The organism is Streptomyces sp. MS06 (assembly GCF_047200655.1).
Classification (GTDB): domain Bacteria; phylum Actinomycetota; class Actinomycetes; order Streptomycetales; family Streptomycetaceae; genus Streptomyces.
Window position 1 is genome coordinate 1 of sequence record NZ_JBJZOJ010000032.1, and the last position, 88,015, is coordinate 88,015.

The window sequence follows — 88,015 nt, forward strand, 5'->3', positions numbered from 1 at the left end:
CCCCAGCCGCAAGGCGAAGGCGCTCCCCCGCAACGCGAAGTTCCGCCCGTCGGTGCACCTTCCGGTACTGGGTGGCGGCGTGCTGGCGACGCTCCTGTGCCTGCCGGTGCTGCTGGTGGCCAAGTCGTCGATGCCGGGACCGCTGGCGTGGCTGCTGTGCGCGCTGGCGGTGGCGGCGTTGCTCACGGGGGTGACGCGCGGCACGAGCGCGATGCTGGACGCGCTGCTGCGGGACACGGAGTGGACGGTGGAGGACGAGGCCGATCCGTCGATCGCCTGACGCGGCAGCCGGACCGGCGCCGCAGGACGCACAGCGGATCTCACTCGGAGTACGCGGTATTCGTGGTCGCGGATCGAGGGGTTGGGGTCCACTGCGCAGTGCGCCCATGTTGTACGGCTATCCCATCGGGTCCGACACGAGGTGGTTGGCCAGCCCTGAATGATCGCAGCTTCCCAAGCTGACGGCTCCGGGGCCGTCTCCGATTCCCCTCGGTCTATTGAGCCGCACACGGTTGTCTGTCGGTCTCCGGTCGAAGTGTCGACCTCCCTGCGGCTGAAAGGTCGTCACCACCCTTGACCGAGAGCGGGCCGACAGCAAATCTGACGCCATGTCCTCTTCGTGGGTGGCCATCGACTTCGAGACCGCGAACGAGCACAGGGGTAGCCCCTGCGCCGTCGGTATGACGAAGGTCGTCGACGGCCGGGTGGACAGTGACTGGGGCACGCTGATCCAGCCGCCCGCCGGTCTGCGCGGGTTCAACCCGTTCAACGTGGCCATTCACGGCATCACGCCCGCCGATGTGGCGGACGCCCCGGGCTGGAGGGCTGTCCTCGCCGACATCGTGGCGTTCGGCGACGGACTCCCACTGGTCGCCCACAACGCCGGGTTCGACATGAGCGTCATACGGGCCGCTTGCGACGCCGAGTCCATGGCATGGCCCGAACTGCGGTACACGTGCTCGCAGGTTGTGGCCCGTCGCACGTGGAAGTTGCTCTCTTACAGCCTCCCCTACTGCGCGGATGCCGCCGGAGTCACCTTCACCAACCACCATGACGCACGTGCGGACGCCACAGCTGCCGCCGAGATCATGCTTGCAGCGATGCGTTCCGCCGAGGCCACCTCGCTCGACCGCCTGCTCGATGGTCACCGGATCCGTTGGGGCTGGATGACACCGGCGGGCGGGTGGCTGGGCAGCCACTACAGAGGCCACAACGCAGGTTCACGCAAACCTCTCCCCGGTGCCGACCTCGACGCCGATCCGGACGGCGCTCTGTACGGGGCTTTGGTGTGCTTGACCGGGAAGCTGAACTCCATGACCCGGGACGAGGCGTTCCACAGGCTCGCCGGGGTCGGCGCACAACCGGCCGAGAACGTCACCAAGAGGACCGACGTCCTCGTGTCCGCCTCCCCGGCAGGGCTCAGGCCCGGCAACTCGCTGAGCGGCAAGGCCAAGAGGGCCCAGGCACTGCTGGAATCCGGGCAGGACATCGAGGTCATCGATGAGGACGAGTTTCTTCGGCGCCTGAACAGCTGACGTATCCGTCCTGGGACGGAGTGCGGCACACCGCGCATCCAGGCCGTCGAGGCGAACGACGGGCGGGTTCGGGGGCGTCCGCCGGTCGTGGCTGCCGATGTGGTCGCCCGATTCGGGTTCCGGGCCGCTGTCGGGTCTGGTCGGGATTCGGATACGACTGTGGCCCTGGAACGGCTCCGGGCGGTGCTGTCCGAACTGGGAGTCGCGGACTGCGCGGCGTTGAACGTCAGTGAATGATCGAGCCGCCGTCCTTGCTCGTCCGCCCCCATCGGATGCCGATGCGGGCGCGCTCTCGACGCTGGGCGGCAAGGACGTCGGGGTGGCGGGCGTTGGCGTTGCGCCAGCGGAGACAGGCGTGGGGGCCCGGGTCCGTGTGGTGTGGTTGCGGTGGTTGGAGTTGGCGATCGTGAACTGTCACAACGGCCCGGAGTGGGCCTCGATCGGGTTGGCCCCAGGCCGCATAGCCCGTGTCCAAGAGTCCGGGTCAGGGCCCAGGGTTAGTCAGACACGCCCAGGTCCTCACGCATGATCCGGCGCATGGCGGTCAGTGCGGGTTCTGCGGCCTTCAGGTCGATGAGTGCCTGATCCGCGTTCTCTCCTTCCCGAGCCAGACCCCGATCAATGCGCTTGGCAGTGGCGTCGATCGCCGCCAGGACGATGTTCAACTCGCGAGATGCCCTGAGTACCGCTTCAGGGACGATCATCTGAGCTTCGGCGTAGCGATCCCGGTAGTCCCGCCGCGCCTCCTCGACCTGGGCGCGGTCGTCGTCGGTGTAGACACCGTCCCGCATGCGATGGAGGGCGTCTTTCAGCATGGTGTGGAAGTGACGGGACGCGCGGTTCATGGCGCTGTACGCAGCGCGCCGTTCCTCAAAGACCCGTCTTCCCTCCTCAGCCTGTCTCTCTTCCGCCCGCTGGCGCTTCGTCGTCCAAGTCGCGATCACAGGCGCCAGGAGCGTGCCGAGCACTCCGACGACGGCAGTGACCATGGCGGCGGTCGTGGCACCCATGCGCGCGACCCTAGCGGCTGGCCGCTTTCGCTGCCCCGGGAACGGCCCGCTGACGTCCATGCCTGACGTCAACGACACCAGACGAGGACGCACGCAAGCGTCTCCGTGCGGCTGGGAAGACGGTCAGCATCACCGAGCCCACGGACTCCGGATCGAACTCCTGAAGCGGGTGTCGCAGGTTCGAATCCTGCCGAGCCGCCGTCTCTGACCAGCGCGTTCACCCTCAAGGGGGAGGCGCGCTGTTCATCGTGGCCATGGCATTGACGAGGAATGGCTTCCGTGTCCCGGACCGAGCGCGCCACACCGTGACCGGCACCGCACACGCCCGCACAGCAGTGCACATGCACAAACGGACGGGCGGATCCGGGGTCGCCGCTCCATCGACCCCGCGATGAGCCCACGCCCACACTGCCGGGACACAGCGTCGACGTCGACCAAGGAGAACGGCTCATGACGGCGTACACCAAGCACTTCATAGGCGGCGAATGGGTCCCGGCCGGGAGCACCGAGGTGATCGAGGTCGTCAATCCGGCCGACGAGAAGGTGATCGGGTCGATACCGGCGGGCGTCCCGCAGGACGTGGACCGGGCGGTGCGCGCCGCGACCCGCGCCTTCGAGGAGTGGTCGCAGGCTTCCCCGGAGTACCGCGCCGACTACCTGCGTCGGATCCACCGGGCGCTGGAGGCCAGGGCCGAGGAGATCGCGCGTCTGGTGGCGCGTGAGGTCGGCACCCCGGTGCAGGAGAGCCGTGTGCTGCAGTCGGGGCTGCCGGTCTTCACCTTCGAGCAGGCGGCCGGGCTGGCGGCCGGCTACGACTTCGGTCCCGAGGAGATCGGCAACTCCCATGTCGTACGGGAGCCCGTCGGCGTGGTCGGCTGCATCACGCCGTGGAACTTCCCGCTGCACCAGGTGTCGCTGAAGGTGGCGCTCGCGCTGGCCGCCGGATGCACTGTCGTGCTCAAGCCCTCGGAGGTCGCCCCGCTGTCCGCGTTGCTGCTGGCGGAGGTCGCCGAGTCCGTGGGCCTGCCCGCCGGTGTGTTCAACGTCGTCACGGGATACGGACCGGTCGTCGGTGAGGCGCTGGTCTCCCACCCCGACGTGGCGATGGTGTCGTTCACGGGTTCGACGCGCGCCGGGCGCCGGGTGGCCGCGCTCGCGGCGGAGACGGTGAAGAAGGTGGCGCTCGAGCTGGGCGGCAAGTCTCCCAACATCATCCTGGAGGACGCCGACCTGGAGACCGCGGTCACCGACGGTGTCGCCAAGTGCTTCCTGAACTCGGGGCAGACCTGCATCGCGCTCACCCGCCTGATCGTGCCGCGTGAGAAGCTCGCCGAGGCCGGCCGGATCGCCGCCGAGGTGGCGAGCGGCTACCGCGTGGGCGACCCGCTCGACGAGGAGACGCAGATCGGTCCGATGGTCTCCGACGTCCAGGTCAAGCGGGTGCGCGACTACATCACGGCCGGTGTCGCCGAGGGTGCCACGCTGCTGACGGGCGGTTGCGACACGCCGCAGGAGGGACCCGGGTACTTCGTCGCGCCGACCGTCTTCACCGATGTCAGCAACGACATGACCATCGCCCGCGAGGAGATCTTCGGGCCGGTACTGTCGATCATCCCCTTCGACACCGAGGAGGAGGCCGTCGCCATCGCCAATGACACCCCGTACGGCCTGGCCGGCGGTGTCTGGTCCGGCGACCCCGAGCGCGCGCGGGCCGTCGCACGCCGGATCCGGGCCGGGATGGTCGACGTGAACGGCGGGGCCTTCAACCCGCTGGCCCCCTTCGGCGGCTACAAGCAGTCAGGGGTGGGGCGCGAGGCCGGGCGCCTGGGCTTCGAGGAGTTCCTGGAGACCAAGGCCATCCAGCTCTGACACGGGCGCCGGCCGGACACGGCCGGGCACGACGGGCCACCGGCCGCGCACCGGCCGGGACCTGCCCCGGCGCCTGTCGCCTCCGGCATCCGCAGAGAACCCGCCCAGCCCCTGTCGGGCACCGGCCCCTGCACCATCGGTGGTCGTGGGCGGCCACCGAGAGAGGACGCACAATGTACGACTACATCATCGTGGGTGCGGGATCCGCCGGCTGTGTACTCGCCGCCCGGCTCAGTGAGGATCCGGACACCCGCGTACTGCTCGTCGAGGCCGGCCCGGCCGACGATGCGCAGGAAATCCACATCCCGGCGGCGTTCGGCAAACTCTTCCGCAGCAAGTACGACTGGGACTACCTCACCGAACCCGAGCCCGGCCTGGAGGACCGCCGCCGCTATCTGCCCCGCGGCCGGATGCTCGGCGGGTCCTCCTCGATGAACGCCATGATCTACATCCGCGGCAGTCGCCTCGACTACGACGCCTGGGCCGCCGCCGGGGCCAAGGGCTGGGGCTGGGGCGACGTCCTTCCGTACTTCCTGCGCTCCGAGGACCACCATGCCGGCGCCTCCGCCTGGCACTCCGCCGGCGGTCCGCTCCCGGTGAACCCCGGACGCTCCCGCAATCCCCTGATCGACGCCTTCGTGGCGGCGGCCCAGGAGGCCGGGCACCCGTTCAACCCCGACTTCAACGGCCCGAGCCAGGAGGGCGTGGGCTACTACGAGCTGACCCAGCGGGACGGCCGGCGGTGCAGTACGGCCGCCGCCTATCTGCGTCCCGCCATGGAACGGCCGAACCTGGAGGTGCTGACAGGGGCGCAGTGCAGCCGGATCCTCTTCGACGGCCGCGAGGCCACGGGCATCGAGGTCGACCACGGCGGCACCACCGAGGAGTTGCGCTGCGACCGCGAGGTCGTCCTCTCCGCGGGTGCCTACAACTCCCCCCAGCTCCTCATGCTCTCCGGGATCGGTCCCACCGACGAGCTCGCGGCCCATGGCATCGCGCCCCTCGCCGACCTGCCGGTGGGCGAGAACCTCCAGGACCACCCGCACCTGTCGATCGTCCACCTCACGGACACCGAGGGCCTGTTCACCGCGGAGACCGCCGAGAACGCGGCACTCCTGGTCTCGGAGGGCCGCGGTCCGCTCACCTCGAACGTCGGCGAAGGCGGCGGCTTCTTCCGCACCGCGGAAGGGCTCGACGCACCGGACGTACAGATCCACGCCGTGCCCGCCATGTTCCACCAGGAGGGCCTCGGTGCCATCACGGATCACGGTTTCCACATGGGCGCGGTCCTGCTCACGCCCACCAGCCGCGGAAAGGTGACACTGCGCTCGGCCCTGCCCAGCGCCAAGCCCCGGATCCTGCACAACTACCTGGCCACCGAGGAGGACCAGGCGACAGCGGTACGCGCACTGCGGCTGCTGCTCGACATCGCCGGACGGCCCGCCCTGCGCGCCCACCACCGGGCGGACTTCGTCGTGCCGGACTCGGACAGCGATGCCGGTCTCCTCGCCTACGCACGGCAGGTGCTGCAGACCCTGTACCACCCCACCAGCACCTGCGCCATCGGCCCGGTGGTCGACCACGAGCTGCGGGTGCACGGCGTGGCGGGGCTCCGGGTGGCCGATGCCTCGGTGATGCCGTCCGTCGTGCGGGGCAACACCAACGCCGCGACGATCATGATCGCGGAGCGAGCGGCCGATCTGATCCGCGGGACGGCGGACGTGGCGACCGGGGTCTAGACAGGTCGGGCCGAGTCCACTGCGGTTCGGCAGCGACCTGAGGGAGCGCGGGGCCGTGTCGCTGTGCGGCCGTGTCGCTGTGCGGCCGTGTCGCTGTGCGGCCGTGTCGCTGTGCGGCCGTGTCGCTGTGCGGCCGTGTCGCGATGGGGGTCTCCCGCTCGAGCGAAGCCGAGAGTGGGGGAGCGACCGGCCACGACGGTGCCGCAGACGATCGACGGCCGCATCGCGGCTCCTCGCATCGCGGCCCCTCGCATCGCGGCCCCTCGGAGGAGCCGCACGTCGACACGGCCGGCGGAGCGCCTGGGCAGGTCCGGGCGCTGCCGTACGGGTCGGTGCGGGGGCCCACGGATCAGGTCGGCCCCCGGTACGCGCGGTGGCGTGTACCGGGGGCCGGCGCCCTCTCGCCACAGTCGCCACGCGGGACTAGTCTGCCCACACGGCCCGGTCGTGACCGGGCGACGGCCCCTCGGGGCGGGAGCCCGCACGGGCGGTCCCGCTCACCTCGCTGCGGGAGCCCGCATGACTCTCACCTCACACGAGAAGGGCGTAAGCCAGGACAACGGCGTACGCCACCTCACCAATGTGCTGTTGCCGGGGATCGACCGGTACGCGGACCGCCTCGCCGACCGGATTCCGGTCGAGGAGGACGCCTACCGCGACCACTGGCACGTCGGCCACGACCAGCTGCGCAGGGCCTGCGCGGACAATCTGCACGCCATGATCACCCAGCTGGGCCGGGACACCCTCGACCTGCGCGTGCCGCGCGACACCGGCCGCTTCAAGGCGGAACACGGTGTTCCGCTGTCGGCGGTCACCCACGCGTACCGGGTCGCCGGGCGGTTCCTGTGGGAGTGCGTCCTCGCCGAGGCGGGCGACACGGTGCCCCGGGAGATCCCGCACGCCGCCACCGCGGTCTGGACGGTCAGCGACGCCTTCACGGACGCCGTGGCGGAGGCGTACCGCGAGGCCATGGCGGAAAGGGCGCACGGGGACCGGCAGGTCAGGAGCCTGCTACTGGCCGCGCTGCTCGACGGCAGGCTGGAAGAGGGCACACACCTGTGGGAGTGCGCGGACGCGCTGCGGCTGCCGCAGCGCGGGGTCTTCGCGGTGGTCAGCATGGAGGCCGCCGACGCGGCCGGGGCACCGACGCGCGACGAGGCACGCCACGACGTGGAGTGCGCGCTGCGCGCGATGGACATCTCGTCGGTCTGGAGGGTGGAGGACGGGGCCGAGGTGGGGCTGCTCTCCCTGCGGTCCTCGCGACGGCTCTCCCGGACCGTCGAACTGCTCCGTCTGCGCGGGGCGGGGCGGGTGGGGGTGAGCGCCCTCTTCCATGGCCTGGAGCACGCGCCGACCGCCTTCCGTCAGGCGCGGCTCGCCTGTGCCTGTGCCGAGCCGGGCACGCGCGAGGTCGCCTCCTACGGCGACTCGCCGGTCCGGCTGATGGTCGTGAGCGCCCCCGACTCGGCCGAGCACGCCGTTCGGCAGGTGCTGAGCCCGGTGCTGGAGCTCCCGGCGCACGAGAGGGACATACTGCTTCAGACGCTGGCCCAGTGGTTCGCCTCCGGCGGGTCCGCGGCCGAGACGGCCAATCGGATGTACTGCCACCGCAACACGGTGGCCTACCGATTGCGGCGGGTGCAGGAGCTCACCGGGCGTTCGCCGGCCGACCCGGTCGGCGCGAGCGAGATCCACCTGGCCCTGGAGGCACACCGCCTGCTCGCGGGCCTCCCTCGCTCCGGCACGACGTGACCGTGGCACCGGCAGCACCCGCTCCGCGGTGCCTCATCCCCGCTCCGGTCCCGCCGCCGGACGGACCAGTCGTCCGCCCGGGGCTTCCTCTCCCCCCTGAGGCACCACGCACAAGGCGGGTGACGCATGAGACGCCGGTGGCCCGGCGAGGGGGACCGCGCCGGTGCGCCTCCGCCGCCCGCGGGGGTCGCGTCGCAGGCAACGGGTGACCGTTGCCCGGCCTGTCACGTGCCGTGCGCGGGGCACCACACCGGAGCCGTTCGACCGTCCGAAACCGAACACACAGGCGGCACGGGCCCGGACGGCGGACGCCGGACGCCGGACGCCTGACGCACACGCGGCGTTGCAGTGGCAGAGCGTGCCGGGCGGCGATGGCGGGACAGGCCCGTCCGAGCCGCGCGGCCGACCTGCCCCGTCCCTCGTCTGTCGCGCACAGGTGGGCAACTTGACGGTCGTCGCTCGTGCTGCGCCCGGGGGCACCTGTCGTGGCGGCCGCCCGGCGGTTCCTGGGCGCCCGGCCGGCCGCGGAACCCGGTGACTACCCCGGGTTCGTCTCCGTTGCGGCGGCCCCCACGTCGGCGAGAACCCGGACTTCCGTCTCCGCGTACGGCGCCCCGCCCGGTTCCCGGGAGTCGAGAAGTGATCCCAGCCAGCCCAGCAGGAAGCCGAGCGGGATGGAGACCACGGCGGGATTGCCGAGCGGGAAGACGGCGAAGTCCCGGTCGGGGAGCAGGGCTGTCGGACTTCCCGACAGGGCCGGGGAGAGCAGCACCAGTACCACCGAGGAAAGCAGCCCCCCGCAGACGCTCCACAGCGCACCCTTGCTGGTGAAGCCCTTCCAGTACAGGTTGTACAGCAGTGCCGGCAGGATCGCGGACCCGGCGATGGCGAAGGCCAGGCCCACCAGGAACGAGATGTTCTGACCCTGGGCGTACAGCGACAGGCCGGTCGCGGTGACGCCCACCAGCAGCACTCCGCCCTTGGCGACGAGGAGTTCGCTCCTCTCCGACGCCCTGCCGCGCATCAGCCCCATTTGGTAGAGGTCGTGCGCCAGTGCGGTCGACGCGGTCAGGACCAGCCCGGCGACCACGGCCAGGATCGTGATGAAGGCGACGCACGAAATGAGCGTGATGAGGAACGCCCCGCCGAGGAACTCGGCCAGCAGCAGCACCGCGGAGTTGCCTGTCGCGCTGTCGGCGGCGATGGCGTCCCGGCCGACCAGCGCCACCGCGCCGAAGCCCAGGACCGCGGCCAGCAGACAGAAGACCAGCGTCAGCCAGGCCGCGATGGTCACCGACACGCGTGCCTCGCGCGCCGTGCGCACCGCGCCCAGCCGCATCAGCAGGTGCGGCAGGCCGGCCGCACCGAGGACCACCGCCAGTTGCAGGCTCAGCGAGTCGAGTCTTCCGACGCGGTCATCCCCGTAGCGCACGCCCGGCTGGAGGAAGGCGTCGGAGAGTCCGCTGTGGGCCGCGGCCCGGTCCAGCAGCCCCGCGGGGTTCCAGCCGACCTCCGTCATGACCCGAATCGCGAGGTAGCCCCCGCCCCCCAGCAGCAGGACCGCCTTGATCACCTGGACCATGGTCGTGGCCCGCATACCACCGATCACCACGTAGATGATCATCAGGATGCCGAGCGAGCCGACCATGATCTGCCGGCTCCCCGTTCCGTCCAGGCCGAGGATCGGCGCCGCCAGCGATCCGGCGCCCACCAGTTGCGCGATCACGTACACCAGGCAGATGACGAGGGTGGCGAGTCCCGCGGCCAGGTGCACGGCCCGCGGGCGCAGCCGCCGCGCGAGGCTGTCGCCGATGGTGTAGCGCCCGGTGCTGCGGTACGGCTCCGCGATCAGCAACAGGATCACGATCCAGGCGACGATCGGGCCCAGGAAGTAGGCGATTCCGTCGTAGCCCGTCAGCGCGAGCACACCGGGCGAACCGAGCAGGGTCGCGGCCGACATGTAGTCGCCGAACAGGGCGAAGCCGTTCCGCGTCGAGGTGAGAAGGCCGTCGCCGACGTAGAAGTCACCCGGCGTGGCCCGGTCCATGGTGACCCAGATGGCGAGGAAGAGCGCGCAGCACACGAAGGCCGCGAAGACGACGAGCACGGGGAAGCCGGAGTCGGCCGGTTGGACGGCAGCGGTCATCGGGTGTTCCCCCACTCTTCCAGTTCGTCCAGCCGGGCCCTCACACGCGCGCTGTCCGGGTCGATGGATGTCCTGGCGTGGCGCCCGTACCACCACACCGCCCAGCCGGTGGTGGCGCACTGGAGCAGGCTCAGCGCCAGGCCGATGTTCAGCGGCCCCGCGAGGTGTACGGCCATGAAGTCGCGCGCCTCGCCCGCCAGCACGCCGCTCAGCAGGAACAGTGCGACGAGGGCGCCGGCGACGGTGAGGACCGGGCGCCCGCGGGCCTCCCGGAGCCGCGACAGGGCCGGGTCGTCCTGGAGCTGCTCGAGGGGGGACGGGAACGGCGTGCGGCGGACGGCCCGTTCCCACGGCGGGAACGACGGAGACGGCGCCGGCTCGGCCCAGGAGCCGGGGTCAGGGGACGGGTGGGGCCCGGCGCCGGCTCCGGGGCCCGGGGGGTGGACACCATGGGCGGGTCCCGGGCCGGCGGGGCCCGGCGCCTGCGGCGGATGGGGTCCGCTCCACCGGTCGGCCGGCCACGACGGGCCGCCGCGGGCGGGCCGCGGCGGCCCACCCGCCCGCGGCACACCGGACCCGCCCGGCGCGCCCCAGGGGCCGAACCCGTGCCGGGGATCGGGTTCCCGTGCCGGAGGTGTCGGGGCCGGGCTCATGACGCCCCTCTGATCGGCGCGGGGCGGCCACCGGCCGGGACTGCGGCGCCGATGCGGCGAGCGCCACCGGCCCACTCGCGGGCCGGCTCCCGTGCCGTGCGAAGGGCCCGGCTCCGCCGCGCCTCGCACCGGTCCCGGTCTCGCGTCAGCTCCGTGTGCAGGGCGTCGGAGTACTGGCGGTCCACGGCGTACGTACCGCCGAGGGCCGCGACGGTGTCGGTGACGGCCTGGCGAAGCTCAGCGTCGGAGTACAGGTACTCGTGGTCGAGCCGGCTCAGGTACAGGGCCGAGGTCGGATGGGGATCCCGGTGCGGGGGCGGGGTGATGCGGCTCATGGACCGTCCTATCGGGTGATGGTTCGTCGGGAAGCCGTCGAGGAGCGGGGTGCACCGGGGTGTTCCCCGGCTCAGTCGATGACGTCGACGGCCAGCTCCCCTGCCGCGTAGCTCTTGCGCAGCGCCTTCTTGTCGAACTTGCCGACCGAGGTCTTGGGCACCTCCGCGACCGAGGCCCAGCGCTCGGGCAACTGCCATGGGGCGACCTTCCCGGCGAGGAAGCCGCGTAGTTCCCCGTGTGCGGCGGTGCTGCCGTCCCTGAGCACCACCGCGGCCAGCGGCCGCTCGCCCCACTTGTCGTCGGGGACACCGACCACGCAGGCCTCGGCCACCGCGGGGTGCGCCATGAGGTGGTTCTCCAGCTCAACGGAGGAGATCCACTCGCCGCCGGACTTGATGACGTCCTTGACCCGGTCGGTGAGGGTGAGGAAGCCGTCCGCCGTGATGGTGCCGACGTCACCGGTGCGCAGCCAGCCGTCGTGGAACTTCTCCGGGTCGTCGTCGAGGTGGTAGGAGCCGGTGATCCACGGGCCGCGCACCTCCAGTTCCCCGACGCTGCGCCCGTCCCAGGGCAGGACGGCGCCGTCCTGGCCGATCAGCCGGGCCTCGACGGGGGCCGGGAACCTGCCCTGGCTGAGGCGGTAGCGCCAGGCGTCCTCACCCTGGGTGCCCTCGGGTTCGCGGGCCAGGGCACCGAGCGGGGAGATCTCGGTCATGCCCCACGCGTGCAGCAGCCTGATGCCGAACTCCTCCTCATAGGTGCGCATCAGGGAGGGCGGGCAGGAGGAGCCGCCGACGACGGCCTCGCGGAGGCTGGAGATGTCCGCGTCCCGGTGCTGCTGGACATGGCCGGCGAGCCCCTGCCACACCGTGGGCACGCCCGCTCCCTTGTTGGGGCGGGAGGCGGCGATGAACGCGGCGAGAGGCGCGGGGGCGAGGTAGCGGTCCGGCATGGCGAGCGAGGCGCCGGTGAGGAACGCGGCATAGGGCAGGCCCCAGGCCTGGGCGTGGAACTGCGGGACGATGACGAGCAGCCGGTCCGCGGCCGAGATGTTCATCAGGTCGGGCAGGCTGATGCCCAGTGAGTGCAGGTAGAGCGAACGGTGGCTGTAGACGACGCCCTTGGGGTTGCCCGTGGTGCCGGATGTGTAGCACATGCCGGCCGCCTGGTTCTCGTCCACGTCCGGCCAGTCGTAGGTCCCGGGCCGGTCCTCCAGCAGTCGCGCGTAGTCGTGGACGCTCACCCCGGGGGCCTCGGGCGGGGCCTCGGCGCCCGCCGGCTGCCTGTTGACGATGACGTGCCGCACGGTGCGCATCTCGGGCAGCAGCGCCGCGAAGACCGGCAGCAGGGAGCTGTCGACGATGACGACGGTGTCCTCGGCGTGGTCGGCGATGTAGGTGATCTGCTCGGGGAAGAGGCGGATGTTCAGGGGGTGGATCACGGCGCCCATGGCGGGCACGGCCAGGTAGGCCTCCAGGTGCTCCTGGTTGTTCCACATGAAGGTGGCGACCCGGTCGCCCGGCCCCACGCCGAGGCCGGCCAGCGCGTGGGCGAGCCGGGCGGCGTTGCGGCCCACCTCGGCGTACGTGGCCGTCCTGGTGCCCGCGTCGGTGGCGGTGATCACCTCACTGCCGCTGTGCAGGGTCGTGCCGTGCTCCAGCAGCCGGCGGACCAGCAGCGGCCTGGGCTGCATGGTGCTGGGCAAGTGGGTGGCACTGGGCGCGGGTTTGGCGCCGGGCAAGGAAGTGGTGCTGGACATTCGGTGTGATTCCTTCGGTAGTGACGGGCCCTCAGCCGTGCTGGTAGGTGGCACCGGGCTCGGAGGTGAAAGGCTCCTCGACGACCTTCGCGCCGCCCTCGGTCTCGGCGTCCGGCTTGAGGAGGTACGTCTCGCGCGCGGGGATCCGCCCCGAGTCGCCGAAGTCCGGCGGTGCGACGAGGCCGCCGGTGTCCACCCGGGACATGTTCTTCAGGGCCGCGAGAAGGCCCTTCCTGGTGAGGTCCTCGTTCTCGCAGGCGGTCTCGAGGATCTTGGCCGTGATCCCGCCCTGGGCGTAGCCGTACGGGGCCGGCCCCGGCGAGGGCTCGTCGACGAGCAGCAGCCGCGGGCGGGCCGTCAGAGCCCGACCGACGGCGAGCGTCTGCTGCTGTCCTCCCGCGAGGAGGCCGGCCCGCTGGTCACGCCGCTCGCGGCGCAGCGGGAAGAGGTCGCGCACGCGGTCGGCCGCCGCAGCGCGGCATGCCCGGTCCTTCACGGCGAAACCGCCCGCCCGCAGGTTCTCGGCCACGGTGAGCCCGGTGAACACGCGGCGTCCCTCGGGCACGAGCACCACCCCGTCGCCGGCGAGCACGGCACCGCCGTAGCGCACTTTCAGATTGCATACCGGGAGCATCCGGCCTCCGTCGTTCCAGCGCCTGGGTGGCCCTGGGCGTGATCCTGGGTTTCGGGGACGGCTCCGGGTAGCTCCAGGAGGAGGTATTCCTTCGGAGGTCTCCATTCGGAGATGGCAAGGGCCGCGGGGGCGGGCCAGGATGTGCGCACTCGTGCGGAGCAGTCCGCTTCTGGTCCGCCGGGCGGGAGGCACCTACGATGGCTGACGTGCCAGACAGCAGGCGGACTCGGCCGATGCCGAACACGCTGTTCGAGCTGACCGAGGGATACAGCCAGATCCTCGCACTGCTCGACCGCTCCGTCGCCATGCGCCGGATCGTGGACGAGGTTCCGGACCTCACGGGCGTGGACGTGGCCTGGGTGGGTGAGCCGGACGGCGAGGACCGGCTGGTGCTCGGGCACACGGTGAACGCGCGCACGCCCGCCGTCGACGGTCTCGTCGTTCCGACCGGGTGCGGGCTCGGCGGGCAGGTGATGCTGCGGCGGTCTCCGCTGTGGGTCAGTGACTACCGCCGCTCCGACACCATCACCCACCACTTCAACGCCCAGGCGGAGACCGAGGGCCTGGGCGCGATGATCGCGGTTCCCGTGATCCACGAGGGCCGGCTGCTCGGTGTGTTGTACGGCTCCAACAGGGAGACCTGCCCGTTCGGCGACCGGACGGCAGAGTCCCTTCAGAAGGCGGCCAGCCGGGCCGCGGCGGCCGCAGTCGTCGCCGAGCGGGCCCGCCACGCGGCGGAGACCGCCGTGCACGAGGAGCGGCGCAGGCTGGCGCTGGAGTTGCACGACACGGTGGGGGCCATGCTCTTCTCCCTCGGGGCCGGTATCCGCGCGCTGGCCGGCCAGTTGCCCACCGGGGACGCGGTGCAGGCACGCCTCACCGAACTGGAGGAGCAGGCGGTACACGCCGCCGCGGCGCTGCGGGTGTCGCTGCACGCGCTGCACGCACCGCCGGAGGAGGTCGCCCTCGGCGTCGCGCTGCGCGGCCACTGCCGGGCGTTCCAGGAGCGCACCGGGGTCATTGCCCGGCTCCTCGTCGTCACTGAGGTGCCCGGCCTCCCGTCGGCCAGGCTCAGGGCGCTGACCGACGCGGTGCGTGAGGCACTGCTGAACGTGGAGAAGCACGCGCGGGCCCGCTCTGTGGTGGTGAGCGTCTTCACGCACTCCGCGGGGGTCTGCGTGACCATCGCCGACGACGGTGTGGGCCTGCCCCCGGGCGACCCGCCGCCGGGCGGGCTCGGCCTGGCCGCCATGGCCGAGCGCCTGGGGCGGGTGGGCGGCGAGGCGCGGGTGGGCCGCAACGAGGACGGCGGCGTGAGTGTCCAGGCATGGGTACCGACGTGACCGGACCGGATGTACGCGTACTGGTCGTGGACGACCATCCGATCGTCCGCGACGGCGTAGCCATGGCGCTGGGCAACGCATCCTGGATCACGGTGTCGGGATACGCGTGTTCCGGGCGGGAGGCGATCAGTGAGGTCGAACGGCTGAGGCCGGACGTCGTACTCCTCGATCTGCGGCTGCCCGACATGCTTGCTCCTGAGGTGATCAGGGAGCTGCGCACCCATGTCCCCGGCGTCAAGATCGTGATCTTCACCGCGTACCCGGAGCACGCGGCCCTGGAGGAGGCGCTCGGGGCGGGGGCGCATGCCGTCGTCATCAAGGACGCCCAGCGGTCCGATCTTGTGGACGTCGTGCGACGGGTCAACGCCGGGGAACTGGTGTTCCGCACCAGTCCCGCCCATCTCCTCGGCGTGCTGCTGAACCGGCGGCTCAAGGAGAGCGGGCTGACGCGCCGCGAGTACGAGATCCTGCGCAGGGTGGCGATGGGCGAGACGAACCCGGAGATCGCCGACGTGCTGGGGCTCACCCGGAACACGGTCAAGACGTATCTGCAGCGGACGCTGGAGAAGCTGGGCGCTCGCAACCGCGTGGAGGCACTGGCCCGTGCCAGCGAACGCGGCATTCTCTGAGCGGGACGGCCGGGCTCCGGGGCCCGTGCGCCGGAGGAGCGCGCCGCGCGCTCGGGTGGACGGGTAGACCCGTGCCCACGACCACGACGCGACCGGACGTGTGACGACCGGCTGCACGCCGAGCACTGCACCGGGCCCGGGCTGCGGCTCCGGTACGCAGACGCAGGCGACCCAGGCGCCCGACAGCGGGATCACGTCGAACCGGTCGCCGCCCAGTCCTGCCCGGGCCCGGGCAAGCGGGTGTCGCAGGGCCGAATCCTGCCGTGCCGTGCGAGTGGCGCGCCGCCCATATCCGTTGCCGTGCCGGCGCTGACCCCGGTCGCGCGGTCGGGCACCGTCAGAAGGCCCCGTTCTGGATGCCGATCTCCGCCCAGATCGCCTTGCCGCCGGCCATGTGGCGGGTGCCCCAGCGTTCGGCGAACTGGGCGACGAGGAGCAGGCCGCGCCCGCCTTCGTCGAGCATGCGCGCTCGCCTCAGGTGCGGGGCGGTGCTGCTGCCGTCGAAGACCTCGCAGATGAGCACGGTGTCGTGGATCAGGCGGAGCCGGATGGGAGGGGCGCCGTACCGGATCGCGTTGGTGACGAGTTCGCTCACCACCAGCTCGGCGGTGAAGTCCACCTCGCTCAGCCCCCAGTCCGCGAGCCGGCGGGAGACCTTGTCCCTGGCGTCGGCGACGGCGGCCGGGTCGGAGGGCAGGTCCCAGGTGGCGACCTGTTCCGCGTCGAAGGCCCGGGTGCGGGCGATGAGCAGGGCGACGTCGTCCGACGGCTGCGCGGGGAGCAGGCTCCGGATCAGGTCGTCGCAGGTGGCCTCCGGCGAGCGGGTGGACCGCTCCAGGTGGCGGCGCAGCAGCGCCATGCCCCGGCCGAGGTCGTGTTCGGGGACCTCGACGAGACCGTCCGTGTAGAGCACGAGGCCGGTGCCTCGGGGCACCTCCCATTCGATCGCCTCGAAAGGCAGCCCGCCCACTCCGAGCGGCGGCCCGGCGGGGAGGTCGACGAACTCGGCCTTCCCGTCCGGCGTGACCACGGCGGGCGGGGGGTGGCCCGCGCCGGCGGCGGAGCACCGGCGTGTGACCGGGTCGTAGACCAGGTACAGGCAGGTGGCGATGAGATCGGTGACGATCTCCATCTCGGGGTCCGCAGCCGCGTCCTCCTCCGTCCTGAGGTGGGTGACCAGGTCGTCGAGGTGGACGAGGAGTTCCTCGGGGGGCAGGTCGACGTCCGCGAGGGTGCGCACGGCGGTCCGCAGCCGCCCCATCGTGGCGGAGGCGCGCAGGCCGTGGCCGACCACGTCTCCGACGACCAGGGCCACTCGGGCGCCGGACAGCGGGATCACGTCGAACCAGTCGCCGCCCAGTCCTGCCCGGGACCGGGCCGGAAGGTAGCGGAAGGCGACCTCCACGGCCGCCTGGGCGGCGAGCCGCTGCGGCAGCAGGCTTCGCTGCAGGGCGAGGGCGGTGGTCCGCTCGCGGGTGAAGCGGCGGGCGTTGTCCACGGCCACTGCGGCACGGGCGGCGATCTCCTCGGCGAGGAGCAGGTCGTCCTCGTCGAAGGACTCCCGGCGTCGGTGGCGGACGAGCACGGCCACGCCGAGCGTGATGCCGCGGGCGCGCAGCGGGACGACCATGATCGAGTGCATCCCGAAGTCGCGGACCTTCCGCGCCCGCTCGGGGTCGGCGACCTGCCAGCTCTCGATGGCCTCGTCCAGGGTGCGGTGCAGCGACGACCGCCCCGTGGTCAGGCAGCGGGCGGGGGGTGAGGACTCCGGGTAGCGGTCCACCTCGCCGGGGTGGATCACCCCCTCGGGGGTGCCGGGGAGGACGGACCGCTGTGCGGCGCGGCGCAGCGCGACGGAGCCCGTGGCGGAGGGGCCGGGCTCGACGCCGCGGAACAGTTCGTCCGACAGGTCGATGCTGATGAAGTCGGCGAGCCGCCCGACAGCCATGTCGGCCATCTCCTGTGCCGTGTGCATCACGTCGAGGGTGCTGCCCACCTGGGCGCTGACGTCGTTCAGCAGTGCGAGCCGCTCCCGGGCCCGGTGCTGTTCGGTGACGTCGAGCGCGATGAGTTCCACGTGTCGCACCCGCCCCGCCGGGTTCCTCAGCGGGGACACGGACACCGCCCAGTGCCTCTCGTGCGATCCGTGCCGCGGCCGGCCGCGGATCTGGAACCGTTCCGGTTCTCCCGTCTCGAACACCCGGCGCATGCCCTCCTCGACGGTGGTGCAGACGTGGGGAGGCAGGATGTCGATGACGCGCCGGCCCCGCAGCTGGTCCTCCGTGAGGCCCAGCTCGCGGGTCGCGCCGACGCTGCCGCGCTGGGCCCGCAACTCGGCGTCGAAGATCATCAGGGGCAGGTGGCACTGTGCGAAGGCTTCCTCCGTCGTCGCCTCGTCCTCGCGCGGGCGCGGCTCCCGGTGCAGACGCGGCCGCCGAGGCGATTCGGCCACGACGAGCCACTGCGCGTTGCCCTCCTGGTCGAGCGACGCGTAGGCCCGCAGAGCGGCTTCCAGGCGGCGGCCGTCCCGGCGCCTCAGCAGGACTGGCCCGCCGAGGCGTCCCTCGAGGACAGCGGCGGGATCCGCCGTGTCGTCGGACATGGCCTCGGCGTTCCCGTCGAGCAGGCGGACCGCCGGGAGCCCTATGGCGTCCCGGTGGCGGTATCCGAGCAGCCGCTCGGCGTCGGGGCTCCACCCCGTCACGACTCCCCGGGCGTCGATGACCGCCGTGGCCGAGGTGACGTCGTCGGGGAAGGGGTCGGGGCCGGGGTCGGGGTCGGGGCCCGGTACGGAGTCTGGGCCCGGCAAGGGGTCGGGGGTGTGTCCGGGGGAGCCAGTGTTGTCCATGTTCATTCATCGCCCCTCCTGCCGCGTACCCTCGGGTCCTGGGGGACTCAGCAGAGACCGCAGGGTGGCGATACGTCGTGTGCGCCGTGTGGGCTTCCTTCTCACTTGTATCTCTCCTCGCGCTCACCCGCAGGTCGACGGGCGCCGCGGCCGGGTTCCACCGGGTCTGTCCGGCAGACCCCGGGGAACGCCGGGGCGGACGGCTCCGGGGAACGCCGGGGCGGACGGCTCCCTGCGCTATCCGGCCGAGGGCGGGGCCGACGTCCCGCCCTCGGGGCCCAGGCGGAACACGTGGCCGGGGGTGGCGACCGTGGTGACGGCGGTGCCGAACAGCGTGCTGGGGTCCGTTCCCTGGTACGGCGTGTCGCTGTTGAGCAGCACGACCATGGTGGCCTTCTGCGACGGCAGGTACAGCGTCAGGCTCTGGTAGCCGGGGATCGAACCGTTGTGACCCACCCAGCCGTCGGCGGTGAACAGGCCGAGCCCGTAGCCGGCCCCGGGGAAGTCAGGGCTGGTGGCCGTCTGCAGGCGCTGCTTCTGGGTCGCGGGCGCGATCAGGGGCGTTCCGGTGGCCACGACGGGTGCCCAGGTGTGCAGGTCGCCGAGCGTGGAGATCATCGCGCCGGCGGCGTTCGCGTCGGAGGGGCTCCAGTGCGTGGCGTCCGTCTCCTTCCCGTCCTGGGTCTGGGTGGTGTAGCCGTGCGCGTACGGGGCCGGGATCCGCGCGTCCGCCGGGTACAGGGTCTGGTCCATGCCGAGGGGGTCGAGCACGTGGTCGCGGAGGTAGTCGGCGAGACTCTGGCCGCTGACCTTCTCCAGCACCTGTCCCAGCAGCACCGTGTTGGTGTCGCAGTACACGAGCTGTGTTCCGGGAGCGAAGTCCAGGGGGTGTCCGAAGGAGTAGCCGAGGAGTTCCCGCGCGGTGAAGACCCGTTCGGGGTTCTTCGCCACGGCGGCGTCGAAGTCCGGGTCCTTGGTGTAGTCGAAGAGCCCGCTCTGCATGCGGGCCAGGTCCCGCAGCGTGATCCTGTCGCCCTCCGGCACGCCCGAGACGTAGCGAGAGACGGGGTCGTCGAGGCCCAGTTTTCCCTGGTCGACGAGTTGGAGGATGCCGGTGACGGTGAAGGTCTTCGTCTCGCTCCCGATACGCATGTGCATGTCCGTCGTCATGGGCGTGCCGGTCCGCTTGTCGGCGACGCCGAACGCGCGGGCGTAGCCGGGCTGTCCCGGAATCCACAGTCCCACGATCACCCCGGGCACACCGGTCGTGCGCATCACCTGCCGGACCGCGGCGTCGAGCTGCTCGGCGGTACCCGCACCACCGGTGGGGGAGGTCGCCCCCCGGGAGGACAGCCGGGTCCCCGCGCTCTCGGTCACCGCGCCGCGCGAGCAGGACGTCCCCGCCAGCAGGACGACCGCGGCCGCCAGCAGGGCTGCGACCCTGCCCCTTGGCCTCAGCCTCGGTCTCGGTCTCGTTCTCCGTCTCGGTCTCGGGGGGACGGCGTGGCGTGCGGTGGTGATCGGCATGCGGGGCTCCAGGCGGCTCGGGCGGCAACGGACGACGGGACACCGCGGCCGACCGGCCCCGCGCCAACGGCTGACTCCCCGGCGGACGGCGCCCGGCAGGCGGGCCGGTGCCGGACGTCACCGCATCGGGCCATCGAGGTCCGTCGCACGGCGTACCCGCCCCGGCGGTCCCGCGGGCTGCGGGCGGGGCGGGCGGGGCGGGCGCCCCGGCCGGTCCCGCACGCCCCGGGCGCTCCGCCGGCTCCGCCCGCTCCGACCGGCCCCGCGCGCCCCGGCCCGCGCACGGCGCCACGCCCACTGCCGGTGCAAGCGGCCGCGGCCCCGGTGCGGCAGTGCTAGACAGACATGCCCCGCCGGCCCGGCGGGGAAGGCGGCCTACCGGCCGGGCATGACGGCACGAGCGCGGGGATCTCTCGGTGAAGCTCTTCGACGACGCCCTGTTCCAGATGTTCCTCGAGCGCGCGCTGACGACGATGACCGGCGGTGGCGCGGAGTACGGCGAGTGCGCGGCAACGGCCGCGCGGATCACCGACGGCGACAGCGACGGCTGGTACCGGGAGTGGACCGGAACCGCGGCCATGGTGCGGGGGTGGGCGGAGGAGAGCGACCGGGCCGGCCACCGGGTGAGCGCCCGGGAGGCCTGGCTGCGGGCCGCCACCTATCTGCGCGTCTCGTACTATCCCCTGTTCGGCCTTCCGGTGGATCCCCGGCTCACCGAGGCGGCACGGAACGAGCGGGACTGCTTCGCCCGCTTCGCCGAGCTGTGCGATCCGCCGCTGCGGCCGGTCCGGGTGCCGTTCGAGGGGGGCTTCCTCGACGGCTACTTCTGTCCGGCGCGGGACCACGCCCCGGGGCGTGGTCCCCGGCCCACCGTCATCGCGGTCAACGGCTACGACTCCGACGTGCACGAGATGTACTGGGCCCACGCCCAGCCGGCCGTGCGGCGCGGCTATCACTGCCTGCTGGTCGACGGGCCCGGCCAGGGTCTGGCCCTGGTCCACCAGGGTCTGACCATGCGTCCCGACTGGGAGACGGTGCTCCGGGCCGTCGTGGACCACGCCGTGACGCTCCCGGGCGTGGACGGCACCCGGCTGGCGGTGATCGGCTGGAGTTTCGGCGGCTACCTCGCCCCACGGGGTGTCAGCGGCGAACCGCGGGTGGCCGCGCTGGTGGCGGACCCCGGACTGTGGGACCTGCTGGACAGCGTCACGGACGCGCTGCCGCTTCCACGGGATCTGCGGGACGCACTGCCGGACGTGGACCCCGCGGAGCTGGACGCGCACCTCGCTCCCGTGGTCGAGCACCCGGTCGCGCGCTGGAAGCTGGTCCGGCGTGCGCTGTGGGTGCACGGCCTGGGAAGCCTGGGCGAGTACGTGGTCGAGTCCGGCCGCTACCGGCTGTCCGACGTCGTCGACCGCATCGCCTGTCCCACGCTGGTCGCGTTGGCCGAGGGCGATCAACTCGCCGGCCAGGCGGAACGTCTGTACGGGGCGCTGCGGTGCCCGAAGACGCTGATGCGCTTCTCCGCCGCCGAGGGGGCGGCGGGCCACTGCGAGAGCTGGAACCGCTCGCGTTTCAACCAACGCGTCTTCGACTGGCTCGACGAGGTGCTCGCCCCCTCCCACGCGCCCTGATCGGCCGGCTGCAACGCCAGCGGAGCAGGGGTGTGCGGGTGGTGTGCTGGGGGGAGCAGGCGATTCCGGGGTGACGGACAGGTTCAGCCGCCGGACGACTCCGACTCCGCCAGGCCGACCCCGTCCGGCTCCGGAGCCGGACGGGGTCGGCCTGGCGGGGTCGGCCTGGCGGAGTCGGCCGGACGGGGTCGGCCGGACGGGGTCGGCCGGACGGGGTCGGCCGGACGGGGTCAGCCGCCCGAGCAGACGGTGCCGTTGAGGCGGATGACGGTCGGTTGCGGGTTGGGGCCGTCGTTGGCGCCGACGAAGCCGAACGAGGCCGCCGACCCGCCGTCGGGGGCCAGTGGCCCGGCGCCCTCGGGGGCGGTCACCCGTACGTGCCGGCCGGACTGGTGGAAGCCGGCGTTCCAGCCGGAGGACACCGACTGCCCGTCGGACGGCCAGTCCCAGTCGACGGTCCAGCCGGTGATCGGGGTGTCCGCGAGGTTCCGGACGGTGACCGTCGCCACGAAGCCGTTCCCCCAGCTCGTGTCGGGGTGGTAGGTCACCGCGCAGGCGGCGTCCGCCGGGGTTCCGGTGGTGAAGGTCAGCGGTGCGGACGGGGCGGAGAGGCGTCCCGCGGCGTCGGCCGCCAGCACGTTGACCGTGTGGGTGCTGCCCGGGGGGAGGTTCCGCAGGGTCACGGACGTGCCGGTGGCCTCGCCGACCAGCCAGGTGTGGGTGCCCTCGCGGGCCTGGACGAGGTAGCGGGCGGCGCCCTGGGACCCCTGCCAGGACAGCCGGGCGGTGGTGTCGGTCACCGCCTCCAGCAGCGGCGTGCCCGGCGCCTGTGCCGCGGAGGCTGCGGGTCCGGTGCCGGCACGCGGCGTGAGGGTGAGGGCGAGCATCCCCTGCGCCGGCACGGTGACCCGGGAGGCGGACGCGCCGTCGCCGGTGACGGCGGTGACGTCGCCGTCACCGGGCGCGTACCGGCTGACCTCGGGTGCGGTGCCGGAGGGGGTGAAGCCGTCGTAGGAGAGGTCCACGGTCCGGGCGGCGTCGGGGTTCCGGTTGACGAGCAGGACGCTCAGGCGCCCGTCGCGGCGCTGCACGGCGTGGGCGGCGATGTCCCGGGCGGAGGAGTCGGCGGCGACCAGCGTGTCCCCCGCGGTGCCGAGCTCGCTGGTCATCTTCATGCCGTAGTAGGGGTGGAAGGGGGTGTTCGGGGCCGGTTCGCAGACGTCGTCGGAGCAGCCGCCGCTGGAGAGCATGCCCATGTCGCCGTAGTCGGTCTCGCCGTCGACGGTGGTGATCCGGTCCACCCCGTTGTGGGTGTTCCACCAGTCGACGGTGAAGACGCCGTTCTCCAGTGCGGTCATGAACGCGTCGGCGGCGAAGAGGCCGTTGGGGCGGGCGGTGAGCCGGGCGCCGCCGGTGTTGGTGTTGACCTCGGTCAGGGCGATGCCGATCCGCGGTGAGTCGGCGCCCGCGTACCTGTCGATCTGGCGGCGCACCTCCCGGAGTTCGCCGGGGAGTCCGGCCAGGGCGGCCGTGGCGTCCTCGGCGGTGGTGTCGGAGCCGCCCGCGTACCAGTGGACGCTCACGAAGTCGATGACGTCGGCCACCTGGGAGAGCACGGTGTTGTTCCAGTCGCCCGGGTCGCCCTCGGCGACGACGCCGTCCGGCCAGTACCCGGGGGTGGTGAGGACCGCGCCGATCCGGACGGTCGGGTCGACGGCCTTCATGGCCTCGGCGTAGGCGCGGACCTGGCGGGCGTACTCGCCCGGGCTCTTGTCGGCGTGGTCGTCGTGCTCCCAGCCGCTGCCGTAGTGGCCGTTCCCGTAGATCTCGTTGCCGATCTCCCAGTACCGCGCGCCGTACTTCTTGGTGATGTTCGCGTAGCGGACCCAGTCGGCGGCCTCCTCGGGGGTGCCGGAGCCGTAGTCGGCGATCAGGATCGGCTGGGCGCCGGTGGCGCTTACGGTGCCCATGAAGGCGTCGAAGCCGGTGCCGGGGGCCACGTATCCGCCGGGTGCCGTGTGCGTCTGCCAGTGGTAGATGTCCGCGTAGGAACCGCCGGGGTAGCGCATCGCTCCGACGTCGGCGGCCTTCATCAGGTCGGCGACCTCGGGATCGTTCATGTGGGAGTCCCAGACGGCGGCGTTGACGCCGCGGGCGGTGTCGGGCAGGTGCCCCAGCGCGGCCTGGGTGTTGACCTGGACGGCGGCGTCCGCCGCGGGGGCCTCCGGTCCGGCGGCGGACGCCGGGCCGGCCGCGCCGAGCGGGGACAGCAGGGCGAGCGCGGCGGCTGAGGCGGCCGCGGTGCGGGGGACGCGGCCGGTACCGCTACCGGCGGCACGAGCCCGGCGTATTTGCGTGAGCATGACAATCCTTTCACGGTGCGCGGCGGTACGGGAGGAGAACGGGCGCCGATCCGCTCGGCCGCATGGACCGACGGCAGCGCCGCGGCCGAGTTCCGCACTGCCGGAACGGACGGCGACCGGCAGACGGCGACCGGCGATCAGCGACCGGAGAGGCGATCGGCGTGTGACGCACGGGGCGGACGGGGCGGACGGGTGTCGACCTCACCTATGGGAGCGCTCCCATCATCATGGAAGCGAGTGCACCCGGTGTCAACGGACGGGGCAACGGAGAACGCGCGGGAGCCTGCGGACGCCGGCGCGCGGCGCTCCCCGTCGCCTTCTCCCGTGCTTCCCCGGGAGGTATCCCCTCAGGGGCGGATCGGCGGCAGCTTCCGGCGCCTCCGGCGGCCGCGACCGTACCGGGACCCGCGACCGCCCCGGGGACCGTACCCGTACCGGGGACCGTAACCGCCGTACCGGGATCCGCCCTTGCTGCGGGCCACCAGGACGAAACCGGTCACGCTGAGGACCGCGAAACAGACGGTGAGGACGAAGTCGAGGGGCTGACGGTCTCCGGCCGGAGCGGCGGCGGCGCGGAAGAACTGCCCGGCGCCGAAGGCCAGGGTGCCCCATCCCGCGAGGGTGTCGGCACGTCGGCGGCGTTGCCGCCGGACCAACCACGTGCCGAAGACCGTGCAGAGCACAGCGACCGAGCCGAACACCACCGCGTCGAACATCCCCCGCCTCCGGAGGGAAGCGTACCCGTCCGGTGGCGGTGTGGGCCCTGCGAGGAGAGCGCCCACACGCCGTCCAGGATCGTCCACCCGCGGGCCGGACTGCGCTACGGAGCGCGGCGGTTCACCCCTCCCCGGCCGACTCGGGGCGCTCGAAGTACTGGAGGGCTCCGCCGGCCGTGAAGCACAGCGCCCCGGCCAGGGTCCCCCAGTTGGCGATGTCGGCGTCGAGCTGGTTGCCGGTCTCCGGGCTGGTGAACGCGGCCAGCGCGGAGACCAGGAAGAGCCAGGAGCCGAACTGGTTGACCGCGACGATCCACCAGCCGAGGCTCCGCGCCCGCAGGCACGGCCGCGGGCGGGGCCAGCCGTGGCAGATCTCGCCGAAGGCGAGGTGGCCGGAGATCAGGAACAGGACGCATCCCATCAGGTCCGGGGTCCAGATCAGCCGGTTGATCTGCTCGACGGTGAGCCCCTGGATGAACGAGTCGAGGAGGTTGACGCCGAACACGAGCGTTCCGGAGAACAGGACGAAGGTGCTCGTCCAGTCGATGCGGTCGGGTTCGTAGCTCCACCACTTCCAGTCGGAGGTGAGCAGCGCACCGTGGTCGGCCCGGCGCGGAGTGTTGGTCGCCTGCAGCAGGGAGGCGTAGGCGCCGGCGGTGAAGAACACGCCGCCCGTGCAGTAGACGGAGGCGACGGCGATGGGACCGGCCGTGCCGTACTGGGCGAGGCCGGCGCCGAGCGCGAACAGGAGCCCGCCGAGGCAGAACGAGGCGGCCGCGACACCGTTCAGCCTGGCCAGCCGAACGAGTGACACGGTGTCCGCGGTGCGCGGGCGCCCCTCGGCAGCGCCCTCGGCGCGCACGGTCAGCGTTCCGCGCTTGCGCGCCGGACGCGACTCCCAGACCGCCGTACCGCCCGCGGGCAGGGCCCAGGTGAGCCGCGACGTGAAGGGGACCGCGCCCTCCTCGTGCCGGTCGGGCCGACTTCCCGTCATGGCCTTCCCGTGGCGTCGTGCGTTCCCCGGGATGCCCGCGTCGCAGGCGGCGGAGCCGGAGGCCGGGGGCCCGCGCTGTCCCGGTAGCGGGCACGGGCCGCCCGGACCGCGTCGAGGGCGGCGCCCGGTGCGGCGCCGAGGATGTTCAGCGGCGGTTCCCACCGCGCCACCAACTCGCCTTCCCATGGCAGCGGGTCGGGGTGCTCGACCCAGGTGAGGGCGAGGTGGGCGTGCATCCAGGCGGTGAGCCGCTCCTCGTCCTCGGGGACGAGGACCACCCGGTCGGTCCACATGGTCCGGTACTCCCGGGTGGGCATGAGGAGTCCGGCCAGGGTCCGGCGCAGCGTCGAACTTCCGGATCTCCTCAGGTGGTTCGAGGTGATCCGGCTCCTCAGCCGGGTGGCCTTGCCCAGGTAGAGCAGACGTCGTGCGCCGTCGGCGGGGTTCGCGGGCCCGGGCAGCGAGGGCAGCGTGTCCGGTGGTGCCCACCAGGCGTACAGTCCCGCGGCGCCGGGCAGAACGCCCACCGCTTCGGACACCGGGCGCGGCGCGGTGAACAGGGCGGCGCTGATGCGTTGCACTGCTGTCTGCTCGGGCATGACGGCATGTTAGGTGAGCGGGCGGGGGACGTCCGCGGTTCCGGCAACCGGGTGGAAGAGGGCGCGGTCCCGGGTTCGGTGCCGTGGGGGCAGGAACAGTACCGGCGTGACGACCGGCTCCGACCTCACCTCTACCGCGCGCCTCGACGACGACCGGGAGCGGCAGGCGAGCCGCGCCGTGATCGGGGCCGTGGTGCTGGCCTTCCCGGTGCTGAAGGTCGCCTGGACCCTCGGCAGCAGCGCGGCGGCCGGCGAGGTGTTCCTGACCGCGGGGGTCAAGAACTGGACCGACGCGCTGAGCGGCATGGTGCTGACCGACGCGCTGCTCGCCTCGGTGCTGGCGATCGTCGTCTGCCGGCTGGTCCCCCTCCGCTTCCGCGGGGCGCCGCCGGCCGGCGCACACGCCCTGGCCCGCGGGATCGCCCTGGCCCTGACCGCTCCGCTGGCCTTCGGTGTCCTCGTCGGGGCTCTGCACGGGTGGGGCTGGGGCGTCGCCACCGCGCTGATCGCGTACGGCCTGCGGGTGGGGCGGGTGGTCGCCGACCAGCGCAGCGGGGACGGCCCGCGCGGTCCGGTGGGCACCGCGTCGCTCGTGCTCAGCCTGCTCGTCGCCGCTGTTCTCCCGCTCGTGGCGCTGGGTTCCTGCCTCAACGGGCATGCGTGGGCGCCCGTCCTGGACTGCTCGGTGGACACGGGGACGGGGCCCCGGCGGGAGCGGGTCGTCGAGCTGAGCCGGACCGGCCCCGGTGTGGTCGGCTGGGACATCGCCGGGCACGAAGCAGTCAACGGCGTCCGCTGCGCCTTGTCCGAGGACCAGCAGGTCCGCCCGCCCCTGTGGCGGAGCTGAGCCCCGCGGCAGGCGCCGGCTCCGAACGGGCCGTCCCCGAGGCCGGTCGCGGGGCGGCGTCGCACGACGGGGCGGCGACGCACGACGGGGCGGCGACGCACGACGGGGCGGCGACGCACGACGGGGCGGCGACGCACGACGGGGCGGCGACGCACGACGGGGCGCCGGGTCGCTGCGCGACCCTCCCGCCACCCCGCGCTCAGAGGAGCGACGCCGCTCGCCCCCGCCGGTCGCCCCGGCGAGGGCGACCGGTCGTGACGCGCGCCGGGGGGCGGTGGCCGCCCGCGCCGTCGTGGGGCGGGCCCGCTTCCTGCCGCCCGGCCGGCCCCGCCGCCGGGCAGGAGGCGCCAGGCAGGAGACGCCAGGCGGGCGGCAGGAGCCGTCAGGCAGGGGGCAGGAGGCGGAGGCGCCCGTCGCGGACCTCCGCGACCCGGTCGGCGGCGCCGAGATGGGTGCGGTCGTGGGTGACCAGGACCGTGGCGGTGGCCCGCTCGTGGGTGAGACGGGTGATCAGGTCCACGACGGCGGCGCCGCGGGCGTGGTCCAGGGCGCTGGTGGGTTCGTCGACCAGCAGGACGGTGGGGTCGTTCATCAGGGCCCGGGCGAGGCCGACGCGCTGGCGCTGGCCGCCGGAGAGCTGGTGCGGACGGCGGTGCGCCTGCTCGCCGAGGCCGACGGCGTCCAGCAGTTCCAGGGACCGGCCGCGCACCCTGCGCGGGGAGCGGCCGTCGATCCGCGCCATCACCTGGAGCTGCTCCGCGGCGGTGAGGGAGGGCAGCAGGTGGGGCTGCTGGAAGACGATGCCGATACGGTGCCGGCGCAGCTCGGCCAGCTCTGCGCGGCTCAGGCCGGCGGTGTCGGCCCCGTCGACGGTGACGGTGCCCGCGTCCGGGGTGACGAGGGTGGCGGCGACGGCGAGGAGGCTCGACTTGCCGGAGCCGGAGGGGCCGACGACGGCGGTCACGTTGCCCCGGGGCACGTGCAGGCTGACCCGGTCCAGCGCGGTCAGCCGCGTGTCGCCGTCCGGATAGGTGAGGGTGACGTCGGTCAGGTGCAGGCTCATCGGACGCTCCCCAGCGCGGTCAGCGGGTCTACGGCGGTGATGCGGCGGACGGACAGCGCGGCCCCGAGCGCGCCGAGCAGGACCGTGACCGCCGCCGGCACCAGCACCGTGGCGGGCTCCAGGACGAAGGGCACGGCGGAACCGGAGACGGCGGCGCCGGCCGCGGCGGCGAGTGCGGTACCGAGCAGGGTGCCCGCGACGAGCAGTACGAGGGCCTGGCCGAGGGCGTCGCCGAGCAGCCCGGCGGTGGACGCGCCGAGCGCCTTCAGCACCGCTATGTCGCCGCTGCGCTGGATCGTCCACACGGTGAAGAACGCGCCGATGACCAGGGCCGATATCGCGAACAGGAAGCCGCGTATGAGTTGCAGGGAGCCGTTCTCCGAGGTGTAGGAGCCGATCGCGGACAGCGAGCCGCTCCGGGTGACGGTCCTGGTCCCGGCGGCGCGGTCGGCGGCGCCGACATCGGTGCCGGACCCGGTGGTCAGCGCGATCACGGTGGCGAACGGCCGCCCGCCGCCGACGGGCGGTGCGGTGCGCTGCCAGACGTCGAGGTCGGTCCAGACGACCGGGGTGTGGCTGAAGTGGGCGTCGCCGCGGACGGCGGCGACCGTCAGCCGCAGCCCGGCGAGGGTGACGGCGTCACCGGCGGTGAGGCCCAGGGCGTCGGCGGCCGCGGCGGACAGCACCGCGCTCCGGTCGCCGAGCCGGGCGCTGTCCGGCGCGAGCGGCGAACCGGGCCGCACCCCGAAGACGCTGACCCCGGCGCTGCGGTCGCCCGCCGCGGCGCGGGTCAGGGTGATGCCGAGGGGTTCCGCCCCGCCGACGCCGGGCGTCCGTGCCCAGCGCCGCCACTGCTCCTCGGTGACGGTGGAGTCGGCGTACGACAGGCCCTGCCCGGGGCCGGGGGCGCCGAAGGCGATCCGGTCGGCGGGCAGCGACGTGATCGCCGAGGTGTTCTGCCGTCCCAGCCCCGCGGTCAGCCCGGACAGCAGCCCGACCAGCAGGGTGATCAGTACGATGACGGTCCCCATCAGGGCGAACCGCCCCTTGGCGAACCTCAGGTCTCTCCAGGCGACGAACACGGCCTCGGTCCCGTCCTCTCCGGTGGTGGTGGCAGGGGGCCAGCCTCGCCGCGGACGTGCCTCGCGGGCATCCGGCGCAGGACGGCACTTCGCGGGCCGGAGGGGGGAGCACCGGTTGTACCTTTCGGCAGAGGCCCGATCCGCTGGGCCCCCGTAGCCTGGCAGGATCGTGAACAGCACCTCTTCCACCCCCGTCCCGGCCGCCCCGGCCCCGGTCGCCCGCGCGCTCACCTGGTGCCTGCACCTGCTGGTCGTCGGCCTGCTCGGGCTGGCCGCCGGCCGCGCCGCCGCGGACGGCCTGCCGCACGCCGGGGCGGTCGCAGCCGTGGCGCTGCTGTGCGGGGTGGTCTACGCGGCCGGGCCGCTGGTGCTCCGCGTCCGCCGCTCGCGGCGGACCGCCGCACTGTGGTCGGCCGCCGTGGGCGCGGTCTGGCTGGCGCTGCTGGCGCTGACGGCGGACGCCGTGTGGGTCGCCTTCCCGCTCTACTTCCTGCAGCTGCACCTGCTCGGACGGCGTGCGGGGCTCGCCGCGGTGGCGGCCACCGCGGCCGCGGCGGCCGCCGGTTTCGCCGCCCACCAGGACGCCTTCAGCCCCGCGATGGCGATCGGCCCCGCGCTGGGCGCCGCCGTGGCCGTCGCCGTGGTGTGGGGCTACCAGGCGCTCTACCGGGAGAGCGAGCACCGCCGCCGGCTGATCGAGGAGCTCACCGCCACCCGCGCCGACCTCGCCGCCGCCCAGCACACCGCCGGCGTCCTGGCCGAACGGGAGCGCCTGGCCCGCGAGATCCACGACACCCTGGCCCAGGGGCTGACCAGCATCCAGTTGCTGCTGCGGGCCGCCGAGCGCGCGCTGCCCGCCCGCCCGGAAGACGCCGAGCGCCATGTCGTGCAGGCCCGCCGGGCCGCCGTGGACAACCTCGCCGAGGCCCGCCGCTTCGTCGCCGCGCTCACCCCGCCCGCCCTGGAGGGCACCACCCTGGCCGGTGCCCTGGAGCGCCTGTGCGCCACCACCGGTGCCCGCCACCGCCTCACCGCGCACTTCCACCTCAGCGGTACCCCGGTGCCGCTGCCGACCGCGTACGACGTCGCCCTGCTGCGGATCGCCCAGTCGGCGCTCGCCAACACCGTGCGGCACGCCGGTGCCACCACCGCCCACCTGACGCTCGGCTACGCCGGCGACCACGTCACCCTCGCCGCCGACGACGACGGCGCCGGTTTCGACACCGACCGGCTGTCCGGTTCCGCCCCCGCGGACGGCGGCTTCGGGCTGGCCGCCATGCGCTCCCGTGCCGACTCCCTCGGCGGCAGCCTGACCGTCGAGTCCGCGCCGGGCCGGGGCACCGCCCTGACCGCCCGGCTGCCCCTGCCCCCGCCCGCCGAGACCCCTCCCGAGGCCCGCCCGTGACCGACGCCCCGATCCGCCTGCTGCTGGCCGACGACCATCCCGTCGTACGGGCCGGGTTGCGCGCCGTGCTGGAGACCGAACCCGGCCTCACCGTGGTCGCCGAGGCCGCCACCGCCGAGGAGGCCGTCGCCCGCGCCGCCGGCGGCGACGTCGACGTCGTCCTCATGGACCTGCAGTTCGGCGCGGGAATGGGCGGCGCCGAGGCCACCGCCCGGATCACCGCCCGGCCGGACGCCCCGCGGGTGCTGATCGTCACCACCTACGACTCGGACGCCGACACGCTGCCCGCCATCGAGGCCGGCGCCACCGGCTACCTCCTCAAGGACGCTCCGCCGGAGGAACTCGCCGCCGCGGTGCGGACCGCCGCCGCCGGCCGCACCACGCTGGCCCCCGCGGTCGCCGAGCGGCTCATGAACCGGCTGCGCACCCCGGGCACCGCCCTGACCCCCCGGGAGACCGAGGTGCTCGCCCTGGTCGCGCAGGGGCTTTCCAACCAGGCCGTCGGCGAGCGCCTGCACCTGACCGGGGGGACCGTCAAGTCACATCTGGCCCGCGTGTACGCGAAGCTCGGGGTCGACTCGCGCACCTCCGCCGTCGCCGCCGCCACCGCGCTCGGCATCCTCCGCCGCTGACAGCCCACCTCCTCCGGACCGGCACCCGGCGGCGGAGTTAGCATCCGCGCATGACGACTACGGACGATTCCTTCCCCCTGGACGTGGAGATCGGGGCCCTGACCGGCGGCCCCGCCGAGCTGAAGCAGTACGCGGGCCGGCCGGTGCTCGTCGTGAACGTGGCCTCGCGGTGCGGTCTGACTCCGCAGTACGCCGGTCTGGAGCGGTTGCAGGAGCGGTTCGCGGAGCGCGGTTTCACGGTGCTCGGAGTGCCCTGCAACCAGTTCCTCGGGCAGGAGCCGGGCAGTGCCGAGGAGATCGCCGCGTTCTGCTCGGCGACGTACGGCGTGTCCTTCCCGCTGACCGAGAAGGTGGAGGTCAACGGGGAGGGCCGGCACCCGCTCTACGAGCGGCTGACGGGTTCCGCCGACGCGGAGGGGCACAGCGGCGACATCCGCTGGAACTTCGAGAAGTTCCTGATCGGCCGGGACGGCCGGGTCGCGGCGCGGTTCTCCCCGCAGACCGAGCCGGAGGCGGCCGAGGTGGTCGCGGCGATCGAGCGGGCGATCGGCTGAGTCCGCGTGCCCGCCGGACCCGGCGGGCACGGCCGAGCCCCCTCGGCTAGGACGGCGGACTGGTCGAGAGGGCTCTTCCCGTGGTGTGTGTGCGGTTGTCGTTCCGGACGGAGAGTCGGACAGGTCTCAGAAAGCCCTCCCTACGCCCTGACGGAGGAGACGAAGGCCTGCCACGCTCCCGCCGGGAAGGACAGGACGGGCCCCTCGGGGACCTTCGAGTCGCGCACGGCCATGGCCGCGACGACCGGGGACTTGACCTCCACGCAGGCGCCGTTGCCTGTGGAGTACGAGGACTTGGTCCAGGTGTCCGTGATGCCCTGACGAATTGCCATTTCTGCTCCGTGTTGCCTGGTGTCGACTTGCTCGGTTTGCGCCAACCCTGTTGCTCGATGGCCTGATCGACGCTACTCGCCAACATCGGCTTACGAAGCGACTATTCACTCGTTAGATGGCATATTCCATTGGAGACTTCCGTTCCGGCTAGGCAAGGGTGTACCGTGCGCCCCTTCTTGCCCAAGGGGTGCCGGGGAACCGAGGGAAACCCGGGGACCGGATGGAGCAAGGGGACGGGCGGGGCCAGGGAGGCCACACGTGTCCCGCACGGCCCCGGCGGGACCCTCAGCGGGCGTACTCCTTGGCGATGTCGGCGATGAACTGGCGCGACTGCTCGACGTTCAGCGCCTGCGCCCGCAGATGCTCGTACATCACGCTGTACTTCTGGACGTCGTTCGCCTTCTCCAGGTAAAGGTCGCTGGTGACGCCCTCGATGTAGACGACGCTGGAATCGGCCGCGTCCGGGAACTCCAGGATGGCGTACTGGCCGTTGAGGCCGGGGTGGGCGCCCATGTCGAACGGGATGACCTGCACCGTGACATGCGGCAGCTGCGACTGCTCGACCAGGTGCTCCAGTTGCTCGCGCATCAGGGCCTTGGTGCCGACCACCCGGCGCAGCGCCGCCTCGTCCAGCACCGTCCACAGCCGCAGCGGGTTCTCCGGGGCGGTGATTCGTTCCTGCCGGCGCATCCGCACCTGGACGCGCTTCTCGACGTCGGCCGGCGCCGTCTCCGGCAGCGCACCCGCGATCAGCGCCTCCGCGTACTGCCGGGTCTGGAGCAGACCCGGCACCACCTGGGGGTCGTACACCCGCAGACTCGCCGCGTCCGTCTCCAGTCCGATGTAGACGCTGTACGGGATGTCGCCGAACGAGTGCCACCAGCCCTGCTGGCGGGAGTCCTTGGCCATCTGCATCAGCGAGTCCACGATCCGGTGGTCCTCGACCTCGTAGACGCTGCACAGGTCGCGGACGTCGCGCTGGCTGATGCTGCGGCGCCCGTTCTCCAGGCGGCTGATCTTCGACTGCGACACCAGCAGCCGCTCCGCCACCTCCTCCGCCGTCATGCCCTTGAGCTCGCGGAGCCTGCGCAGCTCCTGGCCGAGCCGGCGTCTCCTGACGGTGGGATTGACATTGGACGCCACGGGACGTGCACCTCCGGCTGCTGCCTGGTTGCCTGCAACTTTACGTATCTGCTGCTGAGCAGACTGCCACCAAGGTGCTTCCTACCGCTGGCGAACCGTGGATATGCGGCCGTCGGTCAACTGTTCCCACGCACGGCGACAACGCGCCGGGCGGCACGGGCGCCGCGGCAGGCCGGACGGCGCGTCACACCGGGACCGGACGAAGCGTCACCCGGGGTCGGGCGGTGCGGTTCCCGGGGCCGGCGGTGCGGTTCCCGCCCCGCGGACCTCCGCGGCGGACCCCGCCCGAGGGGCCTTCCCCGGACATGCGACCGCTCGGGGCGGCGCGGCCGTTGCCTGACGGCGTACGGTCGTGCCGCCCCGAGCGGGCCGCGGCGGCTCCCGAACGGGTCCTGTCCGTGCTGCGACGCACGGTACGTGGTGCAGTGCGCAGTGCGCGTGGTGCGGTGCGCGTGGTGCGGTGCGCGTGGTGCGGTGCGCGTGGTGCGGTGCGCGGTCGAGACGGCGGGCCCGGGGTCAGCGGTGGGTCAGTGGGCCACCACACGCGCCATCGCACCGTGGCGCGGCTGCGACGGCACCCCGCGGGCCGGCTCCGACACCGGCCTCGAGCCCGCTCCGGCCGGCCGCCCGGCCGGAGCCGAGCCGCGGCGCGGCTGGGCCGCGACACCGTTCTGGACGTCCATCACGGCGTGCGCCACGAGTCCGCCCATCGGGTCGTGCCGGATCAGGTCCCTGAGCCGGGACCGGGACGAGCGCCCCTCGTTCCCCGGGTACAGGTGCTTGCCCAGACCGACCGCGTGCGCCAGGGCCGCCAGCGCCGCTGTCCGCGGATCCGGCGGCACGCCGGTGCGGATCGCCGAGTCCAGCCGGGCCCTGATCTCCCGGCTGATGGCGTTGTCCGTCGCCTGGTACCGGGTCGTCGGCAGCACTCCGCACATCTGGCCGGCGACGGCATGCACCATGCCGCACCGCTCGAGATGCGAGAGGTAGGTCTGACGCAGGCCCAGTCGCGGCCCGCCGATCCAGTTCACAGCGCGTACCGGAGCGCCGCGCCTTCGCAGCAACTCCAACGCACAGTCCAAAGTCGGATCTCCAGTCGGCCGTGGCACGACCACGGCGATACGATCCCCGTCTGGGGCTATCCGCCCGGCCAGTGCAAGCTCGACCAGCTGCGCTCCGGCCAGACCGAGGTCGAGCGACTGCGGCTGTGCAGTGGTACCCGTGGTCGGGTCCAATGCCAGCAGCAGAAGCTCCTCCGGAAGTGTTCTGCGGCTCCTGCCCATCCATGCCTCCCCGCGTGGATGAATGACAGGGTGACCCCTCTCACATTGGTCTGTCGAGGGTGCGTGACCTGTTTGTAAGGGAACCAGTAGGTATGTCGTTCTCGTCTACCGCATCGGTCGAGCTCCCACACAGGACACTGTTACATGGTTCGGACAGTGCCATGGGGCGGTGGTCCGGGCGGCGATTCACGTTGGGAAGCGCGCGGAGGGCGTGCGGCGCATGGAGGAGGCATCGGTGGCGGGCGAGTCCCCCGACAGTTCGAAGCAGCGCGAGTCGTCGGCAGAACCGACGCCGGGGAGCGCCCCAGCGGTTCCCGAGTCACGGGGGGAGGAGCGGCGCGCGTCTCTCGACCCGCGGCTCGCGGTGTCCCGCGAGCCGGCTTCGGCCGCTCCCTCCGCCACCGGCGGCGGGGACGAGCCCACCCGGATGCTGTCCGTGCTCGGCAGGTCCGGTGACGGCCCGCGGGACGAACGGGCCACCGCGGACGCCGGGACGGCCGAGTCCGGTGAATCCGGCGAGTCCAGTGAATCCGGCGAGTCCGGCGAGTCCGGTGAATCCGGTGAGTCCGCCGAGGGAGACGCTCCGGCCGAGCCCGGTGGCTCACCCGGAGCCGAGGACGCGGAGGACACAGGGGACGCTGCGGGCGCTCCGGGCGCCCTGCCCCGGCGGCCGGGCCCCGCGAACGCCCGCTCGGCGGACGCCGACCGGCCCGCGGAGGGCTCCGAGGGCGTGACGGCCCCGGAGGGTGCCGCGGATGCCGCGGATGCCGCGGATGCCGCGGACGCGGCGGACACCGAGGGCCCTGACGGCCCCGGAGAGGCCGAGGACGCCTCCGGCTCCGGAGACGCCGAGGAAGGGGGCGGCCCGGGCGGCTCCGGGAAGGGCACCGGCTCCGGGGAGGGCGGGGGCCAGGACGGCTCCGACGGGGCGTCCGGCGCCCGGGGCACCGGGCGCCGGGACTCGGAGGGCGACGCACGCCTGCGGGCCGCCGTGGCCGCGTGGGTGGCCTCGGCCGGCGATGGCACCGCCGGCGCCGGCAAGGACGCGGCATCCGACGCCGCGGAGCGCGGGACGGAGGAGCGGACCGGCACCGCCGGAGAGCCCGCCCCGGACGCGGACGCCGACCCCGGCGACGACGCCGAGGACGCCCCCCGCTCCGCCGCGGACGCCGCGGGGGAGGCACGGACCGCCGCGGACGCCGCGGAGCCCGCCAAGGGCGCATCCGCGGACGCCCCGGCGCCGCGCACCGGCGCCCGGGGCTCGGCACCCGCCCGGGACAGCGCGACGAGCGACGCCGGCCGCGGGGACCGGGGTCCGCGCCGCACGGAACCCGGGACCGGTCCGGGCACCGGCGGCGGCGAGGACGGCCCCGCCGCCGGGAAGGGCGCCGCGGGGAAGGACGCGGGCGGGAAGGGCGCCGGCGGCACCGGCGACGGTGTCGACCAGCCGACCACCATGCTGAAGCTGGGCCCCCGCCGCCCGACCGAACCTGCGGTCGACCGGCCGACCACCACGCTCAAGGTTCCCGGGTCGCAGCGGACCTCCGATTCCGCTCCCGCGGACGCCCCCGGCCGCACCCCCGACCGCACCCCCGCCCCGGCTCCCGCCCCGGCTCCCGCCCCGGCTCCCGCCCCCGAGAGCGAACGCACCAGCAAGTTCGTCGCACTCCGGCCCCTCGACGAGCCCGCCGACCGCGGGACGGCGGGTGCCCCCGGGGACGCCACCGCCGCCTTCCGCCGGGTCGGCCCGGAACGCACCACGCAGCAGCCGCTGCCGCCGAAGCCCCCGTTGGACCTGCTGGCGGAGCTGACGAACACCCCGCCGCCCCCGCAGACGCCGCTGCGCACGGCGATGCGCCGGATCAAGATCTGGACGCCGCTGGTGCTGCTGCTGGTGATCGCCTTCGCGGTCGCGCAGTCGCTGCGCCCGCTGCCGCAGCCCACCCTCGACCTCACCGCCCGGTCGAGCTACACCTTCGACGGCGGCGCGGTCGACATCCCGTGGCCCGCGCACGGACAGGCGGCGCTCGACGTGCAGGGCATCGGCTCGTTCGGCTCCTCGGGCGACCAGAAGCCCGTGCCGATCGCGAGCGTGGCCAAGGTGATGACCTCGTACCTGATCCTTCGCGACCACCCGCTCGCCTCCGGCGCCGACGGCCCGATGATCAAGATCGACCAGACCGCGGAGGACCAGGCGGACGCCGGCCGGGAGTCCACCGTCGACGTGGTCGCGGGCGACTCGATCAGCGAGCGCGAGGCGCTGGAGGCCCTCCTGATCGCATCCGCGAACAACGTGGCGCGGCTGCTCGCGCGCTGGGACGCGGGGTCGGAGAAGGCGTTCGTGGCGAAGATGAACGCCGCCGCGGCGGACCTCGGGATGACGAACACCACCTACACCGACCCCTCGGGGCTGAACAACACCACGATCAGCACCGCGGTGGACCAGGTCAAGCTGGCCAAGGAGGCGATGAAGAAGCCGGCCTTCGCCCAGGTCGCCAGGATGATGTCGTACGACGACTACCGGGGTGTCAACCACTCCAACTGGAACCGCCTGGTCGGCCGGAACCACGTCGTCGGCATCAAGACCGGCACCACCACCTCGGCGCTGGGCAACCTGGTGTTCGCGGCGACGAAGGACGTGGGCGGCGAGACACGGACCATCATCGGCGCGGTGGTGCGCCAGCCGGCCGGGGGCCCGGGGAACACCATCCTCAGCGCCGCCCTGGACGGCGGCGACAAGCTGATCCGGGCCGCGCAGGACGCGCTGCAGTCGGCGACGATCCTCAAGCGCGGCGACATCGTCGGGTACGTGGACGACGGCCTCGGCGGACGCACCCCGGTGGTCGCCACGAAGGACGTCACGGCGGTCGGCTGGACGGGACTGAGGGTGAAGCTGTCCTTCGTCCCGAAGGAGCTGCCGCACTCCGCCCCGGCGGGCACCTCGGTCGGCACGCTCACCGTGGGCGACGGCGGCACCAGCGGTGCGGTGCAGGTGCCGGTCGCCCTGCAGAAGGACCTGGTCGAGCCCGGCTTCACGGACAAACTGACCCGGATCGGCTGAGAGGCGGGCCGGGCGCGGCGGCTCCGGCCGCCCGGTGGCGGGGCGGCCGGGGAAGCGGACGCTCGGCCGCCGCGCGCCGCGGGGTGCGTGCTAGCGTCACGAAACGGGACAGGTCGAAGCCGGCGGGGCGGGGCACGGCCGAGAAGAGAAGACAGGACACGGGGAGTGCCTTCAGGTGGCCACTGCGGAGCCGACACGTCCGACGACACCGGTCCGGGCCGTACCGGCGGACCGCGAATACCGCCGCCGGCCGCCGGCCCGCACGGCGACCGCCACGGCATCCCGCACGGCAGTGACGCGGCGGACCGGGACATGACGACGGACGGGCACGCGGAGGACGGCTACACCCCGGACCGGGACGGGAAGGCCGTCCGGGACGCCGCGGACCGGGCGAGAGCGGCCGCCCTCGCCCTGCGCGAGCGGCTGCGGCGGCACCCCGTGCTGTCCGTGACGGTGCTCGCCGGCGTCCTGCACATCGTCTGGATCTTCACTCTCGCGAACGGCGGCGGCGATCTCGCGGCGCAGGACGCCTGGGCCGAGTTCGTCGGCCGGCACCCCGACTCCGCGTACAACCTCGCCTGGTACGGCGGCATGCACCCGGTGTCGTACAGCGTCGTCTCGCCGTACCTGATGTCGGTGCTCGGCGTCCGTACGACCATGGTGATCGCCGGGACGGTGTCGTCGGGGCTGCTGGCCCTGATCCTGGTCCGCAGGCGCTCGGTGCGCAATCCGCTGTGGGCGGCGCTGGCCGGGGTGTTCGCCTTCCTGTGCAACGCGCTGTCCGGGCGGGTGACGTTCGGGCTGGGCACCATGTTCGCGCTGGGCGCGGTCGCGGTGGTGTTCTGCTGGCCGCACCGCTGGCGCTACAAGCGGTGGGCGAAGGCCCTGTGCGCCGCGCCGCTGGCCGCGCTGTCCACCCTGGCGTCGCCGGTGGCCGGCCTGTTCCTGGGGCTGGTCGCGGTCTCGCTGTTCCTGCAGAAGCGGTTCCCGGGCGCCTGGGCGCTCGGTCTGGCGCCGTCCGCGGTGGTGGCGCTGTCGGCCTGGCTGTTCCCGTTCTCCGGCACCCAGCCGATGTCGTTCGGTTCGGCGGTCCTGCCGCTGGTGTACGCGGCCATCGTCTTCCTCGTCGTGCCGCGCGCCTGGCACACCGTGCGGATCACCGCCGCGGTGTACGGGCTCTCGGTGCTGCTGGTCTGGCTGATCAGCTCGCAGATCGGCTCGAACATCACCCGGCTCGCGATGCTGTTCGCGGGTGTGGCGCTGATCGCCGCACTGCCCTTCGCCGTGCCGCGCTCGCGGCAGTGGTACGCGGTCGTGCTGGCGAGTGTCGGCTTCGTGGTCTGGATCGGCTACAAGACGGGCGACGACATCGTGCACACCGCCCCGGCGGCCTCCTGGTCGCACGAGCTGGCCCCGCTGGTCAACGAGTTGCAGGGGGCGGGCGCGGAGAAGGGCCGGGTGGAGGTCGTCCCGGCCCGCTCGCACCGCGAGGCGTCCGCGCTCGCGCCGTACGTCAACCTGGCCCGCGGCTGGAACCGCCAGGCCGACATGGAGCGCAACCCCCTCTTCTACGACGACACGCTGAACTCGGCGAACTACCACGAGTGGCTCCAGCGGTGGGCGGTGCACTTCGTGGTGCTGCCGAAGGACGAGCCGGACGGCAACGGCGGGCAGCGCGAGCGGGAGCTGGTGCAGCGCGGGCTGCCGTATCTGCGACAGGTGTGGGGCGACGCCAACTGGCAGTTGTTCGAGGTGACCGACCCGCGGCCGCTCGCCGAGCCGCACGCGGTCGTGCAGCGGGCCGAGCAGGGCGAGTGGACGATCCAGGTGGGCCGGCCGGGCCGCGTCCTGGTCCGCATCCCGTACTCGCCGTGGCTGAGCATCGTGGACGCCGACGGCAAGAGCCTGAAGCCGCCGCAGGAGACCGAGCGCTCCAAGCACCGGGCCGAGGACGCGCCGAAGACGTACGACAACGTCAACGGCTGCCTGATGAAGAGCGAGGAGGACGCCGACGGCGACCGGTGGACGGTGCTGCTGGCTCCGGAGGCGGGCACCTACCGGCTGGCGTCGCCCTACCAGCTCCCCCGCGGCACCCCCTGTCCGGACGAGCTGAAGCAGCCGTGAGGGCCAGGCCCGGGCCCGGCGGTCGCCGGCGGCCCGCGCCGGCGGGACCGGCCCGGGCCGCCGCGGCCGGCGCCGGTACCCGACCGCGGTCCGCGCTCCGGGCGGGCGCTCAGGCCCGCGGGTAGCGGGCCAGCCAGCCCGGGGACGCGCCGGACGGGCCGTGCAGGGCGGCGCCCTGGGTCATCTCCATGGCGAAGTCGTCGGCGAGTTCCAGGACCGTCGGCCGGCCCTCCAGCTCGGCCAGCCAGGCCGGCGGCAGGGCCGTCTCGCCGTGCAGGGCGCCGAGGAGTCCGCCGGTGAGGGCGGCCGCGGCACCGGACGGCCCCGACTGCAGGACCGCGAGCCGCAACCCGTGCCGCACGTCCTCGGCGACCAGGGCGCAGTACACGGAGGCGGCGAGCACTCCGTCGGCGGTGCCGTCCGCGACCAGTTCCTCCACCCGGCCCGGGGTGGGCGCACCCTGCCGCACCGCGCCCAGCGCGTGTCGGAGGGCGGCCGAGACGGGCGCGTGGCCGGGCCGGTCCGCCAGCAGCGCGAGTGCCGACCGCACCGCGGCGTCCACGCTCCGGCCGCGGGCCAGGCCGTGCACGACGGCGGCGTACGCGCCCGCCGCGACGTGGGCGGTGGGGTGGCCGTGGGTGTGGACGGCGCACTCCGCGGCGAGCTGCACCACGAGTTGCGGCTCCCAGCCGACGAGCAGCCCGAACGGCGCGGAGCGCGCGGCCGGCTCCGGGCCCGCCGCCCCGGGGTTCTTCGGCACGTCGAGCGTGCCCATGGTGTCGTCGCCGAGGCCCAGCAGCAGCGGGCGGGAGGGGTCGCGGCGGGCGTACAGCCACTCCTCCCGGGCCAGCCAGCCGTCGTCCTTGCGCCGCTCGTCCGGCCCCCAGTCCCGCTGGGTGGCCGCCCAGCGCCGGTAGGCGCGGTGCAGGTCGGTCGGCGGGTGCCAGGCCCCGGTGTCGCGGCGGACCTGGGCGCGGATCAGCCCGTCCACGGTGAACAGGGTGAGCTGAGTGACGTGGGTGACGGCGCCGCGCCGCCCGTACGCCGGGAGCAGGTCGACGACGCCCTCCGGCCCGCAGGCCCGGCGGATCTCCTCGGCGTCCAGCGCGTCGACCGGCGCGCCCAGCGCGTCGCCGACGGCCACCCCGAGCAGCGTCCCCCGCACCCGGCTGCGGAAGTCCTGCTGCTCGGCACGGCCCCAGACAGCGCCGGACGTCACCGCCACCTCGACCTCCCCCGAGAGCCGTCCATGTGTACGACGTCCCGAACTGTAGTCGAACGGAGACGGTCGGTTCAGGGCCGGATCGAGCCGCCGTACGGCCGACGGCCGACGGCCGCCGCGCCGGGACTCCGCGTCCGGTCCTGCGGTCCGGAGCGGTCGACGGTCCAAGGTAGGCGGTCCCCGACCGGTCGACGGTCCCCGACCGGTCGACGGTCCCCGACCGGTCGACGGTCCCCGACCGGTCGACGGTCCCCGACCGGTCGACGGTCCCCGAGCGGTCGACGGTCCCCGACCGGTCGACGGTCCCCGAGCGGTCGGCGGTGCCGGAGCGGTCGGGAATCGAGAAGCGGGCGGGGCGGCGCCGCGGTTAGCGTGTCGGTCTCAAGGAGCGGTTCCCGCGCGGGAGAGGGGGACCGGCGATTCCTCCGGCCGGGACCCGGGGCAGCCACGACGGGCAAGACCCGATCAGCCGCATCCGGCCCTCCCGGGCCGCCCAAGAACTTACGGAGACCCGATGACCGAGGCCACGAGGGCCACCGCACAGCCGTACGCGCCGCACGCCGCCGACAGCCACGACCGGATCCGCGTGCACGGCGCACGCGCCAACAATCTCAGGGACGTCAGCATCGAGATCCCGAAGCGGCGGCTGACGGTGTTCACCGGTGTCTCCGGCTCGGGCAAGAGCTCCCTGGTGTTCGACACGATCGCCGCCGAGTCCCAGCGGCTGATCAACGAGACGTACAGCGCCTTCGTCCAGGGCTTCATGCCCACGCTCGCCCGGCCCGAGGTCGACGTCCTGGACGGGCTGACCACCGCGATCACCGTCGACCAGCGGAGGATGGGATCAGACCCGCGTTCCACCGTGGGCACCGCCACCGACGCCAACGCCCTGCTGCGCATCCTGTTCAGCCGGCTCGGCGAGCCGCACGTCGGCCCGCCCGGGGCGTACTCCTTCAACACCGCCTCGGTCAGCGCGAGCGGCGGGCTCACCGTCGACCGCGGTTCGGAGCGGACGACGACCGAGAAGGTGACGTTCAGCCGCACCGGCGGCATGTGCACCCGCTGCGAGGGCCGCGGCTCGGTCTCCGACATCGACCTCGCCCAGCTCTACGACGACTCCCGGTCGCTCGCCGAGGACCCGTTCACCGTTCCCGGCTACACCGGCGACGGCTGGGTGGTGCGGGTGATCAGGGAGTCGGGCTTCTTCGACCCGAAGAAGCCGATCCGCGAGTACACCGAGCGGGAGCGGCACGACTTCCTGTACCGCGCACCGACCAAGGTGAAGATCAACGGCGTCAACCTCACCTACGAGGGACTGATCCCGAAGATCGAGAAGTCGTTCCTCGCCAAGGACCGGGAGGCGATGCGGCCGCACATCCGGGCCTTCGTGGACCGGGCGGTGACCTTCACCGAGTGCGCCGCGTGCCACGGCACCCGGCTCAGCGAGGCGGTCCGCGCGTCGAAGGTCGCGGGCATCTCCATCGCCGACGCCTGCGCGATGGAGATCCGGGACCTGGCCGCGTGGGTGCGCGGGCTGGACGAGCCGTCGGTCGCTCCGCTGCTCGGCGCCCTGCGGGAGGCCCTCGACTCGTTCGTCGAGATCGGCCTCGGCTACCTCTCCCTGGACCGGTCCTCGGGCACCCTCTCCGGCGGTGAGGCGCAGCGCGTGAAGATGGTCCGCCATCTCGGCTCCTCGCTGACCGACGTCACGTACGTCTTCGACGAGCCGACCACCGGTCTGCACCCGCACGACATCCGGCGGATGAACGAACTCCTGCTGCGGCTGCGGGACAAGGGCAACACCGTGCTGGTCGTGGAGCACAAGCCGGAGGTCATCGCGATCGCCGACCACGTCGTCGACCTCGGCCCCGGCGCGGGCACCGCGGGCGGCACGGTCTGCTTCGAGGGCGGCGTCGACGCGTTGCGGTCGGCCGGCACCCTCACCGGCCGGCACCTGGACGACCGGGCCGCCCTGAAGGACGCGGTGCGCAGGCCCACCGGCGCCCTGGAGATCCGCGGCGCGGGCACGCACAACCTGCGGGACGTCGACGTCGACGTGCCGCTGGGCGTGCTGACCGTGGTGACCGGCGTCGCCGGCTCCGGCAAGAGCTCCCTCATCCACGGGTCGGTCCCGGCGCACGAGGGCGTGGTGTCGGTCGACCAGACCCCGATCCGCGGCTCCCGGCGCAGCAACCCGGCCACGTACACCGGTCTGCTGGACCCGATCCGCAAGGCGTTCGCGAAGGCCAACGGAGTCAAACCGGCGCTGTTCTCCGCCAATTCCGAGGGGGCCTGCCCCACCTGCAACGGCACCGGCGTCGTGTACACCGACCTGGCGATGATGGCGGGCGTCGCGACCACCTGCGAGGAGTGCGAGGGCCGGCGGTTCCAGGCCTCGGTGCTCGAGTACCGGTTCGGCGGCCGCGACATCAGCGAGGTGCTCGCGATGCCGGTGTCCCGGGCCGAGGAGTTCTTCGGCGGCGGCGAGGCCCGCACTCCGGCCGCGCACCGGATCCTGGCGCGCATGGCGGAGGTCGGGCTCGGCTACCTCACCCTGGGGCAGCCGCTCACCACCCTGTCCGGCGGTGAGCGGCAGCGGCTGAAGCTGGCGACGCACATGGCGGAGAAGGGCGGCGTCTACGTCCTGGACGAGCCGACGACCGGTCTCCACCTGGCCGACGTCGAGCAGCTGCTGGGCCTGCTGGACCGGCTGGTCGACTCCGGGAAGTCGGTCATCGTCATCGAGCACCACCAGGCGGTCATGGCGCACGCCGACTGGATCATCGACCTCGGTCCGGGCGCCGGGCACGACGGCGGCCGGGTGGTCTTCGAGGGCACCCCGGCCGAGCTGGTCGCCGCCCGACCGACGACGCTCACCGGCGAGCACCTCGCCGCCTACGTCGGGGGCTGACGGGGCGGCACCGGACGGTACGGATTCTGGCCGAATGCCTCCATGCCCTCCGGTGCGCTCCGCACAATGATCGACATGACCACCTCCCCCCGCACCGTCGTATCGGCCGCCGCACTCCTCACCGGCACCGTGGCCCTCTACATCTCCCTGGTCGCCTTCGGGAACATCACCGACTTCGGCACCAACCAGGCCTTCGTGCAGCATGTGCTCGCCATGGACACCACGTTCAAGGACGACGACCTGATGTGGCGGGCCGTCACCGGCAGAGGCCTGCAGAACGCGGCCTACGTGGCCATCATCGTGTGGGAGACGGCGGCCGCGCTGGTGCTGATAGCGGGCACCTGGTGCTGGGCGCGGCGGGACACCGGCCGGGCCCGCCGCCTGTCGACGTACGGGCTGCTGATGCTGATGCTGCTGTTCGGTGCCGGGTTCATCGCGATCGGCGGCGAGTGGTTCGCGATGTGGCAGTCGAAGGACTGGAACGGGCTGACCGCGGCCACCCGGATCTTCCTGGTCTGCGGGATCGTACTGCTCGTCAACCAGCTGCCGGTGGACGAGCGGCGCGGCTGAGCGCACCGGAACACGGCACCCGCCGACACCCCCGAAGAACGTCCTCGACCGCCGTACCCGGGCCACCTGGGCCCATGAAGTCACCACGCCCCGGCGGCACGGAGAACGTCTCCGTCTCGATGCCCTCGGAACTCCTCGGCGCCCTGCGCACACGCACCGGCAAGCGCGGCGTGTCCGCGTACGTGACGGCGGCGGTCCGGCATCAGCTCGCCATGGACGGCCTCGCCGAGATCGTGGCCGCCTACGAAGGCGAGCACGAGCCGCTGAGCGAGGCCGAGATCCAGGCCGCACAGCGTGAGTTGTTCGGTGATGCACCGGCGCCCTACGCGTCGGACACCAGCGCCGTATGAAGGAGCCCGCGGCCAGGTCCCTGGTTCTGGACTCCCAGGCGTTGTCGCTGCTGTTGCGCAGCGACCGCCAAATGATCACCCGCATCGAAGCCACTCGGCGCGTGGGCGTGCCCGTCCTCGTATCGACCCTGACGGTGGTGGAGTCCGTCTGCGGGAAGACGGACGGGGCCCGGCTGCGCTGGACACTCTCCCGCCTTCAGGTCCAGGACGTCACTCAGGCGGACAGCCTCACCGCGGTACGGCTGCTGAGCGACGCCGGCGGCCTGCACGGCCACAAGTACGCCATCGATGCTCTCGTCGCCGCGATGGCGCTGCGCTCCCCGACGCCCGTCCTCGTACTGACCTCGGATCGCGACGACTGGGCGAAACTGTGCGGCGACCACGTACAGATCAAGGACGTCTGACCTCGGCGTATACCTCACACGGGAGCACGCTGCCCGTGGCTGGATGCGGCCGGGTGGGGACATGCAGGCGTACCCGTCCGTCGCCCATGGAGCGTTCTCCCTGATCAGGAGACGACGGCCACCCGGGTGCCCTTGGTGGCGAACGCCCACATCGCCGCCGAGTCGTCCTTGTGCAGCCGGATTCCGCCCGTCTTCGCCCCGGCGGTGGGGGCGGGCGGCGAGGAGCCGTCGAGGGCGCCGGAGAAGGCGATGTAGACGCCGGACCTGGCGGTGAAGTAGACGATGTGCTCGATCGGGACGCCGTCGGTGCCCGTGGTGGCGTCCCGGCGGCCGGCGACCGTGTAGGTCCCCACCTTCGGGCTGACGGTACCGGGCCACACGGTGAAGGTGCGGCGCTGCCCGCCGCTCGCGTCGACCAGCCAGACCCGTTTGCTGCCGAGGGAGTAGACGATGCGGCGGCCGGTGCCGGAACCGTCCGGCAAGGCGACCGCGGTCCGGGTGGGCGCGGGGCGCGGGCTCGGGGAGGCGGACGCCGTGGCGCCGGGGCGGGACTGTGCCGAGGCGACGGGTCTCGGGCCGTGGTCCGCCTGCACCGCCAGTGCCGTGACCGCGGCGACCGCGCCGGCGGTCAGGCCGGTGACCCAGGCCCACGAGGGTATCCGTCGGGCAGGCACGGGCAGCATCTCCTCGGTCTTCGGACCCCGGTACGGAACGGCACCGGAGGCCGGATCATCGTACCGGGCTCCGGGTGGCCGACCGCTCCCCCGGCCCCGTTCCCGCCGCCTCCCGACCCGCCGCGGCCGGGCCCGCGGACGGGGCCGCGCGCCGTGCCGTCCCGCGCCCGGCCCGGGGCGCGCGGGGCACCGGACCGCGCCGGCCGGGAGCGCTTCCGGGACCGGCGCGCGGCCCCGGCACGGCCCCGGCACGGCCTCGCGCGCGGGTCGGTGCAGGTCGGTGCAGGTCGGTGCAGGTCGGCGGCCGTCGGTCCGTGGGTCGGGGCCGGCGGCGGGGCCGCCACGGGTGCCCTGTCAGTCCAGCACCGGCAGCAGCCGGGGCAGGTGCCCGTCCGAGGCGGCCGCCGCACGCTGCCGCTCCTCGGGCACCTCCCCGTACAGCGTGGTGCGCGGCTTCGCCGGGCGGCCCGCCGCCTCCGCCACCGCCACCAGGTCCCGCACCGACTTGTAGGAGCCGTAGGAGGAACCCGCCATCCGCGAGATGGTCTCCTCCATCAGCGTGCCGCCCAGATCGTTGGCGCCGGAGCGCAGCATCCGTGCGGCGCCCTCGGTACCGAGCTTGACCCAGCTGGTCTGGATGTGGGGGATCCACGGGTGCAGCAGCAGCCGCGCCATCGCCGTCACCGCGCGGTTGTCCCGCACCGTCGGCCCGGGCCGCGCGATTCCGGCCAGGTACACCGGCGCGTTGGTGTGCACGAACGGCAGCGTCACGAACTCCGTGAAGCCGCCGGTGCGCTGCTGGATGCCGGCCAGCGTGCGCAGATGGCCCAGCCAGTGCCGCGGCTGGTCCACGTGCCCGTACATCATCGTCGAGCTGGACCGGATGCCCAGCTCGTGCGCGGTCGTGACCACCTCGGCCCAGGTCGCCGCGGGCAGCTTGCCCTTGGTGAGCACCCAGCGGACCTCGTCGTCGAGGATCTCCGCGGCCGTGCCCGGGATGGTGTCCAGGCCGGCCTCCTTGGCCGCCGTCAGCCACTCCCGGACGGAGAGCCCGGTGCGGGACGCCCCGTTGACCACCTCCATCGGCGAGAAGGCGTGCACATGCATGCCCGGCACCCGGGACTTCACCGCCTTCGCGATGTCGAAGTACGCCGTCCCGGGCAGGTCCGGATGGATGCCGCCCTGCATGCACACCTCCACCGCGCCCACCTCCCACGCCTGCTGCGCCCGGTCGGCGACCTGGTCCAGCGACAGCGTGTAGGCGTCCGCGTCGGTGCGGCGCTGCGCGAAGGCGCAGAACCGGCAGCCGGTGTAGCAGACGTTGGTGAAGTTGATGTTCCGGGTGACGATGTACGTCACCTCGTCGCCGACCGCCGAGGCGCGCACGTCGTCCGCCACCCCGCACAGCGCGTCCAGCGCCGCCCCGTCGGCGTGCAGCAGCGCCAGCGCCTCGGCGTCCGTCAGCCGCGTCGGGTCGTCGGCGGCGGTGCGCAGCGCCTGGCGCACGTCGGTGTCGATCCGCTCGGGCACCATGCCGGGTGCGGCGGCCTCCCGCAGGGCGCCCCAGTCGCCGTACACGTCGTCGAAGTCCCCGCGGCGGTCGGCGGAGCGGCCCTCGGTGTCGACCGACACGTGCAGGTCCGTCCGGCCCGAGGCGGTGAACGCCTCCTCCGGTTCCTGCCACGGCAGGCCCTCCGGCATCGCCCCGGCCCGCGCCAGTCCCGTCTCCGGGTCGGCCAGCGCCGCCACGTGCGGGCGCAGCCGCGGGTCCAGCCACGGCTCCCCGCGGCGTACGAACTCCGGGTACACGCACAGCCGTTCGCGCAGCGCGAATCCGGCGGCCCGGGAGCGTTCCGCCAGTTCCTCGATCTGCGGCCAGGGGCGCTCGGGGTTGACGTGGTCGATGGTCAGCGGGGACACCCCGCCCCAGTCGTCGATGCCGGCGCCGATCAGCCGCCCGTAGGCGCTGTCGACCAGGTTCGGCGGGGCCTGGAGGCAGGCCGCGGGGCCCATGACGTGGCGGGCGACGGCGACCGCCGCGACCAGTTCGTCCAGTTCCGCGTCCGGCATGCCGCGCATCGCGGTGTCCGGCTTGGCCCGGAAGTTCTGGATGATCAGTTCCTGGATGCCGTGGTGGGCGCGCGCCACCTTCCGCAGCGCGAACAGCGACTGGGCGCGCTCCTCGTGGGTCTCGCCGATGCCGATCAGCAGGCCCGAGGTGAAGGGGACGGAGGAGCGGCCCGCGTCCTCCAGCACCCGCAGCCGCACGGCGGGCTCCTTGTCCGGGGAGCCGTGGTGCGGGCCGCCGGGCTCGGACCACAGGCGGGTCGCGGTGGTCTCCAGCATCATGCCCATGGACGGCGCGACGGGCTTGAGGCGCTGGAAGTCGGTCCAGGTCAGCACGCCCGGATTGAGGTGGGGCAGCAGGCCCGTCTCCTCCAGGATGCGGACCGAGACGGCGCGGACGTAGGCGATCGTGTCGTCGTAGCCGTGCGCGTCCAGCCACTCCCGCGCCTCGGGCCAGCGCTCCTCCGGCTTGTCGCCGAGCGTGATGAGGGCTTCCTTGCAGCCGAGGGCCGCTCCCTTGCGGGCGATGTCGAGGACCTCGTCCGGGGACAGGAACATCCCGTGCCCGGCCCGGCGCAGCTTCCCGGGCACGGTGACGAAGGTGCAGTAGTGGCAGGTGTCCCGGCACAGCCGGGTGAGGGGCACGAAGACGCTCTTGGAGTAGGTGATGACGCCGGGACGGCCGGCCGCCTCCAACCCGGCGTCCCGGACCCGGGCGGCGGACGCGGCGAGGTCCTCCAGGTGGTCGCCGCGGGCCTGGAGCAGCACCGCGGCCTCGGAGACGTCGAGGGCGACCCCGTCGCGGGCGCGTTTGAGGGCGCGGCGCAGGGAGTTCTCGGTGGGGCCGGTTCCGGAGGCCGCGGAGGTCGTCATCCTTCGAGCATACGAGCGCCGGTGATCGCCGCGCCGGGTGTCCCGCCGCCGACCTCCTGCCGCGCCGGGGCGGCACGGCCGGAGGGGCACGCCCGGCCGTTCCCCGCCACTCCCGACGGTCCGTCACCCCGGCGGTGAGCGGTCCGATTCCGGCGCCGGCGCGGCCTGCGGAACCGCGCGAACGAGGGGCGGACATCGTGGGGACCTTGTGCAGACGGCACCGTTCCCTTGTGATCGGCGTCTCCCACGGCTGACGTGTCCGCCAAGAACAAGGCAAACTGACGGAGTTGTTCGGGATGTCTAGGGCGGGCCCTTGGGGGGACGGCGATGGACGAGGTACCGCGGGTGCCGGAGCAGAGGCGCCCCGACTCCTCGGCGGAGTCGGCGGCGTTGCGCTTCAGCGTGCTCGGCCCGGTGCGTGCCCGGCGCGGCGGGGAGCCGCTGAGCACCGGCTCCCCGCAGCAACGCGCCCTGCTGGCCGCGCTGCTGCTGCGGGAGGGCCGCACGGCGACCTCCGCCGAGCTGATCGACGCCCTCTGGGGCGAGGAGCCGCCGCAGCAGGCGCTGGCCGCGGTACGGACGTACGCCTCCCGGCTCCGCAAGGTGCTCGGCGCCGCGACCCTGGTCAGCGAGTCGGGCGGCTACGCGGTCCGCGGCCCGGGAGCCGGGGCGCTGGACGTGGCCGAGGCCCAGGAACTGGCGGCGCTGGCCGAGAAGTCGCGCAACGCCGGGGACCTGCACGGCGCCCGGGAGGCGCTGGGGCGGACGCTGGCGCTGTGGGACGGGGAGACCCTGGCGGGGGTGCCCGGACCGTACGCGCAGGCGCAGCGGGTCCGGCTGGAGGAGTGGCGGCTGAGGCTCCTGGAGTCGCGCCTGGAACTCGACCTGGAGCTGGGCTGCCACGCGGGGGCGGTCTCCGAACTGACCGCGCTTACCGCGGCGCACCCGCTCCGGGAGGGGCTGCGCGAGCAGTTGATGCTGGCCCTGTACCGCAGTGGGCGGCAGGCGGAGGCGCTCGCGGTGTACGCGGACACCCGGCGGCTGCTCGCCGAGGAGCTGGGCGTGGACCCGCGGCCCGGTCTGCGGGAGCTGCAACAGCGCATCCTGCGGGCCGATCCGGAACTGGCGGACCCGTCGGCGCCGGACGCGGAGCCGACGGCGGTACCGGTACGCCCCGCGCAACTCCCGGCTTCGGTACCGGACTTCACGGGGCGGGCGAGTTTCGTACGGGAACTGAGCGACATCCTGTCCTCGGCCTCGGGAAGCGGCGGCGAGCCCGGACAGCAGGGCCGCGTGATGGCCGTGTCGGCCCTCGCCGGCATCGGCGGCGTCGGCAAGACCACCCTGGCCGTGCACGTCGCCCACCGGGCACGGGCCTCCTTCCCCGACGGGCAGTTGTACGTGGACCTGCAGGGCGCCGGCGCGCGGGCCGCGGAACCGGAGACGGTCCTGGGGTCCTTCCTCCGCGCCCTCGGCACGGCCGAGTCCGCCATCCCCGACTCCCTGGAGGAGCGTGCGGCGCTGTACCGGTCCGTGCTGGACGGCAGACGGGTGCTGGTGCTGCTGGACAACGCGCGGGACGCGGCACAGGTGCGCCCCCTGCTGCCCGGCGCGGCCGGCTCCGCGGCCCTGGTGACCTCCCGGGTGCGGATGGTGGGCCTGGCCGGGGCGCACCTGGTCGACCTGGACGTGATGTCCCCGGACGAGGCGCTGTCGCTGTTCACGAAGATCGTCGGCGAGGAGCGGGTGGCCGGTGAGCGCAAGGCCGCCCTGGACGTCGTGGCGGCGTGCGGCTTCCTGCCGCTGGCCATCCGGATCGCGGCCTCCCGGCTGGCCGCCCGGCGCACCTGGACGGTGTCGGTGCTGGCCGCGAAGCTCGCGGACGAGCGCCGCCGGCTGGACGAGCTCCAGGCCGGCGACCTGGCCGTCAAGGCGACCTTCGAACTGGGCTACGGCCAGCTGGAGCCCGCCCAGGCACGGGCGTTCCGGCTGCTGGGCCTGGCGGACGGTCCGGACATCTCGGTGGCCGCCGCGGCCGCCGTCCTGGACCTGGCGCAGGAGGAGGCCGAGGACCTGCTCGAAGCCCTGGTCGACACGTCGTTGCTGGAGTCCGCGGCACCGGGCCGGTACCGCTTCCACGACCTGGTGCGACTGTACGCGCGGGCCTGCGCGGAGCGGGACGAGTGGCCGCCGAGCGAACGGGAGGCGGCGCTCTCCCGGCTGCTCGACTTCTACCTGGCCACCGCGGCCGGGGTGTACGCCATCGAACGGCCCGGGGACCGGCTGGTCGACGACCTGGAGACCACCGAGCATCCCGGTCTGCGCTTCACCGAGGGCTCGGCGGCCCTGGACTGGCTCTACACCGAGGCCGGCCCGCTCCTGGCCTGCGTCCGGCAGGCGACGGCGACGAGCAGGCTGCGCCGGGCGGTCGACCTGCTGTGGGCGGCCAGGGACCTGGCCGAGTCCGGCGCGAACTCCCGCCAGTACGAGACCACCGCCACCGCGATGTGCGAGGCCACCCGGACCGCCGGGGACGTGCGCGCGGAGGGCAGGGCCCGCACGACGCTCACCAACGTCCTGCTGGTCTCCGGGCGCATCCAGCGGGCCGCGGAGCAGGCGCGGCTGGCCATGGAGTGCGCGGCGGGGGCCGGGGACCTCACCGCGCTCGCCTGGGCGGCGCAGGACCGCGGGGTGACCGCGCTCCACCAGCGCCGGTACCAGGACGGCAAGGTCTTCTTCGACCAGGCCCTGGAGGGGTTCCGGGCCGCCGGGAACGGGCTGTGCGAGGCCACCGCCCTGGGCAATCTGTCCCGCGCCCACATGGGCATGGGAAACACCCTGAAGGCCATCGAGTTCGCCCAGCACGGGCTGGCCGTGCACATCGAGGTGGGCAGCACGATGCGGCTGGCGAACGGGCACTACGCGCTCGGCGTGGCGCTGAGCACGGCCGCCCGGCACGCGGAGGCGCTCAGCCAGTACTCCGAGGCGCTGACCATCTTCGCGGACCACCGGCAACGGCTCTGGCAGGGCACGACGCACTTCAGGATCGCCGAGGCGCACCTCCTCGACCGGAGCCCCGCGCAGTCGGCCCAGCACGCCGAGCAGTCCCTCGCCCTGGGCTGCATCGGCGGGGACCGGATGCGGGGCAACGTGCTGACCCTGCTCGGCCGGGCGCTCTCCGCACTGGGCCAGCTCGACCGGGCCAGGGCATGCTGGCAGGAGGCGCTCAGCCTGCACGAGGAGAACGGCGCCCCGGAGGCCGACGAGGTGCGCGCGCTGCTCTTCCCCGCGACGGTGCGCTGAGCCCGACTGCCGCGGGGGAGGCGGACGTTCAGCGTTCGTTTATCTCCGTCCGGCATTCTCTTACCCGTCACGCCGTCGCGTCGGGGGGCAGGCGGCATGACGAGGAGCGCCGCGCGTTAATGTGCAGCTCCGCAACGCCCGTCCGGCGGCCCTCGGGGGAGTTTCCGGGCGGGCGTTCCACACTCGTCGTCACCGCGGAGGGACGCAGATCATGAGCGACAGGATGCAGGACGCGGAGGCTGTTCCGCTGGACACCAACATGCCCGCCCCGCCGTTGGACGAGACGATCACCACGATGGACACCAACATGCCGGCGCCTCCGAAGGACGGCGACGTCACCACGCTCGACACCAACATGCCGAGCGAGCCGACCGGCAGCGTCCTCACCACGATGGACACCAACATGCCCGCCCCGCCCGCGCTGGACCTGGACGGCGGCAAGTAGACCTTCTCCGGCGGGGGACGGCCGCGGCGGCACCGAGGGGGGAGCCGCCGCGGCCGAGTTCTGCCGCGGGGCGGGACCGGCGCCCGAGCCCGTCGCGCCCGTGACGTCGACCGGGCTCCCCTCCGCGCGCCGGTCGGCGACCGTCCTCCCGTCGAGGCCGGCGCCCCGTCGTCTCCGCGGCGCCCGCAGCCGCACATCGCCGCCGCGGCCGCCGCAGCCGCAGCCGCGCCGCGCACCCGCGCCTCGCCGTGCACCCGCCTCGCCGTGCACCCGCGCCTCGCTGTGCACCCGCCTCGCCGCGTCCCGGCCCCGCCGCACGCGGAACCCGCCGCACGAGTGCCCCGCCGAGCGGGGGCACGGGCGGACCCCGGACGGGCCGGGGGAAGGGCCCGGGTCAGGTGGTCCGCGCCGTGCCCGTGCCCTTCTCCGCGTCAAGGGCGTAGACGCAGCGGTCCTTGCTGCACGCGTACACCACACCGTCCCGCACCAGCGGCGAGCCGGTGATCTCACCTCCGGTGGCGAGCTTCCAGCGCAGCCGGCCGTCGTCGGCCTTCAGCGTGTACAGGAGGTGGTCCGTGGAGCCGAAGTGGATCCGGCCGTCGGCCACCGCCGGGGCGCCGACGATGTCGCCGCCCGCCTGGAAGCGCCACTTGGGAGTGCCGGTGACCGCGTCGAGCGTGTAGAGGCCGCGGCCGCTGCCCACGTGCACGTGCCCGGCGGACACCAGGACCGGTTCGAGGGAGGCGCGGGACTCGGTGGCGATGCGCCAGCGGTCGCGGCCGTCGGTGGCGTCCAGGGCGTAGACCGTGCCGAGGTGGTCGGCGAGGTAGACACCGCCGCCGGTCACCGCGGGGCCGGGCACGAAGGCGGGCGGGGACAGGAACACCGCGGGCGCCTCGAAGTGCCAGCGGACCCTGCCGCCGGCCACGTCGACGGCGAGGGCCCGGGTGCCGGCGGAGACGTACACGAAGCCGTCCGGGGCCGGGGCCACCCGCACCGGTACCCCGCCGCAGGAGGCAGCGTCGCCGACGGGGTAGTTCCAGCGCTCCTCGCCGGTCCGGGCGTCCAGCGCACGCAGCCGGGCGTCCTGCCAGACGTAGACGGTGCCCTCGTGGAGGGCGGGGCCGGCCTCCGGGGACTCGAAGTCCGTCTGGCAGCCGGTGATCTCCCACAGTTTCCGGCCGCTGGAGGCCTCCCAGGCCTGGACGCCGCCGCCGCGGGTGCCGGTGACGACGGTGCCGCGGTCGGCCTGGAGGGAGTACACCCAGGCGTCGGTGGTCAGGCGCCACAGGTCGGCGCCGTCACGGGCGTCGAGGGCGAAGAGGGTGGGTCCGTCGGAGGCGTGGATGCGGCCGTCGGCGACCGCCATGGACCAGGCGACGTCCCGGGTCTTGAAGCGGCGGCGGCCGGTGGCCACGTCGAGGGCGTGCACCTCGAAGGAGGTGACGTAGACGAGGTCGCCGCCGACGGCCGGGGTGCCCCAGACGTCGTTCGACATGCGGAAGCGCCAGGGACGCCAGCCGGTGTGCGGTTCGGGAGCGGCCGGCGGCGGGTTCGGTGCGACGGGGTCGGCGCCGTTGGCGCCGGAGTGGGCGCGGCTCCAGGAGCCGGCGAGGGCGGCCTCGGGCGCGGGTGCCCGTACGGCGGCGGCGCGGACGTCGGCGACGCGGGGGCCGGGCCCGATCGGCACGGCGGCCCCGGCGAGCCGCACCGGGCCGGTGTCCGGGGAGCCGGCCGGCGGGGGCGGCTGCGTCGGCACCGCGGGGGCGTGCGGGGGCTGCGGCGGCACTCCGGGGCCCGCGGGGCGGCCGGGGCCGCGGGGGCCGGCGGGTCCGGGCCGGGCGGCGGTGCGGCCGCCGCGCCGGCCCTCGATCAGCCCGACCGCCTTCTCCGGAAGCCAGGCGGAGGCGGTGCCGCTGTCGTCGGTGCCGGAGCCGAAGAGGTGCGGGGCCAGCCGGGCCTGGAGGTCGGCCGGGGTGGGGCGGCCGGCGGCCTCCATCTGCATGCAGGACTCGATCAGCGGGCGCAGTTCGTCCGGCAGTCCTTCCAGGTCGGGGCCCTCGCGGAGGAGCATGAAGACGGTCTCGACGGGGTTGGCGCCGTGGAAGGGCGGGTGGCCGGTGGCCGCGAAGACGAGGGTGGAGCCGAGCGAGAAGACGTCGCTGGCCCCGGTCACGCTCCGCGAGTCCTTGGCCTGCTCGGGGGACATGTAGGCGGGGGTGCCGACCGCCACGTTCGTCATCGTCAGACGCGTGTTCGAAACGCCGGAGGCGATACCGAAGTCGATCACCCGGGGGCCGTCCTCCACCACGAGGACGTTGGACGGTTTGAGGTCCCGGTGCACCAGGCCGGCCCCGTGGATGGACTGGAGGGCTTCCGCCACGCCCGCCGCCAGCCAGCGCACGGCCTGCGCCGGCAGCGGTCCGCACTCGTTCACTATCTCCTCGAGGGAGGGTGCGGGCACGTAGGCGGTGGCCAGCCAGGGCACCGCGGCGCGCGGGTCGGCGTCGACCACGGCGGCGGTGTAGAAGCCGGAGACCGCGCGGGCCGCCTCCACCTCGCGCGTGAAGCGGACCCGGAACAGCTGGTCCTCGGCCAGTTCCGTGCGGACCGTCTTGATCGCCACCCGCCGGCCGGACGCCGAGCGCGCGAGGAAGACCAGCCCCATGCCGCCGGCTCCCAGCCGCCCCAGCACCTCGAACGGCCCGATCCTGCGCGGATCGTGCTGCGTCAGCTGATCCACCACTTGCCTGCCACCTCCCCGTACGCGCCGCGCCGGCCGCTCGTGCTCGCGGCCGGAGTGCAGCGTCTCACCACCGCACCGCCCTGGCGGCACGCACCCCGATTCTTCCTGGCCGGGCCGCCGGTTGCGAACCCGGGGCGGTATGGGATGTCTCGTGTCATGTCAGGACAGAACCCACCCGGGCCGCGGCCGGACGCGCCGGGTCAGGGCTCCAGCACCGCGAACGACGCCCCCTGATTGTCGGTGACGACGGCCACCCTCCCGTACGACGTGTCGAACGGCACCGCCTGCACCCGGCCGCCGAGCCGCTGCACGGCGGCGAGCGTCTCCTCGCAGTCCCGGACCGCGAAGTGCACCAGGAAGTGCGGCGGCATCTCGGCCGGGAAGACGTCGGAGACGGGGGAGCGGCCGAAGCGGGGCTCGGCGCCGGGCCCGAAGAGGGCCTCGCGGAAGAGGCCGCCGTAGAAGGCGTTGGCGGCGCCGGTGTCGCGGGTGTAGAGCTGCACCCAGGCGAAGGTGCCCGGGGCGCGGCGGTCGCCGAAGCCGGGGTGGCTGCCCGGCTGCCACAGGCCGAAGACGGCGCCCTCGGGACCGGCGACGAGAGCGGCGCTGCCCAGTCCCTCGCCGACCTGGGCCGGAGCCGCCACGACCTGGCCGCCGGCCGTCCGGATGCGCCGCACCGCCGCCTCGGCGTCCTCGGTGGCGAAGTACACCGTCCACACGGTCGGCAGCCGCCCGTCCGTCTTGGGCACGAGGGCCGCCACCCGCTCCCCGCCGAGCCGGGCCCACACCCGGGAGCCCTCCGCGTCCTCGTAGGTCCACCCGAAGAGCTCGCCGTAGAACCGCTTGCCCGCCGCCACGTCGGGCAGCTGGGCATCCACCCAGCAGGGGGCGCCCTCGGGGCGTCCGGATGTGCTGTTTTCGGCCATGACGTCAAAGTAACGGGCTCTCACGCAGGCCGCAGACCAGGCACACCAGCCGCCGACCCCTCATGCACCCCATTTGCAGTCGGCCGAATCGCGCTCAGATCACCCGTCGGTAAGCTGACGGCATGACAGGACAAGTACGTACTGTCGACGGCCGCGTGGCCGGTCGACGCGGTCAGGAGACGCGGCAGAAGCTGCTCGACTGCCTCAGTGACATGCTCAGCTCCTCTCCCTACCGGGACGTCAAGGTCATCGATGTCGCCCGGAAGGCAGGCACCTCGCCCGCGACGTTCTACCAGTACTTCCCGGACGTCGAGGGTGCCGTCCTGGAGATCGCGGAGCAGACCGGCACGGACGGCAGCGGGCTGGCCGAACTGCTCGAGGGACGGTCCTGGGTGGGCAAGGCCGGCTGGCAGACGGCACAGGACCTCGTCGACGGGTTCCTGGACTTCTGGAAGAAGAACGACGCGATCCTGCGCGTGGTCGATCTCGGCGCCGCCGAAGGCGATAAACGTTTCTCCAAGATCCGTACGAAGATCCTCAACTCGGTGCACAGCTCCCTCGCGGAGTCCGTCGCCGCGCTGCAGGCCAAGGGCAGGGTCGACCCGGACGTGAACCCCGCGGCGATCGCCGGCTCGCTGGTCGCGATGCTCGCGGCGGTCGCCTCCCACCAGAAGGGCATCCAGGGCGTCAAGCAGGCCGAGCTGCGGCCGAACCTGGCGCTGCTGGTGCACCTGGGCGTGACGGGCAGGAAGCCGACGAAGTAGCGGCCGCCCGCGCCGAGCCGGCCGGTGGCCGGCGGTCCGGCGCAGCCCCGGCGGTCGCCCAGGCCGCCGCCGTCGCAGCGGTCCCGAAGCCGGCACGGCCGGGGGACGGGCGCGCTCCGGCGAGCGGGCGACGACGACCGGGCCCGACGGCTCCGATTGCTCCGATGGCTCCGATGGCTCCGGCGGCGCCGACGCCCCGAGTCCTGTCTTACGGGCGGTGGTTCACCCGAGTGGACCGCCGCCTTTCGCGCGTCGGGAAGCCGTTCAACCGGCGGTCGTACGCCAGGACGCACCGGACGCACGGACGCACCGGGTACGCAGGGAGCGCAGGGGGCGCAGGGGGCACAAGGGGCGCAGGGCGGCGCAAGGCGCGCAGGGCGAGCAGTCGGTGCTGCGCCGTCAGGAGGCCCCGGCGGCGGCCGGACCGGCAGCGGTCCGCCCGGCGGGCAGCGGCCGGTCCCTGACCACGCGCTTCATCACCAGCGTGGAGGTGAGCCGCTGCACACCCGGCAGCGCGGCCAGCCGCTCGTCGTACAGCCGCCGGTAGGCGGCGAGGTCCGCGGCGACCACCCGCAGCAGGTAGTCCGGCTCCCCGAACAACCGCTCCGCCTCCAGCACCTCCTCCACCTCGGTGAGCGCCTGCTCGAACCCGGCGACCGTGTCCCGGTCCTCCTGCCGCATCGACACGAAGACCAGCGCCTCGAAACCCAGGCCCACCGCCGCCGGCGGCACCACGGCCCGGTAGCCGCTGATGGCCCCCGACCGCTCGAGCTCGCGCAGCCGCCGGTGGCAGGGCGAGACGCTCAGCCGCACCCGCGCGGCCAGCTCGGTCACCGTCAGCCGGCCGTCCTGCTGGAGCTCGGCAAGTATCCGTCGGTCCATGTCGTCCATGAGGCGGATTCTGTCGCCATGCCGCTCATACGCAGAAAATTCGGGACCGTTTTCGGCCGTGCGGCATCCGGTGACCGCCCCGGGCAGCGGATGCCGGAGCGGTGCTCTCCCGCCGCGCCCCGACCCGCACCGCGCGGCATCGGGGGTGACCGCCGCGGCCGGTCCGGTCCCCGCGCGACAATCGGGGCATGGCAACGGATCTTCACGAGCTTCTGCGATCGCTGCGGGTGTGGGACCCGGAGGTGACGTCCCTGCCGCCGTTCGATCCGGAGTCCGCGCCCGGGGAACCGCTCACCCTGTTCACCGAGTGGTTCGCCGGGGCGGTGGCGGCGGGGCAGCCGGAGCCGCACACCATGTCCCTGGCGACGGCGGACGGGGAGGGGCTGCCCGACGTGCGGACCGTGATGCTGCACGGCGCCGACGGCGACGGCTGGTCCTTCGCGACCCACTCCACCAGCCGCAAGGGCCGCCAGCTCACCGCCCGCCCGTACGCGGCCCTCGGCTTCTACTGGCCGGCGCAGGCCCGGCAGGTGCGGGTCCGCGGCCCCGTCGCCGCCGCCCCGGCCGAGGCGGCGCAGGCCGATCTGCACGCCCGCTCCACGGGCGCCCTGGCCGCCGGACTGACCGGGCGGCAGAGCAGCGTCCTCGGCTCGGTGGCGGAGCTGGCGCGGGCCTCGGAGGCGGCCTGGGAACGGGCGCGGCGGGAACCGGAGGCGGAGGTCCCGTCATGGACGCTGTACCGGCTGCGGCCTCGGGAGGTGGAGTTCTTCCAGGGGGACGAGCGCCGGCGGCACGTCCGGCTGCGCTACCGCAGGGAGCCCGACGGGTGGGCCAGGGAACTGCTCTGGCCCTGAGGGGCCTGCTCCCTCACGGCGTTCCCGGCGCGGGGTCGGTGGCCAGGCGGGCGTGCAGGTGCACGTCACGGAAGGCGTCCCGGCGCCCCGCCTCCCACATGGCGCCGCGCATGATCCCCTCGGCGGGGAATCCGCAGCGCTCGGCGATCCGGCAGGAGGCGTCGTGGCCCAGGGCGTGGCCGAGTTCCAGGCGGTGCAGTCCCAGGTCGGTGAGCGCCCAGTGGGCGGCCAGGGCGAGCGCCCGGACGGCGACGCCCCGGCCGCGGGCCTCGGGCAGCACCCAGTAGCCGACGCGACCGGTGCGGAAGGTGAGGCTGATCGCGTTGACGCCGACGTGCCCCAGCGTCGTGCCGCTCTCCTCGTCCGTGACGCGGAAGCCGACACCCGTACCGTCCGCGGCGGCCTGCTCCCTGCCGCGCAGCGACTCGCGGGCGCCGTCCAGGTCGGTGATGTCCTGCAGCGGGGTGTTCCAGTGGCGGAACTCCGGGTCGTTCACCCCGCGCAACCAGTCGCGGGCGTGGTCGTCCCGGGCGGCCTCCCAGGCACGCAGCCGCAGTCCGTTCCCGTGCGGCTCGGCGAGGGGCGGGCGGGGCGCGTCGGAGGGCTGGGGTATGTGGTCCATGCAGTCATTCAATCCCGCCCGCGCGCCCGGACGCCGTCCGGGGACCCCCGCTCCCCCTCGGGCCGCACCCTCCCGGCGGTCCGCACCTCCCGGCCCCCGGGACCTCCCGGGCGGCCCGGGCCTCCCCGGCCTCCTCGCCTCCTCGATCCTCCAGGTCCGCTCGCTCCCCTCGATCTACCCGGTCCCCTCGATCTACCCGGTCCCCTCGCTCCCCCGACGCTCTCGATCTCCCCGACGCTCTCGATCTCCCCGATCTCCTCGATCTCCTCGGGATGGGCACATCTCCCGCGGTGCGGGCACGACCAGGGCGCGTACGTCACGAGTCCCACCCGTCTCTCCCGCAGTCGTGATCAATCCGCAACCGATTCCGGTCTTGACCGAGACCCATCAATGCATCACCTGATTACGCTCGCGTACATGTCCGACTCCACAGCGTCCCCGATCCCCGCAGACCGACCCGTGTACGTGATCGGCGGCGGCCCCGGCGGCCTCGCCGCCGCGTACGCGCTGCGCAGCCAGGGTGTACGCGCCGTCGTCCTGGAGAAGTCCGACCGGGTCGGCGCCTCCTGGCGGCACCACTACGACCGGCTGCGCCTGCACACCACCCGCCGTCTCTCCGCCCTGCCCGGACTGGCGATACCCCGGCGTTTCGGCCGGTGGGTCGCCCGGGACGACGTGGTGCGCTACCTGGAGAAGTACGCCGAGCACCACGAGCTGGAGATCGTCACAGGCGTCGAGGTCTCCCGCGTCGACCCGGCCCCCGACGGCGGGGGCTGGCTGCTGCACGCCACCGGAGGCCGCGAACTGACCGGTGCCGCGGTCGTCGTGGCCACCGGCCACAACCACACGCCGCGGATGCCCGACTGGCCGGGCCGCGAGGCGTACCCCGGGGAGCTCCTGCACGCCTCCGCCTACCGCGGCCCCGGGCCGTACGCGGGCCGGGACGTGCTGGTCGTCGGGGCGGGCAACACCGGTGCCGAGATCGCCGTCGACCTGGTCGAGGGCGGGGCCGCGCGGGTGCGGCTGGCGGTGCGCACGGCCCCGCACATCGTGCGGCGCTCCACCGCGGGCTGGGCCGCCCAGTACAGCGGCATCCTGGTGCGGCGGCTGCCGCTCCGGCTCGTCGACCGGCTGGCGAGACCGCTGGCGCGGCTGAGCGTGCCGGACCTGTCGGCGTACGGCCTGCCCCGGCCCGGGACCGGCCTGGCCAGCCGGGTCGCCGAGGGCGCCATCCCGGTGCAGGACGTGGGCCTGATCGACGCGGTGCGCACGGGCCGGGTCGAGGTGGTGCCCGCCGTGGAGGCCTTCGAGAGCGGGAAGGTCGTCCTCGTCGACGGCCGCCGCGTCGAGCCGGACGCCGTCGTCGCCGCGACCGGGTACGACCGGGCCCTGGAGGGACTGGTCGGCCACCTGGGCGTGCTGGACGAGCGGGGCAGGCCGGTGGTGCAGGGCGCCCGCACCCCGCCGACCGCACCCGGCCTGTTCTTCACCGGGTTCACCAATCCGATCAGCGGCATGCTCCGCGAACTGGCCCGCGACGCCAGGAGGATCGCCAAGGCGGTCGCCCGTTCGGGCGGGCGGCGGCTGTCGCGGCTGCCGGGCTGAGGCGGGGCCCGCGGTCCGGCGGCGGGACCGGGCGGAAGGTCCGAGGGACCGGTCGGCGGGCAGCGTGGAAACGCCCGTTCCGTGACGGACCGAGCCGAACGGCACGCACACATGCCGGAGCTGCCGGCCGGCGGGCGCAGGGCCGACCATCGAGCGGGGTTCGCTTTCGTGGGGCGCGAGGAGGAGCTGCGCCGGCTCCTGGAAGCTCTCCGCGAGGGTCCAGCCGTGGTCTTCGTGGAGGGCGGGGCCGGGACCGGGAAGTCGCGGCTGCTGCGGGAGGCCGAGAACCACCTGGCCGACCGCAGCCTGCCCGTCCTCTCGCGCAGGGCCTGCCGGCAGCGGGCGGCGTCCGCGGTGGCGCCGAGGCGGGTAGCGGTGACGGGGAGTCAAGGCCGAGCGGGTGGTGTCACGGCGCGGCGGCCGGCGCCGGCGCGGGTCGGTTGCGCGCGCCACCGGCGCCCGGGGCCCGGTACCGCCCGGTCCGGGCCCGCTCGCCCGCTCCCCCGCTCGCCCCGGGCGCCGAGGTGTGCCTCGGCGGGGCCGTCTCACCCTGCGGAGGCGGCGTTGCCTCCGGCGGGAGGGGGTCGGGTAGGTTGCCCGTATGCCTGATCTCAGTTGGTCCTCGCCCGCCGAGGCGTACGCCGCACTCCTGCAGGGCAACGAGCGCTTTGTCCGGGGCACCGGCCTGCACCCCAACCAGGACGCCGACCGCCGTTCGGAACTGGCACCGCGGCAGCGCCCGTTCGCGGTGCTCTTCGGCTGTTCGGACTCCCGACTCGCGGCGGAGATCATCTTCGATCGCGGGCTGGGGGACCTCTTCGTCGTGCGCACGGCCGGCCACGTGTCGGGCCCGGAGGCGCTCGGCAGCATCGAATACGGGGTCAAGGTGCTGAGCGCACCGCTCGTCGTGGTGCTCGGGCACGACTCCTGCGGCGCCGTCACGGCTGCCTCGGAGACCGAGCGCGGGGGTCCCGCGCCCGCGGGTTACATCGGGGACGTGGTGGAACGCGTGATGCCGAGCGTGCTCGCGGCGCGCGCCTCGGGGTGCACCGAGGTCGACGAGTTCGTGGACGAGCACATCCGGCGGACCGTCGACGGGCTGGTGCACCGCTCGCCGGTACTGGCAGAGGAGGTGTCCGCCGGGCGCTGCGCGGTCGTGGGCCTGTCGTACCGGCTGGCCGAGGGAACGGTGAACCGGGTGGCGGCCCGCGGACTCGGCGACTAGGACCGCCGGCGGGCGCTGCTTGACGTTCCTGCGGGCGCGTCCGGCGGGGAGCAGCGGGCGGGCGCCGGGGTCGGCCCGGCAGTCGCCGGGCGGCGGTCCACAGCCTGTGGACAGAGCCGGCCGGTGCGGCGATCCGGGCGATCGGACCGGCGGCGCGCCTCCCCCCCTCGCTCCCGGCCCGCCCGGTCGGGCGTGCCCCCCGTCCTCCCGAGCGCGGCCCCGCGCACCGCCGTCCGACTCCGGCGTACCCGCCCCGACGCCCCTTCGCCCGTTCGGCCCTGAAGGGGACAGACGCCGGATCACGATGCGCACTCGCCGAGGGCCGCCGTCACCGAAGCCCTCGCCGTCCCCTCGCGGCGAATCGCTGACCACCAGAGTGATCAAGCAGACACGCGGCGTCAACACCCGAACGAGGGATTGTCACTTACGCCCGCTTTGCGGTGGGCGCGCACGGATGCACGGTGCGGGCGCACGGACTTGTTCCGGACGGATCGCGGCGCCACCCGGTCACGCCGTGCTCCGTGCCGTGCTCCGTGCCGTGCGCCGGGCACGGCGGATGGAACGGACCGTCAGACCGCTTCGTAGGCCAGGCCGTCGTAGGCCGGAGAGACGGTCCCGCGGGCCGCACCCGACGCCTCCGGCCGTGCGCACCGGTCGAGTTCGCACCAGATGCTCTTGCCGGCCCCCTCGGGGCTCCAGCCCCAGCGGTCGGCGAGGCCGTCGACGAGGGCCAGTCCGCGACCACCGGTCGCCTCACCGTCCACGCACCGCGGCACCGGTGCCCGCCCGCTGCGGTCGACGACCTCCAGCCGCAGGACCTCCGGCCCGTCCGCCGCACCCGGGAGGGAGAGACGCAGCACGGCCGGACAACCCGTGTGCACCACGGCGTTGGTGACGAGTTCGGAGACGAGCAGGACCAGGGTCTCGGCAAGGGGCCCGTCGGCCGCAATGCCCGACCCGGCGAGCCGCGAGCGAGCCCACCTCCGGGCCCTTCCCACCTCAGCGGGGTCGGGCCGGATCTCCAGCTGCACCTGTAGCACCTGCACCGCTCACACCATCCGAACCGGCGGACACGTGGCCGCGCGCCACGCGAGCACCACGACGACGAGGGCCACGATCCTAGCCATTTTGTGCATGACCAGGACAATGACAGGGGCCCGGGTCACGGAACGTGAATCCCTTACGGGACAGCTTGATTGACGTACCGTCACCCCAACAAGCGCTTCGGGCATATTCCAGCGCGAAGGAGTACCCGTGCGGCATACTGTGCGACGCCCCCCGCGGGCAGTCGAACAGGCAACACCGGCATAGCGCGTACCGGGAACCACTCGCATCCCACACAAGGTACCCGAGCATCCGGTCGACTCCAGGCCGTGACGAGTCACGCCTAGGGCACAACCCGGTATCGACGCTGCGTGATCGGGCCGTGCCACGATCGGTGACATGTCCGGCCGCCGCGCGTCGCACCCGCCGAACCGTCCTCCGCCCCGGGCGGGTTGCGCCGGCCCGAAGGCCGGCGGCCCGCACTCGGTGGACCGCGCGCCCCCTCCGCACCGTCGCACGGCTCGCGGAGCCGGGGCGGCGGTCACCGCGGGTGGGGCGGCCGGGGGCGTGCGGCGGTCCGGGCGGCGCGCCTCGGCGCCTCGCGGCGACGGCAGTTGCACCCCCGGACGGCCCGCCTCACTCGGGAACGGTGAAGTAGCGGGCGAAGGCGGGCACGATGTCGGTCTCGCCGATCCGGCCGTCGCGGTCGCCGTCGAGCGCGGCCGCCGTGGTCCGGGCGACGCCCTCCGGCACCCCCAGAGCGCGCAGCGCGCGCGTGGTGTCCCCGACCGTGGCGGCCCCGTCGCCGTTGGAGTCGGCGACGGCGAGTGCGGCGTGCAGGAAGGGGCGGGCGATCTCGGCGAACCGCTCCGGGTTGTCGCGCAGGCGTTTGACCGCGCCGGTGACGAACTCCTCGCGGCCGATCCGCTGGTCGCCGTCCCGGTCCGCCATGCCGGCCATGCCCTGCCAGAAGGCCTCGGCACCGGCGTACAGGGACTGGCCCCGGTCGGAGCGGGCCGCGACACCGAACTCGGCGAGCACCGCCTTGGCGGCGGCGTCGAAGTCGGCCCGGTCGATCCAGCCGTTGCCGTCCTGGTCGAAGGTGGCGAACCGGGCGGCGATCTTACGCTCGTACTCGCTGCTGACCATGTGTCCTCAGGCCGCCTCACGTCACGTCGGGGTAGGTCTGCCTGGAGCGTACGACGCGGGTGTACGCCGAGGCGCGCAGCGGCGAAGCCTGTACCAAGACCGGGGGAATTCCGGGACGACTCTGTGGCGGAGCAACGGGCCTTGTGCCCACCCGTCCGGGGCCGCCGCCCGGACGGCCGGCGCGGAGGTGCGGACGGCGCGGTGCGGACGTGCGGCCGGTGCGGAGGTGCGGCCGGCACGGAGGTGCGGTCGGTGCGGCCGTCAGGCCGACAGGGGCCGCGCCTCCTCGTCCACCGCGTCCACCAGGTCGGCGTGCACGTCGAAGAGGCGGCGCACACCGAGGGCGCCGAGCACCCGGTTCACGTGCGAGCCCTCCTCCGCGCCGCGGGCGGGCAGCACCAGGCGCAGTCGGCCCCGGCAGGACCGGATCAGCCGCCGGGTGGCGATGAGCACACCGACACCGCTGGAGTCGCAGAACCACACCTCGGCCAGGTCGAGGACGAGGCTGTGCCGCCCCTCGGCGATCATGTCGTGGACGCGTTGCCGCAGCACGGGCGATGTCATCAGGTCCAGTTCGCCCGAGACCTGGAGCACGGCCCACTCGCCCTGCTCACCGTCGGTCACCTTGAACGTCACCACCACGCCCCTCGCTCGCCGGAATCCACCCGGAACCGCCACGAACCGGAAGCGTTTCCTACGCTTCCCTTCAGCGCGGCTGCCCAGCGGCCGTTCCCTGAAACACGGCACAGGAAACGACAGGCGATCGACAAAGGTCTTGTTTCGGTCACGCTCGATCAGGTTCGATCGGACATGCAATGCGTTGGTTTCGGAGGTGCGCGAGTGGGTGGCCCTGCGGGCCGGGCAGCCGCCCCTACCATCTCGCGCGCCCCGGGGGGCGCACCTTGGCACAAAGGGGCGCGCGCCGTGAGGCGTGCCGACTACATTCGAGGAGACGGTGAGCGCACGCTCGACTCGGGCACAGGCAGGGTGAGGGGGCCGTATGGCGAAGAAGGACGCACCGCCCCGCTGGGACCGCAGGATGCAGCAGCGGCTCGAACGCGGCGAGGCGGCCGCCCTGGGTGAGCTGTACGACCGCTTCGCCTCACTGGTGCACGGCCTCGCCCACCGGGTGCTCGGCGACGAGCACGCCGCGGACCGCGTCACCCGCGAGGTCTTCGCGCACGTCTGGGAGCACCCCGAGGGCTACGACCCCAGGCAGGGGCCGCTGCGCACCTGGGTCGCCGCGCTGGCCCACCACTTCGCCGTGCAGCGGCTGCGCGCCGCGGAGACCGCGGCGCTCGCCGGAGGCGGGCCCGGCTCGGCAGAGGAACTCGAACGCAGGGTGCGGCACGCCTCCGTCACGGCCCGCGCCGACTACATCGTGCAGGCCATGCCCGCACCGCTGCGCGCCGCCCTGGAACTGGCCTACTTCCAGCGCCGCGACTACCGCCAGACCGCGGCCGACCTGGGCGTCACCGAGGACGAGGCGCGCCGCCGGCTCCGTCTGGGCCTGCAACTGCTGTCCACCGCCCACGACGCGGCGCCGCCGGCGACACCGCCGAAGTACGGAGGCGCCGCGTGAGCGAGGCGAACCGCGGCGCGCCCGGGGAGGCGCGGGAGCAGCACGGCGACACCGGCGCGCGGACCGGGGAAGGGGCCGGCGGTCGGATCGGCGAACCGGAGGACGGCTCCGGCGGCCCGGCCGCCGGCCCGGCCGGGCCGGGCGACGGCGCGCGGCGGCCCGCGGGGCCCCGCGGGGACGGCGGCCCGCCGGGCGGGCCCGGTGAACCGGGCGGACCCCCGGGCGGCCGCGGCCCCGGGGGCTCCCCCGGTCCGCACCCGGATCGGGAGCCGCGCATCCCCCTGCCCCGCGCCTCGGTGGAGGACAGCGGGCTGCCGCTGCCTCCCGCGCCGGTCCCGCTGCCGCCACCGGACCTGCCGCACCCGGTGCTGAAGGCGCTGCTGGGCGCCTGGGCGCTGGCGGCCTGCTCGGCGGAGGAGACCGCGGCCGTCGAGGAGCACCTCGGCCGGTGCGGCGCCTGCGCGGACGAGGCGCGCCGACTGCGCGAGGCCGTCGGGCTGCTGCAGCGCCCCGACAGCCTGGACCTCGATCCCGGCCTGCGCACCCGGGTCCTGGAGAGCTGCCTCGACCGGCGTCCACCCCGCATCCCGGTCCCCGACTGGGCGGCGGCGTACGACACCGAGACCGCCCGCCTGGACGCCCTGCTGCAGGACTTCGGCGACGCCGAGTGGCATGCGCCGGTACGGCTGCGCTGGTTCGAGGGGGACGCGGCGGCCAGTCGCCGGACCACCGTCGCCGGGACCATCGCGCACCTGCTCGCGGTGGACGGGCTGATCGCCGTCGCCCTCGGCCTGGACGACCCGCTGGACCCGGCGCGCCCCGAGAAGCCGACGCCCGAGGGGCGCACCGAGGCCTACTGGCGGGCCGCGCGCGTCCCGCCGACCCGCGCGGTGCGCGCGCCGTGGCGGGAGCAGAGCCGCACCCTGGTGCGGACGGTGGCCTTCACCGCGGGTTCCGGCGCGGCGGAGACGGCGGTGTCGTACGGCGACGGCGCGCTGCCGCTGCGGGACGCGATGCTGGACCGGGCCTTCGAGTGCTGGGTGCACGCCGAGGACATCGCGGAGGCGGTCGACTACCCCTACGCGCCTCCCGCCCCGCGCCATCTGCGCGGCATGATCGACGTGGCGGCCCGGATGCTGCCCGGGGTGCTCGCGTTCCGCCGCCGCTCGGGTCTGGCCGCATCCGGCAGCGGCCGGCACCTGGTGGCCGCCGGGCAGCCCGGCCGGAGTCTGCGGCTGGAGATCGAGGGGCTGGGCGGCGGCGAGTGGCTCATCCCGCTGGACTCCCCGGCCGCGGCCGGGTCGGCGGCGCACGAGGTGGCGCATGTCGCACTGGACGGCGTGGAGTTCTGCCGGCTCGCCGCCGGGCACGTCTCCCCGCAGGAGGCGGCGGCCGGGCAGTCCGGCGACCGGGAGGCGATCAGGGACGTGCTCTTCGCGGCGGCTTCGCTGAGCCGGATCTAGGGCCGCAGCAGGCACCGTTCGCGCCGCGGCGGCCTTCACCCGCCGCGGCGCGGCGTCCGGCACACGGGAACGGCGCAGGCGTCAGGCGTACGGCGTCAGGCGCCCTGCCTGGGAAGGCGACCGGCAGGCGGAGGCCGGAGCGGGAGCGGCGCCGGGCCGGCGGCGTGCGGGATCCGCGGCCGCGGACTCAGCCGAAGACCACCGTCCGCCGCCCGTTCAGCAGGATCCGCCGCTCGGCGTGCCACTTCACCGCCCGGGCCAGCGCCTGGCACTCCACGTCCCGTCCGATCGCCACCAGCTGGTCCGGGGTGACGCCGTGGCCGACGCGCTCGACCTCCTGCTCGATGATCGGGCCCTCGTCGAGGTCCGCCGTGACGTAGTGCGCGGTGGCGCCGATCAGCTTCACCCCGCGCGCGTGCGCCTGGTGGTAGGGCTTGGCGCCCTTGAAGCTCGGCAGGAAGGAGTGGTGGATGTTGATGATCCGCCCGGCGAGCCGCTTGCACAGGTCGTCGGAGAGGACCTGCATGTAACGGGCGAGGACGACCAGCTCGACGCCCTCCTCGCGGACGATCTCCAGCAGCCTGGCCTCCGCCTCCGGCTTGGTGTCCTTCGTCACCGGGATGTGGTGGAAGGGCACGTTGTAGGAGTCCACCAGCTCCGCGAAGTCGGTGTGGTTGGACACCACCGCCGCGATCTCCACCGGAAGGGCGCCGATCCGGGCGCGGAAGAGCAGGTCGTTCAGGCAGTGCCCGAACCTGCTGACCAGCAGGACGACGCGCATCCGCTCGTCGGCCCGGTGGATCTGCCACTCCATGTGGAAGGAGTCGCCGACCGCCGTGAAGCTCGCCCGCAGCTTGTCCACCGTCACCGGCGACTCCGCCGAGAAGTGGACGCGCATGAAGAACAGTCCCGTGTCGTGGTCGCCGAACTGCTGGCTGTCCTCGATGTTGCAGCCGGTCATGAACAGGTAGCTCGACACGGCGTGCACGATGCCCTGCTTGTCCGGGCAGGAGAGCGTCAGGACGTACTGGTCGGCCGGCGCCGCCGCGGCTCGGGAGGACTGCTCGTTCATGCAGGACAGCGTCTCACGTCCGGGCGCCGCCGTTCAGGGCAGTCCGCCACCCGGACCCGGCCGGCTGCCGGGCGGGGCGCGCCTCAGGCCGAGCTGGTCAGGATGTGCAGCACCTCCAGGGAGCTGGGCGGCACGTCCGGGTCCTCGCCGTCGCCGGTCGCCAGCCGCACGTGCGCGTCCCGCGCCGCCCGCACCGCCTCCGGCCAGTCCTGGTGGTCGACGTAGGTGGTGACCGGCGCGTCCGGGCCGACCTGGTGCATGATCCGCAGCACCCGCAGCACCGCGGTGTCCACCAGCGCCGCCTCCTGCGAGTCGCGGAAGATCGTGCCGACGTACTTCTCGGCGGACCAGTGGTCCAGCCAGGTGTCCTCGACCAGGCGGTACACGGCGTCGGTGACGTCCCCGTAGCCGTCGGCGCCGGCCAGCCAGACGTCCCGCTGGAACCCCGGGTCGGAGAGCATGTGCAGCGCGGAGCGCACATTGCTGCGCCAGCGCCACCACGGCATGTCGTTCAGTGGCATGCCGCCCATGGTGGAGGAGCGACGGCCGCGACGGGAAGAGTTCTCCGATCCTTGCACGGTCATAAATCGTACGTTCCGCTTCCAGCGGGCCGCACCGACCCCCGCAATTCACCTTCGGGTCACCATCCGTTGACCGTGGGTCACTCCCAGGTTAGCGGTGTGGCGGAATCGTGCGGGGACATGACCGGCAGGCGACGCACGCGTTCCACATTCCTCCCCGCCTTCACCCGACCTGCGAAGCGTGCCGCGGCCCGCGCGGCCGCGGCGCTGGTGGCCGGCGCCTCCCTCACCGCCGGGTGCGGGATCGTCCCCGGTACCACGGGGGGTTCCGGGGACGGCCCGATCACCGTCATGACCTGGGCCCCCTCGGGCACCGACGCCACCAACAAACCCGGAATGACCGCCCTCGCCCAGGCCTACGCGCGCTGGGTCAACTCGCACGGCGGCATCAACGGCCGCGATCTGAAAGTACTGGTCTGCAACGAGCACAACGACAGCGTGGCCGCCGCGAAGTGCGCCCGCCGCGCCGTCGAGGAGAAGGTGGTCGCGGTCGTCGGCTCCTACAGCCAGTACGCCGACTCCTTCTTCCCTCCGCTGGAGGGCGCCGGCATCCCCTACATAGGCGGCTACGGCATCAGCACCGAGGAGTTCACCAGCCCGCTGTCCTACCCCGTCAACGGAGGCCAGCCCACCCTGCTGGCCGGCCTCGGCCGGAAACTCGCCGGCACCTGCGGACCGGTCACGCTGGTCCGCCCCGACTCCATCACCGGCGACCAGCTCGCCCCGCTGCTCGACTCGGGCCTCAAGGCGGGCGGCCACAAGGCGGCCGGCGACCAGCTCGCCGCCGAGGACGCCACCGAGTACTCCACCCAGTCCCGCGACGCCCTCGAGCAGGCCACCAAGGACCCGGACAAGAACAAGAAGGGGTGCGTGGTGCCCGCCCTCGGCGACCGCACCAACACCTTCATGGACTCCTTCCGGCGCGCCCGCAAGGACTACCCGTCGGTGCGCGCGGCCACCGTGCTCGGCAGCGTCGACCAGACCACCGTCAACACCGCCGGCGGCACCTCGGGGCCCTACGAGGGGGCGTACATCGCCGGCTGGTACCCGGTCGCCAGCGACCCGCGCTGGGACCCGATGAAGAAGGCGATCCGCGAGCGCGCCTTCCTGGACAACCGCATCGACCCGGCGGACGCCGGGGTGCAGACGACGTGGATCGCCTACACCGTGTTCCGGGAGATCGTGCAGAAGCTGGGCGACGGCGAGATCAGCTCCACCAGCGTGCGCCACGCCCTCGACGGCGGCATCCAGGTCGGCACGGGCGGCCTGACACCGCCGCTGCGCTGGCAGTTCGCCGCCCCGCTGGCGTCCGTCGGCTTCCCCCGCCTGGTCAACGCGGACGTGCTGATCCAGGTGGTGCACGGCGGCCGGCTGGTCGCCGCCGACAAGGACTTCGTCGATGTCACGCAGACCCTGAAGAAGGCCGAGGTGAACTGACCGCCCGTCACAGCTGCGACGACTGCCGCCGGGTCAGCCCGTACTTCTCCGCGATCGGGTTCCACAGCCCGGCGGCCGTCTTCTTCTGCTTGCTCGCGGTGCCGCTGGCCCGGTTGCCGGCCTCGTACTGGCCGGTGGAGCGGAACTTGCCCTTGGGGCACATCTTCTTCTTGTCCGCGGCGATCTGGTCGGCCCAGGCCGCGTAGTGGTTGTCGGCCGAGGCGGACGCCTTCCAGGCGTTGGTCAGCGCGGTGGTCAGCTCCCCGTGGTGCGCCAGATCGTCGACCGGAAGCCCGGACAGCCTGGTGACCAGCCCGCCGCGCTGCTTGGCCGCGTCGCGCAGGTCGTTCGCCGCCTGCCCGAGGTTGCGGCAGGCCTTGATGTCGCCCACCGCCTTGATCACCGCGGTGCGGCTGCTGCCGCTGTCCGCCAGCAGCTTGTCCAGGGCGGCCGCCTCCTTCTTGCCGGGGTCGGCGGACGGCGAGGGCGAGTTCCCGGGTGCGGGGGAGGTGGCGGCGACGGCGGCGGAGTCGCCGGTCTTCGGATCGTCGCCGGATCCGCCCATCAGCGCGCCCGCGCCGATGCCGACGACGGCGATGGCCACGCCGATCCCGGCGAACAGGGGCACGCGCGAGCGCGTGCGGCCGCCGTCGTGGTCGTCGGCGTAGCCGTCGCCGTGGTGGCCGTCGCCGTAGCCGCCCGGCGGGGCGTAGCCGGGCTGGTTGCCGTGGCCGGCTTCCGGCTGCTGGGCGTAGCGGGGGATCTGCTGGGTCGCGGCGGCGCCGCCGTCCGGGCCGGAGGCGCCGCGGAAGAGGTTGTCGAACTCGACGGGGGGCTGGCGGTGGTCCGGACCGCCGCCGGGGGCGCCGGGACCGGCGTACGGGGCCTGTGCGTCGGGCTGGGCGGGCACCGGCGGGATGTACTGGGTGGCGGCCTCGGCGCCGGGCCCGGCGGCGGGCGGCAGCGGGCCCGCGCCCGGCTGGTGCCCGGCGGTCGCGCCCGAGGCGCGGCGCAGCCGCTGGGTGGAGTCCGGCGCTGCCTCGGGGGGCAGCGCGCCCGGTGCGACGGGCGGTATGTAGCGGGTGGCCGCCTCGTCGGAGGCGGGCTGCGCCGGGTGCCCGGGGTGGGCGGCGTACGGCTGCGGGGCACCGGGCGGGGACTGCGGATACGGAGCCTGGGCGCCGGGGACCGGCGGCAGGTACTGGGTGGCGCCCTCGTCCGCGTGCGCCGCGGCGGCGGGCGGGAAGGCGGCGCCGCCGGCGGGCGGCGGCGCTCCGTGCGCGGCCGGACCGGCCGGGTCGGGGTACCCCGGCTGCTGGGCGTTCTCCGGCGGCAGCGGGCCCGCCGGAGCCTGGGGCCCGGGGGACCACGCGGGGTCGGCCGGCCAGCCCTGGCCGGACTGCGGGTGCGGGTAGTGGTCCGCGGCGCCCCACGTACCGCCCCAGTCCCGGCCGTCGGGCGCGGCGTGCCCGGGGCCGCCCTGGGGCGGGGCGTGGTGCTGACCGGGCTGCGGAGCGTGCTGCGGAGCGCCGTAGGGGCCCGGGGCGCCGGGTCCGCCGCTCATGCCGGGCGGCAGCGGATCGCCGCCGCCGGAGGGCAGCACGACGCCTTCGTGCGCGGGCTGCGCCGAGGGCTCCTCGCCCTGTCCACTCTGCGTCACCGGGACTCCTACGAATGGGGGACCTTCGGAATCGTCGGCTCACGCTACCGGGTCCCCCGAGCCGCGTGCCACGCAGCTCAGGGCGTCGGCTCCTTCCCCGTGACCGGATCGACGAACCCGGCGGGTTCCCGCGCCGGATCCGCGCCTCCGCGCCGGCCGGGCGTCGACCGTACGCCGAGCGGACGACACCGGTTGTTCACCGGCGGTGCGGCGGCCGCAGCGGACCGCCGCGGTGCGACCGCCCTTTCCGCTCAGGCGGCCGTCCTGAGGTCCAGCCGGGCGCCGAACTCCCTTACCACCGACTCCTCCTGGAAGGGCTCCAGCCGCTGCTGGAAGTCCTCCAGGTATTCCGCGCCCCGGTCGGAGCGCAGGCTCTCCAGCAGTTCCACGGCCTGCAGACCGGTGTGGCAGGCCTGCTCGACCTCCCGCTGCTGGACCCGGGCCGTGGCGAGCAGCAGGTAGCCGATGGCCCGCCGGCGCGCCCGGGTGGCGGGGTGTCCGGCCAGTGACTGCTCCGCGTACCGGGCCGCCGCCTCCGGCTGCCCGAGGTCGCGGTGGCAGTGCGCCAACTCGTCGGCGAGATAGGCCTCGTCGAAGTGGGTGATCCACACCGGGTCGTCCCCGGAGGCCGGGTCCGCGGCCTCCAGGGCCCGCACGGCCTCCCCCGAGGCGGCCTGCGCGGCGCGCGCGTCGCCCAGCAGCGCGTGCCCGCGCGCCTCCGCGGCGTGGAACATGGACTGCGCCCGCGGGGTCGCACGCCCGCGCGCTCCCTCCTGGGCGGCGCGCGCCAACTGGGCGATCTCGCGCGGGTTCCCGAGCTGTGCGGCCAGGTGGCTCATGGAGGCGGCGAGGACGTAGCCGCCGTAGCCGCGGTCGCCCGCCGCCTGTGCCAGCCGCAGCGACTGGATGTAGTAGCGCTGGGCGAGCCCCGGTTGACCGGTGTCGACCGCCATGTATCCGGCCAGCTCCGTCAACCGGGCCACGGCGGCGAACAGTTCGCGGCCGACGGCCTCCCGGTAGGAGCCGGACAGCAGTCCGGAGACCACGCTGTTGAGGTAGTGCACCACCACCGGCCGCACGTGCCCGCTGCCGTACTGGTGGTCCAGGTCCACCAGGGCCTGCGTCATGGACCGTACCGCCGCCACGTCGGACCGGCCCACCCGCGGGCCCGCGGAACGGGCCACCTGGGCGTCCGGCGAGGAGATCAGCCAGTCGCGGCTGGGCTCGACCAGCGCGGAGGCGGCGACCGAGGAACCGGAGAGGAAGTCGCGGCGGCCGACGTCGCTGCGCCACAGCTCGCAGACCTGCTCGATGGCCCCCAGCACCGTCGGCGAGAACTGGAGCCCGACGCCGGAGGCGAGGTTCTTGCCGTTGGCCATGCCGATCTCGTCGATCGTGACCGTACGGCCCAGTTTGCGGCCGAGCGCCTCCGCGATGACCGCCGGGGCGCGCCCCCGCGGCTGCTGTCCGCGCAGCCAGCGCGCCACCGACGTCTTGTCGTACCGCAGGTCGAGGCCGTGCTCGGCACCGCACATGTTGACCCGGCGGGCGAGCCCGGCGTTCGAGCACCCCGCCTCCTGAATGAGCGCCTGCAGCCGTTCGTTCGGCTGCCTCGCGACGAGAGGCCTTGCGGCCATGGCATAACCCCCTGTGGCTGCGGTGCCTGCCCGCGCACCGAGTTGACGTGTCTTCCGCGGCCGGTCGTCCCCACTCCCGGACAGGGCCCGGTGGCGGGCGTTACCGGCCGTGGAGATCAATGCCCAGCCGGCATGTCGAGAATGCACTCAATGTCGGCTGATGTGCGTCATGGTGAGGATTGCCGGGGTAACGGCGGGAGCCGGCCCCCCTCGTGGCTACCCGCTCGGACCGCCGATCCTCCCGCGCGCCCCCGGGCGTGCACCCATGCGCCCCGAACGATGAATCAGTGCTCCTCCCCCGCGCGCGATACACCCCGTAACCGGAGGTGGACGCTGGAGTTGTGTTCCACGTGGAAGAGACGATCCCGGGCGCCCAAGCCGCGCAGATCCCGAAGCAGCGCGGGGAATCCCTGCTGGAGACCGCAGTTCGCTACGCCGAGGAGCGCCACTGGGACGTGTTCCCCGGCACCTGGCTGGAGGCCGTCGACGGGGTGCACCGCTGCTCCTGCGGTGCACCGGGGTGCGGGGCGCCCGGGGCCCACCCGGTGCGCGCCGACTGGGCGACGCAGGCCACGGGCAGCGCCACCGTCGCCCGGCGGATGTGGCAGAAGCAGCCGACCGCGTCGATCCTGCTGCCGACCGGACGCACCTTCGACGCCGTCGACGTGCCCGAGACGGCCGGCTTCCTCGCTCTGGCACGCATGGAGCGCATGCAGCTGACCCTCGGTCCGGTGACGCTCACCCCGCACCGGCGGATGCAGTTCTTCGTCCTGCCGGGTGCGGCGGCGAAGGTGCCCGAACTGGTCCGCAAGCTGGGCTGGGCGGTCGCCACGCTCGACCTGGTCACCCTCGGCGAGGGCTCCTGGGTCGCCGCTCCCCCGACCCGCTACGCGGCCCGCGGTGCCGTGCAGTGGGCCCGCCGCCCCACCCCCGCCAACCGCTGGCTGCCGGACGCCGAGGAACTGATCTCACCGCTCGCCTACGCCTGCGGAAGGGACCGCTGACGGCGCCTCCCGCCCGCCGCGGCCCGCGGCGGGGACCGCAGCGGGCACCTTCAGGCCGTCGACCGGCGCGTCGGCGGCCGCACACGGCTGCCCCGGCCCCCTCAAGCACGGCCCCGCCGTAGGCTTCTCCGCGACGGAGGGAGACGCGGTGAACGAGAGCGCCGTACGGCTGCGGGGGCTGTGGAAGCGGTTCGGGCAGCAGGTGGCGGTGGCCGGGATCGACCTGGACCTGCCGGCGGGCCGGTTCGTCGGGCTCGTCGGACCGAACGGGGCGGGCAAGACCACCACGCTGTCCATGGCGACCGGGCTGCTGCGGCCCGACGCGGGCACGGTGGAGGTCGTCGGCCACGACGTCTGGCGCGACCCGGTGGCGGTGAAGGCGCGGATCGGGGTACTGCCTGAGGGGCTGCGCCTGTTCGAGCGGCTGTCGGGACGCGAACTGCTCGCCTACGCGGGCCGCCTGCGGGGGCTGCCCGGCGCCGAGGTGGACCGGCGGGCCGGGCAGCTCCTGGACGTGCTCGACCTGTCCGGTGCCCGGCAGCGTCTGGTCGTCGACTACTCCACCGGCATGCGCAAGAAGATCGGCCTCGCGGCGGCCCTGCTGCACAATCCGGAGATCCTCTTCCTCGACGAGCCGTTCGAGGGCGTCGATCCGGTGTCCGCGCAGACCATCCGGGGCGTGCTGGAGCGGTACACCGCCTCGGGCGCCACCGTCGTGTTCTCCTCGCACGTCATGGAACTCGTCGAGTCGCTCTGCGACTGGGTGGCCGTGATGGCCGCGGGCCGCATCCGCGCCCACGGCCCCCTGACCGAGGTGCGCGGCGCGTCCCCCACCCTCCAGGAGGCCTTCCTGGAACTGGTCGGCGCGGGCGGCCGGGACTCCGCCTCCGAGCTGGACTGGCTGGGCGGTACCCGATGAGCCTCACCCCGGTCGTCGTGCGGCTGAAGCTGTCGCTGCTGCGCGGCGGGCTGCGGCGGTCCCCGGGGCGCAGTGCCGCCTACGCGGCGTCCGCCGCGGCCGGTCTGCTGTTCGGCGTGCTCACGCTGCTCGGTCTGACCGCCCTGCGCGGCCACGCGCACGCCGACGCCGTGGCCGTGCTGCTCACCGCGGTGCTGGGCCTGGGCTGGGCGGTGATGCCGCTGTTCTTCCCGGGCGGGGACGAGACCCTGGACGCGACCCGGCTGGTCCTGCTGCCGCTGCGGCCGCGCCCGCTGGTCCGGGCGCTGCTGGTGTCCTCCCTGGTCGGGATCGGCCCGCTGTTCACCGTGCTGCTGCTGGCGGGCGCGGTGGTCTCGGTGGCGCACGGCGCGGCGGCGTACGCGGTGTCGGTACCCGCGGTGGTGATGGCGCTGCTGGTGTGCGTGTCCCTCGCCCGGGCCGTCGCCACCGCCAACACGCGCCTGCTGACCAGCCGGCGGGGCCGCGATCTGGCGGTGCTGAGCGGACTGGTCATCGCGATCGGCGTACAGCTCGTCAACTTCGGTATGCAACGGCTCGGTTCGGCGGGCCTGGGGCAGCTCGACCCGGCCGCGGAGGTGCTGCGCTGGGTGCCGCCCGCGGCCGCGGTGGGCGCCGTGCACGCGGTGAGCGACGGCGCCTACGGTGCGGCCGCCGCGCAGTTGGCGGTGACCGCGGCGGCGACGGCGGCGCTGCCGGCGTTGTGGGCGCGCGGCCTGACACGGCTGATGACCGCCCCGGACGGTTCCACCCTCCGGCCCGACGACCCGGCCGCCCGGGACCGCGGCCCGGCGGCGCGGCTCGGCGGGCTGCTGCCCGCCGGGCGCACCGGCGCCGTCATGCACCGCAGTCTGCGCTACGTGTGGCGGGACCCGAAGACCAGGGCGGCCTGGGTCGCCTCGCTCGCGATCGGGCTGATCGTGCCGGTGTTCAACGCCCTGCAGGGCACCGGGTCGGTCTACTTCGCCTGCTTCGCCGCCGGGATGCTCGGCGTGCAGATGTTCAACCAGTTCGGGCAGGACGGCTCCGCCTTCTGGATGGTCGCGGTGACCGTCGCCTCGCCGCGGGACGCCTACCTGGAGCTGCGCGGGCGGGCGCTGGCGCTGCTGGCGGTCACGCTGCCGTACACGGCGTCGGTGGCCGTCGTGACGACGGCGCTGCTGGGCGCGTGGGGACGGCTGGCGGAGGTGCTGGGGCTGTCGTTCGCGCTGCTCGGCGCGCTGCTGGCGGGCGGTGCCTGGATGTCGGCCCGCTTCCCGTACTCGATTCCGCAGGAGGGCCACAAGAACGTGGCGCCGGGGCAGGCCGGACTGGCCTGGATCGCCATCGTCGGCGGGATGGTGTCGGCGGCCCTGCTGTGCGCACCGCTGCTCGCGGTGTCGGTCTGGCTGCACCTCGCGGCGGGCGGCGAGGCGTGGACGTGGCTGCTGCTGCCCGCGGGGGCGGCATACGGTTCCGGGGTCGCCCTGCTCGGGCTGCGGATGGCGGCTCCGCGGACTGCGGCGCGGCTGCCGGAGATCCTGGCGGCGGTCAGCAGGGGTTGACGGACCCCCGCGCCGGACGGCGGGGCCGGGCGGTGTGCGGGCGGCGCCTTCCCCCCGGCGAGCACCGGCCGCCGGCGGCCGCTTCCCGGTGGCGGTGCGCCGGCCGCCGCTTCCCGGTGGCGGTGCGCCGGCGGCCGCTCCTCAGCCGGTGAGCACGGCCTCCAGGAAGGGTTCGATCGCCGCCCGCCAGCGCTCCGGCTGGTCGTAGTGGACCAGGTGGCCGGCGTCGGCGACCTCCGCGTACCGGCCGTGCGGCAGCACGCGGACCATCTCCTGCGCCTCCGCGCGGCCCAGTTCGCCGTCGAGGCCGCGGACGACCAGGGCGGGGCAGCGGACCTGGGCGAGCTCCTCCCAGTGCGCGTCGTACACCCACGTCTCCCGGGAGCGGAGCATCTGGTCGGGGTCGAAGACCGGGCGCCAGCCGTCGGGGGTCTCCTGCATCACCTCGGCGTAGAAGGCCCCGCGGGCCGGGTTGGGCCGCTCCACCCAGGGGTCGTCCTCGCCGAACCACTTGCGGACGTCGGCGAGGGTGGCGAACGGCACCGGCCAGGACCGGAACCAGTCGGCCCACTCGCGCTGCGAGGCCGCGCCCAGCGCGGATGCCCGCATGTCGCAGACGACCAGTCCGGACACCAGGTCGGGGCGTTTCGCGGCGACCTGCCAGGCGGTCAGCGCTCCCATCGCGTGTCCGATGACGACGGCCGGGGCGAGGCCGAGCTGTTCGAGCGCGGCCTCGGCGTCCTCGACGTACGCCTCCCGCGTGAACGCGGCGTCCGGGGGCTTCCCGCTCTGCCCGTGGCCTCGCTGGTCCAGGGCGACCGCGCGGTGCCGCTCGCCGAGCCAGCGGGCCGTGGACGCCCAGTGCGCGGCTCGGCCCATCAGGCCGTGCAGTAAGAGCACTCCGGGCGTCCGGTCCGCTGCGCGCCGGGACCGGGGGCCGCCCTGTTCCGGGACGAACACCGCCGGGTCGCCCTTGGGCGGGTCGCCGAACTCCCAGGCGGCGAGACGGACGCCGCCCGCGCCGGTCACCTCGATACGCCGCGCCATCGGTCCTGGCACCCCCTGGCTGTCGCTGCCGTCGTACCGCTTGCCGTGCTGCTGCCGTGTGCCACCGCGGCCGCCGCCCGCGGGGGCCGCGCCGGGTCGGGCGCGCCGTGCGGGATGCGGGGCGGGCGCGGGGCCCGTCACCCGCAGGCTATCGAATAAACATTCGAGAAAAGCCGTCTCCGTCGGCAACACCGCTCGTTCGGGTGACCTCGCTCAAGGAATGATCGCGGCCGCCGAGGGGAGATCTTCCACAGGGGGCGGACCGCTCGGGGAAGACGGTCCGAGGGGGGCGACCCTGAGAGCTCGGGGCTCCGGGTCGACACAGGGGAGGACAGGCCCCGGCGCCGCACGGCGCCGGGGCTCTCCACTCGGCTGCGGCACATCCTCGACCCCCTCAGGTCCTCCGCCTCACGCGACAGCCTCGCACGAGCGGCGCACCGGCGCTGTGATTCCGGGCACTGGATCACGGATTCGACGCGAAGCGGATCATCCGGCAACTCCCCCTGAAGTCAACGGAGTTGAGACTGGCGAGGCGAGGGGCGCCGGCATGGGCGCCGGACCGGACTCAGCGCTTGGCGACGAACACGTGCGAGGCGATGTCCGCGGCCAGCTCGGCCGCCTCCCCGCCGCTGCCCACCAGCACACCGCCGGCCGACTCCGTGACGCTCACCACCGCCCCCGGCTGCAGGCCGGCCCGGCGCAGCGAGTACATGAGCTGCGCGTCCGTCTGGATCGGCTCCCCGATCCGGCGGACCACGACCGTCTTGCCCTCCGCGCCCGGGGCCAGCTCGGCGAGCGACACCATGCCCTCGTCCAGGAACGGCATGGGACCGTCCTTCTCCCCCAGCTCCTCCAGGCCCGGGATCGGGTTGCCGTACGGCGACTCGGTCGGATGGCGCAGCAGCTCCAGCACGCGGCGCTCCACCGCCTCGCTCATCACGTGCTCCCACCGGCACGCCTCGGCGTGCACCTGCTCCCACTCCAGACCGATCACGTCGACCAGGAGGCACTCCGCGAGCCGGTGCTTGCGCATCACCCGCGTCGCCAGCCGGCGGCCCTCGTCGGTGAGCTCCAGGTGCCGGTCGGTGGCCACGGAGACCAGGCCGTCGCGCTCCATCCGCGCCACCGTCTGGCTGACCGTCGGCCCGCTCTGGTCGAGCCGTTCGGCGATCCGGGCACGCATGGGGACCACACCTTCCTCCTCCAGCTCGAGGATGGTGCGGAGATACATCTCCGTGGTGTCGATCAGTCCGGACATACGTGCCCCTCGATGAGATCTGCCGAAGGCCCGACGGCCCCACGGCGCGTGCGCTGGCCCTGCCGTCAATTCTGCCGGATACCACCGACAACCGTGCCGCACCGCCGCGACCGGGCACTTCCGCCGCCCCCTCCCGCACCGCCGCGAGGGGTCGCCCTCCGTCCCCTCCCGCACCACCTCCCGTCCCGTCTCCGGCACCACCTCCCGTCCCGTCTCCCGTCCCGTCTCGAGGCCCGGGTCCGCGCCCGCCGGCCCGCGGCCCCGCCGAGCGGCCGTATTGACACCGCACTGGTCCAGACCGCACCGTGATCCGCGACACGACCGCAACCGTGCGAAGGAGCCCCGCGGATGAGCGACAAGCCGGCCGACCAGTTCTTCGACGCGGCGATCGACCTCCTCACCCGCGTCCGCGACGAGGAGGCCCCCGCCATCGAGGCCGCCGGCACGCTCCTCGCCGACACGGTCGCCTCCGGCGGTCGCCTCTTCGCCTTCGGCGCCGGGCACTCCTCGCTCGCCGCCCAGGACGTCGTCTACCGCGCCGGCGGTCTCGCCCTGATGAACCTGCTCGCGGTCCCCGGAGTCGTCGGCGTCGACGTCGTGCCGGCCACCCTCGGCTCCGCGCTGGAACGCGTCGACGGCCTCGCGAGCGCCGTCCTGGACACCTCCCCGGTCCGCGCCGGGGACACCCTGGTCATCATCTCCCTGTCCGGCCGCAACGCCCTGCCCGTGGAGATGGCGATGAACGCGCGCGCCCTCGGCGTCCACGTCATCGGCGTGACCTCGGTGGCGTACGCGGCGCAGACCAAGTCCCGGCACGCCTCCGGCACCTACCTCAAGGACCACTGCGACCTCGTCCTCGACTCGAAGATCTCGGTGGGGGACGCCGAACTCACCCTCGACTCCATCCCCGCGCCGTTCGCCCCGGCCTCCACCGTCGTGACGACCGCGCTCCTCCAGGCGGTCATGGCGACGGCGGCCGCCTCGCTCGCCGACCGCGGCATCGAACCGCCGCTGCTGCGCTCGGGCAACGTCGACGGCGGCCACGAGTGGAACGGACGGGTCCTGGACGAGTACCGCGACCGCATCTTCTACCGCCGCTGAAGCCGACCCGTCGGGCGGTGCGCCTCCCCGGGGACGCCCGGGGCGCCAGGGGGCGCCCCGGGGGGCCTGGTCCGGGTGTCCCGGGTCAGGCGTCTCCGCCCGCCGGCCCGGCCCCGCCGCCGGCATCCTCCGGCCCCCCGGACTCCGGCCCCGCGGACCCCGCGAGATCCGCCAGGTCCAGCGCCGTCGCGATCCGCGCGGCCACATCCTCCGCGTACGCCGTGTCGGACCGCTCGAAGCCGCTGCGCCCGCGGCCCCGCAGGAACGTCACCACGCCCAGCGTCCGCCCCCGGCTGCGCAGCACCGAGCACAGCGCGTGCACCGTGTCCCGGTTCCACTGCCTGGCCACGGCCCAGGCCTGGGCCTCCTCCGCCGTCATCGACCCGGCACCGGCCCGCACCGACCCCGACCGGCGCACGCACTGGAACGCCGGATGCCCCTCCCCGTAGCGCACCGGCAGACCGGACCCCTCCCCCAGCACGCTCGGCCCGGGGCCGCCCGCCGGGGTGGCCGCCAGCCGCACCAGCCGCACCGGCCCGGCGGCGTCCGCGTCGGACACCGCTCCGCCCGCCACCCGGTCGATCAGCGCGTGGTCGGCGAACCCGGCCAGTGCGAAGTCCAGGTGCACGGTGGCCGCCTCGGCCGGGTCCTCGCACTCGGCCGCCGCCCGTGCCGCCCGGTGGAGCTGGTTCGTCCGGAACCTCAGCAGGGAGGCCTCCTGCTCCGCCTGCTTGGCCTCGGTGACGTCGGTGAACAGCCAGCCCACACCCAGCGGCACCGGCTCCTCCGCCAGCGGCGAGGCCAGCCGCACGAAGCCGCTGCGCCAGCAGCGGCGCCGCTCGCCCTCCGCGGTCCGCACCGCCACCCACATCTCGGCGGGCGCCGGCGGGGCGCCCTCGGCCAGCACATGGGTGAGGGCGCTCTCCAGCGCCTCCACACCCTGCGACAGCAGGTCGCCGAGCGGCCGGCCCAGCACCGCCGTGCGGCCGGTGCCCAGCAGCCGGGCGGCGTGCGCGTTGACCACGGCGGGCCGCAGGTCGGCGTCGACCAGCACGACCCCCCAGCTCGCGTCCTCCAGCAGCGCCTCGCTCAGCGCTATCGACCGCTCCAGGTCGATCTGCGCGTGCACCTCGCTGAACGCGCAGTACACCCCGGCGGGCTTGCCGTCGGGATGGCGCACCGCCGCGGACTGCGTACGCACCAGCACCCGGCCGCCGTCCTTGGTCAGCAGCGCGAACTCGTGCACCTGCCTGCCGGGGGCGCCCATCGCGGACATCAGCCGCGCCTCGACCTCGTCGGCGTCGGCGCTGCGCACCGCCCAGCCGGCGAAGCCCTGGCGGCCGACGGCCTCGGCCGCCGTCCAGCCGAGGATGCGCTCGGCCTCGCGGTTCCAGTGGGTGACCGTGCCGTCCGCGTCGAACGCGCACAGCGCGGCGTCCATCCCGTCCAGCAGCGCGGCGAGCAGGTCCGCCCCGTCGTGCTCGGGCGGCTCGGGCCCGTCCGGCCCCAGCTCGTCAGTGGTCCCCCTACGCCGGGAAGCGCTCACCTCGACCCCCTTGGACCGCCTGCAGGCTGCAACGTCCGCAGGTACGTCGCGTCGGTTCGCTCACTGGTCATCATTCAACTTGAACGTGACGCAGCGCACATAGGGTTTCCCGCAAGATTGAAACAATCGTTGCACGCCCGCGCCCCCCTAGTCGACGGCGGACGGCCGCGTCCGGTTCCCGCGTCCGGTTCCCGCGCCCGGGGCGTGATCCCCCGCGAACCCCTGCGCCGCGCGGGCGGGGGGCCGACCCCGTGACCCCGTGACCCCGTGACCCCGTGACCCCGTCACCGGAGGCGCTGCTCTCGGTCCGCTCGCGAAAACCTGTTGATCCGGGTCCGCCGGGTTCTTATGGTGGGCCTTACGTGGAAAGGAGGTGATCGGGTAAATGAGTGAAACCCGGACGCACGAGGTGGCTGCGGGCTAGCGGTCCGCCACCACATCCAGTGCGGTGCCGGACCAGCGTGTCCAGGATGCGCGGCCGGCCCAATCCCAAGCAGTCACCCGACCCGCGGGCTGCCGGTACGTCCGGCCGGCTCCTCCTCGTGAGGAACCCAGCCCGCGGGTCGTCTGCGTTCCCGACGGCCGTCCCGTGCGCGGGTCGTCCGCGCAGGGAGGCCCGCCGGGGCCGGGTCAGTCGGCGGTGATGTCCCCGTAGCCGTCGACCGCGCGCGGGTCGCGCGGGCCCGGGCCGACGTAGCGGGCGGTCGGGCGGACCAGGCGGCCGGTGCGCTTCTGCTCCAGGATGTGAGCGGACCAGCCGGCCGTGCGGGCGCAGGTGAACATGGACGTGAACATGTGGGCCGGCACCTCGGCGAAGTCCAGCACGACGGCCGCCCAGAACTCGACGTTGGTGGCGAGGACCCGGTCGGGCCGGCGGTTGTGCAACTCCTCCAGGGCGGCCTTCTCCAGCGCCTCGGCGATCTCGAAGCGGGGGGCGCCCAGCTCGCGGGCGGTGCGGCGCAGGACGCGGGCGCGCGGGTCCTCGGCGCGGTAGACCCGGTGGCCGAAGCCCATCAGGCGCTCGCCGCGGTCGAGGGCGTTCCTGACGTACGCCCCGGCGTCGCCGGTGCGCTCGATCTCCTCGACCATGTGCAGCACCCGGGAGGGCGCCCCTCCGTGCAGCGGTCCGGACATGGCGCCGACGGCGCCGGAGAGCGCGGCGGCCACGTCCGCGCCGGTGGAGGCGATGACGCGGGCGGTGAAGGTGGAGGCGTTCATGCCGTGCTCGGCGGCCGAGGTCCAGTAGGCGTCGACGGCCGCGACGTGCTTCGGGTCGGGCTCCCCCCGCCAGCGGGTCATGAAGCGCTCGGTGATGGAGGTGGCCTTGTCGATCTCGCGCTGCGGCACCATGGGCAGGCCCTGCCCGCGGGCGGACTGGGCGACGTAGGACAGCGCCATGACGGCGGCGCGCGCCAGGTCGGCGCGGGCCCGTCCGGCGTCGATGTCCAGCAGCGGTTTGAGGCCCCAGACGGGGGCGAGCATGGCGAGCGCGGACTGCACGTCGACGCGGATGTCGCCGGAGTGCACGGGGATCGGGAAGGGCTCGGCGGGCGGCAGTCCGGGGTCGAAGGCGCCGTCGACGAGGAGTCCCCAGACGTTGCCGAAGGACACGTGGCCGACCAGGTCCTCGATGTCGACGCCGCGGTACCTGAGGGAACCGCCTTCCTTGTCCGGTTCGGCGATCTCCGTCTCGAACGCGACGACTCCTTCTAGCCCGGGTACGAAGTCGGACATCAGGCGGCTCCTCGTGATGCGGTGGACGGGCGGGTGGCTCTCGGACGCCGGAGGGCGCCGACCGGCGCCGGCCGGTGGCGGCCGGTGGCGGCCGGTGGCGGCCGGTGCGGTTCGCGGGCGGGCCCGGCGGATCCGCGGCCGTCGGCGGCTCGCGGCCGGTCCGGTGACGCGCGGTCCGGGGCGGCCGCCCCGGTGGCGTCCTCCGGCGGCCGGCGGTCATCCTCGGGACGTAACAGCACCATAGCCGCGAGTGCCATCTCTGGGGAGTGTTTGCGGCACTGAGTGCCACACGTGAGTTGCGCCACCCCCTCCGGCGCGGGCCGCGGATGCGGCAGGATGAGCATGTGAACGACCGAGACGCCGCGCCCCGCGATCAATCCGGTTCCGCCGACGCCACCGCCCGTCCCGAGGAGTCCGAGCGGCCCTTCGACCCGCGGGACGTCGTTCCCGACCCGGCGGCGATGCGCAAGCAGTACCGGGTGGAGGGGCTCGCCGAGCCGGACCTGGCCGCGACACCCGTGGAGCAGTTCGCGCGCTGGTTCCGGCAGGCCGCCGTGGAGGCCCACCTGTTCGAGCCGAACGCGATGGTGGTGTGCACGGCGGACGCCGGGGGACGGCCCAGCTCGCGGACGGTGCTGCTGAAGCAGTTCGACGATCGCGGCTTCGTCTTCTACACCAACTACGACTCCCGCAAGGCACGCGACCTCGCGGAGAACCCGCATGTGTCGCTGCTCTTCCCATGGCATCCGATGGCCCGGCAGGTGATCGTCGAGGGGGTGGCGCGCCGCACCGGCCGGGACGAGACGGCCGCGTACTTCCGCACCCGGCCGCACGGCTCGCAGCTCGGCGCGTGGGCGAGCGCGCAGTCGTCGGTGGTCGGGTCCCGTGCCGAACTGGACGCGTCGTACGCCGAACTGGCCGCCCGGTACCCGCAGGGCGAGCAGGTCCCGGTACCGCCGCACTGGGGCGGGTTCCGGGTGGCGCCGGAGTCGGTCGAGTTCTGGCAGGGCCGGGAGAACCGGCTGCACGACCGGCTGCGCTACGTGGCGGAGGCGGACGGGGGCTGGCGGGTGGAGCGGCTCGGCCCGTGACCGCGGCGCGCCGACGGTGCGCGCCGGACACCGCTGCGGTCCGCCGGCGGGCGCCCGGCGCGGCTCAGCCCAGGGCCTCGTCGAGCAGGTCGGCCCACTGGGCGACCACCCGGTCGCGGCGGGCGCGGTCGTCGGTGAGGAGATTGGCCAGGCCGAGGCCGCGGGCCATGTCCAGCAGGCCCTGGACGGTCTCCCGGGCGCCGGGGGCGGACTCGTCGGCGCCGAGCAGTTCGACGGCGATCCGGTGCATCTCGCGGCCGACCCGGGCCTCCAGTTCGGTGACGCGGGCCCGCAGCGGCTCCTCGTTGGACGCGGCCACCCACAGGTGCAGGGCGGCGCGGAACAGCGGACCGGTGTAGAGGTCGACCAGGGCGGCGACGACGGTGCGCCGGTCCGCGGGCGCGGCCCGCGGGAACAGGGCGCGCAGCGCCCCGGACCGCTCCTCGGCGACGTACTCGACGGCGGCGGTGAACAGGTCCTCGCGGGTCGGGAAGTGGTGCTGGGCGGCGCCGCGGGAGACACCGGCGCGCTCGGCGACGACGGCGACCGTGGAACCCGCCCAGCCGTGCTCGGCGAGGCAGGCCACGGCGGCCTCCAGGAGCCGCTGCCGGGTGGCGCGGCTGCGGTCCTGTTTCGGCGCGCGGTCGGTCCGCGCGATCCGGTCGTCGCCGGTCACAGCGCCCATGCGGGATCCCGTCGTTCGAGGAAGGCCGTCATCCCCTCGCGGGCCTGCGTGGTGGAGAACAGCCGGGCCGAGAGCGCGGTGAGGTCGGCCGCGTCCCGGTCGAATGCCTCCAGCACCTTAGCCGTGAGCAGCCGCTTCGTCTCCGAGAGGCCCTGCGGGGAGGCCCGGCGCAGCCCGTCGAGGACCGGGGCGAGGACGGTGTCCACGTCCTCCCCGGCGGCGGTCAGCAGGCCGAGGCGGGTGGCCTCGGCGGCGTCGAAGCGCTCCCCGGTGAGGTAGAGGCGGGCGAGTGCGCGGGGGTCGGTACGGGGGATCAGCGGCAGCGAGATGACGGCGGGCGCGACCCCGATCCGCACCTCGGTGAAGGCGAAGCTGGCCGCGGTGGAGGCGGCGGCGATGTCGCAGGCGCCGAGCAGTCCGAGTCCGCCCGCGCGGACGTGGCCGGCCACCCGGGCGACGACCGGTTTGCCCAGTTCGAGGATGCGGCGGAGCAGGCGGACGAAGTCGTCCGGATCGGGCGGGTCGCGCAGGTCGGCGCCGGCGCAGAAGGTGCTGCCGGTGTGGGTGAGGACGACGGCGCGTACGCCGGGGTCGGCGCCGCAGTCGTCGAGGGCGTCGCCGAGCTGGCCGACGAGGGCGGCGGAGAGCGCGTTGCGGGTGGCGGCGGAGTCCAGGCTGAGGGTGCGGACACCGCGTTCGAGGAAGGTGCCGACGAGGGTCACGGGAGCTCCCGCAGCTGTCGGCGGAGGATCTTGCCGGAGGCGGCCCGGGGCACGGCGTCGACGAAGACGACCTGGCGGACGCGCTTGTAGGGGGCGACGCGTTCGGCGACGTGCATCATGACGTCCCCTTCGGTGAGGTCGGGTGCGGACGGCTGGCGGACCACGTAGGCGCGCGGTATCTCGGTGCCCTGGTCGCCCGGTACGCCGATGACGGCGGCGTCGGCGATGCCGGGGTGGGTGAGCAGCAGGGCCTCCAGTTCGGCGGGGGCGACCTGGAAGCCCTTGTACTTGATGAGTTCCTTGACCCGGTCGACGACGAACAGCCAGCCTTCGGGGTCGACGTGGCCGACGTCGCCGGTGTGCAGCCAGCCGTCGGCGTCGATCATGTCGGCGGTGGCGTCGGGGCGGCCGAGGTAGCCCTTCATGACCTGCGGGCCGCGGATGAGGATCTCGCCGGACTCGCCGGGGCCGAGGTCGGTGCCGGGGTCGTCGAGGGAGACGATGCGCATCTCGGTGCCGGCGATGAGCCTGCCGACGGTGCCGGGAGGCGCGTCGCGCATGGCGTCCAGGGGGACGACGTGGGTGCCGGGGGACAGTTCCGTCATGCCGTAGGCCTGGCCGACCGGCGGCAGGCCCAGTCGGGCGGCGCAGGCGGCGGCGAGCGAGGCGTCCAGCGGGGCGGCGGCGCTGATGACGTACCGCAGCGACGACAGGTCGTACCGGTCCACGAGCGGGTGCTTGGCCAGGGCGAGGACGATCGGCGGGGCCACGTACAGGCCGGTGATGCGGTGGTTCTGGACGGCGGCGAGGAAGGTCTCCAGGTCGAAGCGGGGCAGCACGACGACGGTGGCGCCCCGGCGCAGCGGCGCGTTCATCAGGGCGGTCAGCCCGTAGATGTGGAAGAACGGCAGTACGGCGAGGATGCGGTCGCCGGGGGCGGTGGTGATCGCCGCGTCGAGCTGGGCCAGGTTGGTGGCCATCTGCCGGTGCGTGAGCATGACGCCCTTGGGGGTGCCGGTGGTGCCGGACGAGTACGGCAGGGCGGCGACGTCCTCGGCCGGGTCCAGGGCGACGTCGGGTTCGGGGGCGCGGCCGGCGAGCATGTCGATCAGCGAGCGGTGCCCGGGTGCGCTGTCGCAGACGAAGATCTCCCGCACCGTGCCGGCGAGTTCGGCCGCCCGGCGGGCGGTGGCGAGCAGCGGGGAGACGGTGATGATCCAGCGGGCGCGGGAGTCGCTGAGCTGTTTGGCGAACTCCTCGGGGGTGGCCAGCGGGTGCGCGGTGGTGACGGTCGCGCCGGCGCGGGTGGCGGCGTAGAAGGCGGTCGGGAAGACGATGGTGTTGGGGCTGTGCAGGGCGAGGACGTCGCCCTTGCGGACGCCGGCGTCGGCGAGGGCGGCGGCGATGCGCCGGTGGAACCGGTCCAGTTGCGCGTAGCCGAGGGTGGTGCCGTCGGTGCCGTCGACGAGGGCGGGGGCGTCGCCGAACTCGGCGGCCCGGCCCAGGACGGCCTCGTGGATGGGCTGTTCCACGGCCGGGACGTCTGCGTAGTCACTGCGGAACACGGTTCCTCCTGGGGCCGGTTGCGGAAGGGGGGGGGGGGGGGGGGGGGGGGGGGGGGGGGGGGGGGGACCC

Annotated in this window: 70 protein-coding genes, 1 tRNA gene and 2 pseudogenes; 34 read left to right on the forward strand and 39 right to left on the reverse strand. The window is 74.0% G+C overall.

Annotation, left to right across the window (positions count from 1 at the left end):
- On the forward strand, positions 1-280 hold a 280-nt coding region (locus ACL02U_RS18585; protein WP_412791979.1), incomplete at its 5' end, for a hypothetical protein.
- A gap of 343 nt (positions 281-623) precedes the next feature.
- The gene (locus ACL02U_RS18590; protein WP_412791980.1) at positions 624-1,535 is read left to right on the forward strand and encodes an exonuclease domain-containing protein; all 912 of its coding nucleotides are present in this window, start codon (positions 624-626) and stop codon (positions 1,533-1,535) included.
- A 226-nt stretch (positions 1,536-1,761) separates the two neighbouring features.
- Here the strand turns inward: ACL02U_RS18590 and ACL02U_RS18595 are convergent.
- Both ACL02U_RS18595 and ACL02U_RS18600 read right to left on the reverse strand, forming a co-directional pair.
- Positions 1,762-1,985, reverse strand: a pseudogene (locus ACL02U_RS18595) (hypothetical protein); the annotation flags it as partial.
- Between the two features lie 47 nt (positions 1,986-2,032).
- Positions 2,033-2,545, reverse strand: a complete 513-nt coding sequence (locus tag ACL02U_RS18600; RefSeq protein WP_412791981.1) for a hypothetical protein — start codon at positions 2,543-2,545, stop codon at positions 2,033-2,035.
- A 107-nt stretch (positions 2,546-2,652) separates the two neighbouring features.
- Between ACL02U_RS18600 and ACL02U_RS18605 the strand changes: the two genes are divergently transcribed.
- The 4 genes from ACL02U_RS18605 (at position 2,653) to ACL02U_RS18620 (ending at position 7,905) form a co-directional block, all read left to right on the forward strand.
- Positions 2,653-2,745, forward strand: a tRNA-Ser gene (locus ACL02U_RS18605).
- A 250-nt stretch (positions 2,746-2,995) separates the two neighbouring features.
- Complete coding sequence (locus tag ACL02U_RS18610; protein WP_412791982.1) at positions 2,996-4,414, forward strand: aldehyde dehydrogenase family protein; 1,419 nt, start codon at positions 2,996-2,998, stop codon at positions 4,412-4,414.
- 173 nt (positions 4,415-4,587) lie between these two features.
- Entirely contained in the window at positions 4,588-6,153 is a 1,566-nt protein-coding gene (locus ACL02U_RS18615; protein ID WP_412791983.1) for a GMC family oxidoreductase, read from the forward strand.
- Positions 6,154-6,672: 519 nt separating this feature from the next.
- On the forward strand, positions 6,673-7,905 hold the full coding sequence (locus ACL02U_RS18620) for a PucR family transcriptional regulator (protein WP_412791984.1): 1,233 nt from the start codon (positions 6,673-6,675) through the stop codon (positions 7,903-7,905).
- A gap of 538 nt (positions 7,906-8,443) precedes the next feature.
- Here ACL02U_RS18620 and ACL02U_RS18625 read toward each other — a convergent pair.
- From ACL02U_RS18625 to ACL02U_RS18645, 5 genes and pseudogenes are all read right to left on the reverse strand, one after another.
- On the reverse strand, positions 8,444-10,051 hold the full coding sequence (locus tag ACL02U_RS18625; RefSeq protein ID WP_412791985.1) for a cation acetate symporter: 1,608 nt from the start codon (positions 10,049-10,051) through the stop codon (positions 8,444-8,446).
- The gene (locus ACL02U_RS18630) at positions 10,048-10,704 is read right to left on the reverse strand and encodes a DUF485 domain-containing protein (protein ID WP_412791986.1); all 657 of its coding nucleotides are present in this window, start codon (positions 10,702-10,704) and stop codon (positions 10,048-10,050) included. Before ACL02U_RS18630 ends, ACL02U_RS18625 begins: the two co-directional genes overlap by 4 nt.
- The gene (locus ACL02U_RS18635) at positions 10,701-11,039 is read right to left on the reverse strand and encodes a hypothetical protein (protein WP_412791987.1); all 339 of its coding nucleotides are present in this window, start codon (positions 11,037-11,039) and stop codon (positions 10,701-10,703) included. The genes ACL02U_RS18630 and ACL02U_RS18635 overlap by 4 nt, the downstream gene beginning before the upstream one ends.
- Positions 11,040-11,110: 71 nt before the next feature.
- Positions 11,111-12,799: a long-chain fatty acid--CoA ligase gene (locus ACL02U_RS18640; protein ID WP_412791988.1), complete on the reverse strand. Its 1,689-nt coding sequence runs from the start codon at positions 12,797-12,799 to the stop codon at positions 11,111-11,113.
- A 304-nt stretch (positions 12,800-13,103) separates the two neighbouring features.
- Positions 13,104-13,412: pseudogene (locus tag ACL02U_RS18645) on the reverse strand (ATP-binding cassette domain-containing protein); the annotation flags it as partial.
- Positions 13,413-13,639: 227 nt separating this feature from the next.
- Here ACL02U_RS18645 and ACL02U_RS18650 point away from each other — a divergent pair.
- Positions 13,640-14,776, forward strand: coding sequence for a GAF domain-containing protein (locus tag ACL02U_RS18650; RefSeq protein ID WP_412791989.1), 1,137 nt, complete (start codon positions 13,640-13,642; stop codon positions 14,774-14,776).
- Complete coding sequence (locus ACL02U_RS18655) at positions 14,761-15,405, forward strand: response regulator (protein ID WP_412791990.1); 645 nt, start codon at positions 14,761-14,763, stop codon at positions 15,403-15,405. Before ACL02U_RS18650 ends, ACL02U_RS18655 begins: the two co-directional genes overlap by 16 nt.
- Positions 15,406-15,742: 337 nt before the next feature.
- On the opposite strand, the gene ACL02U_RS18660 is transcribed toward ACL02U_RS18655, so the two are convergent.
- Both ACL02U_RS18660 and ACL02U_RS18665 read right to left on the reverse strand, forming a co-directional pair.
- Positions 15,743-18,253: a SpoIIE family protein phosphatase gene (locus ACL02U_RS18660; protein WP_412792044.1), complete on the reverse strand. Its 2,511-nt coding sequence runs from the start codon at positions 18,251-18,253 to the stop codon at positions 15,743-15,745.
- 237 nt (positions 18,254-18,490) lie between these two features.
- On the reverse strand, positions 18,491-19,630 hold the full coding sequence (locus ACL02U_RS18665) for a serine hydrolase domain-containing protein (protein ID WP_412791991.1): 1,140 nt from the start codon (positions 19,628-19,630) through the stop codon (positions 18,491-18,493).
- A gap of 566 nt (positions 19,631-20,196) precedes the next feature.
- Between ACL02U_RS18665 and ACL02U_RS18670 the strand changes: the two genes are divergently transcribed.
- Positions 20,197-21,414: an alpha/beta hydrolase family protein gene (locus ACL02U_RS18670; RefSeq protein WP_412791992.1), complete on the forward strand. Its 1,218-nt coding sequence runs from the start codon at positions 20,197-20,199 to the stop codon at positions 21,412-21,414.
- 230 nt (positions 21,415-21,644) lie between these two features.
- Here the strand turns inward: ACL02U_RS18670 and ACL02U_RS18675 are convergent, their stop codons facing one another.
- The 4 genes from ACL02U_RS18675 to ACL02U_RS18690 form a co-directional block, all read right to left on the reverse strand.
- On the reverse strand, positions 21,645-23,777 hold the full coding sequence (locus ACL02U_RS18675) for a cellulose binding domain-containing protein (RefSeq protein ID WP_412791993.1): 2,133 nt from the start codon (positions 23,775-23,777) through the stop codon (positions 21,645-21,647).
- A 347-nt stretch (positions 23,778-24,124) separates the two neighbouring features.
- Positions 24,125-24,493 (reverse strand): hypothetical protein, encoded by a 369-nt coding sequence (locus ACL02U_RS18680; protein WP_412791994.1) that lies wholly within the window; start codon positions 24,491-24,493, stop codon positions 24,125-24,127.
- A gap of 121 nt (positions 24,494-24,614) precedes the next feature.
- The gene (locus tag ACL02U_RS18685) at positions 24,615-25,487 is read right to left on the reverse strand and encodes a hypothetical protein (protein WP_412791995.1); all 873 of its coding nucleotides are present in this window, start codon (positions 25,485-25,487) and stop codon (positions 24,615-24,617) included.
- Positions 25,484-26,086 carry a GIY-YIG nuclease family protein gene (locus ACL02U_RS18690; RefSeq protein WP_412791996.1) on the reverse strand — a complete coding sequence of 201 codons (603 nt, stop codon included), beginning with the start codon at positions 26,084-26,086 and terminating at the stop codon, positions 25,484-25,486. Before ACL02U_RS18690 ends, ACL02U_RS18685 begins: the two co-directional genes overlap by 4 nt.
- Before the next feature lie 106 nt (positions 26,087-26,192).
- Between ACL02U_RS18690 and ACL02U_RS18695 the strand changes: the two genes are divergently transcribed.
- Positions 26,193-26,933, forward strand: coding sequence for a hypothetical protein (locus ACL02U_RS18695; RefSeq protein WP_412791997.1), 741 nt, complete (start codon positions 26,193-26,195; stop codon positions 26,931-26,933).
- A gap of 382 nt (positions 26,934-27,315) precedes the next feature.
- Here ACL02U_RS18695 and ACL02U_RS18700 read toward each other — a convergent pair whose 3' ends face one another.
- Together ACL02U_RS18700 and ACL02U_RS18705 are read right to left on the reverse strand one after the other, a co-directional pair.
- Positions 27,316-27,996, reverse strand: coding sequence for an ABC transporter ATP-binding protein (locus tag ACL02U_RS18700; RefSeq protein WP_412791998.1), 681 nt, complete (start codon positions 27,994-27,996; stop codon positions 27,316-27,318).
- Positions 27,993-29,078 (reverse strand): ABC transporter permease, encoded by a 1,086-nt coding sequence (locus ACL02U_RS18705; RefSeq protein WP_412791999.1) that lies wholly within the window; start codon positions 29,076-29,078, stop codon positions 27,993-27,995. Before ACL02U_RS18705 ends, ACL02U_RS18700 begins: the two co-directional genes overlap by 4 nt.
- A gap of 169 nt (positions 29,079-29,247) precedes the next feature.
- Between ACL02U_RS18705 and ACL02U_RS18710 the strand changes: the two genes are divergently transcribed.
- The 3 genes from ACL02U_RS18710 to ACL02U_RS18720 are packed head-to-tail and all read left to right on the forward strand — an operon-like array spanning position 29,248 to position 31,669.
- A complete protein-coding gene (locus ACL02U_RS18710) occupies positions 29,248-30,483 on the forward strand; it encodes a sensor histidine kinase (RefSeq protein ID WP_412792000.1) in 1,236 nt (411 codons plus the stop codon).
- Positions 30,480-31,115 carry a response regulator gene (locus ACL02U_RS18715; RefSeq protein WP_412792001.1) on the forward strand — a complete coding sequence of 212 codons (636 nt, stop codon included), beginning with the start codon at positions 30,480-30,482 and terminating at the stop codon, positions 31,113-31,115. The genes ACL02U_RS18710 and ACL02U_RS18715 overlap by 4 nt, the downstream gene beginning before the upstream one ends.
- A 50-nt stretch (positions 31,116-31,165) precedes the next feature.
- On the forward strand, positions 31,166-31,669 hold the full coding sequence (locus tag ACL02U_RS18720; RefSeq protein ID WP_412792002.1) for a glutathione peroxidase: 504 nt from the start codon (positions 31,166-31,168) through the stop codon (positions 31,667-31,669).
- 140 nt (positions 31,670-31,809) lie between these two features.
- Here the strand turns inward: ACL02U_RS18720 and ACL02U_RS18725 are convergent, their stop codons facing one another.
- From ACL02U_RS18725 to ACL02U_RS18735, 3 genes are all read right to left on the reverse strand, one after another.
- Positions 31,810-32,001, reverse strand: coding sequence for a DUF397 domain-containing protein (locus ACL02U_RS18725; protein ID WP_412792003.1), 192 nt, complete (start codon positions 31,999-32,001; stop codon positions 31,810-31,812).
- A 286-nt stretch (positions 32,002-32,287) separates the two neighbouring features.
- Positions 32,288-33,145 (reverse strand): helix-turn-helix domain-containing protein, encoded by an 858-nt coding sequence (locus ACL02U_RS18730; RefSeq protein ID WP_412792004.1) that lies wholly within the window; start codon positions 33,143-33,145, stop codon positions 32,288-32,290.
- 527 nt (positions 33,146-33,672) lie between these two features.
- Entirely contained in the window at positions 33,673-34,428 is a 756-nt protein-coding gene (locus ACL02U_RS18735) for a GOLPH3/VPS74 family protein (RefSeq protein ID WP_412792005.1), read from the reverse strand.
- Between the two features lie 220 nt (positions 34,429-34,648).
- Here ACL02U_RS18735 and ACL02U_RS18740 point away from each other — a divergent pair, with 220 nt between their 5' ends.
- A complete protein-coding gene (locus ACL02U_RS18740) occupies positions 34,649-37,489 on the forward strand; it encodes a D-alanyl-D-alanine carboxypeptidase (RefSeq protein WP_412792006.1) in 2,841 nt (946 codons plus the stop codon).
- A 312-nt stretch (positions 37,490-37,801) separates the two neighbouring features.
- Complete coding sequence (locus tag ACL02U_RS18745; protein WP_412792007.1) at positions 37,802-39,613, forward strand: MFS transporter; 1,812 nt, start codon at positions 37,802-37,804, stop codon at positions 39,611-39,613.
- A 109-nt stretch (positions 39,614-39,722) separates the two neighbouring features.
- Here the strand turns inward: ACL02U_RS18745 and ACL02U_RS18750 are convergent, their stop codons facing one another.
- A complete protein-coding gene (locus ACL02U_RS18750; RefSeq protein WP_412792008.1) occupies positions 39,723-40,838 on the reverse strand; it encodes an ADP-ribosylglycohydrolase family protein in 1,116 nt (371 codons plus the stop codon).
- 511 nt (positions 40,839-41,349) lie between these two features.
- On the opposite strand from ACL02U_RS18750, the gene ACL02U_RS18755 reads away from it, so the two are divergent.
- From ACL02U_RS18755 to ACL02U_RS18770, 4 genes are all read left to right on the forward strand, one after another.
- Entirely contained in the window at positions 41,350-43,746 is a 2,397-nt protein-coding gene (locus ACL02U_RS18755; protein ID WP_412792009.1) for an ATP-binding cassette domain-containing protein, read from the forward strand.
- Between the two features lie 75 nt (positions 43,747-43,821).
- A complete protein-coding gene (locus ACL02U_RS18760) occupies positions 43,822-44,316 on the forward strand; it encodes a DUF2165 domain-containing protein (RefSeq protein ID WP_412792010.1) in 495 nt (164 codons plus the stop codon).
- 74 nt (positions 44,317-44,390) lie between these two features.
- On the forward strand, positions 44,391-44,666 hold the full coding sequence (locus ACL02U_RS18765; RefSeq protein ID WP_412792011.1) for a hypothetical protein: 276 nt from the start codon (positions 44,391-44,393) through the stop codon (positions 44,664-44,666).
- Complete coding sequence (locus ACL02U_RS18770; protein ID WP_412792012.1) at positions 44,663-45,070, forward strand: DNA-binding protein; 408 nt, start codon at positions 44,663-44,665, stop codon at positions 45,068-45,070. Before ACL02U_RS18765 ends, ACL02U_RS18770 begins: the two co-directional genes overlap by 4 nt.
- Before the next feature lie 104 nt (positions 45,071-45,174).
- Here ACL02U_RS18770 and ACL02U_RS18775 read toward each other — a convergent pair whose 3' ends face one another.
- Both ACL02U_RS18775 and ACL02U_RS18780 read right to left on the reverse strand, forming a co-directional pair.
- The gene (locus ACL02U_RS18775; protein ID WP_412792013.1) at positions 45,175-45,753 is read right to left on the reverse strand and encodes a L,D-transpeptidase; all 579 of its coding nucleotides are present in this window, start codon (positions 45,751-45,753) and stop codon (positions 45,175-45,177) included.
- Positions 45,754-46,098: 345 nt separating this feature from the next.
- On the reverse strand, positions 46,099-48,684 hold the full coding sequence (locus tag ACL02U_RS18780) for a bifunctional FO biosynthesis protein CofGH (protein ID WP_412792014.1): 2,586 nt from the start codon (positions 48,682-48,684) through the stop codon (positions 46,099-46,101).
- A gap of 327 nt (positions 48,685-49,011) precedes the next feature.
- Between ACL02U_RS18780 and ACL02U_RS18785 the strand changes: the two genes are divergently transcribed.
- The gene (locus tag ACL02U_RS18785) at positions 49,012-51,987 is read left to right on the forward strand and encodes an AfsR/SARP family transcriptional regulator (protein ID WP_412792015.1); all 2,976 of its coding nucleotides are present in this window, start codon (positions 49,012-49,014) and stop codon (positions 51,985-51,987) included.
- 211 nt (positions 51,988-52,198) lie between these two features.
- Entirely contained in the window at positions 52,199-52,432 is a 234-nt protein-coding gene (locus ACL02U_RS18790) for a hypothetical protein (RefSeq protein WP_412792016.1), read from the forward strand.
- A gap of 394 nt (positions 52,433-52,826) precedes the next feature.
- Here the strand turns inward: ACL02U_RS18790 and ACL02U_RS18795 are convergent, their stop codons facing one another.
- Positions 52,827-55,178 carry a serine/threonine-protein kinase gene (locus tag ACL02U_RS18795; protein ID WP_412792017.1) on the reverse strand — a complete coding sequence of 784 codons (2,352 nt, stop codon included), beginning with the start codon at positions 55,176-55,178 and terminating at the stop codon, positions 52,827-52,829.
- Between the two features lie 200 nt (positions 55,179-55,378).
- Positions 55,379-56,104: a VOC family protein gene (locus ACL02U_RS18800; RefSeq protein ID WP_412792018.1), complete on the reverse strand. Its 726-nt coding sequence runs from the start codon at positions 56,102-56,104 to the stop codon at positions 55,379-55,381.
- Between the two features lie 122 nt (positions 56,105-56,226).
- On the opposite strand from ACL02U_RS18800, the gene ACL02U_RS18805 reads away from it, so the two are divergent.
- On the forward strand, positions 56,227-56,868 hold the full coding sequence (locus tag ACL02U_RS18805) for a TetR family transcriptional regulator (protein ID WP_412792019.1): 642 nt from the start codon (positions 56,227-56,229) through the stop codon (positions 56,866-56,868).
- Positions 56,869-57,267: 399 nt separating this feature from the next.
- On the opposite strand, the gene ACL02U_RS18810 is transcribed toward ACL02U_RS18805, so the two are convergent.
- Positions 57,268-57,759 carry an Lrp/AsnC family transcriptional regulator gene (locus tag ACL02U_RS18810; RefSeq protein ID WP_412792020.1) on the reverse strand — a complete coding sequence of 164 codons (492 nt, stop codon included), beginning with the start codon at positions 57,757-57,759 and terminating at the stop codon, positions 57,268-57,270.
- A 188-nt stretch (positions 57,760-57,947) separates the two neighbouring features.
- On the opposite strand from ACL02U_RS18810, the gene ACL02U_RS18815 reads away from it, so the two are divergent.
- Positions 57,948-58,613, forward strand: a complete 666-nt coding sequence (locus ACL02U_RS18815; RefSeq protein WP_412792021.1) for a pyridoxal 5'-phosphate synthase — start codon at positions 57,948-57,950, stop codon at positions 58,611-58,613.
- A gap of 13 nt (positions 58,614-58,626) precedes the next feature.
- Here the strand turns inward: ACL02U_RS18815 and ACL02U_RS18820 are convergent, their stop codons facing one another.
- Positions 58,627-59,235: a GNAT family N-acetyltransferase gene (locus tag ACL02U_RS18820; protein WP_412792022.1), complete on the reverse strand. Its 609-nt coding sequence runs from the start codon at positions 59,233-59,235 to the stop codon at positions 58,627-58,629.
- Between the two features lie 417 nt (positions 59,236-59,652).
- Between ACL02U_RS18820 and ACL02U_RS18825 the strand changes: the two genes are divergently transcribed.
- The 3 genes from ACL02U_RS18825 (at position 59,653) to ACL02U_RS18835 (ending at position 62,065) form a co-directional block, all read left to right on the forward strand.
- Positions 59,653-60,840, forward strand: a complete 1,188-nt coding sequence (locus ACL02U_RS18825; protein ID WP_412792023.1) for a flavin-containing monooxygenase — start codon at positions 59,653-59,655, stop codon at positions 60,838-60,840.
- A gap of 111 nt (positions 60,841-60,951) precedes the next feature.
- The gene (locus ACL02U_RS18830; protein WP_412792045.1) at positions 60,952-61,449 is read left to right on the forward strand and encodes an AAA family ATPase; all 498 of its coding nucleotides are present in this window, start codon (positions 60,952-60,954) and stop codon (positions 61,447-61,449) included.
- Positions 61,442-62,065 (forward strand): carbonic anhydrase, encoded by a 624-nt coding sequence (locus ACL02U_RS18835; protein WP_412792024.1) that lies wholly within the window; start codon positions 61,442-61,444, stop codon positions 62,063-62,065. The genes ACL02U_RS18830 and ACL02U_RS18835 overlap by 8 nt, the downstream gene beginning before the upstream one ends.
- 569 nt (positions 62,066-62,634) lie before the next feature.
- Here the strand turns inward: ACL02U_RS18835 and ACL02U_RS18840 are convergent.
- The 3 genes from ACL02U_RS18840 to ACL02U_RS18850 form a co-directional block, all read right to left on the reverse strand.
- Positions 62,635-63,096, reverse strand: a complete 462-nt coding sequence (locus ACL02U_RS18840; RefSeq protein ID WP_412792046.1) for an ATP-binding protein — start codon at positions 63,094-63,096, stop codon at positions 62,635-62,637.
- A 649-nt stretch (positions 63,097-63,745) separates the two neighbouring features.
- Positions 63,746-64,258 (reverse strand): EF-hand domain-containing protein, encoded by a 513-nt coding sequence (locus ACL02U_RS18845; protein ID WP_412792025.1) that lies wholly within the window; start codon positions 64,256-64,258, stop codon positions 63,746-63,748.
- Between the two features lie 261 nt (positions 64,259-64,519).
- Positions 64,520-64,900, reverse strand: coding sequence for an STAS domain-containing protein (locus ACL02U_RS18850; protein WP_412792026.1), 381 nt, complete (start codon positions 64,898-64,900; stop codon positions 64,520-64,522).
- A 358-nt stretch (positions 64,901-65,258) separates the two neighbouring features.
- Here ACL02U_RS18850 and ACL02U_RS18855 point away from each other — a divergent pair, with 358 nt between their 5' ends.
- Together ACL02U_RS18855 and ACL02U_RS18860 are read left to right on the forward strand one after the other, a co-directional pair.
- On the forward strand, positions 65,259-65,840 hold the full coding sequence (locus ACL02U_RS18855) for a sigma-70 family RNA polymerase sigma factor (protein WP_412792027.1): 582 nt from the start codon (positions 65,259-65,261) through the stop codon (positions 65,838-65,840).
- 86 nt (positions 65,841-65,926) lie between these two features.
- Complete coding sequence (locus ACL02U_RS18860) at positions 65,927-67,303, forward strand: zf-HC2 domain-containing protein (protein WP_412792047.1); 1,377 nt, start codon at positions 65,927-65,929, stop codon at positions 67,301-67,303.
- A 187-nt stretch (positions 67,304-67,490) separates the two neighbouring features.
- Here ACL02U_RS18860 and purU read toward each other — a convergent pair whose 3' ends face one another.
- On the reverse strand, positions 67,491-68,375 hold the full coding sequence (gene purU, locus ACL02U_RS18865) for a formyltetrahydrofolate deformylase (RefSeq protein WP_412792028.1): 885 nt from the start codon (positions 68,373-68,375) through the stop codon (positions 67,491-67,493).
- An 83-nt stretch (positions 68,376-68,458) separates the two neighbouring features.
- The gene (locus tag ACL02U_RS18870) at positions 68,459-68,959 is read right to left on the reverse strand and encodes an SCO4402 family protein (RefSeq protein WP_412792029.1); all 501 of its coding nucleotides are present in this window, start codon (positions 68,957-68,959) and stop codon (positions 68,459-68,461) included.
- 117 nt (positions 68,960-69,076) lie between these two features.
- Here ACL02U_RS18870 and ACL02U_RS18875 point away from each other — a divergent pair, with 117 nt between their 5' ends.
- Complete coding sequence (locus tag ACL02U_RS18875; RefSeq protein ID WP_412792030.1) at positions 69,077-70,393, forward strand: ABC transporter substrate-binding protein; 1,317 nt, start codon at positions 69,077-69,079, stop codon at positions 70,391-70,393.
- Positions 70,394-70,400: 7 nt separating this feature from the next.
- On the opposite strand, the gene ACL02U_RS18880 is transcribed toward ACL02U_RS18875, so the two are convergent.
- Both ACL02U_RS18880 and ACL02U_RS18885 read right to left on the reverse strand, forming a co-directional pair.
- Positions 70,401-72,053: a hypothetical protein gene (locus ACL02U_RS18880; RefSeq protein ID WP_412792031.1), complete on the reverse strand. Its 1,653-nt coding sequence runs from the start codon at positions 72,051-72,053 to the stop codon at positions 70,401-70,403.
- A 251-nt stretch (positions 72,054-72,304) separates the two neighbouring features.
- On the reverse strand, positions 72,305-73,690 hold the full coding sequence (locus tag ACL02U_RS18885; RefSeq protein ID WP_412792032.1) for a transcriptional regulator: 1,386 nt from the start codon (positions 73,688-73,690) through the stop codon (positions 72,305-72,307).
- A 341-nt stretch (positions 73,691-74,031) separates the two neighbouring features.
- Between ACL02U_RS18885 and ACL02U_RS18890 the strand changes: the two genes are divergently transcribed.
- From ACL02U_RS18890 to ACL02U_RS18900, 3 genes are all read left to right on the forward strand, one after another.
- Positions 74,032-74,694: a bifunctional DNA primase/polymerase gene (locus ACL02U_RS18890; protein ID WP_412792033.1), complete on the forward strand. Its 663-nt coding sequence runs from the start codon at positions 74,032-74,034 to the stop codon at positions 74,692-74,694.
- Positions 74,695-74,842: 148 nt separating this feature from the next.
- The gene (locus ACL02U_RS18895) at positions 74,843-75,613 is read left to right on the forward strand and encodes an ABC transporter ATP-binding protein (RefSeq protein WP_412792034.1); all 771 of its coding nucleotides are present in this window, start codon (positions 74,843-74,845) and stop codon (positions 75,611-75,613) included.
- Complete coding sequence (locus tag ACL02U_RS18900) at positions 75,610-77,196, forward strand: transporter (RefSeq protein WP_412792035.1); 1,587 nt, start codon at positions 75,610-75,612, stop codon at positions 77,194-77,196. Before ACL02U_RS18895 ends, ACL02U_RS18900 begins: the two co-directional genes overlap by 4 nt.
- Positions 77,197-77,337: 141 nt before the next feature.
- On the opposite strand, the gene ACL02U_RS18905 is transcribed toward ACL02U_RS18900, so the two are convergent.
- On the reverse strand, positions 77,338-78,243 hold the full coding sequence (locus ACL02U_RS18905) for an alpha/beta fold hydrolase (protein ID WP_412792036.1): 906 nt from the start codon (positions 78,241-78,243) through the stop codon (positions 77,338-77,340).
- A gap of 565 nt (positions 78,244-78,808) precedes the next feature.
- Positions 78,809-79,501, reverse strand: coding sequence for a metal-dependent transcriptional regulator (locus ACL02U_RS18910; protein WP_412792037.1), 693 nt, complete (start codon positions 79,499-79,501; stop codon positions 78,809-78,811).
- A gap of 348 nt (positions 79,502-79,849) precedes the next feature.
- On the opposite strand from ACL02U_RS18910, the gene ACL02U_RS18915 reads away from it, so the two are divergent.
- The gene (locus tag ACL02U_RS18915; RefSeq protein ID WP_412792038.1) at positions 79,850-80,602 is read left to right on the forward strand and encodes an SIS domain-containing protein; all 753 of its coding nucleotides are present in this window, start codon (positions 79,850-79,852) and stop codon (positions 80,600-80,602) included.
- Positions 80,603-80,687: 85 nt separating this feature from the next.
- Here the strand turns inward: ACL02U_RS18915 and ACL02U_RS18920 are convergent, their stop codons facing one another.
- Both ACL02U_RS18920 and ACL02U_RS18925 read right to left on the reverse strand, forming a co-directional pair.
- On the reverse strand, positions 80,688-82,148 hold the full coding sequence (locus ACL02U_RS18920; protein WP_412792039.1) for a PAS domain-containing protein: 1,461 nt from the start codon (positions 82,146-82,148) through the stop codon (positions 80,688-80,690).
- Positions 82,149-82,778: 630 nt separating this feature from the next.
- Entirely contained in the window at positions 82,779-83,882 is a 1,104-nt protein-coding gene (locus ACL02U_RS18925) for a citrate synthase 2 (RefSeq protein ID WP_412792040.1), read from the reverse strand.
- 461 nt (positions 83,883-84,343) lie between these two features.
- Between ACL02U_RS18925 and pdxH the strand changes: the two genes are divergently transcribed.
- The gene (pdxH, locus tag ACL02U_RS18930) at positions 84,344-84,973 is read left to right on the forward strand and encodes a pyridoxamine 5'-phosphate oxidase (protein WP_412792048.1); all 630 of its coding nucleotides are present in this window, start codon (positions 84,344-84,346) and stop codon (positions 84,971-84,973) included.
- 64 nt (positions 84,974-85,037) lie between these two features.
- Here the strand turns inward: pdxH and ACL02U_RS18935 are convergent, their stop codons facing one another.
- From ACL02U_RS18935 to ACL02U_RS18945, 3 genes are read right to left on the reverse strand one after another with little or no spacing between them, the layout of a single operon-like run.
- Entirely contained in the window at positions 85,038-85,658 is a 621-nt protein-coding gene (locus ACL02U_RS18935) for a TetR/AcrR family transcriptional regulator (RefSeq protein WP_412792041.1), read from the reverse strand.
- Positions 85,646-86,380, reverse strand: coding sequence for an enoyl-CoA hydratase family protein (locus tag ACL02U_RS18940; RefSeq protein WP_412792042.1), 735 nt, complete (start codon positions 86,378-86,380; stop codon positions 85,646-85,648). The genes ACL02U_RS18935 and ACL02U_RS18940 overlap by 13 nt, the downstream gene beginning before the upstream one ends.
- Positions 86,377-87,945 carry a 4-coumarate--CoA ligase family protein gene (locus ACL02U_RS18945; RefSeq protein WP_412792043.1) on the reverse strand — a complete coding sequence of 523 codons (1,569 nt, stop codon included), beginning with the start codon at positions 87,943-87,945 and terminating at the stop codon, positions 86,377-86,379. Before ACL02U_RS18945 ends, ACL02U_RS18940 begins: the two co-directional genes overlap by 4 nt.
- Positions 87,946-88,015 lie beyond the last annotated feature (70 nt).

Bases quoted from the DNA above. Each gene is read 5' to 3' on its own strand.
- ACL02U_RS18600 (WP_412791981.1), bottom strand. From the start codon at position 2,545: ATGGGTGCCACGACCGCCGCCATGGTCACTGCCGTCGTCGGAGTGCTC.
- ACL02U_RS18610 (WP_412791982.1), top strand. From the start codon at position 2,996: ATGACGGCGTACACCAAGCACTTCATAGGCGGCGAATGGGTCCCGGCC.
- ACL02U_RS18615 (WP_412791983.1), top strand. From the start codon at position 4,588: ATGTACGACTACATCATCGTGGGTGCGGGATCCGCCGGCTGTGTACTC.
- ACL02U_RS18620 (WP_412791984.1), top strand. From the start codon at position 6,673: ATGACTCTCACCTCACACGAGAAGGGCGTAAGCCAGGACAACGGCGTA.
- ACL02U_RS18625 (WP_412791985.1), bottom strand. From the start codon at position 10,051: ATGACCGCTGCCGTCCAACCGGCCGACTCCGGCTTCCCCGTGCTCGTC.
- ACL02U_RS18630 (WP_412791986.1), bottom strand. From the start codon at position 10,704: ATGAGCCCGGCCCCGACACCTCCGGCACGGGAACCCGATCCCCGGCAC.
- ACL02U_RS18635 (WP_412791987.1), bottom strand. From the start codon at position 11,039: ATGAGCCGCATCACCCCGCCCCCGCACCGGGATCCCCATCCGACCTCG.
- ACL02U_RS18640 (WP_412791988.1), bottom strand. From the start codon at position 12,799: ATGTCCAGCACCACTTCCTTGCCCGGCGCCAAACCCGCGCCCAGTGCC.
- ACL02U_RS18655 (WP_412791990.1), top strand. From the start codon at position 14,761: ATGGGTACCGACGTGACCGGACCGGATGTACGCGTACTGGTCGTGGAC.
- ACL02U_RS18660 (WP_412792044.1), bottom strand. From the start codon at position 18,253: ATGGACAACACTGGCTCCCCCGGACACACCCCCGACCCCTTGCCGGGC.
- ACL02U_RS18675 (WP_412791993.1), bottom strand. From the start codon at position 23,777: ATGCTCACGCAAATACGCCGGGCTCGTGCCGCCGGTAGCGGTACCGGC.
- ACL02U_RS18680 (WP_412791994.1), bottom strand. From the start codon at position 24,493: ATGTTCGACGCGGTGGTGTTCGGCTCGGTCGCTGTGCTCTGCACGGTC.
- ACL02U_RS18685 (WP_412791995.1), bottom strand. From the start codon at position 25,487: ATGACGGGAAGTCGGCCCGACCGGCACGAGGAGGGCGCGGTCCCCTTC.
- ACL02U_RS18690 (WP_412791996.1), bottom strand. From the start codon at position 26,086: ATGCCCGAGCAGACAGCAGTGCAACGCATCAGCGCCGCCCTGTTCACC.
- ACL02U_RS18700 (WP_412791998.1), bottom strand. From the start codon at position 27,996: ATGAGCCTGCACCTGACCGACGTCACCCTCACCTATCCGGACGGCGAC.
- ACL02U_RS18720 (WP_412792002.1), top strand. From the start codon at position 31,166: ATGACGACTACGGACGATTCCTTCCCCCTGGACGTGGAGATCGGGGCC.
- ACL02U_RS18725 (WP_412792003.1), bottom strand. From the start codon at position 32,001: ATGGCAATTCGTCAGGGCATCACGGACACCTGGACCAAGTCCTCGTAC.
- ACL02U_RS18735 (WP_412792005.1), bottom strand. From the start codon at position 34,428: ATGGGCAGGAGCCGCAGAACACTTCCGGAGGAGCTTCTGCTGCTGGCA.
- ACL02U_RS18740 (WP_412792006.1), top strand. From the start codon at position 34,649: ATGGAGGAGGCATCGGTGGCGGGCGAGTCCCCCGACAGTTCGAAGCAG.
- ACL02U_RS18745 (WP_412792007.1), top strand. From the start codon at position 37,802: ATGACGACGGACGGGCACGCGGAGGACGGCTACACCCCGGACCGGGAC.
- ACL02U_RS18755 (WP_412792009.1), top strand. From the start codon at position 41,350: ATGACCGAGGCCACGAGGGCCACCGCACAGCCGTACGCGCCGCACGCC.
- ACL02U_RS18760 (WP_412792010.1), top strand. From the start codon at position 43,822: ATGACCACCTCCCCCCGCACCGTCGTATCGGCCGCCGCACTCCTCACC.
- ACL02U_RS18765 (WP_412792011.1), top strand. From the start codon at position 44,391: ATGAAGTCACCACGCCCCGGCGGCACGGAGAACGTCTCCGTCTCGATG.
- ACL02U_RS18770 (WP_412792012.1), top strand. From the start codon at position 44,663: ATGAAGGAGCCCGCGGCCAGGTCCCTGGTTCTGGACTCCCAGGCGTTG.
- ACL02U_RS18775 (WP_412792013.1), bottom strand. From the start codon at position 45,753: ATGCTGCCCGTGCCTGCCCGACGGATACCCTCGTGGGCCTGGGTCACC.
- ACL02U_RS18780 (WP_412792014.1), bottom strand. From the start codon at position 48,684: ATGACGACCTCCGCGGCCTCCGGAACCGGCCCCACCGAGAACTCCCTG.
- ACL02U_RS18785 (WP_412792015.1), top strand. From the start codon at position 49,012: ATGGACGAGGTACCGCGGGTGCCGGAGCAGAGGCGCCCCGACTCCTCG.
- ACL02U_RS18790 (WP_412792016.1), top strand. From the start codon at position 52,199: ATGAGCGACAGGATGCAGGACGCGGAGGCTGTTCCGCTGGACACCAAC.
- ACL02U_RS18800 (WP_412792018.1), bottom strand. From the start codon at position 56,104: ATGGCCGAAAACAGCACATCCGGACGCCCCGAGGGCGCCCCCTGCTGG.
- ACL02U_RS18805 (WP_412792019.1), top strand. From the start codon at position 56,227: ATGACAGGACAAGTACGTACTGTCGACGGCCGCGTGGCCGGTCGACGC.
- ACL02U_RS18810 (WP_412792020.1), bottom strand. From the start codon at position 57,759: ATGGACGACATGGACCGACGGATACTTGCCGAGCTCCAGCAGGACGGC.
- ACL02U_RS18815 (WP_412792021.1), top strand. From the start codon at position 57,948: ATGGCAACGGATCTTCACGAGCTTCTGCGATCGCTGCGGGTGTGGGAC.
- ACL02U_RS18820 (WP_412792022.1), bottom strand. From the start codon at position 59,235: ATGGACCACATACCCCAGCCCTCCGACGCGCCCCGCCCGCCCCTCGCC.
- ACL02U_RS18825 (WP_412792023.1), top strand. From the start codon at position 59,653: ATGTCCGACTCCACAGCGTCCCCGATCCCCGCAGACCGACCCGTGTAC.
- ACL02U_RS18830 (WP_412792045.1), top strand. From the start codon at position 60,952: ATGCCGGAGCTGCCGGCCGGCGGGCGCAGGGCCGACCATCGAGCGGGG.
- ACL02U_RS18835 (WP_412792024.1), top strand. From the start codon at position 61,442: ATGCCTGATCTCAGTTGGTCCTCGCCCGCCGAGGCGTACGCCGCACTC.
- ACL02U_RS18845 (WP_412792025.1), bottom strand. From the start codon at position 64,258: ATGGTCAGCAGCGAGTACGAGCGTAAGATCGCCGCCCGGTTCGCCACC.
- ACL02U_RS18855 (WP_412792027.1), top strand. From the start codon at position 65,259: ATGGCGAAGAAGGACGCACCGCCCCGCTGGGACCGCAGGATGCAGCAG.
- purU (WP_412792028.1), bottom strand. From the start codon at position 68,375: ATGAACGAGCAGTCCTCCCGAGCCGCGGCGGCGCCGGCCGACCAGTAC.
- ACL02U_RS18870 (WP_412792029.1), bottom strand. From the start codon at position 68,959: ATGACCGTGCAAGGATCGGAGAACTCTTCCCGTCGCGGCCGTCGCTCC.
- ACL02U_RS18875 (WP_412792030.1), top strand. From the start codon at position 69,077: ATGACCGGCAGGCGACGCACGCGTTCCACATTCCTCCCCGCCTTCACC.
- ACL02U_RS18885 (WP_412792032.1), bottom strand. From the start codon at position 73,690: ATGGCCGCAAGGCCTCTCGTCGCGAGGCAGCCGAACGAACGGCTGCAG.
- ACL02U_RS18900 (WP_412792035.1), top strand. From the start codon at position 75,610: ATGAGCCTCACCCCGGTCGTCGTGCGGCTGAAGCTGTCGCTGCTGCGC.
- ACL02U_RS18905 (WP_412792036.1), bottom strand. From the start codon at position 78,243: ATGGCGCGGCGTATCGAGGTGACCGGCGCGGGCGGCGTCCGTCTCGCC.
- ACL02U_RS18910 (WP_412792037.1), bottom strand. From the start codon at position 79,501: ATGTCCGGACTGATCGACACCACGGAGATGTATCTCCGCACCATCCTC.
- ACL02U_RS18915 (WP_412792038.1), top strand. From the start codon at position 79,850: ATGAGCGACAAGCCGGCCGACCAGTTCTTCGACGCGGCGATCGACCTC.
- ACL02U_RS18925 (WP_412792040.1), bottom strand. From the start codon at position 83,882: ATGTCCGACTTCGTACCCGGGCTAGAAGGAGTCGTCGCGTTCGAGACG.
- pdxH (WP_412792048.1), top strand. From the start codon at position 84,344: ATGCGCAAGCAGTACCGGGTGGAGGGGCTCGCCGAGCCGGACCTGGCC.
- ACL02U_RS18935 (WP_412792041.1), bottom strand. From the start codon at position 85,658: ATGGGCGCTGTGACCGGCGACGACCGGATCGCGCGGACCGACCGCGCG.